The organism is Fictibacillus norfolkensis (genome assembly GCF_014836645.1).
GTDB classification, from domain to species: domain Bacteria; phylum Bacillota; class Bacilli; order Bacillales; family Fictibacillaceae; genus Fictibacillus; species Fictibacillus norfolkensis.
In genome coordinates this window covers 113185-227093 of sequence record NZ_JACSQM010000002.1, presented here as the reverse complement: position 1 = coordinate 227093, position 113909 = coordinate 113185, and the positions used below count along the sequence as shown (strand labels likewise).

The window sequence follows — 113909 nt, the reverse complement described above, 5'->3', positions numbered from 1 at the left end:
ACGGTACACAAGTGCTTGATCTCTCTGGAACAAAGCTTGAAGCAAATATGGTATACAGCGTATATGCAATTAACACTGCTGATAAACTTGAAGTATTAGTTCTGCAAGACTCAATGGTAATGCCATCTGAAATGCCTAAAACAGGGATGGGTGGAGCATCAGATGAGTCATCAGCAAACTATTCAGCAGGAATAATTGCAGCTGTGGCTGGATTTGGAGCATTAGCGTTTGTCCTATATCGCAAACGTACAGCTCAATAATGATGAAAAAACAAATAATCTTATTTACAACCATTTTCCTGCTGAGCAGCTGCTCAGCAGGATATAACTATGAAAGTGAGAAGAAACAAGAGTATAGTCAGAACGAGATTCTAGTTTCATCACAAGAAGAACGAGAGGAAACAAATACAAATTCAGCTCAACAAACTGAGTCTATGATGAAAATGAATAACGAGGATGCAAAAAAGCCAAATGATACTGAATCCATTGGTATTGTTCCAACAAAAATAGAGATTCCAGCTTTAAAAGTGAGCGCTTCTGTAAACGGACAGGGGCTAAACAAAGACGGACAGATGGAAGTGCCAGATAACGGAGAAGATGTTGGCTGGTATGAACTGGGTGCTAAGCCGGGGGCAAATGGGAATGCTGTTATAGCTGGCCACGTTGATGATTATAGGGGACCTGCTGTCTTTTTTTATTTAAAAAACTTGAAGGCAGGCGATCTCATTCACGTTTATGGAAAAGGAAACGAAAAAGTTTCCTTTCAAGTGGAAAAGGTCGTTGCTTATAAAAAAGACGAAGCACCTCTGCGTGTGATATTTGGACCTAGTCAGCAGCCAAGGTTGAACCTTATTACATGTACAGGTGTATATAACAGAAAAAACAATGAACATGAGAAACGGTTGGTCGTTTATGCAAAACGAATCAAACTATAAAAAGAGCAGAGACCATCTACCGAAGATGATTCTGCTCTTTATTTTAACTATAACATCTGTTTAACGATCATTTTCTTAATCAATCTCCATTCAACATGCCGAACACGCCTTTAGCTATGCTGCCTTCATCGCTCGATCCGCCTCTATGCGGAGCCGCAGCAAACACACGACTTGCTAAGCGGCTGAACGGAAGTGATTGGATCCAAACCGTTCCCGGTCCTCTTAATGTGGCAAAGAACAAGCCCTCACCGCCAAATAGTGCTGTTTTCACACCTTTTACCATCTCGATATTGTAATCGACACCGCTTGTCATCGCGACCAAGCACCCTGTATCTACACGCAGCACTTCTCCAGGTGCCAGTTCTTTTTTGTGAATCGTTCCACCGGCATGGACGAATGCCATCCCATCGCCTTCAAGCTTCTGCATGATAAAGCCTTCACCACCGAAGAAGCCGGCACCAATTTTACGTTGAAATTCTATTCCGACTGTTACACCTTTCGCAGCGGCTAAAAACGCATCTTTTTGGCAGATCACTTTACCGCCAAGCTCACTTAAGTCCATCGGAATGATTTTTCCAGGGTATGGTGAAGCAAATGAAACGTGTTTCTTACCACGCTCTTCATTCGTAAATGTTGTCATGAACAAACTCTCGCCTGTCAGAACGCGTTTACCTGCATTAAAGAGTTTACCCATTAAACCGCTTCCGCCTGAAGAACCTGAACCGTCCCCGAAGATAGTCTCCATCTCGATGCCGTCTTCCATCATCATTAGTGCACCAGCTTCAGCGATCACCGTTTCTTTCGGATCCAACTCTACCTCGACGAACTGCATGTCATCGCCGTAAATTTTATAATCGATCTCGTGGTTATTCATGTTCTATTCCTCCAATAATGTTTAATCTGTGTTTCCTGAAACCATTTCAAAGTTTGAAGATTTACCGTTTTTTTATAATTGGATGGTTTCATAGGCTCTGTTTAATTCTACCTCATAGAATAGATGATTTTCTAAGTTCTTATCTTCATAATCAGCAACCGTCTCTACCTCATAGTAGACCTTAAGCGTGGTACCGTCTTCTTTTACTTTAAAATTAGAGAATGTGATGGCGGGTTGATTTTGTAAGATGTTTGCTGCATTTAGCATTAGGTAGATTTTTTCGTCTTTATCTTGATAAAGATGGATGCCATTATGATTTTTAGCAGTCTCAAAGAAAGACTGAACCTCATTACCAGCTTCCTGAGGTGAAATAAGATCTGTGCGTAGTTTTGAATCATCCATACAGCCTGTTAACAAAATGACTATTCCGATTAGCACTATTATCTTCTTCATCAGAGGCTCCTTAAGGTTACTGAATAGAATGCACAAGTAATTACGCGTTAAAAATCTTTTAGTTTCAATTTGCGTATAAAAATTTTGTAACATCTATGAGAGCTTGAGGGATATAAAAACGTTAGTGAGATAATCTAACAGCTTTGTTGAATGAAAGTTTCATTAAGATATAGTAAAAGCAGGGGGTAGGGCAAAGGGGTGGCTGCACGATGTCTTTTGAAAATACACCATATAAAGATAAGAAGGTTATTTCAATAGGTATTGTAAGGGAGTTAACAGGATTGTCATTCAGACAGATTCGATATTACGAAGAAAAAAGATTGCTTTTTCCAGAACGTACAGAAAAAGGGACGCGGAAATATTCTTTTTCTGATATTGAGAAGCTGGTTGAGATCGCGAATAAACGAGAAGACGGCGTACAAACTCATGAAATTAGAACCGAGATGAAAAAGGAAAAAGAAAAATTAGGAGAGAAGAGTGTGCTAAAAGAGATGCTTCGAGGTCAATTTCATGCTTACTTCAAGAACAACCATGATCGAACCTCATAAAAAGGCAGCCTCGGGTGACTACCTCTTTTTGTTTCCTACTAATCTCATTGTAATTATTCTTTCAAGTAGCTTCCATGGTAGGATGCTTTTTAGCCATATCGTTAATCTCACACCTTTGCCAATCTGGTAACGGAGTTTAGGGGTTTTTGTAGAGATAGCAAGTTTAGTTACAAGATTTGCGACATCAATAGGGTTCCCATAACCTGCCTTGCTGCTTTCCATGTTTTTCAGAAGTGCCTCCATATAAAAGGAATAAGGAGACTGAGAATCGGTGGTCATGTTGTCGATTGTAGACCAGATGTTTGTTTGATAAGATCCAGGTTCAATAAGAACAACATCTATACCGAATGGTCGCAGTTCAAGACGCAAACTTTCACTGTATCCTTCCAACGCGTGTTTAGATGCCGTATAAGGTGATAGACCAGGAAACCCAAATTTTCCAGAGATGCTGCTCATATTAATGATGCGTCCTCGCTTGTTTTTGCGCATGAAGGGAAGTACGGTTTGCGTAATCGCCATAACACCAAACACATTTGTTTCAAACTGCAGACGATATTCATCGATTGAGAGTTCTTCCGAAAAACCGCCAAGTGCAAATCCCGCATTATTTACTAAAACATCAATGCTAGGAAACTCTTTGATGAGGTCTTTAAAAGTATGAATAGATTCTGTTGATGTCACGTCTAGAGCATGAAGGTGAATCTGGTCACTTACTTTGTTTGCGTCGGCCAACTTTAATAGAGATTCTGCACGACCGATATTTCGCATCGTACTTATTACGTAGAAACCGGCCTTCGCAAGTTCAATTGCACAATGCATACCAAACCCGCTAGAAGTGCCAGTCACAATGGCTGTTTTTCTGTTCATTTTATTCTCCTCATAAAAAAAGTTCGTTAAGTTATGTACTAAACGTAAACGAACTTTTCCGAGCATTCAACTATTTATAAGGATTATGGGGCTTCTTATCACGATAGTTATAAATAACATAAACAAAGCTTGAGTATGATCCGACTGCAGCAACTCCATAAACGATTCCCATTACGATACCAGTCCAAAGACTATGCGGATGGGCAATTAAAACAGATATGATTAAGCCCAGGAAACAGGCGATCGTTGGTATCCAAAGAGAGATGTAAGGAAAGAAGATCTTGAGGATTTCAATCATGATGATGATGGCAGGTATAGCAATCAATGCATCCCAAAAGTTAGTAAGAATGAACGGGAACTCCAAATAGATGCCTCCTTACCCTTTTTTGCCCTTTATATACTCTATACAGAATATGGCTAATCTTTCCTTCTATTTGTCCACATTGCACAAAAATTTGCTTCCATCATTTTAAGCCGTCATTATTTTTCAAATATTACAATGTGTAATTTATCATACATTCTGAAGAATATTGTTATACCGCTGTAATTCCTTCACAATGTCTTTGTCATCTCCACCTGTTAGTATGGGACAGGTCAGATTAAATAAGAAAAGGGGATGTTACTTTGAAAAAAGCAGCAGCAGGATTAGCAATAGCAGGTGTCGTGGCGTTCAATCCGATAGTGGGTGAAGCCGCTCTTGGAGATCAAACGCTGAAACCTGAGACGCAGCATTCAGATGTACAAGACCTCCAACAAACGTTAGACAAAAAAGGATATTTTTCATATAGCAAAACAACCGATTATTATGGTGACTATACAACAGATGCGGTAAAGAAACTCCAAGCTGATAATGGCATCACAGTGGATGGCATCGCCGGTGATGAAACATTTAAAGCGTTAGGAATCGATACATCAGAAAGTAATTCTTCAATCGTTGAAGTGGCTAAGAAGTATGAGGGAACGCCTTATAAGTGGGGTGGAGAATCACCCGACGGATTTGATTGCAGCGGATACTTAAAATATATCTTTGACGAAGCAGAAAATGTTGAGTTACCTCGTACAGTGGATGATATTTATGCAGAAGGAACAAAGGTTGATTCACCAGCAGTAGGCGACATCGTTTTCTTTGATCTAGAAGGTGACGGACCGAGTCATGCTGGAGTATATATCGGGAACGACCAATTCGTACATGCTTCTTCTTCAAAAGGCGTAACAACTTCTGAACTTAATAGCTCTTATTGGTCAGAAAGTTATATCGGAGCAAAAAGTTACGAATAAATTTCATGTATATATGAAAACGTCCACTTAAAGTGGGCGTTTTTTTGATGGTAAAGAAGCGTTAGCGGTGAACGTGAGTGAAACACAGGTGTTAATCACTTTGTAGCAGGTTGAACTTTGTCACTTGTAGGTGGTCATTAATGAGTTACAGGTGAAAAACACTACTTTACCGGCGAACGTGTAATAAATATAATATCACGTACCGTAATAGTATAAGATACGCATAAAAAAAGATGACCACGTTAGATATACGTGAATCATCTCTCTACAGATGCACTTTGCTTCAGTGTATGCTTAACCACCTTTGTGACTTTACGTTGTTCAGCGCGACTTCCGCCAAACTTAAACACGATAACTCCACCGATGATGACGAGGACCCCTATAAGTTGCTGAGAAGTAAACGGAATTTTCTCTAGACCGAACAACCCGAGCGAATCCCACATGAGTGCAGAACCGAGCTGTGACGTAAGAACGATAGATATCGCGAATGTTGGACCGAGCAGTCGTGTGCCTTGAACTAAACAAACAACAACACCTACACCGATCAAGCCACTGAACCAAAACCAAGTCTCCATGTTCTTGAGGACAAACAATTCTGTTCCTTCAAAAACAACACCAAGCGTCATGGATGCTAGAAATCCTAAACCTAGTACAAGAGCTGTGGTCGACCATGTTCCTGCGTGGTCATTGACTCGTGTATTAAAAATATTTTGCAGACCAACAAGAATGCCTGCCAGAATGGCAAAGAGTAAACCGATAAGCATGTTGAACGCTCCTTTATTTTTCGTATATATTCCGGTGATTAGCTAGTTCGCTTAAGCCTTCTCGATTCTTCACTTCAATAAAACCTTTATGCCGTTCCACAAGGCCTTCTTTAGAGAGATGTTGGATGACACGGTTCAAGTGGCGATAACTTGTGCCGATTAGGTTAGCGGCATCTATAAGGTGACTCGTACTCAGTTTGCCACTATACAAAGCATCTCCTTCATCAAAGCAAACCGACAGAAGGTAGCTCGCAAAACGCACTTCAACCGGATATAGTAGGTTAAAGCTTAAAGAACTTGATTTTACATAAAACTTCTGGGTGATCACGTTCAATAGAAATTTTAATAGCGGCGTATGATCGCTCGCAAACTTTTTTAACCAGCGATGGTGAATCGCGATCATATGCACTTCAGAGACCGCTTCAACCGTATTGATGAAGTCAGTTCCTTGCACATATTCAATGTCTCCAACAACATCCAAAGGTGTTTTAAATGAAAGAATAAGTGTTCTGCCTTCAGGTGATGTGTTGAAAATCTTAAGTTTTCCTTTGACTAACAAGTATAGATGGTTATAAGGGTCACCTTGTGTACAGATCAATTCACCATGATCATAGCTGAATAAAGTTAGGTAAGGTAGAAGATCATCATTTAAGATAGGTTTGATTTCAAAAGTCTCCATATAGTGCTGAAGCAGCTCAGTATCGTGAATTTCTCTCATTGTCCAATCACCTCATCTCATTCTCCTTTAAAATTTCAAAATGACAACTCCAGCGATCATCATCGCGATCCCAATAAATTGTGGAACCTTCATCTCTTTTTTCAATACACCAAACCAGCCTTTTCCATCGATCAAAAATGTGATTGCAAGCTGCGAGATCAAGATTACAGCTATCGTTAGCGTTACGCCTATAGAGTGGATGCCGTAAATATTGCCATAGATTACGACTGCAGCAAATGACCCTCCAGTTAGATAGATCGGTCTCACTTTCTTAAATTGTTTCCATTTTTGATCCTTTACGATCACTACAATGAGAACCGCTGCGATAAAGCCAGTCAATTGAGTGATCGTGGCTGCCTGCCATGAGCCAATATTCTGGCTGATTCGTGCGTTCGCGACCCCTTGCAGAGTAATAAAAGCACCAGCTAAAAATGCAAACACTATTCCTTTCAATTCATCACTTCCCAATAAAAAATTCTATAACCATTAAAGAATAGAAGTGGATCCGTTGGGAAGGACATATGTCCTAAAACTTTAAAATGTATGTTACGAACATGATAGTTACATGATGAAATGTTCCTTTTCCTTTCCACTTTTACATATTTCGTTTAAAATAAAAAGCTGCACGACAATCTCTATGAAAGAGGTAAGAATATGAAACGACTAAAAAAATTATCAAATAAAAATAATAAAAACAATGAACAATCAGCAGAATTTAAGAATCGTGAAAGCTGGTTAAAGATTATTATCATCGGTGCATTTGCTTTATTGATCTTTTATAAAATTGCAACGGCACCATTCGTATTCCGCTTTTCAGATTTTATATCCGTATTTAGTTCGTTGTTCGCTATAACGATCTCTCTTATCTATTTTAACAAGGTCAGCAAGTTAGAGAAGATGATTGAGTCTTTCACATCTAAAGAGCGAGTAACTCAGTCATTTGAGGCAACCCCAACAGCTGTGGTAGCGGAAGAGCCAAATCAAGAGCAATTAGAGCTTTTTGAGGAGAAAGAAGAAAAAATCGTTGTACCTGAAGAGATAGAAGAAGCAACAGAGAATAATGAAGAAAATGAACAAGAAGAAAAAGAAGAAGTAATTGATGAAGAAGAGATTTGGGAAACGCAACGAATTAAAGAAGAAGAATTAGCCAAGATCGAGATGGATAAAACACAGATCTATAACGAATTGTTCTCGCGTGCACAGTTAAGCAAGGAAGAAATGAATTACTTTAACGATAAGATTAGAGAAAAAGAAACAGAGAGCTTCAACACAAAACAAGAATTGAATCAATTTAAAGATCGTATTCAAAGTGTGTTTAAGAAAACACCGCAATTTTTCCAAAAAAGAGATTCACGGATCGAAGGAATTGTTCGCATGATGAACCCGGTCACCCTCAAGAATGCATCTCTTGAAGACTTAAATCAGCGTATGGATCAAGTGATTGACGTTATTCCGGAAGAAACGCTAAATTCCTTAATAAGAGATGGGTTATTAGATGAAACATACCACCTTACACGTTCTGGTTACCGTGAATTCATGCACGTAAGTAAAACATTTCAATAATAAATGATAGAAAGAAGGTGTGCCCTTGGATTAAGGGCACACCTTCTTTGTAAATGTGTAAAGTTAAGATGGACAATATATACAGATTGTTCGTTCAGAAGAAACAGGACAAATAATTTCACGGTAATTAAGAATATATTTACGGTAATCATTCATAATTTCACGGATAACTAACATAATTTCAGGGATAAAATAATTTAAACAATTTTCGACAAAACGACATCCTCACCACATCAAACATGTTTCACAAATTTATTTTGCAAAAAGATGATTGCCGATCTTCGTAACGGAAGCTCTTGAAAATATCCAGGTATCCGTTGCAAGTTCAGGATTGTAGTAATAAACAGATCCGTAAGTCGGGTCCCAGCCTTTCTTCGCGTCAAGCACTGCACGATATGCATTGCTGGATGGCTTTAAGTGAAATTGCCCATCATGAACGGCTGTAAATGCGTTTGTCTGATGAATAACATCACTCACATTTTTCGGGAATGCAGGGTCTTCTAAACGATTTAATATAACAGCGGCTACAGAAACTTTGCCTATGTAGGATTCACCACGTGCCTCACCGTGAACAACGCGAGCCATTTTTTCTACATCTTGTAACATTAAAAAGGTAGCAGGACCAGCAACGCCATCTGATGAAAGATTCGTCTCATACTGAAAGTTAGCGACTGCTCGCTCAGTAATAGGTCCATAGTATCCAGTAACAGGTCCATAGAATAAACCAAGTGCTTTTAGTTTTTCTTGTAGGATGGCGACCTCATAGCCCTGACTTCCTTCAGTTAATAGTCCATGCGCTTGAACTTTAGTCGGAACGAACAAAAAAGCCACTACCACAAAAAAGAGTACAAGCTTACTTAGTAGGTTTCTCATTGTAAAACTCCCTTCTCTTTATGATTTCTATATATTATCAATAAAGGATGATTTAGACATGAAGCACATTCTCTATTTTTTAGCAGCAGTACATGTCCCTCTAAAGTAGGGAGATATGACAATTCATGTTACAAAACTACTAACTCGTTATAAATGTGTTTCAATGCAGAGTTAACGGGTAAATAAATGGATTGGATAAGAAACCATCCTTACATAAAAATAAACCCATTTAACATTTTGTTAAACGGATATTGTCAATCACTCACAAATCGTGGATTCGGGAAAGAAGCCCGGATATTTGTTGCAAAGTCTTTTGTATTCAGTTGGATATTGCTTGCTTAAAAAATGAATATAACAGAGGATTCTATGATTTTGGATATATTTTCTGTTCTTAAAATTAAGTTGATATTCCTGTCCGATAGGGAGGTTTAAAAGAGGCTTGTTCTTAAAAAAAAGAGGAGTCATACAATTTGAGATTGCATCGTGTACATTTACAACTCGGATGCTGTTTATCACTTCTTCATAAAACTTTTTAGTAAAATCTTCATTAGCGATTGGCAAACTCGCAAAACTATAGAGAATAGGATTTATAAAATTTGTGTTAACTGCTGCATCTAGTGTAAATAAAGCAGCTAGACTGCCGCCGAGGCTATGACCTGTAACGAGTAGCTGTTTATCACCTGTATATAGCTGGTTGATATCCGCCAAGAGAGCATCTCGAAATGTACTATAAATTTTTGTGATTCCTCGATGAGTTAACCCGCTATCTGTAACATAAATATATGGGACTTGTGAAACATCAAGGTATGAGCTTACATTATCAATGGTCTTTGTTCCCCGAAAAGCCACAACGAGTGAATCCTCAGATTCAGCAATAAATCCAAATGTTTCACCAGAATCTGAGACGATCTCACGTTTCATCTCGTAATGCTTAGGTAATTCAATCGCACAAAGTTTGTGAACAATATAGGCTTTGTAAGACATCACTGCCAAGAACAGAGCCGTTTCTCCATCGAACACAAATAACTCTTTTGTTTTTTCCATACAAATCACATCCTTCACTCATCCGATTTAATAGTATATGTCGGATGCGGTGGACAAGTATAGACGGGTACACTTAGAGTATTAACTATTTTTCTATAAAATGGATGTCGTTGTTTATTAAACAAGGAGATAGATACATACTAGTTAAGTGTACTTATTAATAAAGGGAGAGGAGTTTGCAGATGACAAAAACAGTTCTTAGTTTTCTATTTGTAATCGGGTTCGCACTTGTCCATTTAAGCTCTAAGTACTTAAGTTTTATAAAAGACTCTCCTCGAAGTAAATTTTTATCTTTTTCAGGTGGCGTAGCTGTTGCTTATGTTTTTCTACATTTGCTTCCTGATTTGAACCACTATCAACAAAAGGTAGGAGAATCGCTTAAAAAAGGAATTGGGCACTACGTAGAGGACCATATTTATTTAATTGCGATGCTCGGTCTGGCACTTTTTTATGGACTAGAGCGATTAGTCAAGAATTCAAAAAAGAAAAAAGGTGCACAATCAAATCCTGAAGAAGTTGCTGTTTCTTCAGGTGTCTTCTGGGTACATATGACATCATTCTTTCTTTACAATGCGGTTATTGGTTATTTGCTGATTAGAGAAGAGTACGAGACAAAATGGGGAATGTTCTTCTTTTTTTTGGCACTGAGCATTCACTTTGTCGCTAATGATCATGGCCTTAGGAAGGATCACAAACAAAAATATGACAAGTATGGAAGAGTGTTACTTACAGTTGCGATCTTAATTGGTTGGGCAATCGGAGCTATCACCGTAGTTCATGTACTGATTGAATCAATATTAGTTGCTTTGCTAGCTGGAGGTATCATATTAAATGTCCTAAAAGAAGAACTTCCAGAGAATCAGGAAAGCAGCTATGTGGCGTTTATCGCAGGATTAACAGGTTTTTCTGTACTGATGATGTTGGTTTAGAAGATTAGTCGTTAATTTTTTTGAAAAGCTCGTTTAACTTTGTAAAAGTGAGCTTTTCTTTAGATGTTAATGGTGAAAGTGATGAGGAAATGATTTCGTTTTTTTTAATCAGCAACCTAGTGATTTCCTGTGAACCATTCTTTGTTAATGATACGTAAACTTTTCTGCGATCAGACTCTGTATATTGCCGATCGACCATTCCTTTTTTAGCAAGCCGATCAATAAGGGTAGAAGTTGAAGCTGGACTTGTATCTATTTTTTCAGCAAGTGCAGTGATTGTTTGATTTTTATGCTCAAGCAAATAAATCATGGTTTCAATTTGAATATAATTTAGTTTTTCATCATGAAGGAATGATTCTTTAAAATTTTTAACAAATTTAATTAGTTCATTTATCTCAAAGTTGTCTTTGTTATTCATAATCATTCTCCTAAAGTAAATGAAAAGACGACACTTCTTATTAAGTGCCGTCTCATATTACTTGATTTTTTAAATATTTAAAGCTTTTATTCTTAACATTATTAACTATGTGCCTACTGTAACATAGTTAATACGAGTTGTTCAATTTGAAATAAATGGATGTTGGCTTTCTGAAGCCTCTTTCTTTGACTATTAAAAAATATTTTAGCTAGCATTAGAAGAATTAATCTGTTCGTTCTGTTCATTTCTATATTTTAGTAGTAGAAATGAGATACCAATCCCACCTACGGTTAAAAGAAGCGTAACACCGTAAATAGCATGAACCCCAGAAGCTATTATTTCTTGAAGTTGACCCAATTGGCTAGCTTTTAGTTCACCACCATGTTCAAAAGAAGCGTTCAGATCAAGGTCTTGTCCAGCTTTTTCAGCCTTAGAGATGGTAATCAAGTTAAAAATCGTTCCGAACACAGCAGATCCGAGCGTCTGGCTGAATGTATTCGTAAATGTATTTGATGCAACAGCTACCCCGCGTTTATTTGAGGGTACAGAAGCCTGAATGATTAGCATGTAAATTGGCGTAATGAGTCCCATTCCAAGGCCTAGAATACCTGATGCAACATAGATTAAGTATGTTGGAGAATGAGCATCTAACAGATAGAAAAGTAATGAAGCCGCACTTACTACGCTAATTCCAAGGGTAATGATCCAATTATCCTTTAACCGTCCTACTAAGTTTCCAGCAACTAGTGAACCTAAAGTCCACATAACAGGAAGTGGCATCAAAACAAAACCAGCTTGTGTAGCCGTTTTCCCCATAACTCCTTGGCTCCAAATAGGTAAATAAATCGTGATACAAATAACGACAGCACCAGAAATCAATGTGAGTGAGTTTACGATCAACACACTTTTATTAGTAAAAAGGTTAAGTGGAATGAGTGGTTCAGGTGATTTTTTTTCTATATATACAAACAGCACATAAAGCAGGATGGCAGCTAGGAATAGTCCGATAATGATAGGATTGCTCCACTCTTGAGTTTGGCTGCCTGTTAAAAGTGCATATAGAAAAGCGATCGTACCAAGCGAAAACGTGACAGCTCCCCAATAATCAATATATGGTTTACCTTTTGTAAGATTCTCTTTGTAATTCGCTGCGAGCATGAAGAAAGCAAGAAGTCCGAACGGGATATTTAAGAAGAAAATATATCGCCATGATAGCGTGTCAACAAGAAAACCACCCGCTAAGGGTCCAAGAACCCCAGCAACTCCCCATACTGCTGAGATCCAGCCTTGTGCTTTCGCTCTTTCTTTTGCCTCAGCATACAGATCTCCAATGATCGTCATCGTAATCGGCATAACTGCACCAGCACCGAGACCTTGAATAGCACGGTAGAAGATGAGTTGTTCCATTGACATGGCAATACCGCAAAGAGCAGAGCCTATCAAAAATAGAATAATACCTGCAAGAATGACCTTTTTTCGGCCGAATAAATCCGCAAGCTTTCCATAGATCGGAGTCGATACAGCAGTAGCCAGCATATAAACAGCGTAAACCCAGCTCACCAGTTCAATGCCGGAAAGATCGCTCGTGATACGTGGAATGGCTGTACTCACAATCGTACCTTCCATCGCAGCCAGAACAGTTACTAGCAATAAAGCGGTCATAATTTGTTTTCTCATAAAAGTCCTCCCCAACAGTACGCATCATGCTGTATTCATTAAATAGTTCACTTAGTTAAATGAATGATAAAAAAGAGTGTAACCAAGAAATTAGTTTATCATGTCAATGAAGGATTAGCTATTTTGAGGTATTGAAGTTGGAGGGAGGAAGAGAGGGGAATTATTGGACAGATTATTGATTAGATTGGACAGATTCTTTACTAGAACGGACAGAACATCCTCTAGAACGGACAGATAACTATTTGAATCGGACAAATTATCATCTGAAGCAGCGAACAGACGGCCTAGTTTGATATACTTTTCATAGGTGATGCTAATGTTTTTAAAAAGAATCAAGCTACTACGTGATGAAATTAAATCTAATAAAGCTTATCCGTTCTCTATTCCTGCAATCAGCAAACTTGATGAGATACATATCGAAAAGAACGTAACCTTTTTTGTGGGAGAGAATGGTACGGGGAAATCTACATTATTAGAAGCGATCGCGGACAAGTGTGATTTTAATACAGCTGGCGGTGGTCGCAACAATACGTATGATGTTTATGCTTCAGAATCAGAATTAGGCAATTATATTCGGCTTTCGTGGTTACCTAAAATATCTAACGGGTTCTTTTTACGCGCAGAATCGTTCTACAGCTTTGCTACCCATCTTGATGAAGTAGATAATACAGGATTTAGAGATTATGGAGGACGATCCCTTCACAAACAATCTCATGGTGAATCTTTTCTGTCTCTGTTTTTACATCGATTTAAAGGAAGAGCAATTTATCTACTAGATGAGCCTGAGGCAGCTCTTTCACCTTCAAGGCAGCTCACTTTCTTGAAAATTATTCATGATCTTACAGTTCAAGGCGATACGCAGTTTATCATTGCTACTCATTCTCCTATATTGTTAGGTTATCCGAATGCTGACATCATAAGTTTTGATGATGGAAAGATATCAAAAGTAGAGTATGAATCTACAGATCATTTTCAAGTCACCAAGTACTTTTTAAATAATAGGGAGAAGTTCATGGAAGAACTTCTTAAAGACGATGAGTAACGATTCTTCTATTATTATGTTAGCTTTCTTTTAAATATTTTTAATCTAGTTCTCTATTTAATCGTTAAGCCAAACGGATCATAAATCATCACGTAAGTAGAGAAGGGGATCTGATTGCTCTTTATCTCTTCAACAAGTGAAAAGCCTAGATGAGTATAGATCTTCACATTTTGCATCGTTTCAGTTTGCAGCAAACAAAACGTTCTTTTCTTTTTTGTTTCTGCAACTGCGGCATTCATCATATTGGTCATGTGCCCTTGATGTCGGTGGTTCGGGTCTACACAAACGGAATCGACCATAAGAAAGTTTTCATAGTGTTGTTTATAATAAGAAAGCTTACTGTTTGCTGGATGCAGTCGACTAGCTTTTCTCAAAAAATCAAGTAAAGACAATCGGACTAAAACATTCGGCAAGCGAATTGCACATGATATAGCTGCGAGCATGAACTTGCCTACCTTTGTTTTCTCTCCTTGCTGTGATACACAAAAAAGCCCTTCCACGCTATCAGATGTTACATACAACGAGCCGTTGGTTTGCAGGATTCGAAGGACCATGGGGAAGACCGAACGTAAGATCTTTCTCCTTTTATTAGGAACAGGAAAGAAATATACAAACATCGGATTATCAATAAACGAATCAGTTAAGACTTCACTTGCTTTTTTGAGGTGTTTTTTTTGTAGTTTTTTCAAGTGATCATACATGAAGCAAACAACTCCCTCCGATGATGTTACACATCGATCTGCGAATAGACGTAGTACCATTAACATGAAGTATCATTTAATGGGAATTCGCGAACTTATATGTTAAGTTATGTGAATATTCTAAAAAGGTGGTTGAAAGATGGTTAACTATGATGGAAAAGTATTTGTTTCTGTTCAAAACTCTTCAAACGGTGAAGTATCCTCACTAACAACTTTTCACTACAAACAAGAAGGAAACATTGTAACAGCTTCATACACAGGCGGAGAAATCTTAAAAGGTACATTAATCGGAATTGTAAATGAAGATGGCAGCTTGAATTTCAGATACAATCATGTGAACACCTCTGATGAAATAAGAGGTGGAGCCTGTATATCTCAACCTGAAATCCTGAATGATGGAAGAATTAGGCTGTAAGAAAAATGGAGATGGGTTGAAGGCAGTTCTGGAGAATCAATAATTGAAGAAGTGAAATAGTAATCTCTCCTAAAATGTTCTGAAAGCACCGTACTGACTGGGTTTTCTCCTTATATTCACATCTAACAAACGGACTGAATTTCGGGAAAATAAAGAAATTTGTTGAAAATAGTGATCCAAACTAAAAAACCTCCCGTTATCTAGATAAGAAAGTTAGCTAACTTTAAAAATTTCTAGAGACAAGGGAGAGAACTTATCATGAACTTGAAAAAACTAATCGTACCTGCATTGAGCGTATCCTTATTGATTCCTACAGCTGGAAATGTACAAGCAGCTGAGAAACCAACTGTTAATACACCAGCTTCTCAGTTGAGAGCGGACTTGGATTATCTTTTATCTGAGCACTTTGTCTTAGCTGTTACGGCTATGACTAAATCTTACGATGGAGCGAAAGATGCTGAAGCAGCGAACAAGGCTCTAGATCAGAACGCACTTGAAATGACACCTGCTATTGCATCTGTATACGGTGAAGAAGGAGCGGCTGAATTCGAGAGAATCTTTAGAGAACACAATAACTACACAGATGATCTTGTAAACGCAGCAAAAGAAAAAGATGAAAATGCTCGTGCAGATGCCGAAAAAGAAGTAGCAGAATTTGTTGAAGAATTCTCCACTTTCCTTAGTACGGCAACGGAAGGTAAACTTCCAAAAGATGCTGCAGCAGAAGCAGTTAAAGTACATGAAGCTCAAGTATTAGAAGTGTTTGATAATTACGTAGAAGGCGACTATAAAGAAGCAAACGAAACATTCCGTGAAGGTTATAAACACATGTACGTAATCAGTGATGCTTTATCAGGAGCAATCACTACACAAATGCCTGAGAAATTCGAAAACACGAAATCTGATACACCAGCAGCAGATCTACGTTCAGCACTAAACAGCTTAGCTGCCGAACACTTTGCATTAGCTGCGACAGGCATGCAAAAAGGATTTGATCAGAAGAAAGACTATGATTTTGTAAGCTGGGCTGAAGATGCTCATACAGCTGATTTCAAAGCAGCTATCGCTTCTATATATGGTGAAGAAGGAGCAGCACAGTTTGAAAAAGTATGGCAAGGAAACCATATTAATGCACAATCTGAAATCGTTGCAGCAACACTAGAAGGTGATGAGGCAAAAGCAAAAGATGCAAAAGCTAAGCTTGATCAGTTTGCAATGGATTTCGGAGCATTCTTAGGAGCGGCAACGGCTGAGAACCTGCCAGCTTCTGATGCTGAAAAAGCGATTAAAGCACACGAAGACCTAGTAAGACAAACATTTGATCAATACGTTGCAGGAGATTACGATGCTTCATATGCATCATTCCGTGAAGGTTACAAATACATGTTTGGTGTAGGTCAAGCATTGGGTGGTGCGATTGTAACTCAAATGCCAGACAAGTTTGCTGGTAGTGAAATGCCTTCAGATATGCCGAAGACAGGATTTGGTGGAGCGAGTGATTCTACATCTGCTTCTGCAATTGCTCTAACTGGTCTTGGCTCACTATTAGCTGTGTCAGCACTATTCTTATTCAGAAGAAAGTCAACTAATCAGTAATTAAAACATATATGGAGAGGGGGAAACCTCTCTTCTTTTTTTATAAAAGAGGTGTAATGATCACATGAAAAAAATCATCTTTCTTTCCATCAGCAGTCTGCTTTGTTTTGTCCTGGCAGCTTACAATTACGGAATCTTTCCATCTCAAGCTTCTTCTCTACAAGAGAAATCTAAAGGAGAGCGTATTGAATCCAACCTGGAGAATGTAACACAAACACCTGATACAACTAAGAGCCCTTTAACAAAAGAGTTCACACTTTTAAAGTCCGAAGTAAAAAAGCTGACTGAAGCTCAAGCAAGAGAGTCTGCGGAAATGAGAGGCATTGTTCCAGTTCGCATTGAGATTCCCGCAATCAATGTTAAAGCACCTATTGAGCAGGTAGGTATTTTAGAAAACGGACAGATGGGTGTTCCAGAAGATACGAATAGTGTAGGGTGGTTTGAACCAGGTGCAAAACCTGGTGGAAGAGGTAGCTCAGTTTTGGCAGGACATGTGGATAGTAAAACGGGGCCAGCTATTTTCTTTGATCTCAAGAAATTAAAGCAGGGTGATGAGATCATTATTACCGATAAAAATGGGGCAGCACTTACGTTTGTGGTAAAAAAACAAAAAAGCTATCAGAGAAACTCAGCCCCTATCAATGAGATCTTCCAAACTACTAGTGGGCAGAATCTGAATCTAATTACTTGTTCTGGCGTTTTTGATCGAACAGAAGGAACACACGAAGAAAGACTTGTTGTATTTGCTGAATTAAAGAAAGAAAACGTTGAAAAACCTGTTACACCGCCTGAAGCTCCTGAAAATGTGGAGGTTAACGGAAGTTTTGTAACCTGGCATGCTGTTCGAAAGGATAACATCGTTGGTTATCGCATTTATAGAAGTGAACAAAAAGATGGGAAGTTCGAACAAGTTGGAAGCATCTCTGCTCATGAAAGAAAGAATTTCACAGATGAAAATGCAGAGAATTACTATTATTATGTTACATCCATTGATACTTTAGGAAAAGAATCGAAACCTTCTGCAATTGCTAAGGTAGAATAGCGCCACATTAAAAGTACTGCAAATTAAGCAGTGCTTTTTGTTTTAGGAAAAAGTGCAGTGGTTGTAACGTTCAAGAATTATTATCATTGACTCGTGTGATGAAGTGATGATATTATGTAAAAATTAAATCGTAATAATTACGATTTAAAATAATGTGTATGGAGGTTCTAGTGAAAGAGAGATTTCAATTATTACTATCTTTGAAAGTCACTGAGTATGAGATTAATGAACTTTCAAAGTTTGCCAAAGAATGTGATGAGTGTTATGAGCTATTAAAAGTAAAACTGGATAGTCTTCATCATTTTATGACAGATCCTACTAACCTGCACCGATGGCGAGAGTGGGGTGAAGATAAGGACATAGTGTCTTTATCTGAAAAGCTGCGGGAAGCTTCCGTACAAGCTCTTTGTGAGATGGAAAAATATCAGAGTTTGCGAACATGTAATCATCAATTGAATGCAAGTGAATACATAACTACACTTTCACAAACGGTGAAACAAGAATTAGATGAATTACATATTAACGAGAATTCAAAGGTGTTATTTATAGGTTCAGGAGCGTTTCCCATTTCTGCCCTCACTATCGCCAGTGAGAAAAATGCTGAAGTTCATTGTATAGACATTGATGAAGAAGCGGTCGAGATGGGAAGAAAAGTCTCTGAGATTACAGGCCTACAAGAAAATGTTAGATTCTCTAAAGCTATTCGAAACGACGTACACTTTGCCAAAAAGACTACTCATGTCTTAATCGCTTCTCTAGTCAGAAATAAACGGGAAGTACTGAATGAACTAAAGGATATATTACAGCCTCATACAAAAGTGATTCTTAGATACGGAAACGGTTTAAAATCAATTTTTAACTATCCGTTAGAAATGAACCTAACGAAAGACTGGGAACTGCAGAGCGTTAAACGAACAGACGGTATCTATGACACGATGGTCTTAGAGAAAATGAATGTATGATGTAATGAAGGAAGTGAGTGAAATTGTGAATGATATAAGGCCAAGTAACTTAGGGAATACCCTAATCGCAGGCGCTGGGCCAGCTGCTATACAGACAGCCGTACAACTATATTCAGGTTTTAGTGAAAGAATAGGGCTGTATAACCGTCCTGGTGTACATGCGCAACGTATAAAAAAGGAACTGATTCATAATAATTTTGAAGTTAGTCTGACTATTCAAGGTAAAGAAACGGAATTAACTGCAAAGATTGATTGTTTTTTTGATGACGTATCTCAATTATCTGATGAATGGGATACGGTTATTCTTGCAACTCCCTGTACGAGCTATGTAGACGTAATAGAGTCACTTCAGACTGCAGAGTTAAAGCGCGTAAGAACCATAGTTCTGCTAGCTCCAAACATCGGTTCAAACGATCTCGTGAAAAACTTGCTGTTACAAGAAACAATTGAAGTGATCAGTATGTCAACTTATTATGCTGCTACTAAATTTCATGCTGATTCTGCAGTCACTGCTCATACGAAAGCATTTAAAAAACGAATTTACTTAGGTTCTTCAAAAAGCAAAAGCCGTATGGTAAATACACTGCAAGAATTTTTAAAATCTATGGATATCGATGGGGAAATCGTCGGTCAACCTCTCGATGCAGAATGCAGAAATATAACAACATATGTGCATTCAGCTTTCTTCTTAAATAGATTTACTTTAGATGAAATATTCAGCCTTCATATGAATGGTAAGAAGTATATGTATAAGTTGTTTCCTGAAGGTCCTATCACACCACAAAGAATAAAAATAATGGTGCGGCTCTGGAAAGAAATTTCTACATTAATGAATGAATTAGGAGCAAAACCGATCAATTTATTGCCTTTTTTAAATGACGATAATTATCCAGTTCCAACAGAATGCATCCAAAGAGAGGACATTGATAATTTTTCAGAATATGAGGAAGTCAAACAGGAGTATCTGCTCTATATACGCTATGCTTCTATTCTCATCGACCCATTTTCAAAGCCTGATCATGAAGGAAGATATTTTGAATTCTCAGCAGTTCCCTTTATAAAAGCAGAAGAAGAAGATAAGGGAGTGTGGTCTATTCCTAGGATACCGTTTGAAGACTATCAAAAATTAATCGTGATCTATGGACTTGCAGAGAATTCAGGAATCCCAATGCCTGAGATGAAAAGACTCATCAAAAATTTCGAATCAGAGTGTAAGCAGATTGAAACCCTGTTAGGAATAAAAGAGTCATTAATTGAAGCCAGAAGAGAATCATCATTGCGAGAAGTAACAAACATCATGAAGGAAAGAAAGAGGCGATTACAATGAAGAACGGTGTTTGGCTCGCTATCCTATCTTCCTTTATTTTCAGTATTATGAACGCTCTCGTTAAGGCAGTAAGTTTAACGATCCCTTATTCAGAAAGTGTATTTTTTAGAAGTTTAATAGGAACCATCATCATTTTTATTATTATGAAAAAGAAAAAGGTCGCCTTTTCAAAAACCGGTGTACCGATGCTTATGGTTCGCGGAGTCTTTGGAGCGTTATATCTATTAGCCTATTTTTATACAATCGCAAAAATTCCGTTAGCAGATGCTAGTATTCTGGCTCATCTGTCTCCTATTTTTGCAGTAGTATTAGCAGGTTTGTTTTTAAAAGAAAAGGTGCCGAAAACTCTGTTCTACATTCTTCCTGTCGTGTTAGCAGGAGCATTCATGCTGATCAAACCACAGGAGTTCTCTTCCTATTCCATGTATGCCCTAATCGCTATAGGAAGTGCATTCTTTGCAGCGTGTGCAGCAACTTCTATCCGTTATCTAAGCAGCAGACATCATGCTTATGAGATCGTATTCTATTTTCTTGCTACAGCAACATTGGTTAGTATACCTTTAATGTGGAACCAATTTGTTATACCATCACCGTTAGAGCTGTTCTACCTGATCTGTATTGGAGTTGTTTCTTTGGTGGGACAGCTGTTTTTAACAAGTGCTTTCACGCATGAAAATGTCATTGTTGTAGAGGTGACCCGTTACATTGGGATCGTATTTAATGCCTTTTGGGGCTTTCTATTCTGGTCAGAGATTCCAGATGGTCAAACGATTCTAGGAGGTATGTTAATTATTGCTTCATGCATCTTCTTATCTCGTAGACGATCACTAGAAGCAAAGGTAGATAAACTAAGGTTAAATAAAGTAGCGATGAATACAAATGCTAAAAGGTAAGAGAAAACGCTCGGTTAAGAGCGTTTTCTTTTGTTAACTTGCCATCTTTTCTTGATTTGAGTTAAGTGATTTTCTTCTAAACACATACGTTGCACTTATCAATATATAAATGCCTAGAGTTACACTAGTGATCATAACCGAAGTTGTGAGTACAATTCCGATCAGTATTGCAAATAAAGATAGAATTGCAATCCAAGTAGTATAAGGAAACCATCTCACATAATAGCCGGAAAGCTGTTCATTCTTATTTCGTGACTTTAAATGTGCAAAGGCAATGATTAACCATATAAACAATACGGTGTAGCCAAGTGATCCCATAAGATAGTTAAAGGTCTTGCCGCCTGCAAAAATAGAAATCAGTACACCTGCATACAGGGAAGCTGTACACATTAAAATGGCGATAAAAGGAACTTTCTTAGATGAAAGTCGAGCAAAGATATGAGGGACACGACCGTCAACGGCTTGTGTATACAACACCCGCGATGAGCCATATAGCCCTGAGTTCATGGATGAGATGATAGCAAGCAGAATCACACCATTCATCACATGATCTGCACCAGGAATTCCAATCATCTGAAACACCATGACAAAAGGACTTACATTCACGCCGTTTACTTGGTCCCAAGGAATTAAGCCAACAATGATAAAGAATGGAAACAAGTAGAAGGCTATGATACGAGTTAATGTACTGCGAACAGCTTTTGGAACTACTTTTTCTGGATTCTTCGTTTCAGCTAAGGTTACCCCGATAATCTCCGTTCCACCATATGAATAGATAACGACTAACATAGCTGTCATAAGACCGGCTGAACCGTTCGGGAAAAATCCACCTTGATCGGTTAAGTTCGTGAAACTCGGTGCAACATGGTCGCCAAACGATACGAATAACAGCAAAAGTCCTGAAAGAATAAAAATGACGATCACACTGATCTTAATTAGTGCTAACCAATACTCCGTCTCAGCAAATATTTTAACAGATAACAAATTTACAATGGTGACGGCGATTGAAACCAAAAAGGCTAACATCCAAATAGGCGTATCTGGGAACCAGTACTGAAGGAAAATTGCTGCCACTACAGCTTCTGCCGCAATGTTTAACACCCACATCTTCCAATAGATCCAATCTAGAAAATAAGCGGGGAACAATCCTAAAACTGATTGGACAAGGTCGCGGAACGTTCGGGCGCCACTGTTTTGAACGGCCATTTCTGCTAAACCCTGCATTACAAATAATAAGATGATGCCACCGATTAAATAGGCTAAAACAACCGAAGGTCCTGCTGTATCAATAGCGGCACTGCTGCCTTTAAAAAGGCCGGCTCCTATACTGCCACCAAGAGCCATCATCATGATATGACGAGAAGTCATCGTTCGTTGTAAGTTCTCTGTGCTTTTTTTCATCTTCATAACCTCTCCTAAGTGATGTTAGATTCTATAAAACAAATAAAAAAAAGGCTTATCATCTCTAATCTCAGTTGTGAGAAAAGAGACGATAAGCCTTTGGCTGACCGCGGTACCACTCTTGTTGATTCGTCATAGAATCCTGCTTGTAGAACCTGTTAACGAAGGTTAGTCGTCAAAACATAGAGAACGCGTTCTTTTTGTCTTGCTGCTCCAGGGCGAGTTCAAAGTTTTCATAGACTGCGTTCCACCAACCCGCAGCTCTCTATACTACAAAATGACTTTTACTACTCCCGTTCGTTGCTTTTATCAAAATGATTATTCAGAATAATATGGATTACTATAAAGGCTGTATCTTGAGCTTGTCAACACATAAATTTTAAATGAAACAGCATAAGGCAGTATGGAAACGGTATCATTTATTCACTTTCTAAAGTTATTTCACGCTGTTCTTAACATGTCATGAGGTGAAAAATGATAGATAAAAAAAGGGTGCAGAAGGCTTTGAAATCCCCCCCGCACCGCAATTTACTTCTTTATTGCCAGCTTTTGAAAATAATATTTTCCTACATGGTTCACTTGCGCATTAAAATCATTTCTTCCGTTTTCTTTAAACGAAGGACCACAGCTAGAAGAAGTTACTTGAATAACGGAATACTTAATATCTTCACCGTTTCTGCCAGAAAAACCACCGTTCGATCCAAGACTGATACACTGGTCATTGATTTCTGTTCGTTTTCCGTTTTTATCAACATAATAATATTTATCATTTACAACCCCATAGATCATGTCCTTCGTTGAGGTGAATGAAACACCATACTGACTGATCTCCGTATCTTTTAGTACATCCAACGTTTTTTCTTTAACAGGAATAACCGTATAATCATCTTCTTTTTTTAACGGTGGTTCGTCAGGCATGTTATAGAACGTGAAGATAGAGCCCTCAAAACCTTCGGGAATCAAAAAGATATTGTTCGTAGTCTCTTGTTTATTAAAACCACAGCCTGCCAAGAACAGTATGGATATCGCGACAATCATATATTTTTTCAATTGCATTCACTCTTTCAATTCATTTTCTTTATTGTATCATTGTATCCAAAATTCCAATAACAACTAACAAGCTTTCCACAGAATTGTAACGAGTTAAACAAATTTTTCCAAAAAACATTCTTAATTATTCCTAGTTTTTGTATAATGAAAAAGATACATCAGAAAATGGGGGATATAAATAATGTCGACATTGTTCCAAAGCAACACAATAGTGAAAGGAACCGAATTGTTAGCACTCTTAACTTCCATAAATAACAAAGAAAAGACATGGGAAGATGTAAATCTAGAAGTTGTTCTAGACGCAATGGTCCTACATATTGGGTCACCAAATAGTGATTTACGAGAGATGGTTTACCGATCGTTTTATATGTCAATTATCCACGATCAGCTCGACTACGAGACATTAAAAAAACTTCTAGATTATAGTTTAAAGCACCTTTTATTTAAAGGAATCGGCGAAAGTGGGACAGATTCAGTTTTCACACGAGCTTTCACAACGATATTGATAGCTGTTATCATCAATAAAGATATCGATGTGGACTTTCTTCCAAAAGAAACACTTGCTGAAGTAAAAAATGAAATCATGAAGTACATAGAATTAGAGCAGGATGTTAGAGGTTATGTACCAGTGAAGGGTTGGGCACACAGCATTGCTCATGTGGCAGACACGTGCGAAGAACTGATTAAGAGTGAAAAAATGGATGAAGATGAATACTTTTCTATCATTGAAGTGCTTTTGAAAAAATATTGTACGACTCCGACTGGATTTTTGCATGGAGAAGATGATCGCGTTGTTATAGCTGTTCTTGCTATGCTCAAAAAAGAGGTAGGGTTAGAAGAATTAAAGCTATTTGTTGAAGGTATTCCCGGCCGTTTAAAAACTCAAAAAGAAGAATTGTCATCTGAAAAGTATTGGTTTGTTATGGCTAACTGTAAGTCTTTATTAAAAAGCCTCTTTATAGAGATTAGTGATGATCCGCTATGTGATTCACTACAACAAACAATTCGAACAAGCTTATCACAAATTTAAAGAAGCTAAAGGAGGCAGGCTTTTGGTTAAGAGCACTGAGCCTCCTTTTGTTATGCTAAATCGCCGTGCTCTGTCCCCCATTCATGCATCTGCTTTAAGATGGGCAGTAGAGTTGCGCCAAATGCAGTCAATGTATACTCTACTTTTGGTGGAACCGTGTTGTATGATTTACGATTAATAAAGCCTTCTTCTTCTAATTCCTTTAATTGCTGAGAAAGGACTTTATGTGTCACACCTGGCAGCAGACTTCTTAATTCGTTGTACCGCAATGTGCCATCCACAGCTAAGTGCCATAGAACAACCGTTTTCCATTTACCACCGATCTTTTGCAATGTATATTCAATCGAGCATTTTAATTTTCCGTCATCATGTGTTGAAATCTTCATGAGCATAACCGTCCTTTCTTACCTTAAGGATAGTATGTCACTTTAAAGTGCGTTCTTACATACGCGAAGTATGTCTGGGTATAATGATTCCTGTAAACAACAATAAAAGGAGGAATACAATTATGCCAATCTATCCAAGAACATTCTCTCATATTGGTTTATCCGTGCCAAATTTAGAAGAAGCCATAAAATTTTATACAGAGGTATTCGGGTGGTACGTTATTATGGAGCCTTCTGATGTTGAGAATGACGATACACCAATCGGACAAATGTGCCGTGATGTATTCGGTGATGACTGGGAAACTTTCCGAATTGCTCATCTAGCTACAGGTGACAAGATCGGAGTTGAACTGTTCGAGTTTCCTCATAACGAAAAGCCGGAAAACAATTTCGAGTACTGGAAGACAGGTTTGTTCCACTTTTGTATCCAAGACCCTGACATCGAAGGGATCGTTGAGAAAATTAAAGCGTATGGCGGCAAGCAGCGCATGCCGATTCGTGAGTATTATCCGAACGAAAAACCTTATAAAATGGTATATGTAGAAGATCCGTTCGGCAACATTTTTGAAATTTATACGCATAGTTATGAGCTTACCTATTCTCAAGGAGCTTATTAATATACAAGAGAACCGCTGACTATTTTTGTTCAGCGGTTTTTCATTGCACAGAAAATCAAAGAAAAGAAAAGACTACTAATTATTTTTTTACTTCTGTAAGCTTGATTTAATGAGATTACGTAATGGAGTGAAGAAAATGACAAAGAAATTTAAGGTAGATCTGCCTAAAATTCAGGGAGATTTAGAAGAGGCAAGATTTCGGGATGTATATTTGGAGGAAGATCCTTATCTTCACGACTGCTCGATAACGGGAGCTTTTTTAGAGAATGAAGAAATAGACAAACTGATTCTATCCAAAGTGAAATTTAATAATGTGACATTAATCCACTCCAGTTTTTATAAAGTGGACATGACCGATGTTGTATTTGAAAACTGTGATCTTTCCAACACAAATTTTAAAGAAGGTATCCTTTATCGCGTTCATTTTAAAGAATGTAAGCTGATGGGTGTTGACTTCGAAAAAGCGAATCTTAGAAATGTGATGTTTGAAAACTGTATGTTAGACATGAGTGAGTTTGTAGAAACAGATCTTAAGCCCGTTTTGTTCGATCAATCATCGCTCAAGCAGGCAAACTTTTATGAAACAAAGCTAAATGCAGTAAAATTTGAATCGTGTAATATTGAGGGAATTGACTTTACAGAAACATCCTTAAACGGGATCGATATTAGTACATGTAAATTCAATACTATTCATGTAGACCTCACAAGTTTAAAAGGATGTACCGTATCACGAGAGCAAGCAATCGTGTTTTCTACATTGTTAGGATTACAAGTAAAAGAAGATTAAATAATACACTTAACTACAAATTGGATAATTATGTTAATATTAGTGTAGGCACTATTTCATGACTTCATAGATTTAAATCATTTTCCATTAGGAGAGATGAAATGAAGGAGAACCTTACATTAGCTTGGATTGCTGCGTTATTTGCTCTTGTAGGACAGTTGTTGTTCTTTATAATCATCGCGATTTATACCGGTGAATGGCGCTTCGTGATGTGGAGTTTCATCGTGAGTATGAGCGTTGGGATTCCTAGTATGATCCACGTTTGGCAGGCACAAAAACGTACGAATCTAAACAAAAATTAATAAAGCTCATTTCCCATCTAAAGGGAAATGAGTTTTTTCGTTTTATTCTCTTTAACAAATGAAAAAGAAGGTACAATCCTCCTTTAAGCGGAATATGAAAAGAAGATGATAATAGGGAGCTGGTTTTTAATGAGTGGGATTTGAAGCTTTAAGGAATTTTTATCAGAAGAGGGATGAAGAACTGCCGTTTCAACGAAATAAAATAATGAGAACCATAGAACAAGACCTAGTGGCAGATAAAAATGTTATAGCGGTTTTTTATGGCGGGTCGATCGGAAAAGAAAGCACAGATCTATATTCAGATATTGATCTTCGTGTTGTCGTGCGAGACGCAGTTTTTGAGAAGTTTCGAGAGAATAAAAAGAAAAGAGCGGCCAATTGGGGAAAAGTTCTTTTCAATGAAGATTTTCCTTGGACAAACTATTCTATCGCTCATTATGACTCGTTTATTAAAGTGGATACTTTCTATTACAAGAAGAAAGATCTTCAGCCTTCTATATGGATGCAGCATTTAAAAATAGTTTACGACCCTGAAGGTCATGTAAACTCCATAAGGCAACAATCACTTCAGCTATCTTATTTACCATCAAAAGAAGAAGTAGAAATCTGGCGTACTAAATTCTTCGCATACGTTCATGAGTTCTATAGACGAATCATGCGAAGTGAACTTTCATACGCAAAACAATGCTTAGAAAATGTGATCTATTCTATGGTGTCTGGATGGTATATGAACGCAGGTCTGCAGCCGAATACATTTGGTGATTGGTCGAAGGTTGAAGGAATGAGGAGTACACTAGCTGAATGGCAGCGCATGCTCCTATCTGAATGGCGCTACAAATCTAACGAAGAAGACATGTTACGAGTCTTAAAAAACATCTTACCTGAATTTCAAATATTACATAAAGAGTTATGTGAAGTTGTCGAAATTACGTATGACCAGAATTGGGAAGAAGATATCTTCAAAAAGGTTCTATTCAATTGTTAACCGTGGATGAGGTGATGAGTATATGGAGTATGGAGCATCAGGGCTGGCATTAATGGGGTTATTTACATTTTTAGTACCAATAGCTGTAGGAATCTTTGTCTTGGTCATGCTATATCAAATAAATCAATCGCTAAAAAGAATAGCGGATCGACTAGATGAGAAATAATCATGAAACAAAAGATAGCTGTCACTTTGTTGACAGCTATCTTTATTTATATCGCTTTTCTATGATTATCCTCTAAAGAAGTATGTTTTTTGAATTTAGGTATCTTTAAGTAGACGACCAAGCGTACAAGATATTCAATGGGACCGATGGGCAGATGCTTTAAATAAATGGAACTAAGGAATGCTTGAGCTCCAAAGATGATAACACCTACTACTGTAGCCAGAATTACACCAAGATCACCAAACCATCCTAAACCATAGCCGTAAAAAAGAAATGTACAAATCATCGATTGCATTAAATAATTTGTTAATGATAGTTTTCCCATACTTTCAAAACCACTTAAAAAACCTTTGAACTTCTGATGGTTGTACAGGTAAACGAACAGACTGATATAACCGATCGCAAGCATACTTCCTCCGATCATACTCATATCTAAACGATAATCCCACTGCTTGCTGAGTAGAGGGGTAGCTTTTAGTACGAGTCCCATTGGGATAAGCAAACCACTTAGGATTGTAAACTGTTTGATCTTAGAAGACGTGTTTTGCAGCCATTTCCGATGTGCTGCATACATACCAATCAGAAACATCGGGCTAAGAACAAAAGGAGTTAATAATAACATGAAGGCGGCTTCACCACCACTCATATCAAGCATTTCGTCATCAAGACTGTGTGCTCTTATTTCTGAGTACGTTCCTGATTCATAGATTTCTTGTGTTTGTTTCATGTATAAATCTATCTTGTCAGCACGAATCATTTTGATTTCTTCTGCCTCAAACAGGGAGCCAATGAAGAGAAGAGAGAATAGTAGAGTAGCCCAAATCAATAGTGTTTTTGGTTTGCGATTTACCATGACCAAAAGCAGAAGACCCATAAGCCCATATACAAAAAGAATATCTCCTTCCCATAAATACGTACTATGCAAGATCCCAAGAGTCATCAGTAAAGCAAATCTTCTGAACAGATGCCACTTTACACGTTTGTTTCTTTCCTTTAATTTGTTGCGCATTAGAATAAGTGAGTACCCAAAAATGAACATGAAAATCGGAAGAAATGCGCCCTCAATCACAACTTTTGTAAAGTAATAAGCATACGTATCAACGGTCGATAACTTGTAATATTGAATTTCGTCCTTTCCAAAGATCCCAAACTGAAAAATGAGTAGATTTGCCAAAAGAATTCCTAATAAGCTAAATCCCCTGATACCATCGATGATGTTAATTCTCTGTTTAACCATAATTTTAACAATCCCCTTTATCTACATAATTACCAATACCTAACAAATACGTCGACGACATAACTATAACAGCGTATTTTGTAAAATTCAACAAATATTTATTGTTTTACAATAAAAAAATAATGATTATTGAGATTTTCTCCTTCTTTTGTGGTATGTTGAATTTATGAAATTATAGATGAGGAGCAGAAAGATGAAGTGGAAAATTTTTTATAAATATGGAGCGAAATTATGCTCAGTTCTTTTTTATGTGATTGGTTGTCTTAGTATCTTTAATTTGGTGTATCACTTGTCCTATCTAATAAGTCCAACAGGAGAATTAGCAAAGTCTTTCGGTACTTTTGAGCCTGTTTACAGCAACTTAACGTTAGTTTTTGATCAGCAACCTTTACTTTACAAGGATGAAGAATTCATCATCCTTTCACTCGCTGCCTCAATCATTATGTTTGTGTTCGCATTAATTTTCCTACGACTCATGAGGAAATTGTTACAGAATTTACATCAAGAAAGTTTATTTATGATGGAGAACGTTAAGGTTTTATTCAAGATGGGTATCACCATTCTTGTACTTGGGTCAGCTTTTACCTTTATGGACGAGCTTTTAATGACAAAAGCACTCAAGGAAATTGATGTAACGAACGCTTCTGTAACATATACAGGATTAGCTTATGTTGATACGTTTTTTACAGGGATTTTCGTAATGATTCTAGCCTCTGCACTAAAGGTTGCCGTAGAGGCAGTAGAAGAAAATAAACACACAATCTAAAGGTGGAGTAGGGATTGCAATGATTAGAATAAAATTAGATGTTATGATGGCACAGCGAAAAATGTCATTGAACCGATTGTCTGAACTGGTTGATATCACCCCTGCTAATCTTTCTGTACTTAAAAATGAAAAAGGAAAAGCGATTCGTTTTTCAACACTTGATGCATTGTGTAAAGTACTAGAATGTCAGCCAGGGGATCTCATCGAATATATTGAAGACTAGAATAGAGGGAGAGAGGATTTTTACATGAAAAAAGTAGCTGTTTGCTGGAGTGGCGGGAAAGATAGCTGCTTAGCATTATACCGTTTGCTTCAAGAAAAACATGAAGTTGTTTGTTTACTATCCATGGTTTCTGAAGAGGATGCACGGAATCATGCCCATGGTATTCCACTAGATATCTTACAATTACAAGCTGATGCAATCGGTCTTCCGTTAATTATGGTGAATTCCGCTGGGGAGTATGAAGTTTCTTTAATCGCGTCTTTAACTTCTATAAAAGAACAGTTTGGGATAGATGCCATCGCATTCGGCAGTTTGTATATGGAGGAAGATCGGAAATGGAATGAACAGGTTGCGGAAAAAGCAGGTCTAGATGCTCTTTTTCCAGTCTGGATCTTAGAAGAACAAGCCTCTAAACTATTGGAAGAATTTATTTCATTAGGTTTTCAGTCGATTGTTTGCCGAGCTTCAGCAGATGCCTTAGATTCTTCTTGGACAGGTCGCGTGTTGAATACAAGTTTTTGTGAGGATATTGGAGTAACAAGTTCTTGTCCAATGGGTGAACATGGAGAATATCATACATTTGTTGTAGACGGACCGATCTTCGGAAAAAGGCTTGAGATTGTTCACTCAGATGTTATCTTAAATTCAGGGTTATGGTCCCTCGACATACATTCATGCAGGTTCATAGATAAGGATACGGAGGCTGTTATGAAATGAACATTCACTTTAGAAAGATGTTAAAACCAGAAGAAAACGTAGTGGAAGCTTTAAATCGTTGGGAGAACGACACGAAGCTGGTTCCTTTAACTCGACCGAATAAAGACAAAGTAGAGCTTGAAAGTAAACGTATCATCACGATGGAAGACTTGTATCAACGTTTAGAGTTTCACGAGATTTATTTGATTTTTGTAGATGATCAGTTAGTAGGTGAGATGAACTATATGGTCGATCCTCCTCACCTTTTTAAGAGAATGGATGGAACGGCATGGTTAGGTATTACGATAGGTGAATCGGTTGGAAGAGGTAAAGGAATTGGTTACCAAGCGCTATCATACTTAGAAAATGAAATGAAAAGAAATGGTTTGAAACGAATCGAGCTTGGGGTGTTTGAATTTAATGCCAATGCACAACAACTTTACCAAAAACTAGGATACTCAGAAATTGGTAGAGTCGAGGCATTCACGTATTATCAAGATCGAATGTGGGCGGACATTCGAATGGAGAAGATGTTGAAATAATAATAATCACCCAAAACTGTCCAATAGGGCAGCTTTTTTAGTTTAAAGGGATTTTTTGGATTTTTATTGAATTGAGATAGCAATAGAAATAGAAATAGGTTGGTTATCTGAAAGATCTGGATTAAATAAGAATAGTATGGAGCTGTTGTGATGAATATAAAACAAGAAAAACCACAAGTAATGGTAGTAGGTACATTTCACATGAGGTATACGCCGGATCTTCAACGAATGGAGTTTGATGATCTGCTAGCTGAATCAAGACAACTAGAAATTCAAAAAGTAGTGGAACAATTAAAGAAATTTAAGCCAACAAAGGTTGCGCTAGAGGTAGTAAAGAGTGAAGAAAATAAACTGAATCAAGAATTTAATCAATATAAAGAGGGTCAACTGAATCTTGCAATTGATGAAGTTCAACAGCTTGGGTTCCGAATAGCTTCAGATCTTCAACATGAAAAAGTATATGCTGTGGATTGGATGGAATCGGTAGGGAATAGAGGATTGGGTGAGGTTTTTGAGTGGGCTGAAAAGAATCAACCGGAGTTCATTCGTTATATAAATGAAAACTATCGTTCAAATCATGAACTTTCAATAGGGAAGAAGAGTGTATATGATATCATCAGATCACAAAATCATGAGTCATTTATCGAGAAACAGCATGAGATGTATATGGCGATAGCACGAATTGGTTCTAATGAAGAATATATTGGCATCGATTGGATCAGATGGTGGTATCAACGAAATCTAATTCTTTATTACAATTTAGCTCAGATTACATCGATATCAGATCGTACCTTATTAATTATCGGTGCGGCTCATGTACACCTAGTTACTCAATTTTTAAAGGAGAGTAACTCGTTTAGTGTTGTAAATCCTTTAGATTATCTTACATAATGATGTGTATAATCACCTTTTATTTTTTTTCTCAATCCATGAAATCGTTAAGAATACGATAAGAGAAGCTACTATAATGAAGGCTGCGGTGTTAGAAATATAATTAAAATCTAATTCATGAACTATTTTGGATTCTTCACCATAATAGTTTAGAAATTCCATTGTTTGGTTCTCATAGTCTAATAGAAAATAAGAAAAAACACTTCCTATAACTACCCCAAGAATTAGTGAGAGCAATGTTTTACTCATAGAACTTAGCACTCCCATTCAGATGTTTTTTAACGAGTAATTTATGTATTATTGTACCATTATATTCCATTAAGGAGGAGCTTATGAATTCAGGTGCCGTGTTCGGGATCGTATTGACTTTAAGTCTTTTTGTGTTTAACTATTTTCCTTATACTCTGAGGGAAAAGTACAGAGTACCTTATTGGGTTTCAGGTATCATCATTTGTTTGTTAGGACCATTGGATACAAATAAGGAGTTAGGAATTATGAAAGTCCACATTTTAACTATTTTATTGGGATTACTGTTCGGTCTCATTGTGGGAAGTTCTTATGATCAACAAGGCATTTGCATAATGTTAGGTGGCATTCTCGGCGTGTTTATTTCCATATGCTTACAACTGTATCGTATTCAGAGATATTTATCAAAAAGATGTATTAATCATCCAGAATAAATTTAGGAGTACAAAAAAATCATGGAAAACATTTTACAAGAAGTAAGTAATCGTATAAAAAGAGTAAAGCATCCATGGATAATAGGAATCTCTGGACACGGAGCTGCAGGAAAAACGACATTTGCTTCTAAACTTATACATATGATTGGGCAGGGAAAACTAAATTCTATTAACACAGATCCTTATATCATCAGTTCTGAGCTAAGAAAACGTACAATAATAGATTACATGTATCAAAATAAAAACCATCAATATAAAATGACAGCCTGTCATCCACTTGCTCATCATACTTGGTCTTTAGAGAGAGACATAAAAATGATAAAAGATGGGCTAGATCTATATACGATTGGGACTCATTTAACAGAGAGTATGTTGGTTTCCTCAAAAAAGCAGATAACAATAGTTGAGGGAATGAGTGTAGCATTTTGTGATCCTGCACTGTTTGATCTTAAGATCTATCTATATACAGATGTTGATACTGAGTTAAGCAGGAGAGGGGTTCGTGATGTTTCGGATCGAGGGACAAACATTGATTTTTTATTACGTTCACACGAGGAACGAAGAATTCAATATGAAGTATTCATGCATCCCAAACATCAGCACTTTGATTATGTTGTAAAGAATTCAAATGAAGAGTATGTGCTGGAAAAAGGGTTATGGCCAAACATAAGTTGAAAACACTGCAAATATCGCAGTGTTTTATTTATTGTTATCATTCGAAATATATTGGTCTGATATAGTGAATTCCTCGTCGATAAGAATATAAGGATGTGTTTTCAATAAGCTTGTCTGAAGATGTTCTGGCATCCTTTCACCTTCATATGCACAAATGAGTGGGAATGCGAGTTCATTTACCGCACCATCCACGATTCTCTCAAGATCCTCGATTAGATGAAGGGGATCTTCCATCGTGCCCCATTCCACATGTGCCCAAGAGCGAAAAGATTGGTTATTATCTACATATGATTTAACCGTTTTAAAAAAGTAATCAATAATTGCAGGCGGATGATAACTGCCGCTTGAATAGTAAAAATCGAAGTTGTTTACATGATGTACAAGATTCATTTGTTCTTGTGTTAAACGAGTGGTGAGCTCTTTATGAACCATTCGATAGATTCGTTCGTTTTCAATAACCACAACGTACTCTCCTAAAGAGGCACCTTCTCGTATATAATTAACAATTTGTTCCGTGTAATTTTTCATTCCATTGTAAGAATAAAGCACATGAACACTTCTTCTTTGTTTAAATAACTCGTTCATATTCATATTCAAATTATCACAACTCTCGGGTATGTATTTCTCCTAGTGTACTAGTTTTAAAGGATTAAAGCTAAGGGAATTATTGTATAAGCTAAAATTATTTGAAATTACGTTCAGATGGCGGTTTTATCACTTTATTTTTGGGCTACTATAAAGAGATGTAGCGATAGAACAATCATTTATATTGACGAATGCAGTATGTTGACCAAAATCATAATATGGATTGAAAAGGAATTGATTATATGAGAGCTGTTCAAGTGACTGGTTATGGAGATGTTAACAAATTAGAAGTTGTTGAAATAGACATTCCAGAGCCAGGAGATAATGAAGTATTGATACAGGTTAAGGCTTGTGGGATCAATAATACTGAAATTTGGATGAGAGAAGGAGCATATGGGAAGGATTCCAAATCTGGTTGGCGTCCAGAAGGGGTTCAATTTCCGAGAATTCCAGGCTCTGATATTACAGGTACAGTTGTGAAAACAGGAAAACAAGTTGCGACTTCTATGATAGGAAAGGATGTAGTTCTATTCCCTTTTACATCAACTGGAGAAGAGGGCTTCGAACATATTTCTGATGATATGTCTTTTATAGGTTCAGAATATGACGGAGGATATGCAGAATACGTAGTGTGGCCAGCTGAGCTGTGTTTTGATATGCCTTTAAAAAGTTTTACAGAAAGCGCAGTTTTCTCAGTGAGCGGTTTAACCGCATGGCACATGGTTGAACAGATACAAATCCAACCGAATGAGACGATTCTTGTAACAGGTGCCAACGGTGGTGTAGGCTCACTGAATGTACAGATTGCAGCCAAAGTTTTTGGTGCTAAAGTAATTGCAGTGGTAGGTGACCTAACGTTAGAGGGAAAACTAAAAGAACTCGGGGCAACTCATGTCTTGTCATATAAATCGAAGGACCTTGCAAATGAGATTCAACAAATAAACGGAGGCCCCATTGACTCTGTGTTAGATGTTGTCGGAGACGCGTTGTTTTCTATTTGTCTCCAAGCATTAAAGAATGGAGGCAAATTCTGTATTTCAGGATCTGCCGGTGGACAGAAAACAGAACTTGATTTTAGAACCTTATATTTAAAGCACATAACACTTTATGGTTCTGTCTTAGGAACAAGGACTGAATTTGTTCGAATGCTTCAAGCGATTTCCAAAGGCAAAATCGTGCCAGTTATAGATCGAGCGTTTCCTCTCCAAGAGGCGAGAGAAGCCCAAACGTACTTTAAAAAAGCTGGTAAGCTAGGGAAGATCGTATTAATTCCTTAGTTCATATTTCACACCAGAAGTGAAGAATGGGCTGCCCAAATTAAGTGTTCTTAATTTTAGGCAGCCTTTGTCATTTAACTGGTTATTTTTACTTGATCCTCTATAGCATGATCTTCAATCTGCAAACAGGTACGTAGTAAGTAATATATTCCTGGAACGGCAATAATCACTCCAATAAGAAGGTAAGTCATGCGCGTACTCATTCCTAAGAAACTGGAAGAAGCAAATAAAATTCCGAGTGGCATGGTTATACGGAGAAAAAGTAACCTTACCGCGCTTAATTGTGTTAAGCGTTCTCTAGGGGCTTTCTGTTGAAATAGAGCAGAGCTTTGCGCATTGAACATTGGGAATAAGATTCCTCCTAAGAGCTCGCATCCCCATGCAATATAAATGGTAGGTGAAAAGTATAACGCGATGAATGACAATCCACCGCCTAAAAGACCAACGTACATGGTTTTGTTGTTCTTAGGTAACGTTGTAAGAAGTAGCATGCCAAGCGCATATCCGATCGGAAACATTCCCGCAAAAATTGCATATTCCCAGGCTTCTCCGGATAATTCTCTTCTTATAAAAGGCACGTTTAATACCAAAGTAGCTCCCACTGCAAATTGTACTGTAGATGATAATAGAGTAAGTCTTAATAGCTGTGGAAATTGAATGAAAGTTTGATACCCAGCTTTTGTTTCTTGCCACCAGAACTTTTTTGACCATGTCGGCACTTTTATGGTGCTTACTAGAGGAATTTGAGAAAGAGAAATTGAGCTGAGTAAGAACATAAGACTGGATAACCCATAGATGATGTATAGAGGACTGACTAAAAGAAGTAAGGATGTAACGCCTGGTGCGATAAAACTCATGAGGCGTATGGTACCGTCGAGTAAGCTGTTGGCTGAAACTAATTCTTTTTCTTCACAAAGGTCGGGTAGTAAGGAGAACGAAAGACTAGCGTAGATCGGCTGCAAAAGTCCCAACACACATTGCAATACAACTAATCCAACTATCGTACCAATTTCTGAACCACTTATGTACCCGATCAGAGGAAGGATATATGCAAATGAGCGTATGATTTGAATATTTTTAAGCATTCGTTCTTTGATAACGTGATTTAGGAACGGAGCACTAATCCCTTGCAGAATTAAGGAAGGAAGAAAATAAATAAGCCAAAGTGCTCCCATCCACTCTTTGGAACCTGTTATCTCAAACAGAAGAAGGCCGTTTATGATGCCACCGGCAGCGCCTCCAAATTCGGAAATGATCTCGCCGATCCAGAGGGCTTTAAATGGTCTAGATAATGAGTTATTCTTCATTTGTGTCTTCTCCCAAATAGTGATGAATTTGATTGGAGAATGAACGGATTTGGTGTGTGTTAGCTGAATAAATACCTTTTTCAGCCTTAACAAATTTAGCAGCTTTTAAAAGTGATAGCTGGTGATGCAGGGTGGTTTTTGATACGTTGAACTGTGTGGTTAATTCTTGAAGAGAGAGTGGTCCTCTTATTAGTTGATACAATAACTTTAATCGCAGATCGTCACCTAGTGCCTTATGCCCCCGGACAAGCTCGCTTGGTGGAGAACCTGGCTCTAAAAATGCTTCATCACTCAATGGATAAAAGATGAGCTTTGTATCTGATGTTTTTTGTTCGAGTATCCATGGTCTATAAGAGACATGTGGAATGAGTTTTATGTTCCAAACAGAAGGTTCTGGAACATATTTTGCTCCTCTTGTAATACGTTCAATTTCCTCTGATGGTTTTTGGTTATCAAGACGACCATGTTGTTTCTTTTCAAATGAGAGAGCTTGCATCCATTTTTCCCAATCCGTATTTTGACTCTGCCAGTTATACCATTCCGAAAGTGTATCAGTTAGCAAGGAGTGCAGTTCATCACGGCTTACATCCCCAAGTGTTCGTACATATCCCTCTAAATAGTCGTGTTCTTTAAATAGAGATGCGTATTGATCAAAGGCATCAGACTGTTCATAACTTTTTGCGGCCTCACTTCTGTGCGACTCACATGAACGATTCTTGTAAGGTAAAAGCGTTTCATAAAAAACGTCAGATGGTAATTCAGAGACTTTTATTGACAATTCTCCAATTGAAGAAGCTGAAACCTTGTTTTGCAGCATGATCATTCCATACCACAAATTGGTCTGCTCAATTTTATCTAAATTGTTCTCCAAGGTAACAGACATTAAGGGCTTTCGATTCGTCCACTGTTCATCTTGCTCAAACGTGTATCGCATCTTCGCATATGTATAACCTGCAATTCCTAAAGCTAGCTCCCATAACGGTGAACTCTCGATTAATAAAGTAACAGTTTCCTGAGAGTGAGGAGAATGTATATTTATCATAGATACCTCCAAAAAGTAATGAATTCTAGTTTTATTCTAATTCATTGAAACTTAAAATTCAATATATTTAGAATTAATAATTCGAAAAGAGTTGAACTATTTTTTAAAAACATTAATAACCTCTATTTTCCGTACCTATGTGCTAAAATTAGGAAAAAAAGGGGTCAGAGGTTATGTTCGTTTATAAAATTGACGAGGAGCTATCTCTTCGTATGTTTAATGAAAAAGATGCTGAAGAGTTCTTCCAACTAACGATGCAATCGAAAGAGTATCTAAAGGAATGGTTAGGCTGGTTAGATTATACGAATGAAGAAGAAGATTCTCTTGCTTTCATAAAAGCGACCTTAAAAGGGGTAATTGAAACAGGGGGCTATCCGAAGACAACAGCAATTATTTATAAAGGAAGCATTGCTGGAATTATCGGGTTTAACGAAATTAATAGGTTACATAAGATCGGAGTTATGGGATATTGGCTCGGTCAACAGTTTCAAGGAAAAGGAATTATGATGAGAGCGTGTAAAGCTTATATAAAATATGGCTTCCATGAACTCGATCTTAATCGAATTGAAATACGAGTAGCTGAAGAAAATAAAAAAAGCCGTGCGATTCCTGAGAAACTAGGATTTCAAGAAGAGGGCAAGATTCGCCAAGCAGAATGGCTTTATGATCATTATGTTGATCATGTGATATATGGTCTATTGGTTGAAGAATGGAAACAAAATAACTAGAATGTTTAAGAAAAGCAGACACGAGAAGGTTTTTACAGACCTTTTTGCTGTCGGCTTTTTTTGCTATTAGTTTGTCTATTACGTAATTGTTACTTGAAAGTGCCTATCGTACTTTAAAGTGCGTACTTTAAATTTTGGTTAAAGAGCGTATGATTGCAATCATAAAGGACATTTTTTATAGGAGGGCACGACCAACAATGAATCCATTTAAAAATCATCATTCTTACAATCGAATGTATAAAGAGGGTGAATTAACACTTGGGTTACACATCCCTCTTGAAAATTATAGATTTGCTACGCCAACGATGGAACACCAAGTTGAACTGTCGCAGTTAGCTGAACAGTTAGGTTTTACAAGTTTATGGTTTCGTGATGTTCTAATGGAAGATCCGAATTTTGGAGATCCAGCGGTAGGACAGATTTACGATATGATGATCTATATGACATATTTGGCCAGTCAGACGAAGGAGATCGCATTAGGAACAGCAGCAGCTGTACTACCGTTAAGGCATCCGTTGCGTGTTGCAAAAGAGATCGCAACGTTGGATCAATTGTTTCCAGAACGCGTATTACTCGGTGTATCTTCAGGTGATAGACGTGCTGATTTTTCTGCATTAGGCGTAGCGCATGAAACACGAGGGGAAGCGTTTGTGGAGGCATTTCAATATCTTAACGAGGTTCTATACACGGAGTATCCAGAAATCCGTTCATCCCGGGGAAACGTGCATGGAGCTAATCTTGTACCTAAGCCAACAAAACGAATTCCGACATTTATTACAGGCTATGCGCAACAGGAAATGGAGTGGTTTGCAGAGCATGGAGATGGGTGGATGTACTATCCTCGCAGTCCAAAATATCAAGAAGTAACAATTAAAAGGTGGAGAGAGTTAGTTGAACGTTATCATCCTGGTACGTTCAAACCATTCACTCAGCCGATGCACCTTGATCTAGCAGAAGATCCTAACGAAGCACCCCAACCGATTCGTTTAGGATTTAGAATAGGCCGCAATCCATTGATTGAGCTGTTGCAAGTGTATAAAGAATCTGGAGTAAATCACTTGTTCTTTGCACTCTTTGATAGTGAAAGACCAGCGAAGGAAGTTATTCAAGAACTAGGTGAAGAAGTGATACCGCATTTTCCAGCTTTGAAACTTTAAACCGGTAACAAAAAAGCCAAGCTAGCTGCTAGACGCAGTAGCTTGGCTTTTCTTTAATATAAAACCTCTGAAAGAAACTTTTCTAAAGTATCAACATTCGAAATTCTTTTATTGCACTCATGACTGTCCGTACAAATGTAATTTCCGATCGCTTTATAATAATCGGAGGAAGCGTTTGCTGGTTTAGATTTTGTAATCGCTGAGAATAATGCGACATCTGTAATACCGTTACACAGAAAACAGATACCCTTGTTTGATGGTGTGTATCTACCTTGCACGCCAACTAGCTTATCGTCTAAGTGATACACGATGAACATTTTATTCGTACCAATATCAACCCAGCCAAGATAACTGACCTTTTGAAAATCAATCGCATTCAAATCAGGTACTTTCAGCTTCTTAACTTTCGGAAACAATTTCATGATCTGCTTATTAGTAGTGGTAGAAAATTCCTCAAGAAATGGTTCTAAGGAATATAAGTATTTCTGAAACTCTTCTGATTTCCGTAAAGGTTCTAACCCCGCTATTAAATCTTTTTGCGATTCATCCAGCTCAGAAAAGGATTCGAAAATTTTTGATTGAGCGCTGTGTTGAACAGCTTCAATTACTTTTGGATCAGCACCGTTATTACATGCACGCTGTAGTTGTAAAACCTGTTTTTTTATGAGGTTGTACTGATGATTTCTAATGAATGGTTTACTCATTTTGTTCAGCTCCTTATTTTTTGTGAAAAAGAAAACAAGGTGCAAAGCCATCATTAGAAACGAAGTCATACGCTCGGGCGACTGGCGTTACCGATGTCTGCCCATACAAAGAATCGCCCCTAATAGTAGGCTTTGCATGAGCTGCTTATGATTCCGGCAAAATGATTTGCCATTTTTACCGACCTCCATTCACCAATAGTATAAAAAGAGTACGGCATTTGTGCAAACATAATAAGGCTGATCCGATTAAATAATTCGGACAGCCTTTTCTTCAATTCATGTTTCTTAAAAAGTACCATACCAAGTTAGTAAAGGTTTGAGCTTGAGAAGAGATTGGTGATTCTTCAAAGCTCTTTTGAAATGGCTTTAATAATGGCTGAAGAACAATCTTACGAATACGATCACGTTGAAGTTCACTTATAATCGCATCGAAAAGGTCTTGCTGTTCTTCGTTAAACGTATAATCCTGCTGCAGCTGATCAGCAAGTGATAAAATATCATCTATTTTAACTTGTTTTTTATTAGCATTTGTACGAAGTAAATCAATAGCTGAAAGAGGAATTAGAACAGATTCGTTCGTCATCATCTTCGGTACGATCATCTCAATATAAGAAAGAAGTGTATCAACGACATGTTCTAATGAGTATGTCGTATTTGTAATTTTCAGCGTGAACAACATATGGTGCATCATTCCGAAAAATAAGATGGTAGCTTCAAACACATGCTCTCGAACTTCATCACCTAAGATCTCGATAAAACGATTAGAAAGCCATTCCATCTCATATAACCGATGCTGCATAACGAGTTTTTTTAAGTCGGCTTCATTGGATGAAAGAATCGCTTCAAAAAGCGGCTGAAGGTTTCTTTCCTGATTCAAACGCATAATGATTACAATTTGTTCGATGAAAACGTCCCGATCCCCTGTATCCCTACCAATCTGAACGGCAATTCGCTGTTGACTGGCATCATACCGCAGAAATTCAAGTATGTCTGCAATACAGTCACTCTTTGATGAGAAATAGTTATAGAACGTTCCTTTTGAAATATTTGCTTTATCAATGATTTCCTGTATAGAAGTCTGCTGAATGCCTTTTTCTATAAACAGCTTTAATGCGGTGTCAGCGACTTTTCTTTTCCTGTTATTCATGCGTTCCTCCTAAGTCCAACCCTTATGACTAGTATAAATTTCTTCAGATGGAAACACAACATTTTTAGACTTAAGGTACAAAAGTATTGATATTTTTATACTCAGGGTATAAACTTAATAAAGTTAAGTAATTATTATATAAAGAGGAGAAATGACATGGGGAATACAGATTCCACTTTACAACATAAAAAACCGCCCTATTTGATGCTTGCGATCTTGTTCGTTGGAGCGTTCGTAGCTTTCTTAAACAATTCATTGCTGAACGTAGCATTGCCTACCATCATGGTGGATTTAAATGTTAAAGACTATTCGACCGTTCAATGGCTAGTCACCGGTTTCATGCTTGTGAGCGGTGTTCTAATACCAGCTTCGGCGTTTTTAATCACTCGATTTTCTAATCGAATGTTATTTATTACAGCAATGGTCATCTTTACAATCGGTACAGCGCTATCAGCCTTTGCACCTAACTTTGGTGTGTTATTAACAGGACGTATGGTGCAAGCTGTCGGTTCATCTGTTATGGGACCAATCTTAATGAACGTCATGCTCGTTAGTTTTCCTCGTGAAAAACGAGGTATTGCGATGGGGATTTTCGGGTTGGTCATGATTACTGCTCCTGCGATCGGACCAACATTGTCTGGTTATATCGTAGAATACTACGACTGGCGTCTTCTTTTTGAAATGATTCTGCCTCTAGCTATCCTCAGCTTATTATTTGCAGTATGGAAACTTGAGAACGTGATGGAGCAGAACAAAAATGTATCGTTGGATTACCTTTCACTCGTACTATCCAGTATCGGTTTTGGAGGCATCCTATATGGCTGTAGTACAGCGAGTTCGGATGGATGGACAGATACCGTTGTTCTATCAACACTGATTATTGGTGGAATTGCATTGATTATCTTTATCCTGCGACAATTAAAGTTGGATGAACCATTGTTGAACATTCGAGTATATAAGTATCCAATGTTTGCACTTGCATCCGTTATTGCGATCGTTAATGCGGTTGCCATGTTCTCAGGCATGATTCTTACACCAGCATACGTGCAAAGCGTACGAGGCATATCACCGCTGGATTCAGGTCTGATGATGCTGCCAGGAGCAATCATTATGGGTATTATGTCTCCGATTACAGGTAAACTTTTTGACAGATTCGGACCGCGTGCTTTAGCGGTAGTCGGACTTTCTATCACAGCAGTTTCGACTTATATGCTCGCTCACCTGCAAGCTGATTCGTCTTATTCTTATATCATCATGATCTATTCTATGCGTATGTTTGGATTATCGATGGTCATGATGCCGATTATGACGAATGGTCTTAATCAGCTTCCAACAAGCTTGAATCCGCACGGTACAGCCGTAAATAATACTGCACAGCAAGTTTCAGGTTCTATCGGTACAGCGATCCTTGTAACGATTATGAACACTGTTACGAAAACTGAAGCGGAAAGCTTAATGAGTGGAGTGGATCCAGCGACGATTACTGAAGCCTCAACCGCTGCTTTAACACAGCAGGCTCTTCTGTCTGGTATTCAATACTCATTCTTTGTTGCATTCGGAATTAACATCGTTGCTTTAGTGCTGGCCTTTTTCGTCAAACGCGTCGATACAAGTGCTGAAGCAGTAAATAAGATTGAAAAAGAAAACAAAACATCAACTAAATCAGTTACAGCTTAAAATATTTTTATAAAACCGACACTAGATTGGGTACGATTAATACCCAATCTAGTGTCGTTTTTTTCTTTCTTTTAAGGATTATGTTCAGAATGTAGTTGCTGAATACGACAGCACCATTAATCAGTATATGTTCAGGTGGTGGTGACTTGATCTCAGGTGAAAAGGTCCACTTTATCGGTGAAAGTGAAGTGTTTACCGGTGCTCACAATTAATCCGTAGGTGATTACACGCCATTTATCAGTGAACGTGTAACAAATATAAAAACACGTACCGTAAAACACTTAAGATCCACTAATCATGTGTAGTAGCTATAAGAAATTGGGTAAAGTAATAAGCAGTTTAATTTACATCGTTTAAAAATAGGAGTAAGGTCTTAACTAATCTTTTGTTAGTAAAAAAGGAGTGTTAATGAAATGAGCAAAATGAACACTGATTTTTCAAATATATATATTAACGGCGAGTGGAGAAAAGGAAGCAGCGATAGCGTTATGAAGAACACAAATCCATTCACAGATGAAGAGCTTGTTACGATTCAAGCTGCGACTAAAGAAGATTTGGACGAAGCTTATGAAGCGGCAAGAATCGCTCAAGCTGAATGGGCAAACGAACTCCCACAAAACAAGCGAGCTGTTTTAGAAAAAGTAGCTGACGTTATGCAAGAAAATGAAGAGCTTATTATTGATTGGATCATCAAAGAATCAGGAAGCACGTATATGAAAGCTGTCTCAGAATTTCGAGCTTCTATCAATATCTTAAAAGAATCTACAACATACCCTTATCGAATGGAAGGAAAAATTCTTCCTTCACAAACGGCAGGCAAGGAAAACAGAGTGTACCGTAATCCGTTAGGGGTAATTGGAATTATTAGTCCTTGGAATTTCCCGTTCCATCTGGCTATCCGATCCATCGCACCTGCCATCGCGACTGGAAATGCTGTTGTTATCAAACCAGCTACCGACACACCGGTAACAGGTGGATTAATCTTTGCGAGTATTTTTGAAGCGGCTGGACTTCCAAAAGGTCTGATCAACGTTATCGTAGGGCGTGGTTCAGAAATTGGAGATGAAATCGTCACACATCCAACTCCGCGTCTGATCTCGTTTACGGGTTCAACGGAAGTCGGAAGACACATCGGTGAACTTGCTGGTAAGAACTTAAAGAAATCTGCTCTTGAACTAGGCGGTAATAACGTATTTATCGCGTTAAAAGAAGCAGACATTGATCAAGCCGTAGATTCAGCGCTGTTTGGAAAGTTCTATCACCAAGGGCAAATATGTATGGCAATCAATCGTATCTTTGTTCATCAAGACATTTATGAAGAATTTGCAGAAACCTTTGTTCAACGGGCAAACAATCTGAAATTTGGCGATCCGTCTAAAAAAGATACGAACGTTGGTCCATTAATCAATAGAGACCAAGTTGATCGAATCTTAAAAGATATTGAAGCGAGTGTTTCTCAGGGTGCGAAGATTCGTATTGGTGGAGATGCAAACGGAAATGTATTAGAACCTACTGTAATAACAGATGTTAATAATGAAATGCCTTTAGCGAAAAATGAAATCTTTGGACCAGTAGCTATTCTTATTCCGTTTGAAAAAGATGAAGAAGTTGTTCAAATGGCAAATGCTTATCCGTACGGACTGAGCGGAGCCGTTCACTCTAAAAACATTGAACATGCAACAGACATAGCTCATGACATTCATACAGGAATGATTCATGTTAACGATCAACCTGTAAACGACGAACCTCATATGCCGTTTGGCGGAGAAAAAAATTCAGGACTCGGCCGCTTTAATGGAGAGTGGGTGCTTGAGGAATTCACTACCCTAAAGTGGTTATCTGTTCAGCGTAACCCAAGAAACTACGGTCCTTTTATAAGCCAATTAAAGTAATTAAGAACAAAAAAGCATCCGGATGCCTTCATTCGGATGCTTTCTTTATTTGAGTAATCTTATGATGTTTTTCGAAATGAGTAAAAACTCAACTTATTTTTACCCGTGTTCTTTGAAACGTATAATGCCTCATCTGCATATTCAAGTATGGTTTGTGGTGAAACGTCTTGAACTACCCATTCAGCTGATCCCATGCTGCACCCAATTTTTATAGAATGTTCCTGAATAAAAAATGGTCGGTTAAGAGTGTCTATGAGGAACTGTGAGATCTGGGTTATTTCATTCAGATAATTCTCCTGAATGGGAAGTACAACTACAAATTCATCTCCACCCAAACGTGCTGCAAAATGTTCCTTCATTATTAATGAATCAATGATCCGCTTACCTACCTCTATTAAAAGTAGATCTCCTGCATGATGGCCGTGTGTATCATTGATTGATTTAAAACCATCCAAATCTATATAAAGCACCCCATAGCTGCCATTAGAAGAATCAAAGCGAACTGAATTCATGTACTCTAATAGAGCTAACCGATTTGGCATACTTGTCAGAAAGTCCGTATGCGCCATGTTTTCCATCTTGTTTAACTGTTTTTCTGTTTGCTTCAAGGATGAGATTAAGCTTCTAAATGAAGAACTAAGAACTTCGATATCTTTAATTCCACGCAACAAAGGAATCTCGACGATCTCACCATCTTTCAACTTGTCAGCAGAGATAGCCAGGTCAAAAAGAGGACGAGAAACTCTCTTTGTGATAAACCATCCAATAACAGCCATAAGTAGAGAAATCACAATACCACAGACTAAAATGAATGTTTGCAGATATTGGACGGATGCATAAGCCGCTTGTTCTGATTGACGAATGACAACCGTCCAGCCTAGTCCGGGATAATTCTGATATCCGTCGCCAAAAGCATAGCCTGTCACATACTCTTTTCCATCTGGCCAACGTACAAAATTCCACTCGTTTCTCTTTCCTTTATTATCGAGATCGCCTATCTTTATTTTTTTACCTAAATCATTTTTATTACCTAGGAGTACTGTATCTTCTCTACTGATTATGTATACTTCCACATCTTTTTTCTGCTCTTTTATGGGCTTTAGAATCGCGGCTTCCACTTCTTTAGACCATTCCCAGCTGAGATGGGCGGCTAACACACCTTGGAAAACACCTTTTTTATCTGTTAATGGTGTACTGATATCAACTAATTGTAAAGGTGAACCATCCTTGGTTGGAATCAGTTTGGATAACAAAAGTGCATCATGAACATCACCGATAAAAGGCTGTTCAATTGCTTTTTGAAAAACGGGACGAGCAGATATATCTTGGTTGATGAGGAGTTTCTTTGTTGAAGCTTGTATGACTCCCTTTTGATTCGTTATTCCAACCCAAGAGAAGGAGGGAATTTTATCTTGAAGCTGATCGATCAGAAATTGTGCTTCATTAGTTCTTCTTGGGTCTTTCAGAACTTCCTGTTCACTTAAAACTTGTAGTTCCTGGTATCTGGACCACATGAAAGAATCAAGGTTGTGGGATAGTTGAAAAGCTGAAGAAGCTAAAGAATTACCTATTTCTTTTTCCAATAATTCGCTGGATTTATCACTGATAATAATGCTAAGAAATAACGATGTGGTTAATATGATTAATGAGATGCTCACGGAAAAATAGGTTTGAATTTTGATAGACATAGAAATGACTCCTAAAATAATAAAATTTATTTCAAAAAGAACCATTTGTTATATCGGAAACAATTATAGAAATGATTAGGAATCAATGAAATAAACGTTGGGACAAAGTTCTCAAACGAGAATTTTGAAGGCTGATTATGCTACACTACGAGGACAAGTCATATACATTAAAGGTGATGAAGACATGCTGATTAATGATAAGATACGCCAAGAACTGTTTACAGAAGTGGAAGGAATAAATGACGAAAATCTAAATCAAAAACCTTCGGAAAATGAATGGTCTATTAAGCAAATTCTGGAACATTTATATTTAATGGAAGGCGGAATTGCTAAAAACATTAACCATCAACTTCAAAATGGTAAAGTGGTAAACGCAGACCAGAAGCCTATTGAAGCAACAATAAACAGAGATATTAAAGTAGATGCTCCTGAATTTGCAGTGCCAACTTCAGAATTTGCATCTATTGAAGAGCTAAAAATGAAATTGGCTGCGACTCATAAACATTTACTAGATATCGAGAACACTGCTGATGCAAAAGATTTAGAAGCAAAAGGCTATCCCCATCCTATCTTCGGAGACATAAGTTTAAAACAATGGATTCCATTTGTGGCCTATCATGAACAACGACATATTCTTCAAATTAAAGAAGTGAAAGAAAAATTAAGTCTCTAAACATATATAAAACAGACCGTACATTCTTCAATAAGGAGAATGTACTTTTTTATGGAACGAAAGAAAAAGGGATAAAAGGAATGAAAGCTTCTCAATAAGTGCAATACTGATTGAAAGAATGAAAAAAGGAGGACTGAAGATGTTGTTGAAAGACAAAATCGCAGTCGTTTATGGAGCGGGTGGTGCGATAGGTGGTGCTGTTGCACGTGCTTTTGCTGAAGAGGGAGCCTTTGTATTTTTAGCCGGAAGATCGCTTTATTCTCTGCAAATTGTAGCAAATGAGATAACAAATGCGGGAGGCACAGCGAAAGTAACGAAAGTAGATGCTCTTAATCAAAATGAAATAGAAGGGCATCTGAATCGAATTGTACAGCACGCTGGGAAGATCGATATTTCCTTTAACGCAATAGGAATACGAGGAGATCTTCAAGGAACGGGACTCACCAAAATGGCACAAGAAGATTTTTTGACTCCCATTTTGACGGGTGTCCAAACTCATTTTCTTACAAGTACTGCAGCAGCTAAGCATATGATAAAGCAGAATTCGGGAGTGATCTTAACTCTTTCTGCATCATCTGCAGCATTATCAGGCAGAGACCGTACTTATCATTATACGGGAGGTTTCTCGACAGCATGTGCAGCTATTGAAGGATATACCCGCAGCTTAGCCGGTGAGCTCGGTTCAAAAGGCATTCGTGTCGTATCTTTGAGATTAGATGCTATACCAGAAACTTGGAAACCAGACTTTCCTGAGGTGAGACAGTATATGGAGAAAGGAACAGCGCTAGGACGCCTTCCAAAGTTGAAAGAAGTCGCTGATACTGCTGTGTTTATTGCTTCGGATCGAGCGAGTGCCATAACAGGTGCGATTATCAATGTTACGTGCGGTTCGATAATGGATTAAATCATTTATTGGAACTTTATGTTAAAATGAACCTATTAAATGATGAAAGTTAAAGGAGCATAACATAATGTCCCATACTAATTGTGTTACATGGTCTCACGAGTAAACAAAGGTTATTCAACTTTCTATGAATGAATCTTTGTTTACTTCCTTCTAATTGTTAATAACTAGAATGGAGAGATAACATGATACATTTAAACCCATTAACCGAACAAGAATTTCAGGATTATCTGGCATTCATGATTTCAGATCACGCTCGTGAAATCACTAAGAACTTCAACCTAACGTTACAGGCAGCATTAGAAGAATCAGAAATGATGATGTCTGATCTTTGGAAAGATGGATTGTTAACTGAAGGTCAGTATTTGTACAACATTCAAGATTCCAAAACCTATGAAAAAGTAGGAATTCTCTGGTATGGATTGATACCGGAGATTAATCAAGCTTATGTGTACCATATTTTCATAGACGACCTTCATAGAAGAAAAGGATATGGGAAGAAAACGTTAGAAATGCTTCAAAGTATGTTATCCGAATGTGAAAAAAGAGATGGAGCAATTGCCAAAAGATGTGCAACAAAAGATGGCAGCTCCAGAAGAACTTCCTTTTCAGCCAAAAGACGTCCAATTAACATATGCTGCAGAACCGGCGGGAGATCCAAAAGGGGATATCTTACATACTGAATTTGCTTATGGTAATGAAAAAGGCGCCGTCCTTCGTGTAACTACGTTTCAAAATAAAAACGCAAATTTTAATGATGAAGGTGAGAAAAAGACAACAGAATTGAAAGATGGAACTGAGGTTGTTATTGAAGCGGAATCATCTGACATTAAATCCATTCGTTGGAGTAAAGATGATGTATATTATGGGATGATGTTAATGGGTTCTGAATTTAAGATGGAGGATCTGTTGAAATCAGCAAATTCGATGGACTATTAGGAGCTGATTGGTTTGAGAAGAAAATTTAGTTCGATTTCATTACTCGTAAGTGCTTGTACAGTCGCGTTCTTTGTTCTTATACAAACCTATGCCTTTGCTAACGGATACTGGCGGTTGATCGTGTGGGGAGGAGTGCTCACTGCTATGTATTTTGCATTTCGATCTCCCAAAAACTTTGGTTTTCGAGGTTTGGCCATAATTGTATCAATCATTCTCGCTGTTCCTCTTTTGCTGATGGAGATAGTCGGATTAGCATGGCGTAACGGTGGATTTGGGAATTAAAACGAGTTTGTAGCTTAAACTCCGATTACCGAAACTTTCCATCTACTAATACGTAATAATAGTAAGACAAAAAATAGGGGTGGAGAGCAATGATTGAGGTTAGTGTAAAAAAGATAGATAACAACTTTATTATTCGATGGCAGCTATTGAGGGTGGAGATTCCAGCCGATGATATTCTTAATGTAGGCTTAGATGATACATATGGTGGAGACGATAAGGAGGCTATCCGTATCGGTTTCCCGTATGGAATGACAGATCGGGTCTTTATTGAGACAAAAAAACAAACCTATATTTTGTTTACTTCTAATCCATCAGCTATTATGAAAAAACTAAGTGCTTAAGGAATAGTATAGTTTAGACAGAACTCGGATTGAATTTTTCCGAGTTTTCTTATGATTAATTACTTTCTAATGAGATTAATATACAGATAACAAACAAGGACAGGTCTATTATGTTAAGGTGGAATTAGAAATCAAGGATATAATCATATAAAAGAAGGTGTGCTTCTCATGACGAAAGCAACAGGCTGGAATTTAGATAACAGTTATGCTGAACTACCAGATAAATTTTTCTCAATCATTGACCCAAACCCAGTAGTTTCTCCAAAATTAGTTGTGCTCAATGAATCGGTGGCTACGTCTCTTGGATTGAACGCAGAATTCCTTCGAGATGAAGATGCTGTAAACGTATTTGCAGGCAACAAGCTTCCAGAAGGAGGTTCTTCCTTAGCTCAAGCATATGCAGGACATCAGTTTGGTTATTTTAATATGTTAGGTGATGGACGAGCATTAATGGTGGGAGAGCAGATCACTCCTGATGGAAAACGTTTTGACATCCAACTAAAAGGTTCAGGAAGAACTCCCTATTCTAGAGGGGGAGACGGACGGGCAGCTCTTGGTCCAATGCTTCGTGAATATATGGTGAGTGAAGCGATGCATGCTTTAGGAATTCCAACGACTCGAAGTCTGGCAGTTGTAACGACAGGTGAATCGATCATGCGTGAAACGGCTCTTCCAGGTGCTATCATGACGCGGGTAGCGGCAAGCCATCTACGAGTAGGTACGTTTGAATTCGCATCAAAATGGGGAACACTCGATGAATTGAAAGAGTTAGCAGATTATAGTTTGAAGCGTCATTATCCTGAAGTGGAAAGTGACGGAAATCAATATTTGAATCTCCTCAAAAAAGTGATCGAACAACAAGCGTATTTAATTTCGAAGTGGCAGCTCGTTGGTTTCATCCACGGCGTTATGAACACCGACAACATGACAATCAGCGGAGAAACGATCGATTATGGCCCATGTGCGTTCATGGACAAATATGATCCACTGACTGTTTTCAGTTCAATCGATAGAGAGGGCCGTTATGCATACGCTAACCAGCCTCGAATTGCTGGATGGAACCTCGCGCGATTTGCAGAAACCTTATTGCCACTCTTACACGATGAACAAGAAGAGTCAGTTGAATTGGCACAAGAAGTTTTATATGGATTCTCTGATCTGTATCATGCTAACTATTTTAGAGGAATGCGATCAAAGCTTGGACTATTTAATGAAGAGAAAGAAGATCAATCTCTTATAGAAGAATTACTTTCACTCATGACTACCTATAAAGCTGACTATACAAATACATTTCGTTCTTTAACGTTAGGTGAAAAAGAGTATTCTGCACTTTTTGAAGCGGAGGACTTTAAGATGTGGCTGAATAAATGGCAAGAAAGAAAAGCAAGACAGTCAGAGTCGATAGAAGAATCTTTGCAGTTGATGCGAAACAGCAACCCAGCAGTAATTCCAAGAAATCATAGGGTGGAAGAGGCTATTCAAGCAGCTGAAAACGGTGATTTCAGCGTATTGGAAAAACTTCATCACGTTTTATCTAAGCCGTATGATTACCTACCAGAACAAGAAGAATACACGCAACTACCACCCGAAACAGAAGGACCTTATCGAACATTTTGTGGGACATGATCACATAAAAATAAATGAAGAACATATAAATAAAAAGCTGCTCCGAAAGGGTAGCTTTTTATGATTTCTAAAATATCCCATGGAAAATAAGGAAGGTATGTTTCGTTGACTTTTTAGTTAATAAGGTGTACTATTTTTTATATTGTTTTGTAAAATGATATTGAAATAACAGTAAAAATAAACTAGAATGATAGATTGGTTACTGAAATTTAGAGGTGAGAGAGAATGATTTACCAAAAAAACATACTGAACAAACATATGGGGTTTTTCCTTCTTACGGTCGCTTTAGTATGGATAAAATCTTATGCCGCTTATAAAATTGAATTTAACTTAGGAGTCCAAGGTTGGTTTCAAGAATTTATTTTGTTTATTAACCCTATTGGCTCAGCACTCTTATTCTTAGGCTTAGCCTTATTTGCAAAGGGTAGAAAATCATTCGTTTGGATGATTATCATCAATACTGCAATGACCTTTATGTTATTTGCAAATATGCTATATTACCGCTTTTTCACAGACTTTATCACGCTGCCAACACTAACGCAGACAGAGAATGCAGGAACGATTGGAAATAGTATAGGAGCTCTGTTCAATCCGTATGACATACTGTTTTTCCTAGATATCGTAGTGTTATTAGTATTAGTTTTAACAAAGAAAATTAATCCAGAACCAATCAGAGTAAAGCGTAAAAGTATCTTAACGGTTGGTCTAGCTGCAGTTATTGCATTATCTGCAAACTTGTTGTTAGCTGAAATGGATCGTCCGCAGCTGTTGACTAGAACGTTTGACCGAAACTATATCGTAAAATATTTAGGAATGTATAACTACACGCTCTATGACGCGGTTGTGAGCTCAAAATCTTCCGCACAGCGTGCACTTGCAGATACAGATGATGTTACAGAAGTGGAGAACTATGTGAAGGCTAATTATGCTGAACCAAATCCGGAATATTTCGGAAAAGCAAAAGGCATGAACGTCATCTATCTTCACTTAGAGTCGCTGCAAAATTTTGCGATTAATTACAAATTGAACGGACAAGAAGTTACACCTTTCTTAAACTCGTTAACACAAGATAAAAACACGTTGTATTTTAATAATTTTTATCACCAAACATCACAAGGTAAAACAGCAGATGCTGAGTTTATGATTGAGAACTCGTTATATGGATTACCACAAGGAACAGCATTTACTACAAAAGGCGAGAACACATATCAAGCGGCACCAGCCATTATGGAACAACAAGGCTATTCGACAGCTGTATTCCATGGTAACTACAAGTCGTTCTGGAATCGAGATGTGATCTATAAGCGATTTGGTTATCAAAAGTTCTTTGATGCAGAACATTATGATATGAACGAGGAAGATGTAGAGAACTATGGTTTAAAAGATAAGCCGTTCTTTGAAGAATCTATGCCGATGCTGAAATCGTTAAAACAGCCGTTTTACTCTAAGTTCATTACACTATCAAACCATTTCCCTTATCCGATTACAGAAGAGGAAGCTACAATCGAGCCTCACACAACAGGAGATGGAACGGTAGACCGTTATTTCCAAACGGCAAGATATATGGACGAAGCTCTTCAACAGTTCTTTACTGACTTAAAAGAGGCTGGACTATATGATAATACGATGGTCGTTATGTATGGTGACCATTATGGAATCGCTGAAACGCGTAATAAATCAATGGCAAAAGTACTCGGAAAAGAGATCACACCTTTTGAGAACACACAACTTCAAAAGGTGCCATTATTCATTCATGCACCAGGATTAAAGGGTGGAACCATTGATAAAGTTGGAGGTCAGATCGATATTCGTCCAACGCTTATGCATTTGTTAGGAATGGATACAAAAGAGTACATTCAATTCGGTACTGATCTGTTATCTAAGAATCATGATCAAGTACTTCCGTTGCGTAATGGTGATTTTGTCTCACCTACTGTAACAGGAATTGATGGTAAATATTACGACTCTAAAACCGGTGAGCCTGTAAAGGAAACAAAAGCAATTAAAGCCCTCGAAAAAGAAGCAGAGACGAAGTTGGACCTATCTGACCGAACAGTTTATGGAGACTTGCTACGATTCCACAAAGTCAAAGGGTTCAAGCAAGTTGATCCTTCTAAGTATGATTACAATATTAAAGAAGAAGAAAAACCTAAAAATGAAACAAATGAGTAACACCAAAAATCCGTCCAGATGATCTGGACGGCTTTTTTTGGTCTTAAAAGACAAAAAACTCAACATGTATAAATGTTGAGCTCCACTCGTTGAACTGTCTTAAATTTCTTCTAGTTTTTCACCCAAAAGCTGAATATCACGTACTAACTTTTTTTTGTGCTTTTCACATTTGCAGCATTTATATTCTTCAAACAATCGGCCTAATTTTTTTATGATTTTTATCGCAATTTGTTCATCACACATCTTTTTAAAACATCCTAATCTAGTTATATTATCCTATATAAGAGCGTAGCACAGGACGATTCGCTAGGAAACCTTCTGCTGTAAACTTTTTATTACATTTTATAAATATATGAATAAAAACATCTAACCAGTGTTGGAGGATTGAGGAGAATAAAGTTGCGCATCCGTAATGTTCGAATAATCTTTTATTGAGATGCCATTTAATAAGTGATCCCAAGTATCATTATCTGTAATGGGGTCTGTTTTTACGGAACAAGGAAAGCGGTGAACATGAAAGAGCCCTTGTTCAAAATTCTGGGATGGTTTGGTCGTATGATTTTCAAAAAGAGAGTCCTTTAACTCCTATAGAAGATATAGGATCCATTCATTCTATTCCAACAAATATGAAGTTCAGCAAGTCGGGGATTTACCGATTAGACACTTATTTTGGAGGGAAAAGATTCGGCAGTATCGTCGTTGAAGTCAAATAAGACCAACCTTTTAGTGAAAAAAGGTTGGTGTACGTCCTTAATCGTTGTATACTGATATGAAAAACTAAAGGCAGGCGTTATCACAGTCATGAAAGTAGCATATCTAGGTCCACAGGGAAGTTTCTCGGAAGAAGCTGCCTTTCGTTATTTTGCAGATCACGAAAATGAATGGCATAAATGTGATTCTATTGTAGATGTACTTGAAGCCGTAGAAGAGGGTATAGCAGATAAAGGAATCGTACCGATCGAAAATTCAATTGAAGGTACGATCAATATTACGGCTGACGGATTGTTGAGACATGATCTCTTTGTAGAAGCAGAAATTATTTTCCCAGTCTCCCTGCACCTTCTTGCATTAAAGGGAGCTCATTTAGAAGAGATACGGGAAGTATGGTCAATCGTTCCTGCTCTCGCTCAGTGTCGAGATTTTATTCGAGAAGCAAAAGTGAAAAGTAAGCATTACGATAGCACTTCTGCAGCTGCACAAGCTGTTAACAATCAAGAAAGAAAAGATGTTGCCGCCATTGCATCCAAATATGCTGCCGAGGTATTTGATCTTGAAATTATAAAAAACGGGATTCAAGACAACAGCAATAATCATACTCGTTTTGTTGTGATCAGCAAGGAGAATACGGAAATTCACCCCAAGAACTCGAAAACGATGTTGTTGATTTCACCAACATCAGATTATTCTGGTGTCCTTTCATCCATCTTGAACGTATTTACAGCGCTATCTATCAACTTAACGTGGATTGAATCAAGACCAACGAAAAAGCAGCTGGGGACGTATCATTTTTTTGTAGAAGCTCAAAATGGTGTTCATGAAGAGAAAATGAACAAAGCTATTACGATTCTAGAAGCATTCGGACATGATGTACGTGTGTTGGGAAGCTATAGAACAACAAAGCTATAAATGATAAGAGCTCCGAAAAAAAAAACGGAGCTCTTTTTATTTTGACTCTCATTTTGTTTTCAACAATAGTACGATACAAAAAAGCATAGCGATCCCTACGACAAGCCATGTGTAAATCAACGAAAGTCCGAGCCCTAAAGGTGTGCTAGGGTTACCTTGAGGACTATTCAATCCTGCAATAATAAGTGGTAATGCACTAATTATATAGAGATGTAGAGTCGAGATTACATTTTTAGAAGTGCGTTTTCTTAGAAAGAGAATAAGTACAAATGAGGTTAATAAAAAAAGTTCACTGACAATAATTACGCTTTCCATCTCATATCCTCCTTTAAAAGTTAGACGATGATATACTTAACTGTAAATATATAGTATGTGTGTAAGGGGGGATTTTAGGTGTATTCATCACATCCTATTCTTAAAACGTGGAAGAAGTTCGATTCTTTTCCTATGGAAACCTTAACGAAGGCTTGGTACCTCCATAAAGGTTCGACAAAGAAACAAAGAGACGTCACGTTGATGAAAGAACATAGAATGGAATTTGGAAATACGGGAAACTGTTTTGATCTTGCACTCTGGTTGTTAGATGAATTCAAAAATGATGGAATAACAGCCTTTCCAATCGGTTCAAAGTTTCATTCAGATGAAGCACATGTTGCAGTTGTGGCGTTAGATGAAAAGGGTAACCGGTATCTGTGTGATTTAGGCGATCAGTGGCTGCAACCCATCCTCGTTGAGACCAATAATGAAGATTATTCGAATCAAAAGTTAAAGGGATTCTTTCCTGCGGCAGAAATCCAAGTTCAATCTAGGGATCAAAATTTTATTGAGATCCTTTATCATAGGCCTAATGGCAAGGTCTCAAACCAGTTATTTGATTTAACTCCAATTGAGAGGAATGTCTTCTTACAAGGAGCAGAATACTCGCAGAATCACGTTTATCCAAAACCTCTCTTTGAATGCAGAATACCTTATAAGAATGAGACTGCGCACTGGGAGTTCTTTGATTGGGAGAGCTTTTTAAGTACGAGTGAAGGGTTACATAAAGGGGATCAAACACATTCAATCGAACATTGGGTGAACATGATCAATGAGAAAAGCGGCTATCAAAAAGAATTTTTATCTGAAGCTTTGAGCAAGTACAGATAAGCCTTAGAAAGTAGTTAATCTATCACCAATCGTTCATGGGAATATCTTCTAATTCTCCTTATGATGGAGTAGGATATATTAATCTATTCAATCGGAGGTTTTAAAGATGATAATGCCAACTCATATTGTAGCAGTGGCAGGCTATGTAGAAGATGGAAAAGGAAATGTATTACTAGTAAAAACGATACATAACGGCTGGGTTTTTCCGGGAGGTCAGGTGGAAGCAGGAGAAAACTTAATTGACGCTTTGGTTCGTGAAACAAAGGAAGAGAGCGGTATTGATATTACCGTTTCACATTTATCTGGAGTATACTCGAATACTGCTCAATATACTTGGCATGATGGAGTCACGAACGTTCCAACGAAAGTTATGTTTGATTTTGTATGTAAGCCGATTGGCGGAGAACTAGCGGTGTCAGATGAAACGACGGATAGCCGTTGGGTGCCAAAAGAAGAAGTATTAGGCATGTTAATGGGAGAAGCCTATCTGACTCGCTATAGTGATTATTTAAACAATGCAGGAAAAGTAATCTATAAGGAATATGTGACAAAACCTAATTTTGAATTGAAGGTCGAGAGAAGCGTATAAATCTTTATTTTGGTTCAGATTTAAAAGACTTTATAATATGAAGCGTTTTAGGGGATTAGTTTGATGATAGGAATAAGCATAGCAGCAAAGTGGGAATATGATGCGACCTTAGAATATTTCCGCATAAAAAAGGATGAACGGTTCGACTATCCTTATGGCGAGTATTTCATGAGAAGAATTAATGATACCGAACTTGTTTTTTACAGTACAGGTGTAAGAAAAGTAAATGGTGTTGGTGGTAATCAGTATATGATTTCAAAATTCAACTTAACGAAGGTAATCGTAGCTGGAACATGTGCAGGAATAGATGATGCGTTTAGTAATTTGGAAATCTTCGTACCCGATAAAGCCGTTCAATATGATTGTACAGTAAAAGAAGTTGAACCTTTTATTAAGCAATCCTTCATTGTTGATATTGATTTATCGAAATACGGAAATGATTTTAACACTGGAACTATTGGCACAGCTGATAAAGCAGTCGTTATGTGGAAGGACTATTTAGAACTTAAAGAAAATCAAATAACAATCGCCGATACAGAAGCGAGTGCGATTGCTTTTATCTGCAAAAAGAATGATGTTGAATGTATTATAATCAAAGGAATATCTGATTTTCCAACAGATGAGAGAAACTCTGATAAATTCGAATCAAACAAGGAACAGATTAATGTTTATTTAGAAAACACGCCTAAAGTAATGAAGAAAATATTTAGCGAATATTTAAAGAGGTTTATATAAATAAACTTAGGAATTATGGCCGTAGTTAAAAAGAACGCAGAGGATGCTAATACCTCTGCGTTTTTCTATATACGATCTGCTCATTTATTTCTCAGGAATTTCACAGCCATCATCGTCACAGCTCATTCCATCTTCATTGTTTAGAATCGTGATTTTGTTTTCAGCTATGATTTTGTTCAACGCTTGTACAAAAACATCGGTCGGCTGTGCACCAGTAAGCGCATATTTTTTGTCGATAAGATAGAATGGTACGCCTGTTACTCCATATGCTTTTGCTGTTTCTTCATCAGCTCTAACCTCATCAGCCATCTCATCGCTTGAAAGCATCTGTATTACAGTTTCTCTATTTAAACCAACATCTTCTGCAAGATCTGCTAAAGTTTCATGATCTCCTATATGTTTTGATTCTGTAAAAAAGGCGTATAAAATGCGTTCTGTCATCTCCTGCATCTTACCTTCTTTTTTAGCAAGCATCGTCAAACGGTGAGCATCAAAGGTATTGGTTAAAATCATCGTATCCATGTGATACTCTAGTCCGGAATCCTTCGCCATTTGTATCACGTTTTGCGTGTTTGCTTTAGCGGCGTCAATACTCATGCCATATTTTTTAGATAATTTTTCATAGATGTTTTCGTTGACGTCACGTTCCATTGCAGGATCCAGTTCGAAGCAGCGATACGTTACTTCAATAGGATAATTTATCTTTTTAATAGCGTCCTCCAGACGCTTTTTGCCAATATAGCAGAATGGTCAAGCAAAGTCTGTCCACATTTCGATGTGTAACATAGAATATCCCCCCAAATTAGTGTTCAACTCTAGTATATAAGGATTTCGTCATTTTTACACGTTGTTTGATCGGTCAGCTGGATAAGCAACTCCAACTTGTTTTCTAGCCTCATCCATAATCTTCATAACAGCAAGTGAATTTGCGTGGGAATTTACTTTAGACTCAAGTTCACCACGTTCGATCAGTTCAATAAATTCTTTTGCTTCGTAATACATCTTCGGTTTGTCTTGTTCAACGGTGATGTTCTCTGTACGGCCATCGCGATAGCGAATCTCGATCTTCGTCATATCCTGTATATGATCGATTAGAATACTTCCGTTTTCACCTTGGATTTCTGATGGGACGTAAGAGTTAGAAATCTTAGAGTACATCACGACGGCTTCGCTCTCTCCATAGTTTAAAAGAATACTTCCTTCACCATCTACGCCAGATTCGAGCAGGTAGGCGTTTGCTTTAACCTCGCGAGGCTCTCCAAAGAGAACGACCATTGGGTATAAACAATAAATTCCGATATCCATCAATGAACCATTTGAGAACTCCGGTTTAAAAGCGTTAAGGATCGTGCCTTCCTTATACTTATCATAACGAGATGAGTACTGACAGGAGTTTGCAAAATAACGGCGAACTTTACCGATCTTATGAAGGTTCTCTTGAATGCTTCTAAAGTTCGGCATCACGGTTGAACGCATGGCTTCCATGAGCAACACATTGTTTTCCTTAGCAACAGCTATCATTTTTTCTACTTCACTAACATTAGATGCCATAGGCTTTTCACAGATTACATGCTTGCCTTGGTTCATGAGCGTGATGGCATACTCTGCGTGAAATGAGTTTGGACTAGCAATATACACCGCTTCAATTTCATCACTAGCAGCCATCTTTTCTAAATCAGTAAACGTATGTTTTGCACCATTCTTCTCAGCAAATTCTTTTGCTTTTTCTTCTGTACGTGAATAGACAGCATTCAGTGTAAAACCATTTACTTCTCTTGCAGCAGAAATAAAACTCTCTGTGATCCAATTCGTTCCAATAACTCCAAATTTCAAGATGACTCATCCTTTCACAATCGGTAGCATAGCCCGATGCTTTTCATAGTATGTATTCTACTCCTATAGTCATGATTTAGACAAATAATGAGGACTGTCGCACTATTTTTGTAGAAAAAGGTTTCTTGATATAACATCCAGGGTAAATAGAAGTTAAAACCTGGTAAGGAGGGATGAGTTATGCTTACTATGACCAATCATAACCAGCAAACGATAAAGCCTTTAGATATGCCAGTATCACGATACGTGCTTAAAGAACAATCTGTAGCAGAACAAGAGAAACGCAAGCCTGAATTTGAATTAACGTCGTTGAATCCAAAATAAAAGAAGCCATACATGAAGAAAGCGAAGATCTTAGGGGATCTTCGCTTTTTTGTGTTTAATTTTAAAATATCACGCTAAAACAGACAATGAGATTCCAATTCCATTTACAATAGCATGAATGATAATCGCTGGAATAATAGAGCCTGTCCTCTCATATACCCAGCAAAAGACTAGGCCAGAAGCAAAGTTTACGGGCAGCGTATTATACGTCGGGATATGAACGATCATGAAAATGAACGAGCTGAAAATCATTGCCTTTCTTACACCCCAGCGTCTGAACCACGTATACAAAAAACCACGGTAAAAGATTTCTTCATAAATAGGGGAAACAACCGCTGCTGACACAAAGCCAATCATAAATGTAAAAGGTGTAAGGTCAGATTTTAGACTGTCTGTCTTAGCGTTATTTGTTCCTATTGAAAGCACATCCATTATTACGACAAGGGCAATACTTATGAAAATGAGAAGAATCGTCCATAGCAAAATTGTCTTCCACATATTTTTTCTAAGTGGTTTAAGACCAACTGCTCCCCATCCTAAATGATTTGGTTTTAGAGCGATCCAATAAACAGCTATCGTAAATACGATCGCCATGCAAAAACCAGTTAACGTCCCCGCGTATAAAGTGTTATCCAACCAATGTATCAACTGATCGTATAGGATGTTCTCCAAAAGTATGGGGACGCCAACTAAACATAGACTTAATAATAGTATAAGTTCACGAATGGTCCATTTTCTCTCTGTTGTAACGTTCATTGTATTGTTCCTCCTGATTAACTTGTTATAATATGTTAATTGTAAGCGGTGACGTAACGTAACCTGCAAGAGAAAAAGGAGAAAAATAATGAACTTATTTTCAACAGGAGAGGTTTCAAAGCAATATGGCGTTTCCGTAAGGACTCTCAGATACTATGACCAAATCGGTCTGCTATTACCGAGTGTAAAGAGTGAGAGCGGTACAAGAATGTATAGGAAAGAAGATCTGCACCTATTAGAAAAGATTACACTCTTGAAATCTTTGTCTCTACCTTTAACAGAAATAAAAAAAATAATAGGTGAAGTAACGATAAAAGATATTCTTGTAGCACAGAAGAAAGATGTTCAGACCCAGTTGAATCAGCTCCAATCAGCGTCTGAAAAAATAAATACACTCCTACACATCCTAGAACTTAAGGGAGAGTTGGATTGGGAGCATATCCTTTCTCTTGTCCAAGCAAATGAAGATACAAAGATTGCTGAGAAAAATCAAACCTGGGAAACGTTCTTTTCTGATAATGAGAGACGGATGCTTCAAACCTCGCTACCCAAACTTGAGGATGCAAGCACAGCAAAATGGGTGAACATCATAAAACGAATAGAGATCTGTTTGCAAAACAACAGTAAACCATCGTCCGCCGAAGGTCATTTGATCGCTTCAGATGTATTACTCTTATCTCATGAAATGTTTCAAGGAGACACCGAATTAGAAGGAAAATTCTGGAACGCTAGAAAATCAGAAACTTCCTCACAATCATTGAATTTATATCCTGTTAGCAACGAAGTTTTAGATTTTTTGGATAGAGCGATTATTAGTTATCAAACGATTAACGCATGACCAAAGTTTTATAAAAATGTAAAACATTGGTTTAATAACTTGTGGATATGGGGTATCAAGAAATAGACTCCAAAATTATCCATGAGGTGAAAAGAAAAAATGAAAAAGTTATTGGTATCGGTAGTAGCTATAAGTGTAATCGTCTTAAGTGGATGTAACATGCTGATTGAAGATGATTTTAATGCGTATTTGGATGATCGTAATAAACTCATTGATAAGGAAACTAAGTTATTTGAACAAGCTCAGACCGATTTTGCAAAGATGATTGAAAATCCTAATGCAAAGGAAGAAGTGCAAAAAACGATTGATAAGTATGAAGCACTAGTAAAGGAAGCTGAAGGAATAAGCTCTGAAAAATTAGAGGAATTGAATACGTCTCAAGATCATTTTGTGAAAGCAATTCAGTCTAATGCAGAAGCGATGAAGTTAAGTCTATCTGCTTTCGAAAAACAAGACACCGAATTAGATAAAAAATCTCAAACAATGTTCGAAGAAGCACAAAAAGCTGGGAAAAAGAGTGAGAGCGAATTAGAGAAATTTGCGGAAGACAACGACTTTACATTAGAAGAAACAGAAACAAAAGAATAATAGGATTATAGGAGCTGAACATACTCAGCTCTTTTTTATATAAAGTGATAAATTTTGGTAATTGAAGAAGGTATTACAGATAGAGTATAGAAGTTGTTGGATGGTCAATTATTGAATGTATGTTAGGGAGCTGTATTTATGAACGCTCATCTAGTGTTTGGAGAATCTACGGCTGGAGCAATGAAATGGACACTTAATAAGGTGAAAAGCAAGGACACCGTCATTGGTTTCCCAGATTTCTTTGCTATTGGCCCTATTCATGAACTAGAATCTGAAAAGGGTTTAGTAGGTCGAGTGCAGTGGTTCAAAGACAATATGTCAATTGGTGACATGGCAGAATATTATTCAAACGAATATGAATCTAGTTATAGGCTAGCACTTCAGGAAATTGGTGATATTCCTATTGAAGTGCCAATTACAATCTGGACAGCTGACAATGCGCCTGAACAAACGGGTTTGAGATTTGTGATGAAGTTACTCGAAGATCGAGAAAACAAGATCTTTGTGGTTAATTCCAATGAATGTTTTAACAAATATTGCAAACCCCCTGATGTCTTTTATACATCACTGCACACGAGTGAAATATCTCCAGAAAATCTAAAAATCATTTTAAAGAAAACCCATAGTTACGAACCATTCTTATTGGAAAGTAAGAACAAACTCGTTAAAGAGTGGGAAGCCTTAAGCGCATCAGAAGAAGTCTTAAGACTTTGGGAAGACGGTGCAATAAAAAGCGTTAGTGTTGACCATTTAGATGCGTTCATTATTCTTTCCGCAAGAAGTTTGGAGTGGAAGTATGGAGAAGGATTTTTAGAAAGCTCACGTCTCGTAGGTGATATACTCGGCCATCTCGAACAATACGTGGGTGATGCGTTTATTTTTAACCGGATTCATAATTTGATCGAGCAAGGAAAACTTGAATATGAGGGAACATTAGGCAAGATGAGGCAATTAAGAGTGAAGCTTGCCTAAAGGATCTTACATAAGAAACGGAGAGAATGTATGATGAATCAAAGTGTGGAAACAAATGTTAAATTAACAGGAGACAATATTTATATTAGATTATTGACCGTTGAGGATGCAGAGGATATGGTGAATCTTCAATTAGAGAACAGGGAGTTCTTTAGTCAGTTTGCTATGGAACGCAGCGATGATTTTTACTCACTTGAAAATCAGCAAAAACGAATTCAAATGTTAGTTGAGAATGCAAAACAAGATTTAGATTACTATTTTGGTATTTTTACAAAAGATGAAGAGATTTTGATCGGAACAATCAATTTGTTCGCAGTGATGCGCGGATCAATTCAAAGTGCCTTTGTCGGTTACTTTTTAGATGAAAAGCACAATGGAAAAGGCTTTACGACAGAAGCTGTTCGTTTGATCGTAAAATACGCATTTGATGAAATTAAACTTCATCGAGTAGAAGCGGGTGTGATGCCGCACAACATTGGTTCTATTCGAGTGTTAGAAAAAGCTGGTTTTGAGAAAGAGGGGCTAGCTCGTAAAAACGTAAAGATTAATGGAAAGTGGGAAGATCATCAACAAATGGCTATTATCAATCCTGCTGATTGATGAAGAGATGGTGGACATAAGTATGGGAAGATGAGTAGAACTGATGCTGAAATGTTGATGGATGCGGTCAAGTGATGAGGGAGTCTAGGTGATAGGTTCGAGTTCTGCGGGATGTTCCAGTGTATGGAAGATTTAGTGAGTTGAGCAGATAGTAAGCTTGCATACTTGTTGATAAATGTAAAAAATCTTTAAATTCTTTATTTGTTATGTCAGTTGAAATGATAAGAGCGTAATCCCTCAGTGCTTGAATGTGTGCAGTCTTACATGTATGAAAACAGGCTGCGCACTCCCAGTTCGCGTTTATCCGATTCATTTGTGTGTTACATTTGGAGCAAAGCACCCCTGTTATTAACTCACTTTTATTAATTCCATAATAGCTTAGGATATCGGGATTATATGGTTCGTTTAACTTCATCAATAATCTTTTGATCTTTTTCCTTTCTTTCAACAAGAGCACATCCTTTTTATATCGGGCATTGAATTCTTCATACTTACTAAGTAACATTGGACTTTTAATTACTAACTTTAATGCATTTTTATATGTCTCTGAACTATCTACAAAAGTTCGTGGGTTAGTGATAACAACTAACGTTTCAATGGGGATCTTGGGGATTTTGTGCTGTTCTAGCACCTGAGTTAAATGGAAAGATTGTCTTTTTACTTGTTGAATAGGGTCTTCGAATATTTCTTTTCCTTTGCTAGAGGTCCGAATGAGTTGTCCATATTTATCATCAAAGAACAAATCTCCTGTATAGTTTTTTATCTCTAACAGAATTAGAAATTTCGAAGTAATAATAAGTGTATCGATCTGAAAGAAGAATTCCATGTGCTTAATTCGAATGTTTTGGATAATATGCGCGTCTTGTGTTGGTAGATACCGATAAAAATACTGTAGGGACTTTTCTCCATTATGGCCAGCAATATATTTTGCCAGATTTCCTTCCAATTTCGAACGGTCTGGATGACAGCTTTGCAATCTGTTAATGACTGCACCGAGTTTTTGTATGACGTAGGGGGTAATCGGTTGTTTTTTTATAGAAAGACCTCCCTTCAACTTATCTACTTAGTATAGAATGCATGATCTGGTGCTGCAAAAAAGCATTTTCTAAATAACCGAAGCTCAAAATATCAAGAATCAAATAATTTCTTAGGGATATCACATAAAAATCGGGACTCATCACATAAAAAATGGCATCCATCACATAATTTTATAATCCAGCTTCTTCACCCCATCCCTAATGAACTACCCTCGCCGCCGGTAATGTAGTATAATTCAAATTACTGCTTGAAATAAGCACAAGAACGGTCATGGAGTGATAAGAATGAGTAAAGCAAAAGGCAAGAAAAGCGGCGTTGGTCAAGGGACAGGGAAAAAGGGATGGAACCGTTGGAAAACCAGCAGTAAGAAAAAAGGTCCAAAGCCTTATGTGAGTAAAGGTAAGAATAAACCAGAGAACGAAAGTGGAACAGAAAACAATTAATAAAAATAGAACAGCCAAATGCTGTGAATGAGCCATCTGACTTCTAAAGTTAGGTGGTTTTTATTTTGGAATAAATCACTCAAATCTACCATAAGATGAACTATTCATTGCTAAATGGGAGGGACGAGCTTTGGCTACACAAAATACGAATTACACCATTTCAGAAGACTTGATCATAAAATACAACAAGCTTAACGAGAAGAAAAAAGAGGTTGAGAAAGAAATAGACGAACTAAAAAAAGTCTTTCATATGTATTTTGATCATATAGTCGGTCAAAACGAGAAAGGCGAAGTTACAGTAAACAACTTCAAGCTGCAGAGGCAGATCCGAAGATCCGAAAAACTTCACGAAGAAAAGACAGTGAGTCGCCTTACTGAATTAAATATGACAGATCTCATTCTTCATGTCCCAAAACCGGATGAAGAAAAAGTAAAGTCTGCCATCATGCTAGGGTTATTAAGTGAAGGTGATTTGGAAGGGTGCTTGATTAAGAGTGCTTCACAAGCGATTGTTGTTAAAACACTTAAAGCATAAAAGGAAAAAAGCAGCTCCCAAAGGAACTGCTTTTCTTATTCTGCTTTCTGCAGTACGCCTACAGCTTTTGAATTTTTGATTTTCTGCAGGATACCTTGAATAGACGTGTATTCGTCATAGAGGAAGACAAGTGTGTCACCAGGCTCTGAGCACTCCCACGCTTGGATTAAGGCTTCAGCTTCCTTAGGATATACAGAAACGGATGTAATGCCTTCAGCTTCTTTTACACCTATATATAGGTGATGAACCGTTTCACCTGGAATCCGTCCCCTTAGATTGACATCTTCTTTAATGATAAAAATATCAGAGTGAGTTCCGAAAATTCGGCCCATCTCTTGAATCGTTTTGTCTTGTCTGTCACCAGCTGCTGAACCAACTGTTATCACGCGGCCACTCTTCAGATGATCTACCGTTTCAAAAAGTGCCTTTAAACCAGCGGGGTTATGCGCATAGTCCACTACGATCGTACGATCATGGATGTTTAAAACGTTGAAACGACCTCTGTTTTGGTTTTCTGTTGAAAGAAAAGTGATCACTTTACTTCTTAATTCTGACAAAGGTCTTCCTAATGAATGAGCGGCAGCGAGTGCGCCAAGGACATTCGCGATATTGTGTCGGGCAGCACCATTAATCGTAATCGGAATGTGTGATACTGGAAGGAATCTTTCTGCTTTACCGTTCTCGTTGAATACAACCCAGTCATCTTCTAGATACCAAACTTTTAATCCTTGCTTTAACTGATCTTGAATAACTGGATTCATTACCGAAAGCGAGAAGAAGATTACTTCGCCATTCGTATGATTCGCCATATCCACACATCGTGAATCGTCAGCGTTCAATACACATGTACCTTCTGGAAGAACAACTTCAGCAACCGTCTGCTTCAGTTTTTTTAAATCTTCTAATGTTTCTACGCCATTCAACCCAAGATGATCTTCACTTACGTTGGTTACGATTCCAACGTCACAATAGCGAAACGCAAGGCCTTCACGCAACATTCCACCGCGAGCAGTTTCTAACACTGCGATATCTACAGAAGGATGAGCCAGGACTTTGCGCGCACTTCTTGGTCCGCTGCAATCTCCTGCGTCAAGTTGCTGATCACCTACCCAAACACCATCAGAACACGTATATCCAACCGTTATGTTTTCTTTCTGTAAAAGATGTGAAACAAGACGAGTGGTCGTCGTCTTGCCGTTTGTGCCTGTTACCGCAACAACGGGAACCGCAGCTTCCTCACGAGAAGCAAACAGATAGTCGACGATGGCTCCACCTGCATCTCTCTTTTTCCCTTGTGATGGATGAAGATGCATACGGATGCCAGGAGCTGCATTCACTTCAAGAATGGCAGCTTCACCTTCAACAAAAGGAACCGTGACATCCGGCGACAGAATATCAATTCCTGCAATATCAAGACCAACTGCAGATGCCGCTTCAATAGCCATGTTACGGTAATCAGGGTGAACATCATCTGTCACATCGATTGCCGAACCGCCTGTAGACAGGTTTGCGTTACCTAACACTTCTAAAGATTCTCCTTTGTTTAATACGGATTGAAGAGAGTAGCCACTCTTCTCAAGATGAACGACCGTACGTTCATCTAAAGGAATCTTGCTCATCGCTTTTTCATGTCCATCACCACGTAATGGATTTAAGTTTTCTTCATCAATGAGTTCAGCTATCGTCTTATAGCCGTCACCAATTATAAATGGCGGAAGACGAAGACTTGCTGCAACTAATTCATTATTTACGACGAAAAAACGGTAATCATTGCCTGCATAGTATCGTTCTAAAATATATGAAGTACCTTCGCTGAACACACAGCGGAAAGCAGCAATTAAGTCTGTGTCATTTTGAATATTTGTTATGATGTTCTGTCCCTGTCTGCCATTAAGCGGTTTAATGACAAGTGGGTAACCAATATTCTCAGCTGACTGAAGCAGCTCATATTCATTGGAAACAACATCACCTTTAGGAACTGGGAGACCAGCACCTCTTACTAATGTTTTAGTCATATCTTTATCACAAGAATTTTCTACTGCTAAATAAGACGTTTGGGAGGAGATGGTGGCTTGGACGGATTTTTGCTTCTTACCCGTTCCAATTCTTAAGTAGCTGTTTGTTCCGATACGTTCTACTGGAATCTTTCGTTTTCGTGCAGCTTCATAGATGGCTTCCGTACTCGGACCTAGTTTATGTAGATGGTACAGGTCAGAGGTATGGGTGATGTAAGAATCGGCACTAATTTGTTTCCCATCTAAGATAGCGGTTACAATTTCGAGAGCAGCTTCAAATGCGTAAAATCCTGATTTTGGTTCCGCATAATCATACGTTACAAAGTAAATTCCCTTTCGTTCACTTGTGATCGTTTTGCCGCGTTTGACTGAGATACCAGCAAGATGTTGAATCTCAAGTGCAATATGCTCTAAGATATGCCCGATCCACGTTCCCTCATGAAGGCGTTCTACAAATCCGCCTGCATAACCCCTTGAACAAGTATGTGTGTGAAGGGAAGGAATGACTTTTAACAATGTTTCTACAAACCCTGGTATTGTGTTAGAGGGTTTTTCCTCGAATTCTTCTATATCAAGCTCAATCCATATAGTAGGTTTAAAGCTGTAAAGGTTCGGTCCCGTTAAGTAATTGACGCGGTTGATTCTCATTAAGACGTTCTCTCCTTAAGTGATGATTAATTCTCGTTTGTATAAGTTAAATACAGCACCTGCTCCAAGTGTATGGAAACGGATATCGGAAATCGTCATATTTCCTTTATTCTCAGCAATATCTACATACGTCGATGTTTTGCCATCAAATATGCTCACGTTGTATTCACCGATCACCTCAAACTGCTTGCCGTCGTTATGAACCCAGATTGCAGTGTTTTCATCGATACCGATGCCAATAATTTGAGGATTTAACGCGATAGCACGCATGAGACGACTAAACCGGTCACGCTGAGAAAAGTGCTGATCAATAATTACGTCTTCTAAAAATCCAAAGCCTGAACCTAACTCAAGTATAGAAACATCTTCTTTTTCAAACAGCTTTGATGAGATAATCATTAATCTGCTCATAACCGCAGCACCGGCACTCGTTCCACCGATAATCAAACCGTCTTGCCATTCTCGAAAGAGGTGTTTATAAAAGGATGTCCCACCTAAAATACTTGTCAGTCTTAATTGGTCGCCTCCTGTCATGAAAAGACCAGACAGAGAAGAAAGCTGTTCGGGTAATTCAGGGTCTTCCGCTTTTTCACGGGAATCTAAATGGAAAAGCAGTGGCTTAGTACCATGTAATGTTTGAAACAGTTGATAATATTCACTGCCTACTTCTTCCGGATAGCCGGATGCAGTTGTCAGGATTCCTATTGGTCCTTGACGATTTTTACATAGTGCAGAGAATCTAGATAAGATTATTTTCTTTTCGCTCTTGTCCTCATTGCCACCAATGATCAGCAGATCACCTTTTGCCATCTTTCATCAGCCTCTTATTCATTAAGTAGTAGGAAAAACAGGTCGAAATATTCGTCCATTTCGCCCTGTTATGTATACCACGATCCGCTAGAATTCAAACCTATTTTGAGGAATTATTTAACTATTTATTTAAATAGTTAAAATTTTTGTAAAATTATATAGATTTTTGTCAAATCAATTAGTATAATTTACCTATTGGGAGTATTTTACTTTCTATTTTCTAAGGGGAGGAGTTATGGTTCTTTCAACTATTTAAAGGGAGGATGTATAAATGGAAAAAACATTACTTCTACGGTCCTACGAAATTAACACGAGCACAATGGCAATCTTACCGTTTTATAACGAATATGGAGAGGTGCAAACGGAAATTTTAGAAAGTGAAAAAAACGAAAGAGTTGCCCTGAGCCCGATCAAGATTATTAATGAGAGCTGTTTATTTTTTGGTTCTAGCTATGAAGGCAGGCGAGAAGCAGTTCGTCGCTCTATGGGCTATGTGAGTTTATCCCCGATCATGATTAACCTCGAACTAGGCATTTTCTTTTTTCCTGTTGAATCTCCTAAGAATGAAACGTGTATCTGGTTATCCCAATCGCATGTTCAACGAATAGATTCCATAGATTCTGACACGTGCAGTGTCCACTTTAAAAATACTGCTAATTTAATCTTACCCCAATCTAAATATGCATTAGAGGCAAAATTGTTCCGAACCGCACAATACAGATATATCCTTAGTGAACGAGTAAATGAACGAATGACGAGATATGATAAAAAGTAGAATAATAGTAATACGAACACGCCCGGTGCAAACTTGCATGGGCGTGTTTTGATTGGTTCAATATTCATCATAATTTTGGAACTTTCTTCCTTATTATTCGTATAACCTTTTGAGGAGGAGATATCATGAAACATTTTACTAGCTGTATCGTTACCGTTTTCTTATTGTTAGTCATCAACTTTGTGGTGGCAAATCTTTTAGGAGTGGCGTTTATTGACACTTCATTATTTGTTGGATTGATTTTTGCTCTCACTATTCGATTTTTCACTTCAAAAGGTGGACTTTCATCAAACATGGTTCGTATACAGGCACAAGCTATGACAGGAATCAAGATTGAAGAAGAAAAAGCAACGTTCAAACCGAGTTATCCTTATTATACAGCTGTAATTTATACCCTCGTTTCTTTCATCTCCATATTAGTTTATTACAAAGATTATTTTATTTAGTAGATAGTTGATTTTTGAAGGGAAAATGGCAACAATGGATATTGAACTTCTTTTGAAGAATTTAAACAGGAGTGTGCCCATACATTGAATCTGCGTTTTGGTCGTTTATCATTATGGTTTTGTTTAGCAGGAATTCTACTTGTTGGCTGGGCTTTCATCGTTCAAGATGATGTAGCTCAACAAGTTGCTATCTTTCTTTTTAGTGGAATCATGCTATATTTTTTCGGTGTCATCTTTAGCGTTATAGCTATTGTGAAGAAAGAAGCTGGAAAAGCTAAGTTTTTCGGACTGTTTTTTATCTTGTTCATGGGTTTGATTTCTATAATCGGTCTGTTATTATTATCGTTTGGGATCGGAGAAAAATAAAAACTTTTTTGGCCGCTAGAAGAAGGAGATTTCGTGGGTATATAACGAACTTATATTATTTGTTGAGTTATTGAAAAAGCCTTCCCAATGGGAAAGGCTTTTTGTAGTTTCAAGCTTGTTTTCTTCCTTCTTCTACATCATCAAGTGCTACATCTTCATCGAAAGGTGTGTCGAACTCAGTTGAAATTGGAGCGGTGAATAAGGATATACCCACTATACTAACCAATCCAGCAGACATACCATATAGAATTGGATTCGTAGCTGTAAGTCCTTCAATAAACAATCCTGCTAGTACAACAACTGTAGAAATTAAGATAGCATAAAATCCTGAATTAGGCGTCGCTCGTTTCCAAAAGAACGTCATAACGAGCGGGATGAAGATCGCTCCAGATAGAATCGCATAAGCTACATCAAGTGCAACGAGTACGTCTTGAATCCATATGGAAAAAGTAATAGCGATTAAACCGATAACAAGTGTTGTGAGTCTTGATGCTTTAATCATTTGTTTGTCGGTAGGAGATTTCATGAAATATTGTTTTAAGATGTCGTTTGTAATCAGAGTGGAAGATGCAAGTAACGATCCTGATGCTGTTGACATAAGTGCTGAACACACACTTGCAAGCACAAGTCCTAAGATACCCGTTGGTAAAATGGTAAGGGCCATCTCAGCAAATGTATTCTGCGGATTATCTAATGAAGGCAGCACTATGAATGCACACATACCGATGATGCTTCCTGCAATCGCGTATGCAAAACTATAAACTCCTGCAAAAATTGATCCATTTCTAGCTATCTTACTAGATTTTGCTGTGAAAACACGTTGCCAGATGTCTTGTGATACGACCATACCGAGCGCAAACAACAAAAAGTATTGGAAGATCTGCTGATAACCGATGCCTGTGAAATCTAAGTGAGAATCAGGAAGTTTTGTTAATAGATTTCCTAGACCATCTACCTTTGAAAGACTCATAGGAACCATAATGAAGAAGATACCAACCGTCATTACGATAAATTGAATAATATCCGTGACTGTAACACTCCACATTCCACCTAGGATTGTATAGAAGAGGACGATACCTCCTCCAACTAACATAGAAGTTGTTAAGCTCCAGCCTAAGAGCACATTAATGATCGTTCCCATCCCGATCACTTGGGTAACTGCGATCATTAAAGTATATATAGAAGCCACGATGGCACTTAAAAGACGTGTTTCAGATTTGTACCGTTTTCCCAAAAGTTCACTGATCGTTGTAACTTTTAATGAATCGATCTTTTTAATAAATATAGTACCTAAAAGAATAATACCTAAACCAATCATTGATACAAACCAGATGCCAGAGATCCCGAACTGATATCCTAGCTTTGTCGTTCCAATCGTAGCAGCTCCACCTAAAATAACGGCAGACAAACAACCAAGATACATAAACATGCCAAGGTTGCGTCCTGCTAATGTAAAATCTTCAGAAGTCTTTGCTTTAGTAGAGCCGATGATTCCTGCACCGATCAATACGGCGAAATACAAAAGAATAATAACTGTATCAAAAGTTTGCATAATAAAAAACCTCCTTTTTAGTGTAATCCTTGAACTAAGCTTTACGCGTTTTGATAATTCTCCGATAGTTGAGCATGAACCTCAACCATATATTCTGTAAGTGACTCTTCAAGGACAGCAAGACCTTGATCAATCTGTTCTTGATTGATCGTTAGAGGAGGAATCATTCTGATTACTTCACCATGATTTCCGCAAAGATAAAAAAGAACGCCTTTCTCTAAACACTTGTCTAGAATATTCATGAGTGCTTGACCGTCTGGCTTACCAGTAAAAGGATCGATGATTTCAATTCCAATCATAAGTCCTACCGCACGAATGCTCCCGATCAACGGAGTCCGCTCTTGAAGTTCTTTCAATTTTGCACATGCATAATTCCCCATGTTTTTTGAGTTTTCGATGAGTTTTTCTTTAGTTAAGACTTCAATTGTAGCGAGCGCTGCTTCACAAGCGATCGGGTTTCCACCAAATGTTGTTCCGTGACTGCCGAGAGGCCATTGCTGCATGAGTTCTTTAGAAGCAACTGTTGCGCTTAGTGGCAGTCCTGAAGCAATACCTTTTGCAATAGCCATGATGTCTGGCGTAACTCCGAACGTTTGAGCAGCGAACCATTCACCTGTTCTTCCGAATCCCGTCTGAACTTCATCGAAAATCAGCAAGATGCCATGATTGTCACAAACTTCTCTGATTTTCTTCAGCCAGCCACTCGGTGGAACGATATAGCCTCCTTCACCTAGAACAGGTTCTACAATCATACAGGCGACTTCTTCAGGTGTTACTTGATGATTGAACAGTGTTTCAAAATCTTTCTCAAGCTTCTCGATGACGTACGTTTCTGAATCTACTCCGCTTGGTGCGCTCTTTTCATCTGCAAAGGGAACTTGATAGGCAAGACCGTTCGGCTGAAGAAACTTGCGGTATTTGCTTTTGGATGTTGTCACGCTCAACGCACCTAGTGATCGACCATGAAAGCATCCGGTAAAAGAAATCACATACGGTCTTTTTGTGACATGCTTTGCGAGTTTCAATGCACCTTCAATTGCTTCAGTTCCGCTATTTGCAAAAAAGAAACAATCCAAATTTCCTGGCAGAACATGAGCTAGTTCCTTTGAAAGTCGCAGGATTGACTCGTACATGATGACTCCAGATGGTCCATGCATGAGGTGATCTGCTGCATCTTTGATAGCTTGGACCACTTTTGGATGACGATGGCCGGTATTTGCCGTTGCGATACCAGAAGTGAAATCAAGATATTGCTTTCCATCCAATCCATAATAGTAGCAGCCCTCTGCTTTTACGACGGGTAGGTTCGGATGATCTTTTGCCATACTTGGCGCCAATAGGTTAGGCATCTCGGTTACAAGGTTGCTCCAGTTGTTCATTGACACGTGTATTACCTCCTTGATATTCCATTCTCATGTTGTATAAATAATTTCTATATAGAATATCCATGCAAGGATCATGCCAAAAAACTAAATAATCTGATATTTTTTCATTTTTCTTACGATTGAAGGCTGGCTAGTGCCGAGTGCTTCTGCCATCCTTATAGTCGTTCTATATTTCTTTCTAGCTGCTAATAAAATTTGTTTCTCTCTATTATCTAACATCTGTTTAAGTGTTTGTTCGGTATGAATAGATGGAGAAGGGATAGATGCACCTTCTTTTACATGATCGGGAAGGTGCTCATCCGTAATAAGAGTGGTAGGAGAGAGTACCACTAATCGTTCCATGATGTTGATCAGTTCCCGTACATTTCCTCTCCATTCATAATGCAGAAGATGATGAATGACAGCTTCATCTAACCTTTTCTTCTTGTTATATTTTTCTTCGAATTGCTGTAAAAGCATATGTAGAAGTGGTACGATATCTTCCGTTCGCTTTCGGAGTGGGGGAATCGTGACGGGTACAACGTTTAAACGAAAATAGAGGTCTTCACGAAACTGTTTCTCATGAATCGCCTTCTGCAGATCTTTGTTCGTTGCAGAGATCAAACGGAAATCTACTTTGATTGGTTTCGTTCCTCCCACACGATAAAACTGTTTTTCTTGAATGACTTTTAAAACTTTAACTTGGTGCTGAAGGGGAAGTTCACCGATCTCATCTAAGAAGAGTGTGCCTCCGTTCGATAGTTCAATAAGGCCGACTTTGCCTTTTTGTTGCGCACCTGTAAAAGCCCCAGGTTCATAACCAAATAATTCTGCTTCAAATAATGAATCTGGAATAGCACCACAGTTAACTTCAATGAATGGACCCTTTGATCGGTAGCTCTTATTGTGAATAAATTTAGCTAACAATGATTTTCCAACACCAGATTCCCCAAGGATTAATGCATTCACATCAACTTCTGATAACTGAAGAGCTGTTGAAACTGCTTTTTTCATATCTTCACTTTTAGCGATAATTCCAGCATCATGAAGCTGTTTGCTTCTTAATAACTCTAGCTCCGTTTTTACGCGCTGCATCTCTTCTTCCATAGCAAACAAAAAGTCTTTGTATTGAGCCAGCTCTGTAATGTCGTGTGAGTAGCTTACAATTCTAAATAGTTCGCCTTGTTCGTTATAAACAGGGATTCCTGTAACAAGCAGTTTTTTTCCTTTATTCGTTGTTTGTACAAACGTGATTTTTTTATTTTCTTTTACAACCATTGGCGTGAGAATCGGTGTGAATAACCCTTGTGCTTCTAGATCATAGACGGATTTTCCGATTAAGCTGTCTGATTCAACTCCGTAGATCTTTCCTGTAACTTCACTGACTTTAAGGATTATGCCCTCTACATTCGTAACTAAAATATCATCTTTTAAAGAATGAAGAATCTGTTCGTTTTCGTTCCAGTCTTTTGATTGAGTCACGTTCATCAGTCCCTTAGTAGCAGAATAAAATATTCAATTCTGAATAATTATTTATTTATGAATAATTATACGACTACTTGTTTGGATTAGATATAGAAACAAAGAATTTTTTAAAAATAAATAAGGAGGGTAAGACGGCCAAAGAAGTTAGAAGAAGGTAGAGGGGAGGATACAAATAAAAAAAGGACCAAAACGAATGGTCCTTTTAATCTTGCATTATAAAAGTTCAGTTTTTAATTCAACGTCAATGTTGCCGCTTGTTGCTTTAGAATATGGACAAACACCGTGAGCAGTCTTTACTAGTTCTTCAGCTTCTTCTTGTGTTACACCATTAACACCCACGTTTAGAACTACAGCGAGCTTAAACCCGCCATCTGTATCTTTACCTATAGAAACTTCAGCAGTCACTTTTGATTCAATTCGTTTTTTGCTTTGACGCGCAACTAAGTTTAGTGCTGAATCAAAGCAAGCGGCATATCCTGCTGCGAATAGTTGCTCAGGGTTTGTTGCGTTCTCGCTTCCTGATCCACCAAGCGATTTTGGCATAGCTAATTCATGATGTAAAACACCGTTATCACTCTTAACCGTACCTGCTCTTCCACCTTCAGCTGTTGCTTTTGCTGTGTATAATGCTTCCATTCAAAACACTCCTTTGTTTGTGTAAAATTAAATTGTGCACAACTTAATAACTCGTAATCATCATAACGTATCTTTTTTGTAGAGTCAAACAATTTAATTGTGTAAAACTAAATTGTGTTATAATGCAAATACCCTTTACAAAAAGAAAGGAAACATCATGAAAAGTGAAACCTTAAAATTAGAAAATCAAATATGTTTTAAAATTTATACAGCAGAACGTGAGATCACAAAGCTTTATCGAGAGTTGTTAAAAGAACTCAACGTCACATATCCACAATACTTAGTTTTGCTTCTTTTATGGGAAAAACATTCATTGTCTGTAAAAGAATTAGGGCAAAGATTATTTTTAGATTCAGGGACACTTACTCCGATGTTAAAGCGCATGGAGATCAATGGTCTCGTCGAAAGAAAAAGATCAGAACAAGATGAGCGAAGTGTTATCGTGTCTGTAACGAAAAAAGGAAATGCTTTAAAAGAAAAAGCTGAGTGTATTCCAAGTCAGCTTGTTGATAATATTCCGATGAAAAAAGAAGAACTATCATTATTAAATGAAACGTTATCAAATATGTTAGAACAGTTGCAGAATCATTCGAAATGAAAGAAGAAAAGACGCTTAGAACAATTCTAAGCGTCTTTTCTTAACCAGATCTTCTTTACAGGAAGTCAGTGCTCTAGGTTTTCGAAGTCAATGCGTATACGTTAAATGCAAATAAAAATACCTTGGCTGTAAAAGCCAAGGTATGAAAGGTTAGTTACTGTTATTCGCTTCATCATCACGCATCAGCCAACCCTCAAAGTGGCGCTTGACGTAATTTTCCGCATCTTGATAGCTTTTAAATGTTCCTTCAACTGGATGAGTCTTATGAGTGATCACCCATGTTTGGTTATCTTCAGAATAAATCTTAGATACTTCACGGTGATTATTCACATATAAGCTGCCATCAGGATTTTCCTTCACGTTGTGCTCGTTCTTTGGTGCATCGATTCGTCGAGGCTGTTCATGGAATGCGGCAACAACAAATTTTTCAAACGCTTCAGAAGTCATGTTTCCACCTGAAGCTTTCGGGTGTCCACCGCCACCATACTGCTTCGCATAAATGGAGCAATCTACTTCTTCATGAATGGTACGAAGACCGATTCGTTTGTTTGCAATATTCAGGATCACGATTAAGTCTAAATGAGGATTTTCACGATTGATCTCGTTTCCAAGTTCAGAGTGATAACGTTCAGCATGAATAATACCAATTTTATACGTTTTCTCTTCAGAACCTTCACCTAAAGACCAAGTATCCCAGATCTCGACCATCTGACGCTGTTTCTTTTTAATGTAATCTGCAATATTTTCTTCTTCTAGATCGAGAATCGTTGTTTCTGTTTCTGAGAACTGAAAAGAATCACCTTTTAAACGATCCATGATCTGATCCTCAAATTTATCAGGAGGTAGGATAAAGAATAAGTCGTTCAAACGCTTAGCTTCAACCTTCTGATCAAACCATTCCCACGTATCATATAAACGAACTAGCTCAACATATTCATCAAGTGCCCCTGTTGGTTTAAGCTTATTGTTCTCGATCAAATATTCGTAGAAAAGGGAAGTGGCACATGTTAAACGGTTATCGTCATAACGAACTTGAACATGCCCCCAGTCAAAGCCATTGAAATGAAGCGCTGTTGCATGGTGATCGATCAGCTTTACTTTTCCGCCAGCATTCGAGCGTTCATCAAGCCGCATCATTAATTCTTCATTGACTGCAATATCGGTAATGATAATTTCTGTTTTTCTTTCTTTTGGATTATCGAGCAGCATCTCTACACGGTCGTTAATCGTTCCGTGTGAACAATACGAAATTTTACAATTGTCTCCAAATGCTAGTTGTGCTAAATAACCGCACGATTTTCCGTCTAAATCATTGTGTGAAAATAAATGAATCATGTCAGTATCCTCTCTATTATGCTCTCTGTCTAGAGTATCGTCATAAAGCATAAAGTTCAACCTTTATATCGTAGTATTCTTTTCATTTACAAATTCAGCTGATTTTAACACGAAAAACGGATTGAATATGCTCAATAATTCTTGTGAAATTTCACAAGAATTTATTTACAAATGATGGTATAAGGTAGAAAATGGTAATGGTGCAAAATATGAAAAGTTGGGGGTTATGATGTGAAGGAGTTTCTGAAAGTGTTTCAGAATAAAAACTTCAGCAAGCTGTTTTTTGCTGGTTTTACTTCAATGATGGGAAGTATTATAGGCGTTACAGCTTTTATGTTTTATTTGTTGGATAAGTTTGGTGAACAGCCGTTTTATGCCACACTTGCAGAATTGATGTATTCTCTGCCAACACTAGCTGTTTTCTTTATCGTAGGGGTATTAGCTGATCGTATGGATCGTCAGAAGATTGCCCTATACTGTGATTGGATTTGCGCAGGGTTGTGCCTCCTACTGATGGGTGCGATTTGGCTGGATTGGATGCCTCTGATTTTTGCTATCTTATTCTTAAGAAGCGCTGTAGGTAAATTTTTTCACCCGGCTGACCAAGCGATGGTACAAGGTGTGCTCTCGAAAGAGGATTACGCAATTGCAGCTGGATTGAATCAAATGGTAGGCAGTTTATTTATGCTTTTTGGCAACGTGATTGCCATTTTTATTTATTGGAGTGTAGGAATACAAGGTGCAATTGCATTTGACCTTGTTACATATGTTATATCAGCATTGTTAATTATGAGTATGAGAGTTGATGAAGATGTTCGTCTCCCAAACGGACAACACAGGTTCAAAGATATTCGTGTAAAGATGGTATGGAAGGATTTTGTTGCGGGTTTCGATTACATTAAACAATCTAAGCTTCTACTCTCGTTAATCTTTGGTTTTTTCTTGTTTGGTATAGTAAATGGTGGATTGTCAGTTATGCCGGCTTTTATCTTGAAATATAAACTCGCTCCAGATAATTATGAGCAAATGATGATGTGGATGGGTGTCGTGTTTGGTGTATCTATACTTACAGGGAGTGTTTTATGTTCGATGCTCGCTAAAAAGATTAGACTCTCATATGCGATTGTTCTTGGTCTATTTGTAAGTGGATTGTCTCTTGGTTTATGCGCCATCGCACCAAATGTGTTGTTATTCTTTATTTTTTCAGGATTGGCTGGATTTAGCATTCCATTAATCAATATTGGAATCGGTGGCTGGTTACCTAAGATCGTAGACCCTAAAATGATGGGACGTGTTCAAGGATGGATCTCACCGATCAATATGTTATCCCACACCATGACACTCGGTTTAATCGCAGTGTTTTTCCCGAAAATCCTAACTGTAGAAATGCTGTTCTTGGTTGTGGGAGGATGTCTGATTCTTGTTGGACTATTCTACATGTTCACTCTACCCAAGTATGATATTGAAGAAAATGATAACAAAAATGAGTTTGAATTAGAAAAAGTACCAGTTTAAAGCTGGAGATTATGGCGAAGCCCTTTTATAATGAGAAGCGGAGGGGAAGTCATGGCAACTTTTCAAAACGTACTATTCTGGATTTTTTTAATCTTACCAATCATTTTATTTTTTGTAGCTATAGCGAGAACTTCATGGGTGTTGTTGCTTGTTAACTTTTTTTTAGCTCTACCGATCATTTGGTTTGTGAGCTGGATTACAGAAAGTTATGGAGCTGTCTTCGTGGTAATAGCAATCCATTTGTTCACAGGAGTATGGCTCTGGACGAAAAGACAGAGATTAGATTTTAGATCTTTTTAACAAAGCTGAGCAAAGTTCCATTTGCTTAGTTTTTTTTATGGGTTTTTATGATTTTGCATTAAAACTTTGCATTTATCGTTTTTATTTATAAGAATATTACAACTAAATTTTTTTGGAAAATACCATAAATAAAAGAAAATAAAAGAAAATAAAAGAAATTAGATGATTGGTTTACTTTTTATGAAATAAAATTGATGAAAGAATCGGAAAAACAAGGATGCAGAACGGCCTTTAGATTCCTACCGGCAACATGAAAAAATCATGGTCTGCGTTCAATATGGTGGAAATGCCGAAAAATTCATTCGAAGAGGCTGGAGGATTGCAAGTAGGCTAAAGACTGATCTACTAATACTTCACGTTACCAAAGAAGCATATATGAACCGGTCACAGGAAGATCGAAAGAAGATTCAAAATTGGAAGAAGCTAGCTACTCATTTCAGTGCCACGTTTATTGTGGAACAAACGGATAAACGAACGATTTCAGAGACCATTCGTAATATTGCCGTTGAAAACGGAATAACTCAGATCATATTAGGTCAATCTGCGAGAAGTTGGTGGGAAGAGATTACAAAAGGATCGATCGTAAATAATATTATGAGGATTGCAACAGGCATTGATATTCATATTGTTGCAGATCAAAACAAGAATTAGAAAGGGAAGAAAATGAATATAGCATTTTTTCTTTTACCAAAAAGTGAAGTGGTTTGTATCCAAGCTGCATCAACAGTCAGGCAAACTCTTGAAAAGATAGAACACCACCGATATACAGCAGTCCCTGTGATCGATGAAAGCGGACGATATATCAAAACAATCACAGAAGGTGATCTGTTATGGAAAAATTAAGAATACAGAAGGTCTTACTTTTCAAACGAGTAATCACCATTATATTAAAGATATGAAGGTGAATAGAGATTATCAGCCTGTGCATAAAGATGCTGAGATGGAAGATTTAATGTCACTGGTTGAAGTACAAAACTTTGTGCCAGTAGTTGATGACAACGAGGTATTTATCGGCATTATACGTAGAATAGATATTATTCAATTCTTAAGAAAAAAGACAAAATAATGATTAAAAATAAGACCGGCTAATCAGCCGGTCTATAAATGGTGGGGAGGTTAGGCGTTGGAATATCTAACCTGAAATAATCATAACACGAACATGTGTTCTTGTAAATGTAGAATACTTATTTATTCCATTCTATTAAAAAAGTGCTTCCATCAGAGGAACTTTTTTTAAGAACTAAATCTGCACCTAACGCTTTTGCAAGCATTTTACTAAATGGTAGTCCAAGGCCAAGTCCGCGGACTTTTAACTTTTTCTCTTCTCCACGAAAAAAACGTTCAAAAATATAGGGCTGTTCATTTTCGGGAATACCTGAACCTGTATCTGTCACTTCAATCGTATTTTCGTTTAAGACAACACTGATCACTTTTTCATCTCCTAATGCTTGATAAGCATTGTTTAAGAGGTTAATGATGATTTGTTGTAAACGAAGTGGATCAACTTCTCTATATATTTGGCATTCTGGAACAATAGCCTTACACATAACTTCTTTGTTCTTGGTCATTCTCCACTGATGAACGATATCTTGAACAAGCTCGTTCATGTTGCATGTTTCATTCCGCATCGTAAAAGCTCCAGCGGAAAGAGAGTTATAATCTAATAAATCTTCAATCATCCTTTGCAATCTATAAATTTCCTTCATTGTAATCTGCAGAAATTCTTCTTTTTCATCTCCCGAAACAATACCGTCTTTAACAGCTTGCACGAGACCGCTAATAGACGTAACAGGTGTTTTTAAGTCATGTGTAACTCCTGCGAGTAATTCTGCTCGAAGCTTTTCTAAATGCTTCAGCTTCGTACTCATCTGTTCAAAGGAAGTTAAAAGATCATAAATTTCTTGTTCTTTAGCATCTGTAGCTAATCGAACATCGTAATTTCCTTCTTTTATCTGAGAAGCAGCATGTGCCACTTCTTGAATGGGTTTTAGAATCTTTTTCAATAGAATGTAGATGATCAACCATCCGAGAAGACCAAGGCTTATCAATAGGAAGATAGGAAGACGATAACCTTGATCCACATCTGAGAGGTTTGAGGCAGTTTGTATGATAATTACCCAACCTGCTTGGACTCCAGCGTACATTAAAGGTTTTTTGACTGCATAGGCTGACGTGCCATTCAGTTTAAATTTGTTAGTTGTTTTTTCACTGTCTATTATTTCCACTGGAATAGCATTCAAGTTTAATGCAGGTTCATTTGCATCTGGCCGTTTTTTTAGAGATTTTAAATTAAGGATGTTACCATTCAAATCCGTAATATATAGTTCGGGTGGCTTTTCAATCTGCAATATTTCTGCGCGATCGTCTAGTTTACGATTGAACCGACCTAAATCATTCTTTCTGTCTCCAGATTCAATACGATCCGCTGTATCAGCTGCCATGTATTCCATAAATGTTAAACGATTTTCTAAAGCCGTAAGCCGTATCCACCACAAAGAACATAAACCTAAGATTAGAAGACCAATAAAGAGGGTGAGGACATATCGGGTGGTCCAATACTTTAATAAAGTTGTTCTGTTTTTTTTATTCGTATACACAGAATTGATACCCCAATCCTCTAAGTGTTCGAATTTCCCCTTGTGTGTCTGGCCATGCAGAAAGTGCTTGACGAACTCGTTTGATCGATAAGTCTACAGCTCGTTCGCTGCCATAATAATCTAAACCCCATATTTGTTCAATTAAAATCTCTCTTGTGTAGGTGCGGTTTGGATGATTGGCCAAAAAGAGCAATAATGAGGTGTCTTTTGGTGTTAGAACGATAGGCTCACCATTAATTTTTACAGAATGAGAGTCGAAATTGATGCTCAGACTTCCATATTGTTTTGTATTCTCGGTTTCTAGTACATTCGTAGATCGACGAAGGACTGCATGGACTCTTGCAATAACTTCTTCACCGATAAAGGGCTTTGTTATGTAGTCATCTGCTCCTTGATTTAATCCTTTCAAGCGATAATCGATGTCTCCTAAGGCTGTAAGCATGATAACAGGGCATGAACTATTTCGACGGATCTCATGAAGGATTGACCATCCATCCTGATCTGGAAGCATTACATCGAGCAATACTAGGTTAAAGGAAGTTTTTTTGAACTGTTGAAGTGCGGTCTTACCATCAAATGCTTGAACAACATCAAAGTTTTCGTGTTTTAAATAGACACTTAATACTCTCGATATGGTTACTTCGTCTTCTACTAGCAATATACTTTTCATGTCAATACCTCCTGTTAACCCATACTATACTGTAAAAATCCCCAGTTTTATAGACTGGGGATCATAGACTTTACATTTCGTTTTCGAATTCGGCCTGCTCATTCATCTGTGGTTGCATCTCGTTGTTTGAAGGAGGTGCTTCACCTTCAAAACGCTGTCCTTTTTTATGATGTTTAGTAGGGTGACCACCTGGTCCAAAGCCTCCGTAACCTTTACCCATCAGAGGGAAGAAGCCTTCATCTTCTAATGCTTCTAGTTTATTTGGATCCTTCTTTTCAATGGCTTCAATAAGTTCTCTTGTTGATTGATTTTTTGTTGAAATTCCTAGTTCTTTTGCTAAATTTTCTATCTTTTTCTTTTTGATTTCTGAAGCAATTTCTGGAATGGTTTTTCCGTCAATCGTGATGCTACGCTTCTTAGCATCAGCTTTTACTTTTGCACGTGTAACTTCTTGAGCAACTTCACGAATATCTTTTCCGTCCACAGCTATACCTAATGATTTAGCTTCTTTTTTAATCGCAGCAGTCAACACTTCCTGTACAAGCGTTTCTTGGTCTTTCCCATCAGTAGAAATGCCAAGCTCTTTTGCTTTTTTATTTAGAGTGGTTTGTTTGATTTCTTGTCTTAATGTTTGTTCATCTTTTCCATCAGTTGCAATACCTAGTTTTTTTGCTTCCTTCTTAAGCTTTGCCATATGAATTTCATCACGAAGAACTTCAGCATCTTTGTTTGTGGTAGAGATTCCAAGTTCTTTAGCTTTTTCTTTTAGTTTAGCGAGCTTTACTTCTTCAACCAGTGTATCAATCTCTTTACCAGAAGTCTTAATGCCTAATTCCTTTGCTTCCTTTTTGATTTTTGCGTCACGAATTTCCTTCATGAGCGTTTCAGCATCTTTCCCACTTGTAGTAATTCCAAGTTCTTTGGCTTTTTTAATTAATTCTTCTGAGTTTCCTTTAAAAAAACCTCCGAAATGTTCTTGTCCAAACCCTTTGCCTTTCATATCCCATCTTTCTGAAACTGAATTCGAACTAGAACGATCATTATCTGCTGCAAGAGAAGTTGTAGCATATCCACCAACTAGTAATGCACCTGCGATTGTAAATCCGATTGCTTTCTTTTTCATTGAATGTTCCTCCTAAATAAATTTCTAAAGTGTTGTGTTTCTTTCCTTGTACCAATAATGTAACCATTGAACGTGTCAGCCTCATGTCAGGCGAAGTAAAATATAAAAAAATTTATAAAACCTACTCAACATTCAATTGAGCTTATATTTTCTTTTAAAACAAGCTATATCATATAGTGATTATGAAGGATTAATGTGTCAGTAAGATGTCAAAGGGGAATTATGGGACTAATACCTTGCCGTTTTTTATGTAAAGGGCATAAACTATATTTTAAAACCATAGTGTTCTGATTTGTTAAGAAGGGATTGTCGTCGTGTGGATTATTTATATGAAAGATATATAAAAACAAAGAAACAGCGAGAATGGTTTGATAAGATCGATGCTCTTGCTGGTGGATTTGCTAAGAGGGCGGACACATATGATCAAAAAAGTGAATTTCCATTTGAAAATGTAGAAGAATTAAGAGAAGCGGGTTACCTATCATTAACCATTCCGACTGAGTTTGGTGGAGAAGGATTAAGTTTGTACGAGTTTGTTCTATTACAAGAGAAAATTGCGACTGGTGATGCAGCTACTGCTTTGTGTCTCGGATGGCACCTTGGATGTTTTTTAGAACTCAGAGAAGAGCGAACTTGGGATGACGAAATATTTAAGATGCTTTGTGAAAAGGTAGTGCATGATCGAGTTTTAGTGAACCGGGCAGCAACGGAGCCTGCAACTGGAAGTCCTACTCGAGGAGGAATGCCGCAAACAACAGCATTTCAAAATGGTGACAAGTGGATTATCAATGGTAGGAAAACCTTCACCTCTATGGCACCCGCCCTTGATTATGCAATTGTTTCGGCACAGGTGGGAGATACGGGTAAGAAAGGGAATTTCATGATCTCTATGAAATCCAAAGGTGTATCGATTGAAGAAACGTGGGACACAGTAGCGATGCGTGGAACCCGAAGTGATGATCTTATCATGAAGGATGTAAAAGTTGAAAACAATGCTTTAGTCGAACAAGACCGAGGCAAAAGCGAATTGCCAAAAGCGTGGCTGCTTCATATACCTGCTTGTTACATTGGTGTTGCGGTTGCAGCACGCAATGAAGCCGTTCACTTTGCAAAGACGTACAAACCAAATAGTCTGCCAGGACCAATCGGAGAAGTACCAGAAGTGCAACGAAAGGTGGGAGAGATGGAGCTAGAGCTTTTTCATGCTAGAGAGCTATTATACAATGTTGCTCTAAGGTGGGTAGACGAACCTCATCGCAGAATGCAAATGGGTCCAGAATTGATGGCAGTGAAACACGTCGTAACGAATGCGGCTGCAAAGGTGGTTGATCTCGCTATGAGAATTGTTGGAGCAAGAAGTCTAGCTATGTCAAACCCGTTACAACGGCATTACAGAGATGTTAGAGCAGGGCTTCATAATCCTCCGATGGATGATATGGTTATTAGTACACTAGCAAAAAGAGCGTTAGATAAATGAAAAAAGACACCTCGAGTTTTAACTCGAGGTGTCTTTTTGCTTGTTTTCAAAAAAACAGATTATAATGATTCAATCCGTTCTACAAAACAAAATTCGTTACCGAACGGATCTCCTACTCTAACTTCTTTAAAGCCATGTGCCTCTTCTAGTCCAGGTCTAGCATACTTATACTTCTTTTCGGCCAAAAATTGATGGTATGCTTCGATTCCTTCAACATGTATCCTTACTTTTATTCCAGGGCTCGAATCACCATGATGTTCAGATAGATGTAAAGAGCATTCCCCTAGAGAAACCTGCATATAGATGGGGAAATCTTCTTCGTAACGATGTTCCCAATCTAACGAAAACCCAAGGAAATCAATGTAGAATTCTCTTGCCTTATCTTCGTCAAATATTCGAAGTACAGGGATTGTATTTTTTAATTGATAATGATTCATGAAGTATTCACTCTCCAAGTATTTTGTTATATGACTATTTCTGTTACGTATGATGAGTTCCCTTGTTTTCTAGGAGGATTTTTCTTTTAATAGAAGAATTTTTTATATTAAATTAATCCAATTCATGAGGAGGAGATATCCTTGAATAAAAAACTAATCCGTGTAGGTACGACCTATGTACCTGTTTTGCATGTTGATCATTCAGCTAAGTGGTACACAGAAAAGCTTGGTGCAACGATCAACTATTGTGATGACGAAAAAGCCATACTGGATCTAGCAGACCAAAGTTTTTTTCTAGTGAGGTCATTAAAAGATGAGACTTCAAACTTTATTGACGACAAAGGAGAAAAAAGATTCTCATTAACATTTGAAGTAGACGGAAAGGAAGCACTGTATAACTTGCATGCTGAATTTAGAACTCAGGGCATACAAACTGGTGATATTGAAGATCGTGGACATACCGGTGAGAATTTCGTTTTTTTCGATCCTGATGGAAATTGTTTTGATGTTTGGAGTGTCCTGAGTCCAGAGTATAAAGCTTTACGGAAAGAAACTGTTTCAGAGATTGAAAGATGAGATGGATAATAGGTATTCTTTTTTCTATATTAGGTATCTTATTGTTAACCTATGGACTAAATCTTAGGGAGGTTGCTGAAACCCAGGTCGACGGTGACGGCATTGGTGTATACTTTTTAGGAATAGAAATCAATGAGAGGGTTCCAACTGTAGATATACCATCCTATTCAAATGGCTTTATGGGTTCTGGCATTATTTTTTTAATTCTTGCTGTTTGCTTGTTCGTTATTCTATTAAGTGAAAAAAGTACATTAAAACCGATCACACCAAAAAAACAGGCTTGAGAATGTGAGGATATTGGGTAATGTATATTAAGTATCTCGATGTTAAATGAAGATTTATAGTGAAGAGTGGAGGTGAGTGTATGAAGAAAGTGAATATATTTGTCATCATTTGTTTATTCATTGCTATTAGTCCCGCTGCTAAGGTGATGTCACCGACAACAATTGATCCTAATGTTCAACTTTCTCACTTTACCCCCGAACCCCAAATCTTAGTAGAATAAAACAGAACCCGTTTCCTTAGAAAGCGGGTTCTGTTTTTTCGTTATCGTTTTCCTGTAAGACCATACATAATAAACGCTACGATTTGATCAATTTCTTTTTCATCATTCCATTCTTTATCAGAAAAGAGAAGAAAGCGCGGCAAGATATAGCCTATGATACTTGATGCAGTCATGCGCATTATCGTTTCCGGAGGAAGTGAAATAATCTCCCCTTTTTCTTGGAAGTGCTCGATGATCTTCTTGAATTTTTGATACACATGTTCAGTGAAAAGCTTTTGAAAAGGCTCGCGTAATTCATCGTGAAAAGCAATCTCTTGAATAAATATTTTTAAAACAGGAAATTGCTTTCGAACGAATTCAAGCCTGTTTTTAGCAATCACTCTTATAAAATCTTCATAGTGTTCATATTCTTTCTCAAATACCTCTTTTGTGAAGGACTTGATGAAAAAAGGAGCTACGAATTTAGCTACTGTTGGTGTAACAATAGCAAGCAACAGCTCTTTCTTCGTTTTAAAATGACGAAAAATCGTGCCTTCAGCAACTCCTGCTTTTTTTGCGATCTCACTCGTAGAAGAAGCGGCATATCCCTTTTCTGAGAATGTATCGATGGCTGCTTCTAAGATTCTTCGCTGTTTATCGCTCATCGTTGGGACATCGTGATCGTTAATTAGGTCGTTGATCCACTCTGAATTGGACATAAAGCTACTCCTTTTAAAAACGTACATTTTCTTCATTATAGCCACTAAAGTCAGGCAGTACAAACGCTTAACTTATAGTCTGCGGTGCTTTTTCAAAGCGAGTACGTTTAATATCATAAATAAAAGTGAGAACCCAAGGAGCACTAGCACGTTTCCGTAAATATCTCCCCAACCGTCACCTTGAATCATAATATCCCTTATCGCTTCTCCTCCGTAAGTTAAAGGCATAATATAGCTCAGGGGCCCAAGCCAATCTGCCATTGTTTCAATGGTGAACAAGCCAGAGAAGAATACTTGTGGCACCACGACGAGTGGAATGAATTGAATCATCTGCAGCTCGTTCGTTGCAAAAGCAGAAAGTAATGTTCCGAGTGAGAGGGCCGTTATAGCCAGCATCAGTGTAATCAAAATTACTAACCAAAGAGACCCAGCCATCATAATATCGAGAACATAGATGGCGAACGAAACAATAATGGCAGATTGTAAGATGGTGAAAATGCCAAAGCCTAGTACATATCCAACTACCATTTCCCATCGACGCATCGGAGTAGCGAGCAGCCGTTCAAGTGTTCCAGTCGTTCTTTCGCGCAGAAATGAGACCCCTGAAATTAAAAAAACGAAAAAGAAAATAAAAAATCCTATTAAGAATGGACCGATATAGTCAAAAGTCTCCATTTCAGCTGAACCATGCAAATAAAGAATTTCCGAATTTACTTTTGTTTTTTCTGTGTCTTGAGCCGGCATTGTTTTCAAGGTCTTTTCAATCATCATAATAGAAGCCTTGTTTGCTGTCGGATTGCTTCCTTCTAGAGTAATAGTAGTTGAGGGGAGTTCAACTTCAAGTACGGCATCAAGTTTTTCTTCTGATAAGTCTTGATGAGCTTCTGAACGCTTTTGATAAATTATGAACGCTTTATCTGATGATTTCAGTTTGTCTACCACCATTTGTTGATCACTGACAACGCCTATCTTTGGTTCATAGTCATTGCTTGAAAAAACGAGATTCACAAGCGTTAAGATGAGAAGAGGGGCAATGAACATCATCGCGAGTGTACGTTTGTCACGCACGAATTGTCTGATTATCCGGATCACTAGTGCCTTAATTCGCATGATGAGCACCTCCATAATAAAGAAATGCTTCTTCGATTGAAGTGCTTGAAGTGTTATCTTTTAGTTCTCTTGGTGAACCAGATGCAATTATCTTTCCATCACGAAGCATTCCGAGCTGGCTGCATTTTTCTGCTTCATCCATTACATGTGTTGTGACTAAAATCGTTGTACCACTCTTGCTTAGCTTATACAGTTCATCCCATATAGATTGCCTGAGAACGGGATCGATTCCTACAGTAGGTTCATCTAGAATAAGGATCTTTGGGTCATGCAAGAGTGCAGCAGCTAAAGATAATCTTCGTTTCATGCCCCCTGAATACTGATTAACGGGTTTCTGCAGGAAGTTTGTAAGGTTTACGAGATCTGAAGCCTGATCGATCCGTTCTTTTTGTTTTTGTCCCTTTAGACCATAAATAGAGGAGAAAAATTCAAGATTTTCCTTCCCGCTTAATTCCCCATAAAGTGCATCAGATTGAGCCATAAATCCAATTTGCGTCATGGTGTTAAGTTTGGGCATTACCGAATCAAGAACACTAATACTGCCAGTTGTTGGGATTTCAATCCCTGCAATCATCTTAACAAGTGTTGTTTTTCCAGCACCTGATGGACCCAACAATCCATAGATTTCATTTTTGTTCACGGTTAAATCAATGTTCTGTAACACTTGATGAGATCGATATTTCTTAGAAACATTTTTCACTTGAATAACAGATTGCATATGATAGCCTCCTCGAAAATTAAAGTGAGTACTCACTCATTTATAATTATCATATGCAGAAATCGGAAATACGTCAAGTGAGTACTCACTCACATTAATATCCTGTTAGAGAAGAAAATTATTGACTGAAATTTCTGTGAACACAATAATAAGATTAAATAGTTGAGAAAGAAGTGATAAAAATGATGAAACAAATGAGAAGAACTTTAAAAATAGTGGTGGAAATGCAGAAGAGGTAAACTGAACAAACTCTTCTTTTAGAAAAACTAATGGAGGAATTCTTAAGATGTCTTTTAATAATTATGGTGAACTTTGTACGGAAGTATATAATTTAACGAAAAGTATCGGACAATCATTCGGCGGGGATATTGAATATTATAGGAGTCGACTTCTTGCTAGTAAGGGTCGTTCTCTCGAAGCTATGGTCGGCTCAGGCCGGGTATTAATCCCGTTGTTAGAAGCGGGTGTTACAATAGATGGTATGGATAATTCAGCAGAGATGCTAGGTGCATGTAAGGCTAGTCTTGCTGAGCGAGGATTGTCTGCCAAACTATACAAGTGTAATATCCAACAATTAGAACTGCCAGTTGAATACGAAAATATTATTATTCCAGGTGGATCGTTTTTACTTTTAGAAAAACGGGACGAGTCCTTGAAAGCTCTTAGTTCAATGTTTAATCATCTTGTCGATGGTGGTAAATTACTATTTGATATTTTCTTGCCAACTGAAAACTTTGAAGCTGGAAAGTTACTGCGCACGCTGACGGTTAATAATCCGAATGGCGATCTGATTACGATGGAAGATAAATTGGTTGAAGTGAATTTTTTTGAACAATATAAGGTGTCATATTTAAAGTATGAAAAATGGCGGAATGGAAGTTTGATACAAACTGAGCTTCAGCGATTTGCGATTCGCTGGTACGGAATTGAAGAGTTAAAGCTAATTTTAAAAGACATTGGTTTTTCTGAGGTTAAGGTGATCGCTGATTTTGAAATTGGTAAGAAACCCACTCATGCTAGACAAAGTTTTGTATTTGAAGCAATAAAATAGTTGAAAGAACCATTCGCAGCGAAAAGCGAATGGTTCTTTTTTTATGTTTTTAGTGAGCTTTTTTGTAACGATATTGCTGCCATCTGAACCTGATAAAACACCCGATACAAAAGCCAAGTATGGCTACGAACGAAGCTGTTGCAACCATGATAGTCGCGATCCAAGCTATAGTACTCCATCCCATTAAATAACTTAAAAATCCTACAGTAAGAAGTGAGATCGCAATCAGTTGATTAAACTGCTGCTGGTCTTTATCTTCTGGAATGTATTCTGAAGGATTCTTTTTTAAGAATAGTTTAGCAGCTCTCATTACAGGATTGTAATCAAAGAACATACCAAGAAGGCCAACTATTAAAGGAAGTAATAAAAGCCACGTATGACCAGAAAGCCATGTTGCTATAGTTGATAAAAATATGAACCACTGATTTGCTCGAACTAAAGGTCTTGGAATTGAAATGGAGGAGTGGGACATGTAAATCCGACCTTTCTCATTGGTTTAGTTATCTTATTGTAAATGTATTCGTCAGGAATGTGAAGTGTTAATCCTTAATCATAAAAAAGGGGATTGTTTGTTATAACAAGAATGTCTTATAGAGAGGTGAGATATATGAAGATAAAAAGAGACGATCGTGATGTGCATTTTCAGTATGCAGAGGAGATTGAAGAAAAGCTAAAGAATGATACTTTTGCAAAGTGGTTAGGTATTGAATTAACGGAAGTTGGTCCAGGAACGGCAGAAGCGCAAATGACAATCTCTGAAAATATGCTCAATGCTCATGGTACAGCACATGGTGCTGCATTATTTGCCATTGCTGACTTTGTCTTTGCTGTAGCATGTAATTCCTATGGAAAAACATCAGTAGGACTTTCTGTAAATATTGGATATCTAGCTGCATGTCAAAGTGGTGATAAAATTACGGCAAGAGCTATAGAGATTAAACGTAATCATAGGACTTCTTGGTATGAAGTAAGAGTAGAAAATGATAAAGAGCTTGTTGCTCATGTAAGTGCTTTATCTTATCGGAAGAATGAATATTTTGTAGGGACAGAAGAAGGTTAAGTGGGGTTCAAAAACCTGAAAACAACAAACGACGAAGTGAGGTTAGTACTGCCTCACTTCGTCGTTTTCTATTATTATCTTAACGTTTTTTTAATATATTTGATTGTCTTTCTTAAATCTTCTGCAGTCGGCCGTCCAAAAGGTCCTGTTTGAATATCAAAATAGACAACTCGTTTTTGATCATCAACTAAAAATAACGCTGGTTCTCCGTGTTCACCATGATCGTCATATAATTTTCCGTTATGGTATTGAACCCCATATGTTTCTCCCGCCACACGCTCTGTATCACTGAAAACAGGAAAAGAAAGGGAGTGATTGTCCTTCATCTTCTTTAAATTTTGTTCTTCATCAGTAGAAATCGCAATGATGTGTGTATTCAACTCTTTGAACGTCTCAATATTTTGCTCTAGCTCTTTTAACTGATCATTACATACCGGGCACCATTCACCACGGAAAAAGACAAGTAAGTGAAAACGATCATCTTTTTCAAGGTGATTGTAAAAAGAGAAAGATTCTCCGGTTTCGGATTTAATAGTAAAGTCAGGTGCTGTGTCTCCTGTTTGTAACATTTGAACATCCCTCCAAAATAAGTTTCTTCTTTAGGTATTCCTCTTGCAGAAAATTTTAAACTCTTAAGCTTTTCAATTCTAAAAAAATCACTCTTCATACTAGGTCATATCTACGTCTAGATGAGGAAAGAAGTAATAAAATGATAGCTGGATTAATGACTTTATTCCTATTTTAAGTTAAAACTTTTAAAAATTAGTAGTTTATATTTGTTTTTGTTAGAATAGTAAAATTTTTCTTTATTTTCTGTAAATTGGACTCTATATTAGAAATTGTAGTCCAACACCAAATTAGAGGAGTGATGTAAATGTTTAAGAAGATTGCCACGATGGCAGCGGTTTTACCTTTAGTAGTTTCTCTTGCAACACCAGCGGCAGCAGCAAAAAGTACAGAGGTGAAAGCAAGCGTTACACCTCAAGAAATTATCGTGAAATTTAAAAACAACGTGTCAGAGTCAAAAGTGAAATCTTTAGCAGTAAAAGGGAAAGATGAAGTAAAAGAAAAAGGTTCTAAGTTTCATGTCATTAAAGTTAAAGATGGAAACGTAGATGCAGCCATTGCAGAATATGAAGCGAGTGGAGATGTAGAGTACGCAGAGCCAAACTATACATACCATGCGAGCTGGACTCCAAATGACACGTATTTCTCAAATGGAGTGCAATATGCACCTCAAAAAGTAAGTGCTCAATCAGCTTGGGACATCACACGCGGTTCATCTACTACAAAAATTGCAATCATCGATACAGGTGTTGATTACAATCACCCTGATCTAGCAGGTAAAGTTATTAAAGGATATGACTATGTAAGTGATGATTGGGATCCAATGGACCAAAATGATCATGGAACACATGCTGCAGGTATCGCAGCAGCTGCAACGAATAACGCTAGAGGTATCGCAGGAATGGCACCAAACGTATCCATCTATGCTGTACGTGTACTAGATGCGAACGGAAGCGGATCTCTTGATGATGTAGCGAACGGAATCTATCATGCTGTAGATAACGGAGCAAAAGTAGTTTCGCTTAGCCTTGGCGGACCTGGATCTGCTACTTCATTACAAAACGCAGTAAACTATGCTGTTTCTAAAGGAGTAGTTGTAGTTGCCGCAGCTGGTAACGAGAACACTTCTGCACCGAGCTATCCAGCTTACTATTCAGGTGCAATTGCAGTAGCTGCAACTGACCGTAATGACCTTCGTGCTTCATTCTCTAACTATGGATCTTGGGTTGATGTTGCTGCTCCTGGTGTAGACATCGCTTCTACTGTACGTAATGGCGGATATGCTTACATGTCTGGTACATCAATGGCTTGTCCTCTAGTAGCAGGTGTTGCAGGCTTACTTGCTTCACAAGGAAGAAGTGCTTCTAATATCCGTGCTGCAATCGAGAACACAGCAGATCCCATCTCAGGAACAGGGTCTTACTATTCTAAAGGTCGTGTAAACGCAGCAGACGCGGTTCGCTACTAATCTATTCTTTATATTTACAAGCTCCCGAGACTAGATCTGTTCTAGTCTTGGGAGTTATTTTTGTTGAATAGTTTAATAGAACTAACAAACTTTGTCGAAAGGTGTTGGAATTTAAGGATAAGGACATATGTTCGCATTGCGTAAAATGTCGATGTAGACTTAATAGCTCATTTTAAAGACAGGACTTGTGGTAAGTTTTAACAGTTTGGTAGAATAGTATTAAGCTCCCCAACTAGAATCTTCATTCTTAAAAGTCTTGCAACTTAGAAAGGAGGTTCACCACTCAAATTGTCTTAACATAACTTGCTTTACAAAACATACTTTTTGAAATTAAAGGAGGGAAAGAAGATGAGTGAAGTCCGTTTGATTCCATTTGTGTTAGAAGAAGTAATAGAAGTATCAAAAGAAGAGATTCCATATGGAGTCGAGATGATCAATGCACCTGCGTTTTGGCGTGATGGTGAAAAAGGACAGAGCGTAGTTGTCGCCGTACTAGATACTGGCTGTGACTCAAGCCATCCGGAACTTGCTGAACGTATCATTGATGGACGGAATTTTGTTGATGGGAATGACGACGATTATCAAGATGCCCATTATCATGGTACACATGTGGCAGGTACGATTGCAGCTACATTAAACAATGCTGGTGTAGCGGGTGTGGCACCAGATGTGAAACTCTTAATCTGCAGAGTTCTTGGTAAAGATGGTGGCGGATCTTACCAAGGAATTATCGATGCTATCGATTACTCCGTTAAATGGAGAGGGGAAAATGGAGAGAGAGTGCGTGTGATCTCTATGTCACTTGGTGGACCAACAGATGTACCTGAGCTACATGAAGCAATTCAAAGAGCCGTATTGGAAGATGTGCTTGTAGTCTGTGCAGCTGGTAACGAAGGGGATAATAAGGAAAATACGAATGAGCATGCTTATCCTGGGGCGTATAAAGAGGTCGTTCAAGTGGGTGCAGTGGATGCTAAAATGAAACTTGCTCCGTTTTCAAACACCAATGATGAGATTGACCTGGTAGCTCCGGGCGTTGATGTTGTTTCTACTTATCCAGGAAATAAATATGCAAAGTTATCTGGAACTTCTATGGCGACGCCTCATGTATCGGGAGCAGCTGCATTACTGATTGGACGGGAAGAAAAATTGTTTGGTCGTGAACTTTCAGAAGCTGAGGTCTATGCTCAATTGGTAAAAAATACGTTAAGTATCGGACTAACAAAGAAAGCAGAAGGCAATGGCTTGTTAGTATTAAATGCACAAGAAAAAGTAGTTTGCGATCAGGAGAATTTAAGAGCGATGAGAACTCCTATTGAAACGGCTGCAGCCAAAGAGTCAGAATCATAAATATTTGCCCCGTTTCTTAGGAAGAAAGGGCGTGTATGGGGATGGCGTATAAGATTATTGCGTTGCTGATCAGCTTTGCAACTCTTTGTATTAGAATCTATGAAGAGATAAGAAGACGTGCAAAGAACAGAGCAAAAGAAGAAGAGCTTCAAAAGAAAAAGAAAAGAAAACGAAAGAAAGCAGTCAAGAAAAAGGAAAAGGAAAGTGCTTAAATGAATAGATGGAATAAAAGCTGATTCTGTGAGATCTAGTATATTCACATGAATCAGCTTTTTTGTCGTTTTTTTTAACTCTTGTACTCAAAAAAACTGTAATCGTATATATTGATGCTCTTTGAAAGTAGTTGATTTCCGCTCCAGGTTGTTCGTTTTTCATGGGGAGAACAAGTTTTCAATTTATACTAGAAAGTTGCTTCTATGATTTGAAAAGGAGTAATATATGAGCACTACTGTAAAATAGAGAGGAACGTAACTATGCTTGTTTTGGGCATTCTACTTGTAATCGTAACAGCTGTATTTTTATTTATGATGTTTCATCCTGTTTTTGGAAAGAAACCTTCAAAACAGGATAGGAGTACCTATGAACCAGTTGAACACTATCAAAAGGGTGTTTTTACTAATCAGATAGAAACAGTGATGACAACCGATCTACGCTCTATGTTCCCTGTATTAAAGGAATTTTTAAGTGGGAACCCGAATCGTCAGCCTAAGAAAGCAATTCCTATAAACTCGTTTCAGTTACCTGAAGAAGCAAATCCAGAAACAAGAGTAACTTGGTTTGGACATTCAGCATTATTGATAGAGATGGACGGAAAACGCATACTCATCGATCCTATGTTCGGCTCCGCGCCGTCGCCGGTTCCTTGGTTTGGAAACAAACGTTATAGCAGAGAACTGCCTTTTAAAATTGAAGAGCTTCCACAAGTGGATCTAGTGGTTTTGTCACATGATCATTATGACCACCTGGATTATGGAACTATCAAACAACTCAAACATAAAGTGAAACAATTTGCAGTTCCGCTTGGCGTTGCTGGACATTTAAAGCGGTGGGGAGTGGAACCTGACCTCATAAAAGAATGTAACTGGTGGGATGAGATACAGGTTTCAGGAATTTCATTAATCTGCTCGCCTGCACGACATTTTTCAGGAAGAAGCATATCGGATCTTAATTCTACCCTTTGGTGTTCTTGGATTATACAAGGAATGGATTCTACCATTTATTTTAGTGGGGACAGTGGATATGGGCCACACTTTAAAGAGATTGGGAAACGATATGGACCTTTTGACCTCACTTTAATGGAATGTGGACAATATCATGAGAAGTGGGCTGCGATACATATGATGCCAGAAGAAACAGTACAAGCTCATCTTGATGTAAGAGGCAAAGTTATGATTCCGATCCATTGGGGTGCTTTTACTCTATCACTGCATGATTGGACAGATCCTGTAGAAAGGGCGGTAAATGCTGCAACATTATCAAATGTTCAAATATGTACGCCTCAGATTGGTGAGACAGTTACTCTTGGCTCAGAGTTTTTATCTTGCTCGACGTGGTGGAGGGAGAATATGAATAGATAAAAAAAGAGTGCTCTTCACTGAAGAGGGCACTCGCTGCATGTATTCATTAACTTTTCCACAGTTCCATCAAAGGACCATCACTTCCAAAGAGAGGATCCCTATCAGGTAATGGAACGAGCATAATATCATCTAATACAGCTGGTCGATCATCAGGTTCCCCCTTTTTAAGGTTGTGATCCATTCCATTCGGGTAAGCTCCGGCTACTTTAAAGTCAGTGCTGCATCCTATACATTTATGTCCGGTACCGGCAGGGAGCACGATAACATCCCCTTTTGAAACAGTAACAGAAACGCCATCTTCTCCTCCAAGAAGGAGAACCGCCTCACCGCTTATAACACCAAGAACTTCATGGGTATTGCTATGATAATGATGATAATCAAAGACACCATTCTTCCAACCATTCGTCCAGCCGTTTTGTTCAAAAACGTCTAATGCATCCTGCGGTTCTTTTAATTTTCCTACGTATAACAAAACGGGCCAGGAAGGATGATTCGGAATCGTCCCATCGTCTGTAAAAAATAAAGTTTTAACATCTTCACTCAGCATTTTCATAACCATTAAACCCCTCCCCTGTTTTTGAATCCATTCCCTTATTTTTATGAAAAGAAACCCGTCTTCTTTCGAGAAATGGTATAGGAGAAAAAAGAAATAACGAGCAATAATGCGAAATTCCTCAATAAATGACGAAAACTTATGTGTGAAAAAAAGTTTTCTTTTATGTGAAAAGAGGTATTAGATAGTTACGGTATGATAAATGTTAGTGAAAGGTGGAAATCAGTATGAAGTACAAAGCGAAGGACTGGCTCCGGTTAACGCCGAATGAGAGATACCTGCTTTTATTCGCTGTTTCCCAACTCCAGAAAAAGCTCAGAGCAGGTTAAAAGAACTAAAAAAATAAATATAAGGCGTTTTCGTTGCCATAACTCCCCCTTGTTTGGTTAAAATAAGAATACAAGATAAACAGGGAGGAACACAGGATGATGACTGACCTCAATACATGGTTTGATAAAGGCATGACGCGCTATGCATATATCCATTCAATGAAAACACACAAGGAAAATTTGCTGACGATATATAATTCATTCGTGCTACCTGAACCTATGAAAGATGCGTTGCAAGGCCTCCAACAAAACCGGTTGAGAGCGATCGTGATCACCGAAGATTGGTGTGGTGATGCGATGTTGAATCTTCCTGTTTTTATGCGCATGGCAGATGAAGCACTTATTGATATCCGCTTTATCTTACGTGACCAGCATCCGGAATTAATGGATCGATACTTAACAGCAAAAGCAAAATCGATTCCTGTCATCATCTTTATAGATGAGAAGGGAAAAGAAATTGTAAAGTGGGGGCCGCGTGCTCCGAAATTGCAGCAAATTGTTGAAGAGCGCAAAAAGAAGATACCTTCAAAAGAAGATCCACGTTACGAAAAAGCCTTCAAGCTATTTGCTGATCGAATCTCTAGTTTGTTTACGACTGACCATGCTCTTTGGGAAGAAGTAAGCCTTGATATTATAAAAAAATTATTAGCTAAACTAAATGTTAACAGCCTGTAAAACGGCTGTTTTTTTGTTTGTGTTAAAATAGAGAAATTGATGAAATCTATAGAAATGAAGTTCGAGGTGTACGATGAAAAAGAAAGCGAATGTTATTATTCTAGCTGGATTTTTAGGAAGCGGAAAAACGACGTTGCTCAAACAGCTGCTGTCATATGAAAAAGAACATAAGCATAAAACAGCTGTATTAATGAATGAGATTGGGAAAGTTTCAATCGATTCTGATTCTGTTCCAGAAGATGTTCCGCTTAAAGAGCTTCTCAACGGCTGTATTTGCTGCTCTTTATCGGATCAACTTGAAAAACAGCTTTGGGGACTATGTAAAGAGAATGAGCTTGATACGTTAATTATTGAAGCAACTGGTGTCGCTCATCCGATTGATGTACTTGATGCCTGTTTGTCACCTTATCTAATCGACGACTTACATGTATCAGGTATCATTTCAATCATGGACGCACCTAGATGGCTGGACCGAGAGAGTATGAATGTTCAGGCTAGAATGCTCATGCTTGAGCAGGTTAAGCACGCAGATTATATCGTGTGGAACAAAACAAGCGGTTTGACGGAGAAAGAGAAAACGCTGCTTACGAGTGACACATCAAGGTTAAATGAAGACACTCCATTTGTGTTAACAGATTTTGCGAAGGTAGATCTGTCTCAACTTTTTTCACTTTCCGTAAAAAAGCGATCAGATCATCAGTCTGTTTCCGCAGATAAATTAAAGGTTAAAACTTTTATATATTCGTTCAAAAGACCTGTTAATAAAGAGTTGTTTGAAAACTGGCTGCGAAATGTACCCTCATCGATCTACAGAATCAAAGGGTATATTCAGTTTGAAAATCAAATTTATCTTTTTCAGTACTCATATGGCTTGCCTACTTACGAAAAAGAATTGATGAAGATGCCACTAAGACTTGTTTTTATTGGAGAAGACCTTGATCCGGATCAGTTAACAAGAGGGCTGAGTGAAGTTGAAGTAGAAAGTGAATAAAGAAAAACACTTGTGACTTCTGGGTTGCAAGTGTTTTTTTGTTTTTGAAAATCTTTTATGATGACTAAAGTAAGGCAGATTTTGATTCACTTCTGTTGACAAATTTGTTCCATGAATACAGGTTGGTCCATCATCTTAACAATACCAGGATTGCTTTCAGACAGTTGAATGAAGCTATCAATTATATTCTCTTCATGCGTTAATAGGACAGCTTCAAGGTGATGGTTCCCACAGTTCCCTTTTAGCCGATAAATATATTGTTCAAGAGTGCCCTTTTCTAAACCATGAAGAGTAACATCGGCAAGTTGGTATGTATGCCGCGACTCAGAGTGAGTAAGAATCACAAATTCTTGTTTGCGTGGAAAGTAAAAGTCTGTTTTCCAGCCGTATTTTTCTATCCTTTCAATGTGTTTTTTCGGTGTCAAAGCTAACGAGTAAGTAGTTAAAAGTATGAAGATAATTACAAAAAAAAGAAAAAACATTCCTAATCCTATAAAACTCTTTTTGTTCACTGTAATCTCTCCTTTGTAAAGAAAATTTAGTTTATTTTATGCTATTCTTTAATTATCATTATTTTCCAATCCTTAATGAAGGAGGTATCATGATGACAACAAAGTTAATGACTCATGACCATCGAAACATTCATTCTGAGATCTATAAAATGAAACGGGGACCTGTTGAAGTTCGTGTGATACCAGCTATGAAGTATGTTACGCAAGAGATGAACACTGCCTATCATATGGATTGGCCAGGTAGGCCAGAGCCAGTTGATGAGCAATGGGTTGTATGGAAAGTGGTAAATCAGCTTAAACATTTAACAAAAAATAAGTTGAGTTATAAATTTACTCTAATGCCGCATGAGATTTTATGGCATGAGAAGAATGACAGTAGATCCCTCACAACTCAAATGATGCAAGTACCCGATTGTATAACCGAAGAAATATTCGAAGAAGCTTGTTTCAATGTTGAAAAGAGACTGAGAAAGAAGCTGCCATCCATGCAACTCGTTTCTCATGAGTCGAATACTTGTGTTCAAAAGTTACATAGTGGTCACTATCAAAACTCGATTGAGACTTTAAGAGAAATCATGAATTTTGCTGATCAAGAGAGTCTTTCACTGAAAACAAGTTATAAAGAAATCTATTTAACTCCTGCAATGAAATGTCATAGACCTGAAACATGGCAAACAGTTGTGAGTGTGGAGACTAGAAATTCAGGAGTAAGAGATGAATGAAGACAAAGTTGAATTTAAATTAAATGTAAGAGAAGAAAATAAAAGACAAAGTTTTACATTATGTATGCTATTTGCGTTCTTAATCGTTAGTTCTATTATCTTTCTTTTTGTAGACGTTGATGATCCAAGTGTTGAGACACAAGGGATTGCCAGACAGTGGGGAGAGGCTGAATTAAGTAATAATGAATCAATGAAATATATATTGCTCTCCGATTCAGAAAAAATGAAGTATGTAGATATGATCTCTGAAACGAATAAAGAAGAGCAACCTACCTACTCATTTAAAGAATTAGATCAGTTTGAATATCGAATAAATAAAAAGGAATATATCTATAAACTTCATTATTACAAAATGAAGTCTTGTGGAGAATGTCAAAAAGATGTATGGGTTTCTGTAAAAAAAGAGGATGCCGGTTGGTTTGTATCTCATACGAACTATTCAGAATCTAAAGCTGAAAAGAAGATTCGTAATGTGCAAAGAGAGCAGATTCCTACTTCTGAAAAACAAGAAAAAGAATTGGAAGAAAACAAGTCATTCATCATGAAGTGGCTAAATTAATTTTTTTAAACAAGGAGAGCTTATATTGAAATATCGATATTGGGGGATTACCTTCGTTATTTTAGGTGCGCTAATTATGCTAAGTTCTTTTATGATAGATACTGCACATGAGAGGCTTATTCGCATAGGTGGGGGCAGTTTATTCTTCATCGGTACTTTGTTAATACCTGATTATGTAGTTAATTCTAGCAGTCATACGAAAGATAGGTAAGAGCTGCCTCATGAGTGCAGCTCTTTTTCGTTCAATAGATCATGAAGGGAAGAAAATATATAATGAGGTGTAATACCTAGAACATCCAACGGCTGATTTCCTCGATTGATCCATGCGGTCTTAAATCCATAAGCTGCTGCACCGGTGATGTCCCAAAAGTTAGAACTCATGAATAAAATTTCTTCCCGGTTTACAGCTAACGTCTCCTGAGCATACTGATAGGCAGCAGGTGCAGGCTTATATTGTTGAACATCCTCAATTGACAGTAGGTCTATTACATCTGTTAGCTCTCTTTTTTTAACTAATGGCTTTAGCATTTTATAAGTTCCATTAGAAAAAATAACCTGCTTAATATTATTTTGTTGAATTTTATGAAGAGTGTCGGGAACTTCTTCATAGACTTGTAGTTCTAGATAAGCCTCCATTAAAGAAACAAGTGCTTCTTCGTTGCATTGTAGAGATAATTTTTTTAAAGTATATAAAAGAGCATTGGAAGTGACTACGGAAAATGGAATGTATGTTCCAGTTAGCTGGTGAATCATGAAGTACTCTACTTGTTTTTTTCGCCACTCTTCACTGATGACTTTACCATGGCCTTTAAAATGAAACTCGGCTTTTTCAGTAACGGAATGTACATCAAAAAGTGTTCCGTATGCGTCATAAACATAAGCTTTAATCGTCAATGAAGCACCTCCTCATAATACAAGGATACCCGAAATCAAAGCAGCTTAACTTTCATAAAAAAATTCGTATATATTTAGGTGAATTTCCCTTTCATTGAGGGAATAGATAACAATGAGGTGATAATAATGAAAATGCAATTGTATCTGATATTTGGTTTTATCTTCGCACTGATCATAGCAACATTCGCCGTTATTAACGTCGGTGACGTAGAGATCAACTACCTCTTTGGAACTGCCAACTGGCCATTAGTACTCGTCATTTTAGGTTCAGCCGTAATCGGCGGCTTATCGGTAGGACTCTTCGGATTGATTAAAGTGATTCAACTGCAGCGACAAGTGAAAAAGCTGCACCAGATTCATAATGAAAAAGAATCTTGGAAAGAAGAACGGGTTGCGGAACATACTTCTGAACCTGTAACTCCTACAGAAGAAGTTCCTCATGAAAAAGTAGAAGAAAACAAGTAGATGCATAAGAAACCCTGAAAGTAGTCTTGAAGGATTACACTCAGGGTTTTTTTAATAGTTATAAATCTCATACTTGAAAGCGATACCAAAAAGCGTTAAGATAACTACTAATCAGTTCCAAAACGTTTTGGAGGATAAAATATGGCTACCATAAGAGATGTTGCAAAAAAAGCAGGAGTATCTGTAACAACGGTTTCCAGAGCGCTGAACGGCTACTCTGATGTAAATGAAAAAACAAGAGAAAAAATAAAGATGATCGCTCAAGAACTTAATTATAGTCCTAGTTTATTAGCACGAAGTCTCGTAATGAAAAAAACAAAAACCATTGGATTGCTCGTATCTGGACTTCGAATTGAAGGAAGTAAAGATAATTTTACCTTTGAAGTACTCTGCGGTGTAAATGACTGTGCTGGTGAACTAGGATATGAACTCGTCTTGATCAGTACAGATTCTAAAAAACAGCAGGAAAAAACGTATAACCAGTTATGTAAAGAAAGAAAAGTAGAAGGTGTGATCCTACAAGGTATTAAAACGGATGATCCGTACTTAGACGAAGTATTAAAAAGTGATATTCCTTGTATTCTTATTGATATTCCGATTGAAAGTGATTCGGTTGGTTATGTAACAACCAACAATAAAGACGGTGCACAAACCGCGGTAGAACATCTCCTGAATTTAGGTCATAAACATATTGCGATGATTAATGGGCATAGTCAAGCTTTTGTCAGCAGAGAACGGTTAGCTGGCTACCAAGCGGCTTTGATGAAAAAAAATATTCCTTTCAACGAAAGTTATGTAGTAAACGGAGCTTTTTTGGAGGATACAGCAGAACGGGAAACCGCCAAACTATTAAAAGCACATCCTGAGATTTCTGCATTGTTTTGTGCAAGTGACCTTATGGCGATGGGGGCAATAAGAGCAGCGAAAAAGATGGGTAAAACACTTCCAAAAGAACTATCTATTGTTGGATTTGATAACATTATCTTATCTGCTTATTCAACGCCATCATTATCTACAATTGCACAAGATCGGTATAAATTAGGGTTTGAAGCGACAAAACTTCTTACAAATCTGTTGGAAGGGAAAGAGGTAGAAAAGAATAAAGTACTGCAAACGACATTTATAAAAAGAGAATCATCAATCGAAAACCACGGATAGTGGTTTTTACTTAGACTATGACCGAAAACGTTTTGGGAAAACATATACTAACAATATCAGGAGGATTTGTAGCATGAACTATCGTGTAATAAAAGAAAACGATCTATTTTTTTTAACAGATGACAAAGGGAATATTCCTAAAGAGAACGACTATGGACTCGGATTGTACACAAAAGATACCCGGTTTCTTAGCAAGTTTGATATCAAAATAAACGGTCAAGATCCCATTCTTCTATCTTCATCTGCGGATGAGAATTATGAAGCAAAGATCTTGCTGACTAACCCTCACATGGAGAAGGACGGAGAACTCATTCTGTGGAGGGAATCTATTGAGATCGAAAGAAAACGCTTAATTTATGATGGCGTACTATATGAGACACTTCAGTTGAAAAGCTATTATCCGAAACCAGTCAATTTTGAAATAAGTGTTCATGTTGACGCTGATTTTACAGATATGTTCATTATTCGAGGTTTTCAATATGGTGAGATTGGAACAAGGTCAGGTGAAGAAGTTACAGAAAACTCTTTAAAGTACTTCTATAAAGGAGCTGACGATGTTGAACGGGCTACAAAGATACATTGGGATCGAGAAGCAAAGTCGGTAAATAAAGATGGTACTATCACGTTTGATTTTCAATTGAATCATGGGGAGGCAGAGAGGGTAACATTCTCTGTGACACCTGTAATTAATGGAAAGTCAGGAACAGCCATGGATCCCGAGAAAGCGCTTCAACTTCTAAAGACTTCTTATACAGATTGGGAAAGAGATACAACAAAAGTACAAACAGACTACAAACCACTTCAAAGACTTGTCGACAGAGGCATTATGGATCTACGCGTTTTGTTAACGGACATTGGACATGGAGCGTTCCCAGTAGCAGGGTTACCTTGGTTTGGTGTTCCTTTCGGAAGAGACAGTTTGATCGCTGCGCTTCAGATGCTTGCTTTTAATCCTAAAATAGCAAAAGGTACTTTATTTACCATGGCTTCTCAACAAGGTACGAAAGTAGATCCTTGGCGTGATGAACAACCTGGCAAGATCATGCACGAGATTCGATACGGAGAACTTGCTTCTACAAACCAAGTACCTTTTACACCTTATTACGGAACGATCGATGCAACACCTCTGTTTTTAGTCCTTTTATCAGAATATACAAAATGGACAGGTGACTTATCGTTGGCAGAACAGCTGAAGTCTAATGTAGATGCAGCACTAAACTGGATCGATGAATATGGTGATCGTGATGGTGATGGATTCGTAGAATATCATCAGGAATCTAGTAAAGGGATCGCGAACCAGGGCTGGAAGGATTCTGGTGATTCGATCGTACATCGAAACGGAGATTACGCAGAAACACCGATCGCTCTATCTGAGGTTCAAGGATATGTCTATCAAGCCAAAATCGGTATTGCAGCTATTTTTGATGTACTTGGTAGAGTAGATGAAGCTACTAAACTTCGTCTTGATGCAGAAAAGCTAAAGAAACGGTATGACGAAAAGTTTTGGATGGAAGATCAGGAGTTTCATGCCATTGCATTGGATAAGGATAAGCAGCAGGTAGGGACTTTAACGACCAATCCTGGTCATGTTCTTTTTGCAGAGATGCTGGATGATCATAAAGCAAGTAAGGTGATTAAAAAACTTGTGTCCCCACAATTTTTCTCAGGTTATGGTATTCGCACGATGGCAGAAGGAGAAGCGGGGTATAATCCCATGAGTTATCACGATGGTAGCATATGGCCGCATGATAACAGTATGATCCTGCTTGGCATGAGTAAAGTAGAACACCAGAGTGATGCAAACACGGTGATCTCTGGATTGATAGCTGCGGCTAGTCATTTTGAATATGACAGACTGCCTGAGCTTTTCTGTGGATATGGTTCTAAAGCAGGAAGAGCAGTGAAATACCCAGTAGCATGTTCCCCTCAAGCTTGGGCTGCAGGGACACCATTAGTCTTCATCCAAACCATTCTTGGATTATTTCCTGATAGTTTAAACAAAGTCATCTACCTCTCTCCACAACTGTTGAAAGAGATGAAAGAACTAAAAGTTGACCGAATTAAAATTGGAGAAGGACATCTTTCTGTTCATGTTCAACGTGAAAAAGAAGAAACGACCGTAGAGATTAAAGAAAATACGACTGGATATGAAGTGATTCAAAAATAGAATGGTTCGTTTACCTTATGTAGAGAAGGGAGTTTTAGAAGATGAGACGTACAAAGTGGCTGTCCGCATGCGGTGTATCTTCGCTAATCCTAGCAACGATGTTAACTGGATGTGGTAATGACAATGGAGAAGAAGAAACTCAATCAGGTAAAACAGAGATTGTTCTGAGTGGTTGGGGGGGGAATCCGACTGAGAAAAAATTGTTAAACGAAGTTCTATCAGATTTTGAAAAAGAACATCCTCATATTGATGTGAAACTGAATACGATCAGTGATCAATACATGGATGTACTGAAGACACGGTTGATCGGTGGAACCGCAGCAGATGTATTCTATCTTGATGCTTTTGAAGCTCCTGCTCTCATTGAGACAGGCGCTGTTGAACCGTTAAATAAGTATGTGACAAAAGACTTCGATCTGGCAGATTTCGAAAAACCGATGCTTGATGCCTTTAAAGAAGGTGAGAAGCTTTACGGTTTGCCTAAAGATTACTCAACACTCGCTCTTTTTTATAACAAAAAAATGTTCAAAGAAGCTGGAATAAAAGAACCTCCAAAAACGTGGGAAGAGATGGAGATCATCGCTAAAAAGCTGACGGACCAAGAAAAGCAAGTCTACGGACTTGGTATGCTTCCACAAATTGAACGGATGTATTATATGGCAGAATCTCAGGGTGGACAGGTCATCACAGATGGTCGAGCCACTTTTGCTGATGATAAAGTTGTGGATGCGATCCAGCCAGTGGTTGATATGCACATAAAAGATAAGACTGCAGCAACGCCTTCAGAAGTGGGGGCAGGGCAATCCGCTGGTGAGATGTTCGGGCGGGGGAATGCAGCCATGGTAATGGAAGGAAATTGGAACATTCCTTTTTTAAAAGACACGTTTCCAGAGCTTGATTATGGAACAGCAGAACTGCCGACAGTAAACGGTAAAAAAGGGACGATGTCCTTTGCAGTCGGATACGCGATGAATGCAGAATCAGAGCATAAGAAAGAGTCATGGGAACTGATCGAATATCTCACGGGTAAAGAAGGAATGAAGAAATGGACGAGCAAAGGCTTTGCTCTTCCGACAAGAAAGTCTGTAGCTGCTGAACTAGGTTTTGATCAAGATGAACTTCGCGGACCTCTTGTGAGCGGCGCAGAATATGCAACGGTATGGCAGGATGGTCCAACATTGCCGATAGTGATGAACAATTTCAACAACCAATTCCTGAGTGCTTATTTAGGTGACCGTCCTTTAAAAGAAGCATTAAAAGATGCAGAGAGGCAGGCGAACAGGGAGATAAAAGTAACAGAATAAAGACTTTTGAATCGAGGTGAACCATGTGAAGATGTTATCAAAAAAAGATAGAAGAGAAGCGGGACAAGGGTATCTATTCCTGTTGCCTGCGCTCCTCGTGTTAGGCGTGTTTGTAATCGCACCGATCCTTTACGCTGTGTTTCTTTCCTTTCACAAAGTAGAACTGATCGGCGGTGCGACCTATGAGTTTAGAGGGCTCGATAACTTTATGAAAGTCACATTTGACGATCGAGCTATTATTGCACTGAAGAACACGGCGATCTATGTGGCGATCGTAGTACCAACCCAGACGTTCCTGGCTCTAGTATTAGCAGCATCACTGAATGCAGGGCTCAAAGGACAGAAGTTCTTTCGCATCGTTTACTTCTTGCCTACTTTGACGTCATCCGCTGTGTTAACACTTATTTTTATGTGGATGTATAACCAGAACGGATTAATCAATTATGTATTAAAGTTCTTAAATCTGCCAACGTATAACTGGATTGGTGACCCAGACGTAGCTCTTATCGCAATCATGATCATGAATATTTGGGCAACAGCACCGTTTTTCATGGTTATCTATCTAGCAGCTCTTCAAGATATTCCAGATAGTCATTATGAAGCAGCTGAACTCGACGGAGCAGGTCCGATTCAAAAATTTTGGCACATTACGGTTCCAAACTTAAGACCGGTAACATCCTTTGTAGTAATCATGGGTCTGATCGGGACATTTCAGCTTTTCGATCAATCTTATATTTTCTCTGGAGGATCGGGCGGACCGAATAACTCCACTCTAACGGTCGTTCTTTTAATCTATCAATATGCATTTAAGACACTAGGAACGATGGGATATGCTACAGCTATTGCTTTCATGCTTGCCATCATCATCTTAGTGGCAACCCTTTTACAACGCAAATTTTCCAAAGAAGAATCACTATACTAAGGAGGAGATACCATGAAAAAACGTACGGCTGGAACAAGAGCTTTGTATGTAATCCTTGTCGTTTACGCCATCATCACCGTCATTCCGTTTTTGTGGGCACTGTCTTCTTCCTTTAAAACACTAGGTGAGATCGTAAGCGGATCGATTAATTTTATTCCAAAAGACTTTACACTTGATAACTATAAGCAGATCTTTACGAGAGAGCCACTTTTCGGAAGATGGTTGTTTAATAGTTTGTTTATTGCAACAGTAGGAACGCTATTAAACTTATTGTTCAACTCTATGGCTGGATATGCGCTCGCAAGACTAAGCTTTCCAGGAAAGAAGAGTATTTTCTTAATGATCTTGGCCGTATTGATGATTCCTTTCCAAGTAACGCTCATTCCTAACTTCTTAATACTGAAGGAACTTGGATGGCTGAATTCTTATCAAGGGATGATCATTCCAGGAGCAGTGAACGCGACTTTCATCTTTATGATGAGACAGTTTTTTATCAATTTTCCGAAAGAAGTGGAAGAAGCAGCTGCAATCGATGGACTTGGACGCTTCGGTACATTTTTCCGTATCGTTTTGCCTCTTGCTAAACCGGCACTTGCAGCTCAGACAATATTCGTATTCATGGCGTTCTGGAACGATTTCATGAGACCTCTCATCATTTTATCTGATCAAGACATGTTCACTCTGCCACTAGGGTTGAACTCGTTCAAAGGCCAGTTTATCTCGTTTTGGAACTATATTATGGCCGCCTCGATGGTCTTTACATTACCGATTATCGTTCTATACGCATTCTTTAACCGATATTTTGTAAAAGGAATCAAGTTTACGGGAGATAAATAAGAATCTAGAATTAAAACTGGCTTGATGAAAAACTAAGTAAACCATTCTAGCTTATAGAATGGTTTACTTATATTATATATGTTAACTATAATTTATTTTAAGTTGACGTATTTACGAACCTTCGCTATTCTAAAAGCGTATACAGAACTACTATATGGAGGTTTATGAAGATGACAGCACAAAGAAATGGTTTGAAAACGATTGATATTACGCTAGTCGGTATGTTTGTAGCGCTAATGGCGATAGGTGCAAACATCACAACCATGTTTCCATTCATGGTGGTTGGTGGGGTGCCAATTACGCTGCAGACCTTTTTCTGTATTCTAGCAGGAGCATTGTTAGGAAGCAGATTAGGAGCAATCTCGATGAGTGTATACGTACTAGTCGGATTAGTCGGAGCACCAGTGTTCGCTCAATTTAAAGGTGGCTTTGCAACAGTGATCAGCCCGACCTTTGGGTTTTTATTATCGTATATTTTGGTTGCTTATCTAACGGGATTAATCATTGAAAAGAATGGTGGAAAAGCTTCATACATTGTAGCAACCCTTGTTGGAACAGCGGTTAACTATATTGTAGGGACAAACCTAATGTTCATGGCGTATAAAATGTGGGCAGATGCACCAGAAGGTTTCACGTACTCGATGGCATGGGCATGGATGATGGTCCCGCTGCCTAAAGATATTATTCTAGCGATTTGTGCAGGTATGTTAGCTCCGAGAATTAATTTTGCTCGTAAAAAATCAATTCCTCAACGGACAAAACATGCATCATAAAGGAGTGTTGTTGTGATGATCTGGAATACTCTTGCAAAAAAAGTATTGAGTGGAGAAGAAATTACGAATGAAGAAGCTCTTGATATCTTAAATTGTCCTGATGAGGATCTGCTATTATTGCTGCACGGGGCTTATCAAATCAGAAAGCATTATTATGGTAATCTCGTAAAACTCAACATGATTATTAATACAAAGTCAGGCGCATGCCCAGAGAACTGCGGATATTGCTCACAATCTATCGTATCGACTGCACCCATCGAGACTTATCGAATGATGGATAGTAAAGAGATGGTAAAAGGTGCAGAGACCGCGTATAACTTAAACGTTGGAACGTATTGCATCGTTGCAAGTGGGCGTGGACCTACTAATCGTGATGTGGATAAAGTTGTTGAAGCTGTAAAAGAGATCAAAGATACATATGGCTTAAAAGTTTGTGCCTGTCTAGGTATATTAAAGCCAGAACAAGCAGAACGTTTAAAAGAAGCGGGTGTCGACCGATATAATCATAATCTCAACACTTCCGCTCGAAATCACGAAAATATTACAACATCTCATTCATACGATGATCGAGTGAATACGGTAAACATCGTTAAGGAAAGCGGCATCTCTCCTTGTTCAGGAGTTATTGTAGGTATGCGAGAGACGAAACAAGATGTCATAGATATGGCAAGAAGTCTTAATATACTTGACGCAGATTCTATTCCAGTCAACTTCTTGCACGCGATCGATGGTACACCGTTAGAAGGGACAGATGAGCTAGATCCACGCTACTGTTTGAAAATACTTGCATTATTTCGTTATATCAATCCGACGAAGGAGATTAGAATATCAGGTGGACGTGAGGTGAATTTAAGAAGTCTTCAGCCACTCGGTCTGTACGCCGCGAACTCCATATTCGTAGGTGACTATCTTACGACGAGAGGACAAGAGTCAACGGCAGATCATAAGATGTTAGAAGATATGGGCTTCAAGATTGATCGTACGCCTGTTATGGCACCATAGTTTTTTGTAAATGATTGAAAAGCCACTCGAAGCTTTGTACAATAAGGAGTATTCTATTGTACATCGTGGGAGTGGTTTTTTTGGAAAAATGGCAAAAGTGGCTGGAAAAAATAAACTGGGCTGAGATTATGCTAGCGACTGGTTTATGGGCAGCGAAGTTTCTATTGATCATCGTCATGTTCTTGGTGATCCGTTCAATCGGTAGACGTGTGATCAATCGAATGTTTGATAAAGCAGCAACACATAGAAAGATGTCTTCTGGAAGAATTATTACGCTGCAAAAGCTTGTAGTCAACCTGTTTTCATACGTATTGATCTTTGTTTTTGCTGGTATCTTATTCAAGCAGTTCGGACTTGAAATTGGTACTCTTATAGCAGGGGCAGGGGTAGTCGGATTAGCTATAGGTTTTGGAGCGCAGGGACTCGTAAGTGATGTAGTAACAGGTTTCTTCATCCTTCTTGAAAAGCAGATGGAGGTCGGAGACTATGTTACGATTGGCGGGGTCGATGGAATTGTTGAAGAAGTAGGTTTGAGAACGACTCACATACGAGCATTTGATGGCACATTGAACTATATGCCGAACCGTGAAATCAGTACGATTGCGAACCATACACGGGGTAATATGCGTGCACTTGTTGATATAGGCATTGCCTATGAAGAAAATATAGACAAGGCTCTCGTCATACTACAGGATGCTTGTGACAAAGTAAAAGAAAAGAACCCGAGCATTATTGAAGGTCCCAATGTGTTGGGTGTTCAAATGTTAGGGTCGTCTGATGTGGTAATTCGTATTATTTCTAAGACGATTAACGGAGAACAGTGGGCGGTTGAAAGAGAGTTGCGTAAAGGTTTAAAAGAAGCTTTGGATGCTAATGGCATCGAGATTCCATACCCTCATCAAGTAAATGTAGAAAAAGGTGCATAAGAAAAGCCGGGGAATTGCTTCCCGGCTTTTTTCTTTAGTTCTTTTCAATATTCTGATCCGATAGATAATCGGTTACACTCTTTAGTTTTGTTTTATGAGCCATAATGTAAAGAATATCGTGAGCGTGAATCTCTGTTCTTCCTGTTGGTGTGATTAATTCATCGCCACGGATCATTGCACTTACAGTTGATTCTTTTGGTAAGGAAATTTCCTCAAGTGTCTGTCCGATGATCTTTGCATGTTCGGGTACAAAGAATTCAACGATTTCGGCGTTGGCTTTACCGATTGAAACAAGTTCTAAAACATGTGGAGATGTAGGTTTTTCTTTTTCCGTTAACTTTAATTTCTGAGCTACCCAAGGAATGGTTGATCCTTGTATGAGAGCGGATGTAAGAACAACGAAGAAAACGAGATTAAAGAACAACTGGCTGTTCTCAACCCCTTCAATGAGTGGAAATGTAGCGAGAACAATAGGAACTGCGCCACGAAGACCAGACCACGATATAAATAATTTTTCGTTTATTGAGAAAGCAGAAGTTGGCATACTTAGGAAAACACCTATTGGACGTGCGATAACTATGAGCACGAAAGAGATCATCAAGCCTTTCAGCATAATATCGATATGAAACAGCTCACTCGGAAAAACAAGTAAACCTAAGATCGCAAACATTAAAATCTGCATCATCCAAGCGAACCCTTCGTTAAATCGTACGATTGAGTTTCTGTATGTAAGGTGACTATTCCCCATAAACACAGCTGCAACATATACAGCAAGCAGTCCACTCGCTCCAGCTAGCATCGTAATCCCATAGGTTAAGATAGCAAAAGAAAGAGCGAATACGGGATAGAGTCCACTTGATTCAAGTCGTATACGGTTAATGGCATAAACGGCAAGCTTACCAAAGAAATAGCCAAAAACAGCTCCCATCCCCATCTGCCAAAAGAATGAAAGAATTAGTCCTGTAATGGAAGTTGAGTCTCTTGTGAGCAACTCAATAAATGTGATCGTTAAAAATACAGCCATCGGATCATTGGAACCAGATTCTGCTTCAAGCGTTGAAGAAAGCTTCTCTTTCACATTTTTTCCGGCTAAAACGGAGAATACTGCAGCAGCATCCGTAGACCCAACGATCGAACCGAACAGAAATGCTTCTAGCCAATTAACATCCAATAACAACTTAACGGATACAGCGACAACGGCTGTTGTAAGGAATACTCCAAACGTCGCGAGCGACAGTGAAGTGGATAGAACGGGTTTTACGCTCGTCCATTTTGTCTGTAGTCCACCTTCAAATAAAATGATAATAAGAGCAATTACTCCGACTAGCTGACTTACGTGCGGATCATCAAAATAAATAAAATTAAGTCCATCACTTCCTAAAAGCATTCCGATTCCAATAAAAAGTACAAGTGCAGGTACACCAAAGCGTGAAGAGAACTTCGTAGTAACGACGCCTAGTAAGAGTAGAATGGCAAGTAATAGTATAAAATAATCTACGTTTAAACCACCTTCAAACATAACACCTCTCCTTTATCTATCTATCTATGTATGATGAGATACAATTTTTAACCGAATCTTTTACAGTATCAACGACAATTATTGTCTTGAAACAATTGACAATTTAACCAAAAGCGGGTAACCTTGACGGAAGATAATGGTTATAAAATAACATCACCTTCGTCATTTTTTTACATAAACTATTAATGGAAGTTTTTTCTCCATCATTTCAGGGTAAGTAAAATGTTGAAGAGATTTACAGGAGGGATTGAACGTGTCAGCGGACCATCAAAAAAGAGAAAATTTAATTGCTGATCTATTGTTACATAATATCTATAAGACAGCAGATGGACGTCATTTATACGAGCTTTCTTTGCAGGATCTTGAACAACAATTAAAGAATTTACTTTCTCCGCCTGCAGAGGAAAAAGCAACTTAAAATAGGTTGAGTGATAAATGGTAATATAAAACTGGCTCTCTATGCCAGTTTTTTTAATTTGTTCCATCCATAATAAACTAACATAAATGAAAGAAGACTTCACTCAGGAAGTCTTCTTTCTTTCGTATTATTTATTTCTCTGTTGAAACATCTTCATCCCAAGCAACTGTGTTTTTTAGTCCGATACTAGACGGTCGGAAAACGGGATCTTTTCCTTCTTTCTTTTGTTTCAGATAGTCTCCGAGAGCGTCAAAAGCAATTTTTCCAAGCAATGAAATAGCGATTAAGTTGATGATCGCCATAAGTCCCATGAACATGTCTGCTAAACTCCAAACAAAATCAAGAGATGCTATTGCACCGTATCCAACCATTGCTACAACAGCTATTCGGTAGATCAACAACCACGTTTTGTTCGTACTGATGAACTCAATATTAGACTCACCATAATAATAATTCCCTACTACTGAACTAAATGCGAACAACAATACGATGATCGCTAGGAATGGGCCTCCCCATGATCCAAGCAATGTGTTTAAAGCTTCCTGAGTTAAAATAATTCCATCCGCTTCTTTAGAATCATACATGCCTGATAATAGAATAATAAAGGCGGTAGAAGAACAGATCAAAAGGGTGTCTACAAAAACACCTAAAGATTGGATCAATCCTTGCTTAACGGGGTGGCTCACATCTGCTGTAGCAGCTGCGTTTGGTGCACTACCCATACCGGCTTCGTTAGAGAATAGACCACGTTTGATTCCGTTCATCATCGCTGCACCCAATGCTCCACCAGCTACTTCTTCTACTCCAAAAGCACCTTCGAAGATCATGCTGAAAACGG

At 37.9% G+C, this 113909-nt stretch carries 129 protein-coding genes, 1 pseudogene and 1 other annotated feature (2 of these 131 only partly in view); of the genes and pseudogenes, 81 read left to right on the top strand and 49 right to left on the bottom strand.

The window, feature by feature from the left end; genetic code table 11:
* Both H9648_RS05520 and H9648_RS05515 read left to right on the top strand, forming a co-directional pair.
* A protein-coding gene (locus H9648_RS05520; protein WP_191752900.1) for a DUF4397 domain-containing protein crosses the window boundary here: on the top strand, positions 1–260 show its final stretch. 532 nt of this gene lie to the left of the window's left edge; the window shows 260 of its 792 coding nt (coding positions 533–792); its start codon lies off the left edge, out of view; the stop codon is at positions 258–260.
* Positions 260–934, top strand: a complete 675-nt coding sequence (locus H9648_RS05515) for a class F sortase (RefSeq protein WP_191752899.1) — start codon at positions 260–262, stop codon at positions 932–934. Before H9648_RS05520 ends, H9648_RS05515 begins: the two co-directional genes overlap by 1 nt.
* Before the next feature lie 79 nt (positions 935–1013).
* Here H9648_RS05515 and H9648_RS05510 read toward each other — a convergent pair whose 3' ends face one another.
* Positions 1014–1808: a TIGR00266 family protein gene (locus H9648_RS05510; RefSeq protein ID WP_191752898.1), complete on the bottom strand. Its 795-nt coding sequence runs from the start codon at positions 1806–1808 to the stop codon at positions 1014–1016.
* 72 nt (positions 1809–1880) lie between these two features.
* Entirely contained in the window at positions 1881–2261 is a 381-nt protein-coding gene (locus H9648_RS05505; RefSeq protein WP_191752897.1) for a lipoprotein, read from the bottom strand.
* Positions 2262–2470: 209 nt separating this feature from the next.
* Between H9648_RS05505 and H9648_RS05500 the strand changes: the two genes are divergently transcribed.
* A complete protein-coding gene (locus H9648_RS05500) occupies positions 2471–2809 on the top strand; it encodes a MerR family transcriptional regulator (protein ID WP_191752896.1) in 339 nt (112 codons plus the stop codon).
* Between the two features lie 18 nt (positions 2810–2827).
* Here H9648_RS05500 and H9648_RS05495 read toward each other — a convergent pair whose 3' ends face one another.
* A complete protein-coding gene (locus tag H9648_RS05495) occupies positions 2828–3676 on the bottom strand; it encodes an oxidoreductase (protein WP_191752895.1) in 849 nt (282 codons plus the stop codon).
* A 70-nt stretch (positions 3677–3746) separates the two neighbouring features.
* On the bottom strand, positions 3747–4040 hold the full coding sequence (locus tag H9648_RS05490) for a hypothetical protein (RefSeq protein WP_191752894.1): 294 nt from the start codon (positions 4038–4040) through the stop codon (positions 3747–3749).
* 260 nt (positions 4041–4300) lie between these two features.
* On the opposite strand from H9648_RS05490, the gene H9648_RS05485 reads away from it, so the two are divergent.
* Positions 4301–4954: a C40 family peptidase gene (locus H9648_RS05485; RefSeq protein ID WP_191752893.1), complete on the top strand. Its 654-nt coding sequence runs from the start codon at positions 4301–4303 to the stop codon at positions 4952–4954.
* A 257-nt stretch (positions 4955–5211) separates the two neighbouring features.
* On the opposite strand, the gene H9648_RS05480 is transcribed toward H9648_RS05485, so the two are convergent.
* Genes H9648_RS05480 through H9648_RS05470 form a run of 3 tightly spaced genes read right to left on the bottom strand, consistent with a single transcriptional unit; the run spans position 5212 to position 6889 of the window.
* Positions 5212–5718, bottom strand: coding sequence for a DMT family transporter (locus tag H9648_RS05480; protein ID WP_191752892.1), 507 nt, complete (start codon positions 5716–5718; stop codon positions 5212–5214).
* A 13-nt stretch (positions 5719–5731) separates the two neighbouring features.
* A complete protein-coding gene (locus H9648_RS05475; protein WP_191752891.1) occupies positions 5732–6436 on the bottom strand; it encodes a Crp/Fnr family transcriptional regulator in 705 nt (234 codons plus the stop codon).
* Between the two features lie 27 nt (positions 6437–6463).
* Positions 6464–6889, bottom strand: a complete 426-nt coding sequence (locus H9648_RS05470; RefSeq protein WP_191752890.1) for a DMT family transporter — start codon at positions 6887–6889, stop codon at positions 6464–6466.
* 201 nt (positions 6890–7090) lie between these two features.
* Here H9648_RS05470 and H9648_RS05465 point away from each other — a divergent pair, with 201 nt between their 5' ends.
* Positions 7091–7999: a hypothetical protein gene (locus H9648_RS05465; protein WP_191752889.1), complete on the top strand. Its 909-nt coding sequence runs from the start codon at positions 7091–7093 to the stop codon at positions 7997–7999.
* A gap of 252 nt (positions 8000–8251) precedes the next feature.
* Here the strand turns inward: H9648_RS05465 and H9648_RS05460 are convergent, their stop codons facing one another.
* On the bottom strand, positions 8252–8872 hold the full coding sequence (locus H9648_RS05460; RefSeq protein WP_191752888.1) for a cell wall hydrolase: 621 nt from the start codon (positions 8870–8872) through the stop codon (positions 8252–8254).
* A gap of 258 nt (positions 8873–9130) precedes the next feature.
* Complete coding sequence (locus tag H9648_RS05455) at positions 9131–9916, bottom strand: lipase family protein (protein WP_191752887.1); 786 nt, start codon at positions 9914–9916, stop codon at positions 9131–9133.
* Between the two features lie 182 nt (positions 9917–10098).
* On the opposite strand from H9648_RS05455, the gene H9648_RS05450 reads away from it, so the two are divergent.
* Positions 10099–10845 carry a ZIP family transporter gene (locus tag H9648_RS05450; protein WP_191752886.1) on the top strand — a complete coding sequence of 249 codons (747 nt, stop codon included), beginning with the start codon at positions 10099–10101 and terminating at the stop codon, positions 10843–10845.
* Between the two features lie 4 nt (positions 10846–10849).
* Here H9648_RS05450 and H9648_RS05445 read toward each other — a convergent pair whose 3' ends face one another.
* Positions 10850–11263, bottom strand: coding sequence for a MarR family winged helix-turn-helix transcriptional regulator (locus H9648_RS05445; protein WP_191752885.1), 414 nt, complete (start codon positions 11261–11263; stop codon positions 10850–10852).
* 204 nt (positions 11264–11467) lie between these two features.
* Positions 11468–12940 carry an MDR family MFS transporter gene (locus H9648_RS05440; RefSeq protein WP_191752884.1) on the bottom strand — a complete coding sequence of 491 codons (1473 nt, stop codon included), beginning with the start codon at positions 12938–12940 and terminating at the stop codon, positions 11468–11470.
* A gap of 316 nt (positions 12941–13256) precedes the next feature.
* Here H9648_RS05440 and H9648_RS05435 point away from each other — a divergent pair, with 316 nt between their 5' ends.
* Positions 13257–13982 (top strand): AAA family ATPase, encoded by a 726-nt coding sequence (locus tag H9648_RS05435; protein WP_191752883.1) that lies wholly within the window; start codon positions 13257–13259, stop codon positions 13980–13982.
* A 53-nt stretch (positions 13983–14035) separates the two neighbouring features.
* Here H9648_RS05435 and H9648_RS05430 read toward each other — a convergent pair whose 3' ends face one another.
* Complete coding sequence (locus tag H9648_RS05430; RefSeq protein WP_191752882.1) at positions 14036–14683, bottom strand: GNAT family N-acetyltransferase; 648 nt, start codon at positions 14681–14683, stop codon at positions 14036–14038.
* A gap of 139 nt (positions 14684–14822) precedes the next feature.
* Here H9648_RS05430 and H9648_RS05425 point away from each other — a divergent pair, with 139 nt between their 5' ends.
* The 6 genes from H9648_RS05425 (at position 14823) to H9648_RS05400 (ending at position 20918) form a co-directional block, all read left to right on the top strand.
* Positions 14823–15098 carry an avidin-fold protein gene (locus tag H9648_RS05425; protein WP_404825649.1) on the top strand — a complete coding sequence of 92 codons (276 nt, stop codon included), beginning with the start codon at positions 14823–14825 and terminating at the stop codon, positions 15096–15098.
* 258 nt (positions 15099–15356) lie between these two features.
* Positions 15357–16694 carry a copper amine oxidase gene (locus tag H9648_RS05420; RefSeq protein ID WP_225218748.1) on the top strand — a complete coding sequence of 446 codons (1338 nt, stop codon included), beginning with the start codon at positions 15357–15359 and terminating at the stop codon, positions 16692–16694.
* 64 nt (positions 16695–16758) lie between these two features.
* Positions 16759–17736 (top strand): class F sortase, encoded by a 978-nt coding sequence (locus tag H9648_RS05415; RefSeq protein WP_191752881.1) that lies wholly within the window; start codon positions 16759–16761, stop codon positions 17734–17736.
* A gap of 170 nt (positions 17737–17906) precedes the next feature.
* Positions 17907–18698 (top strand): nicotianamine synthase family protein, encoded by a 792-nt coding sequence (locus H9648_RS05410; RefSeq protein WP_191752880.1) that lies wholly within the window; start codon positions 17907–17909, stop codon positions 18696–18698.
* A complete protein-coding gene (locus H9648_RS05405) occupies positions 18691–20025 on the top strand; it encodes an opine metallophore biosynthesis dehydrogenase (protein ID WP_191752879.1) in 1335 nt (444 codons plus the stop codon). Before H9648_RS05410 ends, H9648_RS05405 begins: the two co-directional genes overlap by 8 nt.
* Positions 20022–20918 (top strand): DMT family transporter, encoded by an 897-nt coding sequence (locus H9648_RS05400; RefSeq protein ID WP_191752878.1) that lies wholly within the window; start codon positions 20022–20024, stop codon positions 20916–20918. The genes H9648_RS05405 and H9648_RS05400 overlap by 4 nt, the downstream gene beginning before the upstream one ends.
* Positions 20919–20951: 33 nt before the next feature.
* Here the strand turns inward: H9648_RS05400 and H9648_RS05395 are convergent, their stop codons facing one another.
* Positions 20952–22319, bottom strand: coding sequence for an amino acid permease (locus H9648_RS05395; RefSeq protein WP_191752877.1), 1368 nt, complete (start codon positions 22317–22319; stop codon positions 20952–20954).
* Positions 22320–22400: 81 nt separating this feature from the next.
* Positions 22401–22629, bottom strand: a binding site (T-box leader).
* 218 nt (positions 22630–22847) lie between these two features.
* On the bottom strand, positions 22848–23369 hold the full coding sequence (locus H9648_RS05390; RefSeq protein ID WP_191752876.1) for a DUF6843 domain-containing protein: 522 nt from the start codon (positions 23367–23369) through the stop codon (positions 22848–22850).
* Between the two features lie 181 nt (positions 23370–23550).
* On the opposite strand from H9648_RS05390, the gene H9648_RS05385 reads away from it, so the two are divergent.
* Entirely contained in the window at positions 23551–24399 is an 849-nt protein-coding gene (locus tag H9648_RS05385) for a DUF2785 domain-containing protein (RefSeq protein WP_191752875.1), read from the top strand.
* A gap of 50 nt (positions 24400–24449) precedes the next feature.
* Here the strand turns inward: H9648_RS05385 and H9648_RS05380 are convergent, their stop codons facing one another.
* Positions 24450–24785 carry a winged helix-turn-helix transcriptional regulator gene (locus H9648_RS05380; protein WP_191752874.1) on the bottom strand — a complete coding sequence of 112 codons (336 nt, stop codon included), beginning with the start codon at positions 24783–24785 and terminating at the stop codon, positions 24450–24452.
* Between the two features lie 122 nt (positions 24786–24907).
* Between H9648_RS05380 and H9648_RS05375 the strand changes: the two genes are divergently transcribed.
* From H9648_RS05375 to H9648_RS05355, 5 genes are all read left to right on the top strand, one after another.
* Entirely contained in the window at positions 24908–25402 is a 495-nt protein-coding gene (locus tag H9648_RS05375; RefSeq protein ID WP_144701762.1) for a lactoylglutathione lyase family protein, read from the top strand.
* Between the two features lie 136 nt (positions 25403–25538).
* A complete protein-coding gene (locus tag H9648_RS05370; RefSeq protein WP_191752873.1) occupies positions 25539–26189 on the top strand; it encodes a pentapeptide repeat-containing protein in 651 nt (216 codons plus the stop codon).
* A gap of 101 nt (positions 26190–26290) precedes the next feature.
* Entirely contained in the window at positions 26291–26491 is a 201-nt protein-coding gene (locus H9648_RS05365; RefSeq protein ID WP_191752872.1) for a hypothetical protein, read from the top strand.
* A gap of 133 nt (positions 26492–26624) precedes the next feature.
* Positions 26625–27476 carry an aminoglycoside 6-adenylyltransferase gene (locus H9648_RS05360; protein WP_318243487.1) on the top strand — a complete coding sequence of 284 codons (852 nt, stop codon included), beginning with the start codon at positions 26625–26627 and terminating at the stop codon, positions 27474–27476.
* Between the two features lie 22 nt (positions 27477–27498).
* Positions 27499–27642, top strand: coding sequence for a hypothetical protein (locus H9648_RS05355; protein ID WP_191752871.1), 144 nt, complete (start codon positions 27499–27501; stop codon positions 27640–27642).
* Between the two features lie 46 nt (positions 27643–27688).
* On the opposite strand, the gene H9648_RS05350 is transcribed toward H9648_RS05355, so the two are convergent.
* Entirely contained in the window at positions 27689–28879 is a 1191-nt protein-coding gene (locus H9648_RS05350; RefSeq protein ID WP_191752870.1) for a DUF418 domain-containing protein, read from the bottom strand.
* Between the two features lie 193 nt (positions 28880–29072).
* Here H9648_RS05350 and H9648_RS05345 point away from each other — a divergent pair, with 193 nt between their 5' ends.
* The 5 genes from H9648_RS05345 (at position 29073) to H9648_RS05325 (ending at position 31997) form a co-directional block, all read left to right on the top strand.
* Positions 29073–29645 carry a DUF2975 domain-containing protein gene (locus H9648_RS05345; protein ID WP_191752869.1) on the top strand — a complete coding sequence of 191 codons (573 nt, stop codon included), beginning with the start codon at positions 29073–29075 and terminating at the stop codon, positions 29643–29645.
* A gap of 19 nt (positions 29646–29664) precedes the next feature.
* Entirely contained in the window at positions 29665–29868 is a 204-nt protein-coding gene (locus tag H9648_RS05340; protein WP_066392329.1) for a helix-turn-helix domain-containing protein, read from the top strand.
* A gap of 24 nt (positions 29869–29892) precedes the next feature.
* The gene (locus H9648_RS05335) at positions 29893–30585 is read left to right on the top strand and encodes a Dph6-related ATP pyrophosphatase (RefSeq protein WP_191752868.1); all 693 of its coding nucleotides are present in this window, start codon (positions 29893–29895) and stop codon (positions 30583–30585) included.
* Positions 30582–31106 (top strand): GNAT family N-acetyltransferase, encoded by a 525-nt coding sequence (locus H9648_RS05330; protein ID WP_191752867.1) that lies wholly within the window; start codon positions 30582–30584, stop codon positions 31104–31106. The genes H9648_RS05335 and H9648_RS05330 overlap by 4 nt, the downstream gene beginning before the upstream one ends.
* Before the next feature lie 150 nt (positions 31107–31256).
* Complete coding sequence (locus tag H9648_RS05325; protein ID WP_225218747.1) at positions 31257–31997, top strand: DUF5694 domain-containing protein; 741 nt, start codon at positions 31257–31259, stop codon at positions 31995–31997.
* A 12-nt stretch (positions 31998–32009) separates the two neighbouring features.
* On the opposite strand, the gene H9648_RS05320 is transcribed toward H9648_RS05325, so the two are convergent.
* The gene (locus H9648_RS05320; RefSeq protein ID WP_191752865.1) at positions 32010–32246 is read right to left on the bottom strand and encodes a hypothetical protein; all 237 of its coding nucleotides are present in this window, start codon (positions 32244–32246) and stop codon (positions 32010–32012) included.
* 83 nt (positions 32247–32329) lie between these two features.
* Between H9648_RS05320 and H9648_RS05315 the strand changes: the two genes are divergently transcribed.
* Both H9648_RS05315 and H9648_RS05310 read left to right on the top strand, forming a co-directional pair.
* Entirely contained in the window at positions 32330–32677 is a 348-nt protein-coding gene (locus tag H9648_RS05315) for a hypothetical protein (protein ID WP_191752864.1), read from the top strand.
* A 21-nt stretch (positions 32678–32698) separates the two neighbouring features.
* Positions 32699–33352: a uridine kinase family protein gene (locus tag H9648_RS05310; RefSeq protein ID WP_191752863.1), complete on the top strand. Its 654-nt coding sequence runs from the start codon at positions 32699–32701 to the stop codon at positions 33350–33352.
* A 24-nt stretch (positions 33353–33376) separates the two neighbouring features.
* On the opposite strand, the gene H9648_RS05305 is transcribed toward H9648_RS05310, so the two are convergent.
* Positions 33377–33937 (bottom strand): MEDS domain-containing protein, encoded by a 561-nt coding sequence (locus H9648_RS05305; RefSeq protein WP_225218775.1) that lies wholly within the window; start codon positions 33935–33937, stop codon positions 33377–33379.
* Positions 33938–34179: 242 nt separating this feature from the next.
* On the opposite strand from H9648_RS05305, the gene H9648_RS05300 reads away from it, so the two are divergent.
* On the top strand, positions 34180–35214 hold the full coding sequence (locus H9648_RS05300) for a zinc-binding dehydrogenase (RefSeq protein WP_191752861.1): 1035 nt from the start codon (positions 34180–34182) through the stop codon (positions 35212–35214).
* A 74-nt stretch (positions 35215–35288) separates the two neighbouring features.
* Here H9648_RS05300 and H9648_RS05295 read toward each other — a convergent pair whose 3' ends face one another.
* Both H9648_RS05295 and H9648_RS05290 read right to left on the bottom strand, forming a co-directional pair.
* Entirely contained in the window at positions 35289–36521 is a 1233-nt protein-coding gene (locus tag H9648_RS05295; protein ID WP_191752860.1) for an MFS transporter, read from the bottom strand.
* A complete protein-coding gene (locus tag H9648_RS05290; protein WP_191752859.1) occupies positions 36511–37563 on the bottom strand; it encodes an ArsR/SmtB family transcription factor in 1053 nt (350 codons plus the stop codon). The genes H9648_RS05295 and H9648_RS05290 overlap by 11 nt, the downstream gene beginning before the upstream one ends.
* 173 nt (positions 37564–37736) lie before the next feature.
* Here H9648_RS05290 and H9648_RS05285 point away from each other — a divergent pair, with 173 nt between their 5' ends.
* A complete protein-coding gene (locus H9648_RS05285; RefSeq protein WP_191752858.1) occupies positions 37737–38291 on the top strand; it encodes a GNAT family N-acetyltransferase in 555 nt (184 codons plus the stop codon).
* A gap of 197 nt (positions 38292–38488) precedes the next feature.
* A complete protein-coding gene (locus tag H9648_RS05280; RefSeq protein WP_191752857.1) occupies positions 38489–39448 on the top strand; it encodes an LLM class oxidoreductase in 960 nt (319 codons plus the stop codon).
* Positions 39449–39501: 53 nt separating this feature from the next.
* On the opposite strand, the gene H9648_RS05275 is transcribed toward H9648_RS05280, so the two are convergent.
* Positions 39502–40152 (bottom strand): FusB/FusC family EF-G-binding protein, encoded by a 651-nt coding sequence (locus H9648_RS05275; protein WP_191752856.1) that lies wholly within the window; start codon positions 40150–40152, stop codon positions 39502–39504.
* 271 nt (positions 40153–40423) lie between these two features.
* A complete protein-coding gene (locus H9648_RS05270) occupies positions 40424–41299 on the bottom strand; it encodes a TetR/AcrR family transcriptional regulator (RefSeq protein WP_191752855.1) in 876 nt (291 codons plus the stop codon).
* Positions 41300–41455: 156 nt separating this feature from the next.
* On the opposite strand from H9648_RS05270, the gene H9648_RS05265 reads away from it, so the two are divergent.
* Both H9648_RS05265 and H9648_RS05260 read left to right on the top strand, forming a co-directional pair.
* Positions 41456–42976, top strand: coding sequence for an MDR family MFS transporter (locus H9648_RS05265; RefSeq protein ID WP_191752854.1), 1521 nt, complete (start codon positions 41456–41458; stop codon positions 42974–42976).
* A gap of 422 nt (positions 42977–43398) precedes the next feature.
* Positions 43399–44868 carry an aldehyde dehydrogenase family protein gene (locus H9648_RS05260; protein ID WP_191753226.1) on the top strand — a complete coding sequence of 490 codons (1470 nt, stop codon included), beginning with the start codon at positions 43399–43401 and terminating at the stop codon, positions 44866–44868.
* A 59-nt stretch (positions 44869–44927) separates the two neighbouring features.
* Here H9648_RS05260 and H9648_RS05255 read toward each other — a convergent pair whose 3' ends face one another.
* Positions 44928–46556 (bottom strand): diguanylate cyclase domain-containing protein, encoded by a 1629-nt coding sequence (locus H9648_RS05255; RefSeq protein ID WP_191752853.1) that lies wholly within the window; start codon positions 46554–46556, stop codon positions 44928–44930.
* Between the two features lie 184 nt (positions 46557–46740).
* Here H9648_RS05255 and H9648_RS05250 point away from each other — a divergent pair, with 184 nt between their 5' ends.
* From H9648_RS05250 to pheA, 8 genes are all read left to right on the top strand, one after another.
* Entirely contained in the window at positions 46741–47229 is a 489-nt protein-coding gene (locus tag H9648_RS05250; protein ID WP_191752852.1) for a DinB family protein, read from the top strand.
* A 139-nt stretch (positions 47230–47368) separates the two neighbouring features.
* Positions 47369–48133: an SDR family NAD(P)-dependent oxidoreductase gene (locus H9648_RS05245; protein ID WP_191752851.1), complete on the top strand. Its 765-nt coding sequence runs from the start codon at positions 47369–47371 to the stop codon at positions 48131–48133.
* Between the two features lie 558 nt (positions 48134–48691).
* The gene (locus H9648_RS05235) at positions 48692–49072 is read left to right on the top strand and encodes a hypothetical protein (protein WP_225218791.1); all 381 of its coding nucleotides are present in this window, start codon (positions 48692–48694) and stop codon (positions 49070–49072) included.
* Between the two features lie 12 nt (positions 49073–49084).
* Positions 49085–49354, top strand: a complete 270-nt coding sequence (locus H9648_RS05230; RefSeq protein WP_191752848.1) for a hypothetical protein — start codon at positions 49085–49087, stop codon at positions 49352–49354.
* A gap of 89 nt (positions 49355–49443) precedes the next feature.
* Positions 49444–49695 (top strand): SunI/YnzG family protein, encoded by a 252-nt coding sequence (locus tag H9648_RS05225; RefSeq protein WP_137790121.1) that lies wholly within the window; start codon positions 49444–49446, stop codon positions 49693–49695.
* Between the two features lie 168 nt (positions 49696–49863).
* A complete protein-coding gene (locus tag H9648_RS05220; protein ID WP_191752847.1) occupies positions 49864–51321 on the top strand; it encodes a protein adenylyltransferase SelO in 1458 nt (485 codons plus the stop codon).
* Positions 51322–51546: 225 nt separating this feature from the next.
* Complete coding sequence (gene ltaS / locus H9648_RS05215) at positions 51547–53493, top strand: lipoteichoic acid synthase (RefSeq protein WP_191752846.1); 1947 nt, start codon at positions 51547–51549, stop codon at positions 53491–53493.
* Between the two features lie 801 nt (positions 53494–54294).
* A complete protein-coding gene (pheA, locus tag H9648_RS05210; RefSeq protein WP_191752845.1) occupies positions 54295–55119 on the top strand; it encodes a prephenate dehydratase in 825 nt (274 codons plus the stop codon).
* A gap of 48 nt (positions 55120–55167) precedes the next feature.
* Here pheA and H9648_RS05205 read toward each other — a convergent pair whose 3' ends face one another.
* Entirely contained in the window at positions 55168–55434 is a 267-nt protein-coding gene (locus H9648_RS05205) for a hypothetical protein (RefSeq protein WP_191752844.1), read from the bottom strand.
* A gap of 78 nt (positions 55435–55512) precedes the next feature.
* Here H9648_RS05205 and H9648_RS05200 point away from each other — a divergent pair, with 78 nt between their 5' ends.
* The 3 genes from H9648_RS05200 to H9648_RS05190 all read left to right on the top strand — a co-directional run bounded on the left by H9648_RS05200 (position 55513) and on the right by H9648_RS05190 (position 57589).
* Positions 55513–56265 carry a hypothetical protein gene (locus H9648_RS05200; protein WP_318243486.1) on the top strand — a complete coding sequence of 251 codons (753 nt, stop codon included), beginning with the start codon at positions 55513–55515 and terminating at the stop codon, positions 56263–56265.
* Between the two features lie 106 nt (positions 56266–56371).
* Positions 56372–56854, top strand: coding sequence for an NUDIX hydrolase (locus tag H9648_RS05195; protein WP_191752843.1), 483 nt, complete (start codon positions 56372–56374; stop codon positions 56852–56854).
* A gap of 63 nt (positions 56855–56917) precedes the next feature.
* Positions 56918–57589, top strand: coding sequence for a 5'-methylthioadenosine/S-adenosylhomocysteine nucleosidase family protein (locus H9648_RS05190; protein ID WP_191752842.1), 672 nt, complete (start codon positions 56918–56920; stop codon positions 57587–57589).
* Between the two features lie 84 nt (positions 57590–57673).
* On the opposite strand, the gene H9648_RS05185 is transcribed toward H9648_RS05190, so the two are convergent.
* Entirely contained in the window at positions 57674–58327 is a 654-nt protein-coding gene (locus H9648_RS05185; RefSeq protein ID WP_318243495.1) for a DsbA family oxidoreductase, read from the bottom strand.
* Between the two features lie 102 nt (positions 58328–58429).
* Positions 58430–59425, bottom strand: a complete 996-nt coding sequence (locus H9648_RS05180; protein WP_191753224.1) for a Gfo/Idh/MocA family protein — start codon at positions 59423–59425, stop codon at positions 58430–58432.
* A gap of 177 nt (positions 59426–59602) precedes the next feature.
* On the opposite strand from H9648_RS05180, the gene H9648_RS05175 reads away from it, so the two are divergent.
* Positions 59603–59746 carry a hypothetical protein gene (locus H9648_RS05175; protein WP_153238886.1) on the top strand — a complete coding sequence of 48 codons (144 nt, stop codon included), beginning with the start codon at positions 59603–59605 and terminating at the stop codon, positions 59744–59746.
* 69 nt (positions 59747–59815) lie between these two features.
* Here H9648_RS05175 and H9648_RS05170 read toward each other — a convergent pair whose 3' ends face one another.
* Entirely contained in the window at positions 59816–60502 is a 687-nt protein-coding gene (locus H9648_RS05170) for a CPBP family intramembrane glutamic endopeptidase (RefSeq protein ID WP_191752841.1), read from the bottom strand.
* 88 nt (positions 60503–60590) lie between these two features.
* Between H9648_RS05170 and H9648_RS05165 the strand changes: the two genes are divergently transcribed.
* From H9648_RS05165 to H9648_RS05150, 4 genes are all read left to right on the top strand, one after another.
* A complete protein-coding gene (locus H9648_RS05165) occupies positions 60591–61340 on the top strand; it encodes a MerR family transcriptional regulator (RefSeq protein WP_191752840.1) in 750 nt (249 codons plus the stop codon).
* A 99-nt stretch (positions 61341–61439) separates the two neighbouring features.
* Complete coding sequence (locus tag H9648_RS05160) at positions 61440–61928, top strand: hypothetical protein (RefSeq protein ID WP_191752839.1); 489 nt, start codon at positions 61440–61442, stop codon at positions 61926–61928.
* A gap of 138 nt (positions 61929–62066) precedes the next feature.
* Positions 62067–62900, top strand: a complete 834-nt coding sequence (locus H9648_RS05155) for a DUF1835 domain-containing protein (RefSeq protein ID WP_191752838.1) — start codon at positions 62067–62069, stop codon at positions 62898–62900.
* A gap of 30 nt (positions 62901–62930) precedes the next feature.
* Entirely contained in the window at positions 62931–63500 is a 570-nt protein-coding gene (locus H9648_RS05150; protein ID WP_225218745.1) for a GNAT family N-acetyltransferase, read from the top strand.
* A gap of 67 nt (positions 63501–63567) precedes the next feature.
* Here H9648_RS05150 and H9648_RS05145 read toward each other — a convergent pair whose 3' ends face one another.
* Positions 63568–64554, bottom strand: a complete 987-nt coding sequence (locus H9648_RS05145) for a nuclease-related domain-containing protein (RefSeq protein ID WP_191752837.1) — start codon at positions 64552–64554, stop codon at positions 63568–63570.
* Positions 64555–64822: 268 nt separating this feature from the next.
* Here H9648_RS05145 and H9648_RS05140 point away from each other — a divergent pair, with 268 nt between their 5' ends.
* Both H9648_RS05140 and H9648_RS05135 read left to right on the top strand, forming a co-directional pair.
* The gene (locus H9648_RS05140; protein ID WP_191752836.1) at positions 64823–64981 is read left to right on the top strand and encodes a DUF3934 domain-containing protein; all 159 of its coding nucleotides are present in this window, start codon (positions 64823–64825) and stop codon (positions 64979–64981) included.
* 130 nt (positions 64982–65111) lie between these two features.
* Positions 65112–65516 carry a hypothetical protein gene (locus H9648_RS05135; protein WP_225218744.1) on the top strand — a complete coding sequence of 135 codons (405 nt, stop codon included), beginning with the start codon at positions 65112–65114 and terminating at the stop codon, positions 65514–65516.
* Positions 65517–65551: 35 nt separating this feature from the next.
* Here the strand turns inward: H9648_RS05135 and cphA are convergent, their stop codons facing one another.
* Together cphA and H9648_RS05125 are read right to left on the bottom strand one after the other, a co-directional pair.
* On the bottom strand, positions 65552–68179 hold the full coding sequence (gene cphA / locus H9648_RS05130; RefSeq protein WP_191752835.1) for a cyanophycin synthetase: 2628 nt from the start codon (positions 68177–68179) through the stop codon (positions 65552–65554).
* A 15-nt stretch (positions 68180–68194) separates the two neighbouring features.
* A complete protein-coding gene (locus H9648_RS05125) occupies positions 68195–68989 on the bottom strand; it encodes a cyanophycinase (protein ID WP_191752834.1) in 795 nt (264 codons plus the stop codon).
* A gap of 271 nt (positions 68990–69260) precedes the next feature.
* Between H9648_RS05125 and H9648_RS05120 the strand changes: the two genes are divergently transcribed.
* From H9648_RS05120 to H9648_RS05110, 3 genes are all read left to right on the top strand, one after another.
* Positions 69261–69764 (top strand): competence protein ComK, encoded by a 504-nt coding sequence (locus tag H9648_RS05120; RefSeq protein WP_191752833.1) that lies wholly within the window; start codon positions 69261–69263, stop codon positions 69762–69764.
* Positions 69765–69889: 125 nt separating this feature from the next.
* Positions 69890–70210, top strand: a complete 321-nt coding sequence (locus tag H9648_RS05115; RefSeq protein ID WP_191752832.1) for a hypothetical protein — start codon at positions 69890–69892, stop codon at positions 70208–70210.
* A gap of 84 nt (positions 70211–70294) precedes the next feature.
* Entirely contained in the window at positions 70295–70576 is a 282-nt protein-coding gene (locus H9648_RS05110) for a hypothetical protein (protein ID WP_191752831.1), read from the top strand.
* Positions 70577–70685: 109 nt separating this feature from the next.
* Here H9648_RS05110 and H9648_RS05105 read toward each other — a convergent pair whose 3' ends face one another.
* The 4 genes from H9648_RS05105 to H9648_RS05090 form a co-directional block, all read right to left on the bottom strand.
* Positions 70686–72128, bottom strand: a complete 1443-nt coding sequence (locus tag H9648_RS05105; RefSeq protein WP_191752830.1) for a sodium:solute symporter family protein — start codon at positions 72126–72128, stop codon at positions 70686–70688.
* A 41-nt stretch (positions 72129–72169) separates the two neighbouring features.
* On the bottom strand, positions 72170–73507 hold the full coding sequence (locus tag H9648_RS05100) for an aspartate aminotransferase family protein (protein WP_191753221.1): 1338 nt from the start codon (positions 73505–73507) through the stop codon (positions 72170–72172).
* 90 nt (positions 73508–73597) lie between these two features.
* On the bottom strand, positions 73598–74980 hold the full coding sequence (locus tag H9648_RS05095) for a sigma-54 interaction domain-containing protein (protein WP_191752829.1): 1383 nt from the start codon (positions 74978–74980) through the stop codon (positions 73598–73600).
* 210 nt (positions 74981–75190) lie between these two features.
* A complete protein-coding gene (locus H9648_RS05090) occupies positions 75191–75613 on the bottom strand; it encodes an organic hydroperoxide resistance protein (protein WP_191752828.1) in 423 nt (140 codons plus the stop codon).
* Positions 75614–75770: 157 nt separating this feature from the next.
* Between H9648_RS05090 and H9648_RS05085 the strand changes: the two genes are divergently transcribed.
* Positions 75771–76211 (top strand): MarR family winged helix-turn-helix transcriptional regulator, encoded by a 441-nt coding sequence (locus H9648_RS05085; protein ID WP_191752827.1) that lies wholly within the window; start codon positions 75771–75773, stop codon positions 76209–76211.
* Between the two features lie 150 nt (positions 76212–76361).
* Here H9648_RS05085 and H9648_RS05080 read toward each other — a convergent pair whose 3' ends face one another.
* Positions 76362–77546 (bottom strand): DHH family phosphoesterase, encoded by a 1185-nt coding sequence (locus H9648_RS05080; RefSeq protein ID WP_191752826.1) that lies wholly within the window; start codon positions 77544–77546, stop codon positions 76362–76364.
* A 231-nt stretch (positions 77547–77777) separates the two neighbouring features.
* Here H9648_RS05080 and H9648_RS05075 point away from each other — a divergent pair, with 231 nt between their 5' ends.
* From H9648_RS05075 to H9648_RS05060, 4 genes and pseudogenes are all read left to right on the top strand, one after another.
* Positions 77778–79061 carry an MFS transporter gene (locus tag H9648_RS05075; RefSeq protein ID WP_191752825.1) on the top strand — a complete coding sequence of 428 codons (1284 nt, stop codon included), beginning with the start codon at positions 77778–77780 and terminating at the stop codon, positions 79059–79061.
* 51 nt (positions 79062–79112) lie between these two features.
* Positions 79113–79361, top strand: coding sequence for a hypothetical protein (locus tag H9648_RS05070; protein WP_191752824.1), 249 nt, complete (start codon positions 79113–79115; stop codon positions 79359–79361).
* A 261-nt stretch (positions 79362–79622) separates the two neighbouring features.
* Positions 79623–80012, top strand: coding sequence for a hypothetical protein (locus H9648_RS05065; protein WP_191752823.1), 390 nt, complete (start codon positions 79623–79625; stop codon positions 80010–80012).
* 12 nt (positions 80013–80024) lie between these two features.
* Positions 80025–80427, top strand: a pseudogene (locus H9648_RS05060) (CBS domain-containing protein).
* A 118-nt stretch (positions 80428–80545) separates the two neighbouring features.
* Here the strand turns inward: H9648_RS05060 and H9648_RS05055 are convergent.
* The 3 genes from H9648_RS05055 to H9648_RS05045 form a co-directional block, all read right to left on the bottom strand.
* The gene (locus H9648_RS05055) at positions 80546–81856 is read right to left on the bottom strand and encodes a sensor histidine kinase (RefSeq protein WP_225218743.1); all 1311 of its coding nucleotides are present in this window, start codon (positions 81854–81856) and stop codon (positions 80546–80548) included.
* A gap of 88 nt (positions 81857–81944) precedes the next feature.
* Positions 81945–82628, bottom strand: a complete 684-nt coding sequence (locus H9648_RS05050) for a response regulator transcription factor (protein WP_191752821.1) — start codon at positions 82626–82628, stop codon at positions 81945–81947.
* A 70-nt stretch (positions 82629–82698) separates the two neighbouring features.
* Positions 82699–83751, bottom strand: a complete 1053-nt coding sequence (locus H9648_RS05045) for a hypothetical protein (RefSeq protein WP_191752820.1) — start codon at positions 83749–83751, stop codon at positions 82699–82701.
* A gap of 316 nt (positions 83752–84067) precedes the next feature.
* On the opposite strand from H9648_RS05045, the gene H9648_RS05040 reads away from it, so the two are divergent.
* A complete protein-coding gene (locus H9648_RS05040) occupies positions 84068–85228 on the top strand; it encodes an acyl-CoA dehydrogenase family protein (RefSeq protein WP_191752819.1) in 1161 nt (386 codons plus the stop codon).
* A gap of 59 nt (positions 85229–85287) precedes the next feature.
* On the opposite strand, the gene H9648_RS05035 is transcribed toward H9648_RS05040, so the two are convergent.
* Positions 85288–85665, bottom strand: a complete 378-nt coding sequence (locus H9648_RS05035; protein WP_191752818.1) for a glyoxalase superfamily protein — start codon at positions 85663–85665, stop codon at positions 85288–85290.
* Positions 85666–85806: 141 nt separating this feature from the next.
* Here H9648_RS05035 and H9648_RS05030 point away from each other — a divergent pair, with 141 nt between their 5' ends.
* The 3 genes from H9648_RS05030 (at position 85807) to H9648_RS05020 (ending at position 86746) form a co-directional block, all read left to right on the top strand.
* Positions 85807–86241 carry a VOC family protein gene (locus H9648_RS05030; protein ID WP_191752817.1) on the top strand — a complete coding sequence of 145 codons (435 nt, stop codon included), beginning with the start codon at positions 85807–85809 and terminating at the stop codon, positions 86239–86241.
* Entirely contained in the window at positions 86238–86525 is a 288-nt protein-coding gene (locus H9648_RS05025; protein WP_191752816.1) for a hypothetical protein, read from the top strand. The genes H9648_RS05030 and H9648_RS05025 overlap by 4 nt, the downstream gene beginning before the upstream one ends.
* An 80-nt stretch (positions 86526–86605) precedes the next feature.
* Entirely contained in the window at positions 86606–86746 is a 141-nt protein-coding gene (locus H9648_RS05020; protein WP_191752815.1) for a hypothetical protein, read from the top strand.
* Positions 86747–86787: 41 nt separating this feature from the next.
* Here H9648_RS05020 and H9648_RS05015 read toward each other — a convergent pair whose 3' ends face one another.
* The 3 genes from H9648_RS05015 to H9648_RS05005 all read right to left on the bottom strand — a co-directional run bounded on the left by H9648_RS05015 (position 86788) and on the right by H9648_RS05005 (position 89272).
* Positions 86788–87444, bottom strand: coding sequence for a TetR/AcrR family transcriptional regulator (locus H9648_RS05015; RefSeq protein WP_191752814.1), 657 nt, complete (start codon positions 87442–87444; stop codon positions 86788–86790).
* A 72-nt stretch (positions 87445–87516) separates the two neighbouring features.
* Entirely contained in the window at positions 87517–88554 is a 1038-nt protein-coding gene (locus H9648_RS05010) for an ABC transporter permease (protein WP_191752813.1), read from the bottom strand.
* On the bottom strand, positions 88544–89272 hold the full coding sequence (locus H9648_RS05005; RefSeq protein ID WP_191752812.1) for an ABC transporter ATP-binding protein: 729 nt from the start codon (positions 89270–89272) through the stop codon (positions 88544–88546). Before H9648_RS05005 ends, H9648_RS05010 begins: the two co-directional genes overlap by 11 nt.
* 286 nt (positions 89273–89558) lie before the next feature.
* On the opposite strand from H9648_RS05005, the gene H9648_RS05000 reads away from it, so the two are divergent.
* Positions 89559–90323: a class I SAM-dependent methyltransferase gene (locus H9648_RS05000; protein ID WP_191752811.1), complete on the top strand. Its 765-nt coding sequence runs from the start codon at positions 89559–89561 to the stop codon at positions 90321–90323.
* 49 nt (positions 90324–90372) lie between these two features.
* Here the strand turns inward: H9648_RS05000 and H9648_RS04995 are convergent, their stop codons facing one another.
* Entirely contained in the window at positions 90373–90795 is a 423-nt protein-coding gene (locus H9648_RS04995) for a DUF4395 domain-containing protein (protein ID WP_191752810.1), read from the bottom strand.
* Between the two features lie 135 nt (positions 90796–90930).
* On the opposite strand from H9648_RS04995, the gene H9648_RS04990 reads away from it, so the two are divergent.
* Positions 90931–91383 (top strand): PaaI family thioesterase, encoded by a 453-nt coding sequence (locus tag H9648_RS04990; RefSeq protein WP_191752809.1) that lies wholly within the window; start codon positions 90931–90933, stop codon positions 91381–91383.
* Positions 91384–91457: 74 nt separating this feature from the next.
* Here the strand turns inward: H9648_RS04990 and H9648_RS04985 are convergent, their stop codons facing one another.
* Positions 91458–91952: a peroxiredoxin family protein gene (locus H9648_RS04985; protein WP_191752808.1), complete on the bottom strand. Its 495-nt coding sequence runs from the start codon at positions 91950–91952 to the stop codon at positions 91458–91460.
* A 305-nt stretch (positions 91953–92257) separates the two neighbouring features.
* On the opposite strand from H9648_RS04985, the gene H9648_RS04980 reads away from it, so the two are divergent.
* The 4 genes from H9648_RS04980 (at position 92258) to H9648_RS04965 (ending at position 96345) form a co-directional block, all read left to right on the top strand.
* Positions 92258–93418, top strand: coding sequence for a S8 family peptidase (locus tag H9648_RS04980; protein WP_191752807.1), 1161 nt, complete (start codon positions 92258–92260; stop codon positions 93416–93418).
* 348 nt (positions 93419–93766) lie between these two features.
* On the top strand, positions 93767–94768 hold the full coding sequence (locus tag H9648_RS04975; protein WP_191752806.1) for a S8 family peptidase: 1002 nt from the start codon (positions 93767–93769) through the stop codon (positions 94766–94768).
* Between the two features lie 41 nt (positions 94769–94809).
* Entirely contained in the window at positions 94810–94980 is a 171-nt protein-coding gene (locus tag H9648_RS04970; protein ID WP_191752805.1) for a hypothetical protein, read from the top strand.
* Between the two features lie 261 nt (positions 94981–95241).
* Positions 95242–96345: an MBL fold metallo-hydrolase gene (locus H9648_RS04965; protein WP_191752804.1), complete on the top strand. Its 1104-nt coding sequence runs from the start codon at positions 95242–95244 to the stop codon at positions 96343–96345.
* Positions 96346–96391: 46 nt separating this feature from the next.
* Here H9648_RS04965 and H9648_RS04960 read toward each other — a convergent pair whose 3' ends face one another.
* Positions 96392–96904, bottom strand: coding sequence for a cupin domain-containing protein (locus H9648_RS04960; RefSeq protein ID WP_225218741.1), 513 nt, complete (start codon positions 96902–96904; stop codon positions 96392–96394).
* 419 nt (positions 96905–97323) lie between these two features.
* Between H9648_RS04960 and H9648_RS04955 the strand changes: the two genes are divergently transcribed.
* Both H9648_RS04955 and H9648_RS04950 read left to right on the top strand, forming a co-directional pair.
* A complete protein-coding gene (locus H9648_RS04955; protein ID WP_225218740.1) occupies positions 97324–97902 on the top strand; it encodes a thioredoxin family protein in 579 nt (192 codons plus the stop codon).
* A 73-nt stretch (positions 97903–97975) separates the two neighbouring features.
* Positions 97976–98893, top strand: coding sequence for a CobW family GTP-binding protein (locus H9648_RS04950; protein ID WP_191752803.1), 918 nt, complete (start codon positions 97976–97978; stop codon positions 98891–98893).
* Positions 98894–98979: 86 nt separating this feature from the next.
* On the opposite strand, the gene H9648_RS04945 is transcribed toward H9648_RS04950, so the two are convergent.
* Positions 98980–99405 carry a hypothetical protein gene (locus H9648_RS04945; protein WP_191752802.1) on the bottom strand — a complete coding sequence of 142 codons (426 nt, stop codon included), beginning with the start codon at positions 99403–99405 and terminating at the stop codon, positions 98980–98982.
* 89 nt (positions 99406–99494) lie between these two features.
* Between H9648_RS04945 and H9648_RS04940 the strand changes: the two genes are divergently transcribed.
* On the top strand, positions 99495–100127 hold the full coding sequence (locus tag H9648_RS04940; RefSeq protein WP_191752801.1) for a hypothetical protein: 633 nt from the start codon (positions 99495–99497) through the stop codon (positions 100125–100127).
* Positions 100120–100686 carry a hypothetical protein gene (locus tag H9648_RS04935; protein WP_191752800.1) on the top strand — a complete coding sequence of 189 codons (567 nt, stop codon included), beginning with the start codon at positions 100120–100122 and terminating at the stop codon, positions 100684–100686. Before H9648_RS04940 ends, H9648_RS04935 begins: the two co-directional genes overlap by 8 nt.
* A 219-nt stretch (positions 100687–100905) precedes the next feature.
* Here H9648_RS04935 and H9648_RS04930 read toward each other — a convergent pair whose 3' ends face one another.
* On the bottom strand, positions 100906–101580 hold the full coding sequence (locus H9648_RS04930) for a haloacid dehalogenase type II (protein WP_191752799.1): 675 nt from the start codon (positions 101578–101580) through the stop codon (positions 100906–100908).
* Positions 101581–101706: 126 nt separating this feature from the next.
* Here H9648_RS04930 and H9648_RS04925 point away from each other — a divergent pair, with 126 nt between their 5' ends.
* From H9648_RS04925 to H9648_RS04885, 9 genes are all read left to right on the top strand, one after another.
* Positions 101707–102045: a LapA family protein gene (locus H9648_RS04925; RefSeq protein WP_191752798.1), complete on the top strand. Its 339-nt coding sequence runs from the start codon at positions 101707–101709 to the stop codon at positions 102043–102045.
* A 141-nt stretch (positions 102046–102186) separates the two neighbouring features.
* The gene (locus H9648_RS04920; RefSeq protein ID WP_191752797.1) at positions 102187–103203 is read left to right on the top strand and encodes a LacI family DNA-binding transcriptional regulator; all 1017 of its coding nucleotides are present in this window, start codon (positions 102187–102189) and stop codon (positions 103201–103203) included.
* A 73-nt stretch (positions 103204–103276) separates the two neighbouring features.
* The gene (locus H9648_RS04915) at positions 103277–105370 is read left to right on the top strand and encodes an amylo-alpha-1,6-glucosidase (protein WP_191752796.1); all 2094 of its coding nucleotides are present in this window, start codon (positions 103277–103279) and stop codon (positions 105368–105370) included.
* Positions 105371–105411: 41 nt separating this feature from the next.
* On the top strand, positions 105412–106674 hold the full coding sequence (locus H9648_RS04910) for an ABC transporter substrate-binding protein (protein ID WP_191752795.1): 1263 nt from the start codon (positions 105412–105414) through the stop codon (positions 106672–106674).
* Positions 106675–106705: 31 nt separating this feature from the next.
* Positions 106706–107596 carry a carbohydrate ABC transporter permease gene (locus H9648_RS04905; protein ID WP_144703621.1) on the top strand — a complete coding sequence of 297 codons (891 nt, stop codon included), beginning with the start codon at positions 106706–106708 and terminating at the stop codon, positions 107594–107596.
* A gap of 12 nt (positions 107597–107608) precedes the next feature.
* Positions 107609–108433: a carbohydrate ABC transporter permease gene (locus H9648_RS04900; protein WP_191752794.1), complete on the top strand. Its 825-nt coding sequence runs from the start codon at positions 107609–107611 to the stop codon at positions 108431–108433.
* Positions 108434–108603: 170 nt separating this feature from the next.
* A complete protein-coding gene (locus tag H9648_RS04895) occupies positions 108604–109206 on the top strand; it encodes a biotin transporter BioY (RefSeq protein WP_191752793.1) in 603 nt (200 codons plus the stop codon).
* Between the two features lie 15 nt (positions 109207–109221).
* A complete protein-coding gene (bioB, locus tag H9648_RS04890) occupies positions 109222–110208 on the top strand; it encodes a biotin synthase BioB (protein ID WP_191752792.1) in 987 nt (328 codons plus the stop codon).
* Positions 110209–110336: 128 nt separating this feature from the next.
* Positions 110337–111134, top strand: coding sequence for a mechanosensitive ion channel family protein (locus H9648_RS04885; protein ID WP_191753218.1), 798 nt, complete (start codon positions 110337–110339; stop codon positions 111132–111134).
* Between the two features lie 34 nt (positions 111135–111168).
* On the opposite strand, the gene H9648_RS04880 is transcribed toward H9648_RS04885, so the two are convergent.
* Complete coding sequence (locus tag H9648_RS04880; RefSeq protein WP_191752791.1) at positions 111169–112653, bottom strand: potassium/proton antiporter; 1485 nt, start codon at positions 112651–112653, stop codon at positions 111169–111171.
* A gap of 253 nt (positions 112654–112906) precedes the next feature.
* Between H9648_RS04880 and H9648_RS04875 the strand changes: the two genes are divergently transcribed.
* The gene (locus tag H9648_RS04875) at positions 112907–113071 is read left to right on the top strand and encodes a Fur-regulated basic protein FbpA (RefSeq protein ID WP_260858642.1); all 165 of its coding nucleotides are present in this window, start codon (positions 112907–112909) and stop codon (positions 113069–113071) included.
* A gap of 131 nt (positions 113072–113202) precedes the next feature.
* On the opposite strand, the gene H9648_RS04870 is transcribed toward H9648_RS04875, so the two are convergent.
* Positions 113203–113909, bottom strand: the 3' portion of a protein-coding gene (locus tag H9648_RS04870; protein WP_191752790.1) for an alanine/glycine:cation symporter family protein. 700 nt of this gene lie beyond the right edge of the window; the window shows 707 of its 1407 coding nt (coding positions 701–1407); its start codon lies beyond the right edge, outside the window — the gene reads right to left on this strand; it ends in the stop codon at positions 113203–113205.

Excerpts from the sequence above, each read along its gene's own strand:
- H9648_RS05515 (WP_191752899.1), top strand. The coding sequence starts at position 260 with ATGATGAAAAAACAAATAATCTTATTTACAACCATTTTCCTGCTGAGC.
- H9648_RS05510 (WP_191752898.1), bottom strand. The coding sequence starts at position 1,808 with ATGAATAACCACGAGATCGATTATAAAATTTACGGCGATGACATGCAG.
- H9648_RS05505 (WP_191752897.1), bottom strand. The coding sequence starts at position 2,261 with ATGAAGAAGATAATAGTGCTAATCGGAATAGTCATTTTGTTAACAGGC.
- H9648_RS05500 (WP_191752896.1), top strand. The coding sequence starts at position 2,471 with ATGTCTTTTGAAAATACACCATATAAAGATAAGAAGGTTATTTCAATA.
- H9648_RS05495 (WP_191752895.1), bottom strand. The coding sequence starts at position 3,676 with ATGAACAGAAAAACAGCCATTGTGACTGGCACTTCTAGCGGGTTTGGT.
- H9648_RS05480 (WP_191752892.1), bottom strand. The coding sequence starts at position 5,718 with ATGCTTATCGGTTTACTCTTTGCCATTCTGGCAGGCATTCTTGTTGGT.
- H9648_RS05475 (WP_191752891.1), bottom strand. The coding sequence starts at position 6,436 with ATGAGAGAAATTCACGATACTGAGCTGCTTCAGCACTATATGGAGACT.
- H9648_RS05465 (WP_191752889.1), top strand. The coding sequence starts at position 7,091 with ATGAAACGACTAAAAAAATTATCAAATAAAAATAATAAAAACAATGAA.
- H9648_RS05460 (WP_191752888.1), bottom strand. The coding sequence starts at position 8,872 with ATGAGAAACCTACTAAGTAAGCTTGTACTCTTTTTTGTGGTAGTGGCT.
- H9648_RS05455 (WP_191752887.1), bottom strand. The coding sequence starts at position 9,916 with ATGGAAAAAACAAAAGAGTTATTTGTGTTCGATGGAGAAACGGCTCTG.
- H9648_RS05450 (WP_191752886.1), top strand. The coding sequence starts at position 10,099 with ATGACAAAAACAGTTCTTAGTTTTCTATTTGTAATCGGGTTCGCACTT.
- H9648_RS05445 (WP_191752885.1), bottom strand. The coding sequence starts at position 11,263 with ATGAATAACAAAGACAACTTTGAGATAAATGAACTAATTAAATTTGTT.
- H9648_RS05440 (WP_191752884.1), bottom strand. The coding sequence starts at position 12,940 with ATGAGAAAACAAATTATGACCGCTTTATTGCTAGTAACTGTTCTGGCT.
- H9648_RS05435 (WP_191752883.1), top strand. The coding sequence starts at position 13,257 with ATGTTTTTAAAAAGAATCAAGCTACTACGTGATGAAATTAAATCTAAT.
- H9648_RS05430 (WP_191752882.1), bottom strand. The coding sequence starts at position 14,683 with ATGTATGATCACTTGAAAAAACTACAAAAAAAACACCTCAAAAAAGCA.
- H9648_RS05425 (WP_404825649.1), top strand. The coding sequence starts at position 14,823 with ATGGTTAACTATGATGGAAAAGTATTTGTTTCTGTTCAAAACTCTTCA.
- H9648_RS05420 (WP_225218748.1), top strand. The coding sequence starts at position 15,357 with ATGAACTTGAAAAAACTAATCGTACCTGCATTGAGCGTATCCTTATTG.
- H9648_RS05415 (WP_191752881.1), top strand. The coding sequence starts at position 16,759 with ATGAAAAAAATCATCTTTCTTTCCATCAGCAGTCTGCTTTGTTTTGTC.
- H9648_RS05405 (WP_191752879.1), top strand. The coding sequence starts at position 18,691 with ATGTATGATGTAATGAAGGAAGTGAGTGAAATTGTGAATGATATAAGG.
- H9648_RS05400 (WP_191752878.1), top strand. The coding sequence starts at position 20,022 with ATGAAGAACGGTGTTTGGCTCGCTATCCTATCTTCCTTTATTTTCAGT.
- H9648_RS05395 (WP_191752877.1), bottom strand. The coding sequence starts at position 22,319 with ATGAAAAAAAGCACAGAGAACTTACAACGAACGATGACTTCTCGTCAT.
- H9648_RS05385 (WP_191752875.1), top strand. The coding sequence starts at position 23,551 with ATGTCGACATTGTTCCAAAGCAACACAATAGTGAAAGGAACCGAATTG.
- H9648_RS05380 (WP_191752874.1), bottom strand. The coding sequence starts at position 24,785 with ATGAAGATTTCAACACATGATGACGGAAAATTAAAATGCTCGATTGAA.
- H9648_RS05375 (WP_144701762.1), top strand. The coding sequence starts at position 24,908 with ATGCCAATCTATCCAAGAACATTCTCTCATATTGGTTTATCCGTGCCA.
- H9648_RS05370 (WP_191752873.1), top strand. The coding sequence starts at position 25,539 with ATGACAAAGAAATTTAAGGTAGATCTGCCTAAAATTCAGGGAGATTTA.
- H9648_RS05365 (WP_191752872.1), top strand. The coding sequence starts at position 26,291 with ATGAAGGAGAACCTTACATTAGCTTGGATTGCTGCGTTATTTGCTCTT.
- H9648_RS05355 (WP_191752871.1), top strand. The coding sequence starts at position 27,499 with ATGGAGTATGGAGCATCAGGGCTGGCATTAATGGGGTTATTTACATTT.
- H9648_RS05350 (WP_191752870.1), bottom strand. The coding sequence starts at position 28,879 with ATGGTTAAACAGAGAATTAACATCATCGATGGTATCAGGGGATTTAGC.
- H9648_RS05345 (WP_191752869.1), top strand. The coding sequence starts at position 29,073 with ATGAAGTGGAAAATTTTTTATAAATATGGAGCGAAATTATGCTCAGTT.
- H9648_RS05340 (WP_066392329.1), top strand. The coding sequence starts at position 29,665 with ATGATTAGAATAAAATTAGATGTTATGATGGCACAGCGAAAAATGTCA.
- H9648_RS05335 (WP_191752868.1), top strand. The coding sequence starts at position 29,893 with ATGAAAAAAGTAGCTGTTTGCTGGAGTGGCGGGAAAGATAGCTGCTTA.
- H9648_RS05330 (WP_191752867.1), top strand. The coding sequence starts at position 30,582 with ATGAACATTCACTTTAGAAAGATGTTAAAACCAGAAGAAAACGTAGTG.
- H9648_RS05325 (WP_225218747.1), top strand. The coding sequence starts at position 31,257 with ATGAATATAAAACAAGAAAAACCACAAGTAATGGTAGTAGGTACATTT.
- H9648_RS05320 (WP_191752865.1), bottom strand. The coding sequence starts at position 32,246 with ATGAGTAAAACATTGCTCTCACTAATTCTTGGGGTAGTTATAGGAAGT.
- H9648_RS05315 (WP_191752864.1), top strand. The coding sequence starts at position 32,330 with ATGAATTCAGGTGCCGTGTTCGGGATCGTATTGACTTTAAGTCTTTTT.
- H9648_RS05310 (WP_191752863.1), top strand. The coding sequence starts at position 32,699 with ATGGAAAACATTTTACAAGAAGTAAGTAATCGTATAAAAAGAGTAAAG.
- H9648_RS05305 (WP_225218775.1), bottom strand. The coding sequence starts at position 33,937 with ATGAACGAGTTATTTAAACAAAGAAGAAGTGTTCATGTGCTTTATTCT.
- H9648_RS05300 (WP_191752861.1), top strand. The coding sequence starts at position 34,180 with ATGAGAGCTGTTCAAGTGACTGGTTATGGAGATGTTAACAAATTAGAA.
- H9648_RS05295 (WP_191752860.1), bottom strand. The coding sequence starts at position 36,521 with ATGAAGAATAACTCATTATCTAGACCATTTAAAGCCCTCTGGATCGGC.
- H9648_RS05290 (WP_191752859.1), bottom strand. The coding sequence starts at position 37,563 with ATGATAAATATACATTCTCCTCACTCTCAGGAAACTGTTACTTTATTA.
- H9648_RS05285 (WP_191752858.1), top strand. The coding sequence starts at position 37,737 with ATGTTCGTTTATAAAATTGACGAGGAGCTATCTCTTCGTATGTTTAAT.
- H9648_RS05280 (WP_191752857.1), top strand. The coding sequence starts at position 38,489 with ATGAATCCATTTAAAAATCATCATTCTTACAATCGAATGTATAAAGAG.
- H9648_RS05275 (WP_191752856.1), bottom strand. The coding sequence starts at position 40,152 with ATGAGTAAACCATTCATTAGAAATCATCAGTACAACCTCATAAAAAAA.
- H9648_RS05270 (WP_191752855.1), bottom strand. The coding sequence starts at position 41,299 with ATGAATAACAGGAAAAGAAAAGTCGCTGACACCGCATTAAAGCTGTTT.
- H9648_RS05265 (WP_191752854.1), top strand. The coding sequence starts at position 41,456 with ATGGGGAATACAGATTCCACTTTACAACATAAAAAACCGCCCTATTTG.
- H9648_RS05260 (WP_191753226.1), top strand. The coding sequence starts at position 43,399 with ATGAACACTGATTTTTCAAATATATATATTAACGGCGAGTGGAGAAAA.
- H9648_RS05255 (WP_191752853.1), bottom strand. The coding sequence starts at position 46,556 with ATGTCTATCAAAATTCAAACCTATTTTTCCGTGAGCATCTCATTAATC.
- H9648_RS05250 (WP_191752852.1), top strand. The coding sequence starts at position 46,741 with ATGCTGATTAATGATAAGATACGCCAAGAACTGTTTACAGAAGTGGAA.
- H9648_RS05245 (WP_191752851.1), top strand. The coding sequence starts at position 47,369 with ATGTTGTTGAAAGACAAAATCGCAGTCGTTTATGGAGCGGGTGGTGCG.
- H9648_RS05225 (WP_137790121.1), top strand. The coding sequence starts at position 49,444 with ATGATTGAGGTTAGTGTAAAAAAGATAGATAACAACTTTATTATTCGA.
- H9648_RS05220 (WP_191752847.1), top strand. The coding sequence starts at position 49,864 with ATGACGAAAGCAACAGGCTGGAATTTAGATAACAGTTATGCTGAACTA.
- ltaS (WP_191752846.1), top strand. The coding sequence starts at position 51,547 with ATGATTTACCAAAAAAACATACTGAACAAACATATGGGGTTTTTCCTT.
- pheA (WP_191752845.1), top strand. The coding sequence starts at position 54,295 with ATGAAAGTAGCATATCTAGGTCCACAGGGAAGTTTCTCGGAAGAAGCT.
- H9648_RS05205 (WP_191752844.1), bottom strand. The coding sequence starts at position 55,434 with ATGGAAAGCGTAATTATTGTCAGTGAACTTTTTTTATTAACCTCATTT.
- H9648_RS05195 (WP_191752843.1), top strand. The coding sequence starts at position 56,372 with ATGATAATGCCAACTCATATTGTAGCAGTGGCAGGCTATGTAGAAGAT.
- H9648_RS05190 (WP_191752842.1), top strand. The coding sequence starts at position 56,918 with ATGATAGGAATAAGCATAGCAGCAAAGTGGGAATATGATGCGACCTTA.
- H9648_RS05175 (WP_153238886.1), top strand. The coding sequence starts at position 59,603 with ATGCTTACTATGACCAATCATAACCAGCAAACGATAAAGCCTTTAGAT.
- H9648_RS05170 (WP_191752841.1), bottom strand. The coding sequence starts at position 60,502 with ATGAACGTTACAACAGAGAGAAAATGGACCATTCGTGAACTTATACTA.
- H9648_RS05165 (WP_191752840.1), top strand. The coding sequence starts at position 60,591 with ATGAACTTATTTTCAACAGGAGAGGTTTCAAAGCAATATGGCGTTTCC.
- H9648_RS05160 (WP_191752839.1), top strand. The coding sequence starts at position 61,440 with ATGAAAAAGTTATTGGTATCGGTAGTAGCTATAAGTGTAATCGTCTTA.
- H9648_RS05155 (WP_191752838.1), top strand. The coding sequence starts at position 62,067 with ATGAACGCTCATCTAGTGTTTGGAGAATCTACGGCTGGAGCAATGAAA.
- H9648_RS05150 (WP_225218745.1), top strand. The coding sequence starts at position 62,931 with ATGATGAATCAAAGTGTGGAAACAAATGTTAAATTAACAGGAGACAAT.
- H9648_RS05140 (WP_191752836.1), top strand. The coding sequence starts at position 64,823 with ATGAGTAAAGCAAAAGGCAAGAAAAGCGGCGTTGGTCAAGGGACAGGG.
- cphA (WP_191752835.1), bottom strand. The coding sequence starts at position 68,179 with ATGAGAATCAACCGCGTCAATTACTTAACGGGACCGAACCTTTACAGC.
- H9648_RS05125 (WP_191752834.1), bottom strand. The coding sequence starts at position 68,989 with ATGGCAAAAGGTGATCTGCTGATCATTGGTGGCAATGAGGACAAGAGC.
- H9648_RS05120 (WP_191752833.1), top strand. The coding sequence starts at position 69,261 with ATGGAAAAAACATTACTTCTACGGTCCTACGAAATTAACACGAGCACA.
- H9648_RS05115 (WP_191752832.1), top strand. The coding sequence starts at position 69,890 with ATGAAACATTTTACTAGCTGTATCGTTACCGTTTTCTTATTGTTAGTC.
- H9648_RS05105 (WP_191752830.1), bottom strand. The coding sequence starts at position 72,128 with ATGCAAACTTTTGATACAGTTATTATTCTTTTGTATTTCGCCGTATTG.
- H9648_RS05100 (WP_191753221.1), bottom strand. The coding sequence starts at position 73,507 with ATGAACAACTGGAGCAACCTTGTAACCGAGATGCCTAACCTATTGGCG.
- H9648_RS05095 (WP_191752829.1), bottom strand. The coding sequence starts at position 74,980 with ATGAACGTGACTCAATCAAAAGACTGGAACGAAAACGAACAGATTCTT.
- H9648_RS05090 (WP_191752828.1), bottom strand. The coding sequence starts at position 75,613 with ATGGAAGCATTATACACAGCAAAAGCAACAGCTGAAGGTGGAAGAGCA.
- H9648_RS05085 (WP_191752827.1), top strand. The coding sequence starts at position 75,771 with ATGAAAAGTGAAACCTTAAAATTAGAAAATCAAATATGTTTTAAAATT.
- H9648_RS05080 (WP_191752826.1), bottom strand. The coding sequence starts at position 77,546 with ATGATTCATTTATTTTCACACAATGATTTAGACGGAAAATCGTGCGGT.
- H9648_RS05070 (WP_191752824.1), top strand. The coding sequence starts at position 79,113 with ATGGCAACTTTTCAAAACGTACTATTCTGGATTTTTTTAATCTTACCA.
- H9648_RS05065 (WP_191752823.1), top strand. The coding sequence starts at position 79,623 with ATGGTCTGCGTTCAATATGGTGGAAATGCCGAAAAATTCATTCGAAGA.
- H9648_RS05050 (WP_191752821.1), bottom strand. The coding sequence starts at position 82,628 with ATGAAAAGTATATTGCTAGTAGAAGACGAAGTAACCATATCGAGAGTA.
- H9648_RS05045 (WP_191752820.1), bottom strand. The coding sequence starts at position 83,751 with ATGAAAAAGAAAGCAATCGGATTTACAATCGCAGGTGCATTACTAGTT.
- H9648_RS05035 (WP_191752818.1), bottom strand. The coding sequence starts at position 85,665 with ATGAATCATTATCAATTAAAAAATACAATCCCTGTACTTCGAATATTT.
- H9648_RS05025 (WP_191752816.1), top strand. The coding sequence starts at position 86,238 with ATGAGATGGATAATAGGTATTCTTTTTTCTATATTAGGTATCTTATTG.
- H9648_RS05020 (WP_191752815.1), top strand. The coding sequence starts at position 86,606 with ATGAAGAAAGTGAATATATTTGTCATCATTTGTTTATTCATTGCTATT.
- H9648_RS05015 (WP_191752814.1), bottom strand. The coding sequence starts at position 87,444 with ATGTCCAATTCAGAGTGGATCAACGACCTAATTAACGATCACGATGTC.
- H9648_RS05010 (WP_191752813.1), bottom strand. The coding sequence starts at position 88,554 with ATGCGAATTAAGGCACTAGTGATCCGGATAATCAGACAATTCGTGCGT.
- H9648_RS05005 (WP_191752812.1), bottom strand. The coding sequence starts at position 89,272 with ATGCAATCTGTTATTCAAGTGAAAAATGTTTCTAAGAAATATCGATCT.
- H9648_RS05000 (WP_191752811.1), top strand. The coding sequence starts at position 89,559 with ATGTCTTTTAATAATTATGGTGAACTTTGTACGGAAGTATATAATTTA.
- H9648_RS04995 (WP_191752810.1), bottom strand. The coding sequence starts at position 90,795 with ATGTCCCACTCCTCCATTTCAATTCCAAGACCTTTAGTTCGAGCAAAT.
- H9648_RS04990 (WP_191752809.1), top strand. The coding sequence starts at position 90,931 with ATGAAGATAAAAAGAGACGATCGTGATGTGCATTTTCAGTATGCAGAG.
- H9648_RS04985 (WP_191752808.1), bottom strand. The coding sequence starts at position 91,952 with ATGTTACAAACAGGAGACACAGCACCTGACTTTACTATTAAATCCGAA.
- H9648_RS04980 (WP_191752807.1), top strand. The coding sequence starts at position 92,258 with ATGTTTAAGAAGATTGCCACGATGGCAGCGGTTTTACCTTTAGTAGTT.
- H9648_RS04975 (WP_191752806.1), top strand. The coding sequence starts at position 93,767 with ATGAGTGAAGTCCGTTTGATTCCATTTGTGTTAGAAGAAGTAATAGAA.
- H9648_RS04970 (WP_191752805.1), top strand. The coding sequence starts at position 94,810 with ATGGCGTATAAGATTATTGCGTTGCTGATCAGCTTTGCAACTCTTTGT.
- H9648_RS04965 (WP_191752804.1), top strand. The coding sequence starts at position 95,242 with ATGCTTGTTTTGGGCATTCTACTTGTAATCGTAACAGCTGTATTTTTA.
- H9648_RS04960 (WP_225218741.1), bottom strand. The coding sequence starts at position 96,904 with ATGGTTATGAAAATGCTGAGTGAAGATGTTAAAACTTTATTTTTTACA.
- H9648_RS04955 (WP_225218740.1), top strand. The coding sequence starts at position 97,324 with ATGATGACTGACCTCAATACATGGTTTGATAAAGGCATGACGCGCTAT.
- H9648_RS04950 (WP_191752803.1), top strand. The coding sequence starts at position 97,976 with ATGAAAAAGAAAGCGAATGTTATTATTCTAGCTGGATTTTTAGGAAGC.
- H9648_RS04940 (WP_191752801.1), top strand. The coding sequence starts at position 99,495 with ATGATGACAACAAAGTTAATGACTCATGACCATCGAAACATTCATTCT.
- H9648_RS04935 (WP_191752800.1), top strand. The coding sequence starts at position 100,120 with ATGAATGAAGACAAAGTTGAATTTAAATTAAATGTAAGAGAAGAAAAT.
- H9648_RS04925 (WP_191752798.1), top strand. The coding sequence starts at position 101,707 with ATGAAAATGCAATTGTATCTGATATTTGGTTTTATCTTCGCACTGATC.
- H9648_RS04920 (WP_191752797.1), top strand. The coding sequence starts at position 102,187 with ATGGCTACCATAAGAGATGTTGCAAAAAAAGCAGGAGTATCTGTAACA.
- H9648_RS04915 (WP_191752796.1), top strand. The coding sequence starts at position 103,277 with ATGAACTATCGTGTAATAAAAGAAAACGATCTATTTTTTTTAACAGAT.
- H9648_RS04910 (WP_191752795.1), top strand. The coding sequence starts at position 105,412 with ATGAGACGTACAAAGTGGCTGTCCGCATGCGGTGTATCTTCGCTAATC.
- H9648_RS04905 (WP_144703621.1), top strand. The coding sequence starts at position 106,706 with ATGTTATCAAAAAAAGATAGAAGAGAAGCGGGACAAGGGTATCTATTC.
- H9648_RS04900 (WP_191752794.1), top strand. The coding sequence starts at position 107,609 with ATGAAAAAACGTACGGCTGGAACAAGAGCTTTGTATGTAATCCTTGTC.
- H9648_RS04895 (WP_191752793.1), top strand. The coding sequence starts at position 108,604 with ATGACAGCACAAAGAAATGGTTTGAAAACGATTGATATTACGCTAGTC.
- bioB (WP_191752792.1), top strand. The coding sequence starts at position 109,222 with ATGATCTGGAATACTCTTGCAAAAAAAGTATTGAGTGGAGAAGAAATT.
- H9648_RS04885 (WP_191753218.1), top strand. The coding sequence starts at position 110,337 with ATGCTAGCGACTGGTTTATGGGCAGCGAAGTTTCTATTGATCATCGTC.
- H9648_RS04880 (WP_191752791.1), bottom strand. The coding sequence starts at position 112,653 with ATGTTTGAAGGTGGTTTAAACGTAGATTATTTTATACTATTACTTGCC.